This is a genomic window from Citrobacter sp. wls706, assembly GCF_005281305.1.
GTDB classification, from domain to species: Bacteria; Pseudomonadota; Gammaproteobacteria; order Enterobacterales; family Enterobacteriaceae; genus Citrobacter; species Citrobacter werkmanii.
Genome location: NZ_SZXG01000029.1, coordinates 516,503 through 598,840, shown reverse-complemented (window position 1 = coordinate 598,840; position 82,338 = coordinate 516,503). Strand labels below are relative to the sequence as shown.

The following is an 82,338-nucleotide window of genomic DNA, read 5'->3' as shown; positions in this document are numbered from 1 at the left end:
GTCTGTACGAAATGAAACCTGCCGGATGCCTTATCCGACCTTCGACTCTATTTCCTCAAACATATCTGAATCCTTTCTCTGCTAATTAAAACCGTGACTTATATCTCATAATTAATTATAACAATTATATAACATTTAATTTACCAAAAAAGACACAACTAGCATTAATAAATTCACGCGATCCTTGGCAGGGGTATAATTCGAATGGCTGATAGCAGTGTAACTGAGAACGGAGCGCTGACAGATGGCGATACTCGTCGCCGTATTTGGGCGATTGTTGGAGCATCATCAGGGAATCTGGTCGAATGGTTTGATTTCTATATCTACTCTTTCTGCTCTCTCTATTTTGCACACATCTTTTTTCCCTCTGGGAACACCACCACCCAACTTTTACAAACTGCCGGCGTTTTTGCCGCAGGCTTTCTGATGCGCCCTATCGGCGGATGGTTGTTTGGTCGCATCGCCGATAAGCACGGGCGTAAAAAATCCATGCTGTTGTCAGTTTGTATGATGTGTATGGGATCGTTGGTGATTGCTTGTCTTCCGGGGTATGAAACGATAGGTACCTGGGCTCCTGCGCTACTGCTGCTGGCCAGATTATTTCAGGGGCTGTCTGTCGGCGGTGAATACGGGACCAGCGCTACCTACATGAGTGAAGTGGCTATTGAAGGTAAGAAAGGTTTTTATGCTTCATTCCAGTACGTAACGTTAATTGGCGGGCAGCTACTGGCATTGCTGGTTGTGGTCATTTTGCAGCAAACGTTAGAAGACTCTGCGCTCAGAGAGTGGGGATGGCGTATTCCATTTGCGCTGGGTGCAGTGCTGGCTATTGTCGCGCTATGGCTGCGTCGTCAGCTGGATGAAACCTCGAAACAGGATGTTCGTGCGTTAAAAGAAGCAGGCTCTCTGAAAGGTCTGTGGCGTAATCGCAAAGCCTTTGTCATGGTGCTTGGCTTTACCGCTGCTGGCTCGCTGTGTTTTTACACCTTCACAACCTATATGCAGAAGTACCTGGTTAACACCGCCGGTATGCATGCCAACGTAGCCAGCGGGATTATGACGGCGGCACTGTGTGTATTCATGCTGGTGCAACCATTGTTTGGCGCTTGGTCAGATAAAATTGGCAGACGTACTTCCATGCTATGCTTTGGCGCATTAGCCGCGATTTTTACCGTTCCCATTCTGACAGCGTTGCAAAACGTGACGTCTCCGTATATGGCGTTTGCTCTGGTAATGTGTGCCTTGTTGATCGTGAGTTTCTATACGTCTATCAGCGGCATTCTGAAGGCTGAGATGTTTCCGGCGCAGGTGCGCGCCCTGGGGGTTGGGTTATCTTATGCGGTGGCGAATGCCCTGTTTGGTGGTTCAGCCGAATATGTTGCCTTATCCCTGAAATCCATCGGTATGGAAACGACATTCTTCTGGTACGTTACCGCGCTGGCAGTCATCGCATTTTTAGTATCGCTGATGCTGCATGGCAAGGGGAAAGGGCTGCGCCTCTAATGATGTGCCAGTTGCCAGACTGCATAGCCGGTTGAGGCGCCCGCTATATCCCAGGCAAAGTCCTTCCAGCTCCAGCCGCTCCCAGCGGGGCGGCTGTCCCACAGCTCTTTTGATGCGCCCAGGCTGACTGAGAACATCAAACCAATAGCCGCACTGCGATCGCGGCTGTAACCCTGATGCTGGGCATATTCATTGCCGGCTGCGGCAAGCATGGCGGAGGCGATAAAGTGTTGAGCTTTGTCTTGTCCGCTCCAGCGGTCGTTTGCCATGTGGCTGCAGCCCGAAATAGCCAGGACACTGGTAAGAATAAACAGGCGCACCGTTGCCTCCATAGGAAAAACCCCGTCACTGGACGGGGTCTTGGTTACAGAATACGGCTAATTAATCTGTCGATACGAATACGGCGTAGTCGACGGATGAGCTTGCGCACCTTGACTGGATAGTCAGCAATGCTTTGCAGGTCGCGGTAGTGCTTCACCACGGTGGTATGCGTGCGGATAAGCTCCAGCTCTTTATCGCGCTGGGGCGCCAGCTCTTGCTTAGGATCGTGGATAAGGATGGCGTTTTCCAGATCCAGACGCCAGGCTCGAGGATTAAGGTTGTTGCCGGTGAGCAGCATCCATTTATCATCAACCCACATGCCTTTCAGATGATAAGTGTTGTCATCATCTTTCCATAAGCGCACGACCAACTGATCGGTATTCACATAATATTGCAGTCTGCTCAGAAAACGGCGCAGATTAATTTCATACAGATAAGGCAGCGCGCCGATGATTTTAAAAGGCTCATCTTCCGGGATGTAAAAGTCGTTGGCAGTTTTATCACCGACAATGATTTCGACCTTTTTCCCTTCACGCAGCAGCTGAATGATATTGCGCACCAGTATGGCGGGCAGATTGAAATAAGGGGTACAAATTGTGAGTTTGTGCTCTGCGCAGGGCATGAGGTGGAAAATAGTCTTATTTAACAGACTGGATTTTCCGAGTCCAACCAGCGGCGTAACAGAAAGCTGTTCATTATCCGCATCCCCCTGAAAATGGAATGACGCATCCCGCAGTTCCTGACGGTACAAGCGAATGTCGTTTTTAATTTCCGGGCTTTTAGGGCGATTGATATCATCAAGACGATTAACGCCGCGACCATTCATCAGGTTTTGCGCCACCCAATTGAACATGATATCGGCCATTTGCGCGTTGCGAATCAACTGATAACGGTCGTAGCGATATTTATCATGCTGATGCAGATAAACATCGTTCAGGCTGGCGCCGCTATACAGGACGCTGTCATCGATGATAAAGCCTTTGAAATGCAGAACGCCAAGGGCTTCGCGCGTGTTAATCGGCACGCCATAGACAGGAATATCGATACCAGGGTTTTCTTGCGCCATGCGGCAATACCAGTCAGCGTTGGTATTTGATGCCGCAGCACCAATGCGCCCGCGCTGGGCTCGGTGCCAGTCGACAAGCACCCGGACATCCAGTTCAGGACGCTGCCGTTTTGCCGCATAGAGCGCGTCGAGTATGCCTTTGCCACCGTCATCCTGTTCCAGGTACAGCGCAATAATGCAGATCCGTCGCGTCGCGCTGGCTATTTTTTCCAGCAGAGTCTCCCTGAAATTAGCGGGAGCATAAAAGAAATCTACATCATCAACTGACTGAGAAATCTTGGGTAGTTGGGCAAGGTGTTGTTGATGTTTATTACGCTTAAATTTTGACAACATCACAGTGCATTTCTTCTCTGTTCATTGAAGGGTCCTCTGTGCTATGCAGACGACATAAGCGGGCAATGATACCACCAGTACCCATTAATGTGGTCAACATTTCCAGTACCTTACTCACGATTCCTCAAATTGGGCCAGATTAAGCGTTAGCCCAACAATCCCCTCTTCGAGTTGGACGTCAACAACGAACCCTAGTTTCCGGGCCAGGGCGACCATACCGCGATTGTTTGGCATCGTAATACCATTCAAACGTCTAAGTCCGTGATCTCGGGTATAGGCAATTAATTTTTCCATCAATCGGCGACCCAGTCCAAGTCCTTTGAGATCAGAACGAACCAGGACGGCAAACTCGGCATCTACGTTATCAGGATCCGAGATAGCTCGCGTCACGCCGAGGATCTCTTCATGATTATCTCTACAACGCACAGCGACAAAGGCCATTTCACGATCGTAGTCGATCTGTGTCATATTGGCTAAATCTTCATGGGTAAATTCGTTGATCTCACTAAAATAGCGATAATAAAGATCTTCTTTTGTTACCTGAGAAATGAACTGCTGCAGATGAGGTTCATCCTCTGGCAAAATGGGGCGGAACAGGCAGCGCTCGCCGTTCTTCAACTCCACCCACTCTTCAAGCTGATGAGGGTAGGGACGTACAGCCAATCTGCTTTCGTTATCGCCTGTGAAGGGGGCAATGTCCAGCGTGACATCCAGCGCGGTAAATTCACCGGCGGAGGCCAGCAGCGGATGGATATCCAGACGCTGAATTTCCGGACAATCGACGATCAGGTTGGATACCTGCACCAGAAGCTGGCTTAGTCCGGCGATATCCAGTGGGCGTAGTGCGCTACGAGCGCGGATCTTCTTATTTTTGATCCCTTGGATCACCAGATAACGCGCCAGATTCATGTTCAATGGCGGCAATGCCACCACGGCTTGCTCTTCTGGTCGCCACTCAACCCCACCTTCACCCAGCATAATCAGCGGGCCAAATACCGGATCGTGTTCAACGACGACGCGAAGCTCCTGCGCGCCAGCGCGATTCGCCATGCTTTGCACTAATAAACCGTGGATGCGCGCCTGCGGCCAGGCCATTTTCACCCGATCAAAAATCGCGTTCGCGGCCTGCTGTACCTCTGTTGCCGTTCTCAGGTAGAGCATTACCCCCTGAACTTCCGACTTATGCGGGATATCAGGTGAACGCAGCTTGAGCGCCACCGGATAGCCGATCTGCTCTGCGATATGCACAGCTTCCGCGCTGTCGCTGGCGATCCAGGTCGGGAGCGTGTGTAAGCCATAAGCTTGTAAAATCGGCTGCACTTCATGGGTATCCAGCGATGTGGCCCCTTCGGCAATCGCCTGCTGTAACAGATTATGCGCCTCGGCGGTGTTAGTGGTCAGGTAGTCCGGTAGCGCAGGCGTTTCTCGCAGTTGCTTCTGGTTACGCCGATACTCGACCATATGCATAAACGCGGTGATGGTCCCTTCCGGCGTACGGTAGGTGGGCAACCCTGCTTCGCTAAATAGCCTACGGGCTTCCTGAGAAGAAAACTCCCCGCACCAGTTGGTCAGTAAGGAGATAAATTTCCCTCGTGGATGCTGCTTTACTGCTTCGATCAACGCTTGTGCGCTTTCGGTCCCGGGGGCGGCGGCGCTGGGCGAATGAATCACCATCAGCGCGTCGAAGTCCTGACTGGCGAGCAAAATATCCAGGGCTTTTACATAGTGTTCGCTACTGGCATCGTCACGCAGATCCAGCGGGTTGCCGATATCAACATGGGCTGGTAGCGCATCGCGTAATTTCTGACAGGTATCTTCACTCAGCGTGGCGAGTTTGCCATTTTTCGACCATAGCTCATCCAATGCCAGTGCGGCAGGTGCGGCGCCGTTACTGATGATCATCAGCCTGTCACCACGCAGCGGGCGCATGTGACTCAGGGTTTCGACCGCTGAGAACAGCTCGTGAGTGTCTTGTACTCGCAATAAACCGGCGCGCTGGATAGCTGCGTCCCAGGCTGGGTCCATTCCGGCGCTGGTGTGCAGTAAACGCTGCGCTGCCGGGCTACGGCCACTCTTAATCACCAGAATGGGTTTGTTGCGCGCGGCGCTACGGGCGGCAGAGACAAAGCGCCGGGCATCGCTCAAATGTTCGAGATAGAGCAATATCGCGCTGGTTTTGCTGTCGCGCGCCAGGTAATCCAGTAGTTCATCAACGTCGATATCCAGGCTGTCACCCAGCGCGATGAAGTAAGAAAAGCCCATTTCTCTCTGCTGTGCCCAGTCGAGTATGGTATTGGATACGGCCGCGGATTGAGAGATAAAAGCCAGCTTGCCGCGCTTAATCGGGACGGGGGAAAAGCTGGCGTTAAGTCCCTGCCAGGGGGCGAGAAGTCCCAGACTGTTGGGACCCAGCAGGCGTATTTTATAGCGTGAGGCGCAGGCCAACAGTTCTGCATGTTGGGCCGCGGGAGCCGAAAGAATAATGCAGGTTTTACAGCCTTTCTCGCCAAGCGCTTCGAGTAATGCCAGGTTACGGCTGGCATTGGTGCACAATACGGCGAGGTCGGGGCTAAAAGGCAAGCTACTGATATTGGGCCAGGCCAGTACACCCAATACCGCTTTCCAGGCGGGCGTCACCGGTAGAACTGGCCCATTGAAACCGCCGGCAAGCAGATTACGCATCATCAGGTAACCCGCGCGGTTAGGCTTCATCGACGCCCCAATCACCGCAATGGATTTCGGTCGCAGTAGTGCTTCCAGACCACGTTGACTCATATCGGCTTCCTTAATGACTCCAGTGACCGAATGATTTTAAACGCTTTCTGTGGAGTCTGCTGTGACGCTCCCCTGATGTTGGGTTTTTCCTGCCAGGTAACGGGTTTTAAAGCGAGTGAAGTGATCGCTTAACCCTTCCGCAGCTTGCGTATCACCAGCCAGATCCAGCAAAGCGATAGCCACTTCGGCAGTACAGTATTGCCCTTCGGCGTGAATACCACGCAGGTGATAAGCAGAAAGGCGCGATAAATCAACGGAGATCACCGGCAGGTGGTCGAGGTACGGGCTTTTGCGGAACATTTTACGCGCTTCCGGCCAGGTGCCATCGAGCATGATAAACAATGGTGGTTTACCGGTTGGCGGCGTGAAAATCACTTCGCGCTCTTCGCCCGCATAGGACGCCGGGAACACGACCATCGGCTGGTAATCAGGATTTTTCACCAGATCAAGCAGCGCCTGCGGCGGTTCGGTGCGTGACCACTGAAAAGCCGCGGTATCTGGCAAAATATCGGCGATTAAACGTCCCGTATTGCTGGGCTTCATTGGCTCGGTATCAAACATGACCAGACAAAAACGGCTTTTGGCCTCAGACGGTACTAACGTTGCGCATAAGCAGAGCTTTAGCGGCAGCAGGCAGCGCTGGCAGCGACGAATACGGTTACCTCGGGCGAGGAAAGGACGGGTGGCGCGCGCGAGGCGCTCAGCGCGTAACTGAAGAACTGCGTTATCGGTCATGGGGGAACACGTCGAAAAACGCTATTGTCGCAGAGGTGAAAACGGGGCACAAGATGCGCCCCGCAGAGATTATAGTGATTCGTTAAGCCAGCTATCAAACGGTGCCTTAGGGACGGCGCCATTGAGCATGTCGACGATTTCACCTTTTCTGAAGATCATGATGGTCGGAATACTGCGGATACCGAAGCGGGCGCTGAGTTCACGCTCGGCTTCCGTATTCACTTTAACAAAACGCACTTTACCGCTACGCTCTTCCGCGACATCTTCAAAAATTGGGGCAAAGTTACGGCATGGCCCGCACCAGGGGGCCCAAAAATCAACCACCACCGGGAGATCGTCTTTTAACAGTTTATCCAGTGTTTCACCGGTCGCATTGATCACCTCCCCATCAAACAGGTCGTGACCACAGCGTCCGCATTTAGCCGCTTCCTGGACACGATCGTCGGGAATGCGGTTGATAGCCTGGCAGCTGGTACAAACGGTATTCATAACTAACCTCTGGATGAGTAGTGTGGACTTCATGGCAGTGACGCCAGTATGTTTCTATTATGTTACATATTATCGGGGAGTCTGTTCTAAACAACAATGCGTTTTATTCAATGAGTACAATAGTCCTTAGCTTTTAAATGAAATAATGGCTAACGACGTGCACATCGGGTAATCTGCGCGCTTCGCGCAGAGCAGGTGGAGAAAAACATGAGCGACGAACTGAAGAACAAAAACGGCAAGGTCAAAGTGATGTACGTCCGCAGTGACGATGACTCGGATAAACGCACCCAAAATCCACGTACTGGTAAAGGCGGCGGACGCCCCGGTACTTCCCGAGCCGAAGGCGGTCGTCGCCCTGCCCGTGATGACAGAAAGGGTCCGAACAGCGAACGCGGCCGTGAACGTGGTCGTGACCGCGATGCAGAACGCGATCGCAGACGTGAAGATTCACCATGGCGTACCGTGTCCCGCGCACCGAATGATGATGTTGCGGATAAAGCCGATCATGGCGGTATTAGCGGCAAGAGTTTTATCGATCCTGAAGTCTTACGTCGTCAGCGCGCGGAAGAAACCCGCGTTTACGGTGAGAATGCTTGTCAGGCTCTGTTCCAGAGTCGCCCGGACGCTATTGTTCGCGCCTGGTTTGTGCAGAGCGTAACCCCACGCTTTAAAGAAGCATTACGCTGGATGGCGGCAAACCGCAAAGCCTATCACGTGGTTGATGAAGCTGAGCTGGCGAAAGCCTCCGGTACTGAGCACCATGGCGGTGTTTGTTTCCTGATCAAAAAACGTAACGGTACCACTGTTAAGCAGTGGGTGGGTCAGGCTGGGGCGCAGGATTGCGTACTGGCTCTGGAAGACATCGCTAACCCGCACAACCTGGGCGGAATGATGCGTAGCTGCGCCCACTTTGGTGTGAAAGGCGTGGTGGTACAGGACGCGGCGCTGCTGGAATCAGGTGCGGCAATCCGTACCGCTGAAGGTGGCGCAGAGCACGTTCAGCCGATCACCGGTGACAGCATTGTCGATGTGCTGGACGACTTCCGTAAGGCAGGTTACACGGTAGTGATGACCTCAAGCGTGAAAGGCAAACCGTTGTTTACTACCACGCTGCCGGAAAAAATGGTGCTGGTATTAGGGCGCGAGCGTGAAGCGCTGCCGGAAGCGGCATGCTCAGCTGACGACCTGTGCGTGGCGATTGACGGTACGGGTAACGTTGAAACGCTCAACGTATCTGTGGCAACCGGCGTACTGCTCGCGGAGTGGTGGCGTCAGAACAAAGCCTGATAATAAAAATGCCAGCGAATCGCTGGCATTTTTTTACTCGCTTTCTGCTGGTAACACCGGCGTCCAGTCAATCGGTTTTTCACCTCGTTGTTCCAACCATTCATTGGCCAGTACAAAGTGATTGCAGCCAAAGAAACCGCGATGTGCTGAGAGCGGTGACGGATGCGGCGCTTTCAACACATGGTGACGTTGGGTATCAATAATCGCGCCTTTCTTTTGTGCGTGTGAACCCCAGAGCAGGAAAACAACGCCTTCACGGTGCTGATTAATCAAGCTGATGACTTTATCGGTAAAGGTTTCCCAGCCCAGGCTGGCGTGAGAATGTGCCTGGCCGGCGCGGACAGTGAGTACGGTATTAAGTAACAGCACCCCCTGACGTGCCCAGCTTTCCAGATAGCCGTGCGTTGGGCGCGTGAAGCCAGGAATCGTCGCTTCCAGCTCTTTGTACATGTTCAGCAGCGATGGGGGAGTGGCAATACCCGGACGAACAGAGAACGCGAGACCGTGTGCCTGGCCTGGACCGTGGTAAGGATCCTGCCCCAGGATGACGACTTTCACGTCGCCAAGTTCGGTAAAGCGAAAAGCGTTAAACACATCTTTTTGCGGCGGGTAAATTGTCATACCCGACTGACGCTCGCCAGCGACAGTATGTAGCGTGTTAACAAAATAAGGCTGCTGTTTCTCATCTGCCAGCACATCGTGCCAGGTTAATTCGGTGGCCATCTCGCTCTCCTGCGAATTTTCAATCCCTCTAGCTTAACTGCTTCTTACTACGTCGCAAAATTCTCTACGTTTCTCAACGGCCTGGGTCTTAAAGATAGTTGAAAATTTATGTAAAAAGTTTAGCTGCGTACGTGGCGTAAGTTGATGTAAAACAATAAAATCCACCTATCACCACTTTTCATGTGTGGTTTTTGTTGATTTAAATCAAAGATTCAAGGGGGTGTGAGGGGTATATATACACTCAAGCAACAATGGTTTTACCAATTGGCCGGATGACGGCCAACCGAGATCAAATAATTTTGCCGGGGAGGCATCAAATGATTACAGGTATCCAGATTACTAAAGCTGCAAACGACGACCTGCTGAACTCTTTCTGGCTGCTGGACAGCGAAAAAGGCGAAGCACGCTGCATCGTTGCGAAAGCAGGTTTCAATGCAGATGACGTCGTTGCCGTCAGCAAACTGGGTGAAATCGAATACCGTGAAGTGCCGGTAGACGTACAGCCGGAAGTCCGCGTGGAAGGTGGCCAGCACCTGAACGTGAACGTTCTGCGTCGCGAAACGCTGGAAGATGCGGTTAAGCATCCGGAAAAATATCCGCAGCTGACCATCCGTGTGTCTGGTTATGCGGTACGTTTCAACTCTCTGACCCCAGAACAGCAGCGCGACGTTATTGCTCGTACCTTTACTGAGAGCCTGTAAGGCTCGCGGGGAATAACCCCGTTTAGCAGAGAATCAAAAGCGGAAGATGCCAGCGCGTCTTCCGCTTTTTTATATCCGTTAGTAAAAAATTCTCACTGCGCAATAAACTAACAGCAGCGCCAGAATGATATTCAACTGTCGGCCGTAACGGCGAAAGAGACGCTGAAAAAGATGGCCTGCCAGCGCCCAACATGCATTACCAAAGGTGCCGATCAGCGCCAGCAGAATACTCACCCCAATCAGCCAGTGAGCTTCCTGCGTATAGGGCAGTACAAACGTGGATAACGCTGTAATGCCGTACAAAATGATTTTGACGTTAACAAACTGCAAGCCAAAACTCGTCCAGAAGCCGATCGGTTCGGACTGCAAATTATCGTTTGCCGCCGGGCTGGTGGCGATTTTCAATGCCAGCCATAAGATATATGCCGCGCCTGCCCAACTGAGCCAGTGGATGATGGCCGGATCCATCGCGGCAAGCGAAAACGAAATCCCGGCACACATCAGCATGACGATTAAAAAGCCCAGACTCATCCCGGCAAGCACGCGCGTACTCTGGCGAAAACCGTGTGACGTCGCAGCACTGAGCGCAAGGATATTGTTGGGTCCGGGGGTTAGCGCGGTAATCAATGTATAGGTCCAGAATGCACTTAAAAGCATGGGGGTCACTTGTCATCTCCTCTGTTTTGGTAGACAGTACCCGAGTTAAAACATTTAAAAAAATGAATGTTTTTGCATTCTGGGTTCGATAATTTCGATGGGTTGGTGCGGATGGATTTACGTCGGTTTATTACGTTAAAAACGGTGGTGGAAGAGGGCTCGTTCCTGCGGGCGTCGCAAAAACTTTGCTGTACGCAATCGACCGTCACGTTTCATATTCAACAGCTTGAGCAAGAGCTATCGGTGCAGCTGTTCGAAAAAATTGGCCGCAGAATGTGTCTCACCAGTGAGGGTAAACGGTTGATGCCGCATATACACGACCTGACCCGCGTGATGGCATCGATTCGCCAGTCAGCGCAGCAGGATGCGCAGCCGAGCGGCGAGCTACGCGTTGCGACCGGCGAAACACTGCTGGCGTATAAAATGCCGCAGGTATTACAGCGTTTTAAACAACGCGCGCCTCATGTGCGGTTGTCCTTACAGTCGCTCAACTGCTATGTCATTCGCGATGCGTTGCTTAGTGATGAGGTTGATCTGGGCGTGTTTTATCGTGTTGGTAATGACGATGCGCTGGAGATGATAGCGCTGGGCGATCAGTCACTGGCGCTGGTTGCGTCGCCTCTGCTGCAGCATGTTGATTTCACCCGGCATAACCAGCACATTCCCTGCAGCTTTATCATTAATGAGCCGCAATGTATTTTCAGACAACGCTTCGAGGGCTTACTGCGTAAACGTCAGATTACGCTGGAAAATACGATTGAGTTATGGAGTATTGAGAGCATCAAGCACTGCGTATCGGCAAATCTTGGCGTCAGTTTTTTGCCGCGTTTTACCATTGAGAAGGAGCTCCGTTCAGGGGAATTGGTTGAGTTACCGTTCAGCGAACAGCCGGAGTTAATTACGGCATTGTGCGGTTACCATGCTGGAAAAGTCGTTAGCCCGGCGATGCGGGTGTTTATTGAGTGTATTGAAGAGAGCTTTGCGACGCATGAAAAAATGCCGGGCTAAACGGCCCGGCATACGGTTTTACTCTTTGTCGGATTGCTGGGGAGCAGTTCCGCTCGGCTTACGACGTTTGCCGATATTTTTGGCGTCGCGGTGACGTTTCTTCACGCGCGGTTTCTCTTTTTCTTTGGCTTTTTGCTCGGCGCGCTTCGCCAGTACTTTCTTGGACGGCTTGCCGTTAGATTTCTCACTTGGTGCGCGAGTCGTCGGACGCAGCTCGTCAATAACGCGTGCTTTCAAAGGTTCGTCGATATAGCGGCTCGCTTTACCAAGCAGCAGGTGGTCGTGCGCTTCAACCAGAGAAATCGCGGTACCTTTACGGCCAGCGCGACCTGTGCGACCAATGCGGTGCAGATAGGCATCACCACTACGTGGCATGTCATAGTTAAACACATGGCTAACGTCAGGAATATCGATCCCGCGAGCGGCAACATCGGTCGCAACCAGTACGTTCACACGACCATCGGTCAGGCGTTTGATCGCTTCGTTACGCTTAATCTGTACCATCTCGCCTTCGAGATAGCAGTTATTAATGCCAGCCTGGCGCAGCCAGCCTGCCAGTTCGTGCACACGCTCACGCTTACGTACAAAAACAATCGAACGGGTTGCTTCCGGCTGTTTTAACAGATGGATCAGCAAAGCCGTTTTGTGCTCGATGTCATCGGCACGGTAGTAAAATTGGTGGATCTTCTTGCGTTCGCGGGTCGATGGATCCGCCGATACTTCGACCGGATCTTCCAGCAGACGCTCGGCAAAATCTTTAATCGCATCGCCTTCCAGCGTAGCGGAGAACAGCATGGTTTGCTTACGCCAGCGGGTTTCACCAGCGATATGCTCGATGTCCTGGGCAAAGCCCATGTCCAGCATGCGGTCTGCTTCATCGAGGATCAGCGTTTCAACCGCGTGGCAGTCGAAGTTCTCTTCTTTGATGTATTGCAGCAGACGACCGGTGGTAGCGACCACGATGTCCTGGTTTTCGCTAAAGACTTCCATGTGGTTCATGTAAGCCACGCCGCCGGTAATCGTGGCGACATCCAGATGCGTATTCTTCGCCAGTTCGCGGGCGTGTTCGGCAACCTGTATCGCCAGTTCGCGCGTCGGCGTCAAAATTAAAATGCGTGGCGGGCCAGATTTTTTACGCGGGAAGTCGAGCAGGTGCTGCAACGCTGGCAGCAAATATGCCGCCGTTTTACCGGTGCCTGTCGGCGCAGAACCGAGTACATCACGGCCATCGAGCGCAGGCGGAATGGCGGCAGCCTGAATGGCGGTCGGGCGAGTGAAACCTTTTTCCTGGAGGGCATCCAGAAGGCTTTCATCGAGTTCAAGTTCGGAAAAAGTCGTTACAGTCATGTTCTACCTCTGTGTGGGGCGCTGATTATAGACGTTACGGCTGCAATCTTCATCTGTTTGTATGGATATAGCTTCTCAGGTATTGTTTTTATCCTATGCTATCGTTTTTTTTCCCAGGAAGGTTGTTCTTCATGCCCCAGTCTACATCCGTACTTAGACGTAATGGATTTACATTTAAGCAGTTTTTTGTGGCACATGATCGTTGTGCAATGAAAGTCGGAACGGACGGTATTTTATTAGGGGCCTGGGCCCCCGTTGCGGGCGTAAAACGGATCCTGGATATTGGTACCGGAAGCGGCCTGTTGGCGCTGATGCTGGCCCAGCGCACTGATGAAAATGTCACCATTGACGCCGTGGAGCTTGATGTTGACGCTGCGCAGCAGGCGCAGGAGAACATCGCGCAATCTCCGTGGAGGCATCGCGTCAGCGTTCATACAGCAGATGCGCAGCAATGGATACCGCGCCAGACCGTGCGTTTTGATTTGATTATCAGCAATCCACCCTATTATGAACAGGGAGTGGAATGCGCCACGCCGCAGCGCGAGCAGGCACGTTATACGACCGCACTTGATCATGAAGCATTGCTGGCACTGGCGGCGGGGAGTATTACAGAAGATGGTTTTTTTTGTGTCGTGCTGCCGGAACAAATTGGTAATGCCTTTACCCAGCGGGCATTAAGTATGGGCTGGCATTTGCGTTTACGTACGGATGTGGCAGAAACTGAGGCCCGGCTACCGCATCGTGTATTGTTGGCATTCTCCCCGCAGGCCGGGGAGTGCTTTAGCGACAGGTTGGTTATCCGTGGGCCAGACCAACGTTACTCTGAAGGTTACACGGCGCTGACCCAGGCGTTTTATCTGTTTATGTGATGACTTAGCGGTGAGAGGATGGACGGGCCTGACTCGGGAAGTTGTTCAGGATAATCCAGCGTGTAGTGCAGGCCCCGACTCTCTTTGCGCATCATGGCGCAGCGTACAATCAGCTCGGCAACCTGCACCAGGTTGCGCAGTTCCAGCAAATTGTTCGACACGCGGAAATGAGCGTAATACTCGTCGATTTCCTGTTGCAGCATGGTGATACGGCGCAGAGCGCGTTCCAGGCGCTTGGTTGTACGCACAATTCCGACGTAGTCCCACATAAATAAGCGCAGTTCATGCCAGTTATGTTGAATCACCACCAACTCATCCGGATTTTCCACACGACTTTCATCCCAGGCGGGAAGTGTATTGACACCGCGTGCGTAAGGCATTCTCCTGTCGATATCTTCAGCAGCTGACCAGCCGTAAACCAGGCACTCAAGCAATGAGTTCGACGCCATACGGTTGGCGCCATGCAGGCCGGTGTAACTCACTTCGCCGATGGCATACAGACCGTCGACGTCCGTGCGGCCAAAGTCATCAACCATCACGCCGCCGCAGGTATAGTGCGCGGCAGGAACGATAGGGACCGGCTCTTTGGTCAAATCGATGCCCAGTCCCAGCAGTTTTTCATAAATCATCGGGAAATGCTGACGAACAAATGCTTCCGGTTTATGGCTGATGTCGAGGAACATGCAGTCAGCGCCCAGGCGTTTCATCTCGTGGTCAATGGCACGGGCGACAATATCGCGGGGAGCCAGTTCGCCACGCTCGTCAAAATCGGGCATAAAGCGCGAGCCGTCCGGGCGCTTCAGGTGCGCGCCTTCGCCACGCAGCGCCTCGGTCAGCAGGAAATTGCGCGCCTGCGGATGATACAGCGCAGTTGGGTGAAACTGGTTAAATTCAAGATTGGCGACACGACATCCTGCGCGCCAGGCCATCGCAATCCCGTCCCCCGAGGAGATATCAGGATTGGTGGTGTACTGATACACTTTTGACGCGCCGCCGGTAGCTAACACCACTGACTTCGCATGGCAGGTTTCGACAGCTTCTTTATTACGGTTCCAGATCCAGGCGCCGACCACCCGACGCGTTCCCGGCAGACCGATCTTATCGGAGACAATCAGGTCTACGGCATTGCTACGTTCAAGAACCCGAATGTTGGGATGATTTTGCGCCCGGCTGACAAGGGTGGTTTCGACTTCTTTACCGGTGGCATCCGCAGCATGCAGGATGCGTCGATGGCTATGACCACCTTCACGGGTCAGGTGATAACTCTCTTCACCGTTGGGCTGAACCTGTGTATCAAACAACACGCCCTGATCGATAAGCCACTGCACACAGGTGCGGGCATTGCTGGCGACAAATTCAACCGCATGACGATCGCAAAGTCCGGCCCCGGCAACCAGTGTATCTTCAACGTGGGAGTCGATACTGTCGGTTTCATCGAAAACCGCGGCAATACCGCCCTGAGCATAAAACGTCGAGCCTTCGCTAACAGGACCTTTGCTCAGTACAATAACCTGATGTTTCTCAGCCAGCCGCAGCGCCAGTGAGAGTCCGGCAGCTCCGCTGCCAATGATCAGCACGTCACAGGATAATTCAGGAGTTGTATTCATGATTTTTGTTTAATTTACTAAACATTGTTTGCTCACAATAGCACCACGACGCGCGTTACTGCACGTTTTATTTTTAGATGTGTTGCAATGGCTAAACATGAAAGAAAAGTAAGACGAGGATGAAATGAGCAAAATTATTTTGTGAAGCAGGCCGTTAGCATCAGATTATGTGATGAAATAAAGTGGCCGTTGGGTTACTCTGCAAGCGGTGAAATGGGCATTTCTTACAGATAGTGCGTTGATCGGGTTATGTAGACTTATAATGAGAGATAAGACCTGTCTACAACATGACAAACAAAAAACAAATGCGTAACGGAACTTTACGAAACTTGAGCACTCTAAGCATTTGCTTGCTCATAGTGAAGCTTATGGAGTGGCGTTTCGACAGCGCGTGGAAATTTGGTTTGGGGAGACTTTACCTCGGATGAGCGAGCAGTTAACGGACCAGGTCCTGGTAGAACGGGTCCAAAAGGGAGATCAGAAAGCCTTTAACCTACTGGTAGTCCGCTATCAGCATAAGGTGGCGAGTCTGGTTTCTCGCTATGTACCGTCGGGCGATGTACCCGATGTAGTACAAGAAGCATTTATCAAGGCCTATCGTGCGCTGGACTCGTTCCGGGGGGATAGTGCTTTTTATACCTGGCTGTATCGTATCGCAGTCAATACAGCGAAGAATTACCTGGTCGCTCAGGGGCGTCGTCCACCTTCCAGTGATATAGATGCGATTGAAGCAGAAAACTACGAAAGTGGCGGTGCACTGAAAGAAATTTCGAACCCTGAGAACTTAATGTTGTCAGAAGAACTGAGACAGATAGTTTTCCGAACTATTGAGTCCCTCCCGGAAGATTTACGCATGGCAATAACCTTGCGGGAGCTGGATGGCCTGAGCTATGAAGAGATAGCCGCTATCATGGATTGTCCGGTAGGTACGGTGCGTTCACGTATCTTCCGAGCGAGGGAAGCTATTGATAATAAAGTTCAACCGCTTATCAGGCGTTGACGATAGCGGGATACTGGAAAAGGTATTAGGCATGCAGAAAGAAAAACTTTCCGCTTTAATGGATGGCGAAACGCTGGATACTGAGTTGCTTAAAGAGCTAACTCATGACCCGGAAATGCAAAAAACCTGGGAGAGTTATCACCTGATTCGCGATTCCATGCGAGGTGATACCGCCGACGTTCTCCATTTCGATATTTCCGCCCGCGTAATGGCTGCCATCCAGGATGAGCCAGTACGTCAGACGGCGCCATTGATTCCTGAGGCCCAGCCAGCACCGCACCAGTGGCAGAAAATGCCATTCTGGAAGAAAATGCGTCCGTGGGCCGCGCAGCTTACCCAAATGGGCGTGGCTGCGTGTGTATCACTTGCAGTTATTGTTGGCGTCCAGCACTATAATGGTCAATCTGAAACGTCCCAGCAGCCCGAAACGCCGGTATTCAATACATTACCGATGATGGGTAAAGCCAGTCCGGTAAGCCTGGGTGTACCTTCTGACGCGACAGCCAGCGGCGGTCAGCAACAGCAGGTACAGGAGCAGCGTCGTCGTATTAATGCCATGTTGCAGGATTACGAACTGCAACGTCGACTGCACTCTGAACAGCTTCAGTTTGAGCAGGCGCAAACACAGCAAGCCGCTGTGCAGGTGCCAGGAATTCAAACTTTAGGAACGCAATCGCAGTAATGAAGCAACTTTGGTTTGCCATGTCACTTGTGGCTGGTAGCCTGTTCTTCTCTGTAAACGCCTCGGCCAATCCTGCGTCCGGGGCGTTGTTGCAGCAGATGAATCTGGCCAGCCAGTCGCTAACCTATGAGCTGTCATTTGTCAGCATCAATAAACAGGGTGTTGAATCCCTACGTTATCGCCATGCCCGCCAGGATAACCGTCCGTTAGCACAACTGCTGCAATTGGATGGACCGCGCCGGGAAGTGGTGCAACGTGGCAATGAAATTAGCTATTTCGAGCCTGGGCTCGAACCGTTCACGCTGAACGGCGACTATATCGTTGACTCTCTGCCATCCCTGATTTATACCGACTTCAAACGCCTTGCACCCTACTATGATTTTATCTCAGTAGGCCGCACCCGCATTGCTGATCGGCTCTGTGAAGTGATCCGCGTTGTCGCTCGTGACGGCACCCGTTACAGCTATATCGTCTGGATGGACACGGAGACCAAGCTACCGATGCGTGTCGATCTTCTCGATCGTGATGGCGAAACGCTGGAACAGTTCCGCGTCATCGCCTTTACCGTAAACAACGGCGTTAGCGACAGCATGCAGACGCTGGCGAAAGCTAATCTACCGCCGTTGCTGTCGGTTCCTGCGGGTGAAAAAACCAACTTCAACTGGAGCCCGTCATGGTTGCCGCAAGGCTTTAGTGAGGTCTCCAGCAGTCGACGCCCGCTGCCGACCATGGATAACATGCCGATTGAATCACGCCTTTATTCGGATGGCCTGTTCAGTTTCTCCGTGAACGTAAACCGCGCGACGCAAAACAGCACCGATCAACTGCTGCGAACCGGGCGTAGAACGGTCAGCACCAGCGTGCGTGATAACGCGGAAATTACGATAGTGGGCGAGCTTCCACCACAAACGGCGAAGCGTATCGCGGACAATATCAAGTTCAGGGCCGCACAATGATCAAAGAGTGGGCAACAGTCGTTTCCTGGCAAAATGGTCTGGCGACGGTCAGCTGTGATGTGAAAGCGTCATGTAGCAGCTGTGCTTCCCGGGCCGGGTGTGGGAGCCGCGTGCTGAATAAACTTGGACCGCAGACCACACATACTATTGTGGTACCCAGCGATGAGCCATTGGCCCCTGGTCAAAAAGTTGAGCTGGGCATTGCCGAGAGGAGCCTGTTGGGATCGGCGATGCTGGTTTATATGTCTCCACTGGCGGGTCTCTTTCTTTTCGCGGCACTGTTCCAGGTGCTATTTGGCTCGGATCTGGCGGCATTAAGCGGGGCTGTACTGGGTGGCGTGGGCGGATTCCTGATCGCCCGCGGATATTCCCGTAAGCTTGCTGAACGTGAAGCCTGGCAGCCGGTCATTCTGAACGTTGCCCTCCCGCCCGATCTTATTCGCGTCGAAACCCAGCAGTGATATTTTTGTCTGATGGCGCTGCGCTTATCAGGCCTACCGCGTTTTCAGATGCAGGCGTAGGCCGGATAAGGCGTTTATGCTGCCATCCGGCAAAAGTTTCACCGACTTTGTAAGGTTGTTTCCAGTTCCCGCTATCCTTGCTCTATGAACATTTCCTCGCCTCAGCGTTGTAGTGTAGAATGCGGCGTTTCACTTAAACAGACGTTAAGCTCAGATCAGCGACTTCTCAGAGCCTGCTCAGGCGGGCGTAAGGCACAATAATTACTCTATATGAAGAACATACGTAACTTTTCAATCATAGCTCACATCGACCACGGTAAATCGACGCTGTCTGACCGTATTATCCAGATCTGCGGTGGCCTGTCTGACCGTGAAATGGAAGCGCAGGTTCTCGACTCGATGGATCTTGAGCGTGAGCGCGGTATTACTATCAAAGCGCAGAGCGTGACGCTCGATTTCAAAGCATCTGATGGTGAAACCTATCAGCTTAACTTTATCGACACCCCGGGCCACGTCGACTTCTCATATGAAGTTTCCCGCTCGCTTGCCGCCTGTGAAGGCGCACTGCTGGTGGTTGACGCCGGGCAGGGTGTAGAAGCGCAAACGCTGGCCAACTGCTACACCGCCATGGAAATGGATCTGGAAGTGGTGCCGGTACTGAACAAAATTGACCTGCCGGCCGCTGACCCTGAGCGCGTAGCGGAAGAAATTGAAGATATCGTCGGTATCGACGCCACCGACGCAGTACGCTGCTCGGCGAAAACTGGCGTAGGTGTGACCGACGTTCTTGAACGTCTGGTGCGCGACATTCCGCCGCCGGAAGGTGATCCGGAAGGCCCGTTGCAGGCGCTGATTATCGACTCCTGGTTCGATAATTACCTGGGCGTGGTTTCGCTGGTGCGTATTAAAAACGGCACCATGCGTAAAGGTGACAAAATTAAAGTGATGAGCACTGGTCAGGTTTACAACGCCGACCGTCTGGGCATCTTCACGCCAAAACAGGTTGATCGTACCGAGCTGAAATGCGGCGAAGTAGGTTGGTTGGTTTGTGCGATTAAAGACATCCTTGGCGCCCCGGTTGGTGATACCTTAACTTCTGCGCGTAACCCGGCAGACAAACCGCTGCCAGGCTTCAAAAAAGTGAAGCCTCAGGTTTACGCCGGTCTGTTCCCGGTGAGCTCTGACGACTATGAAAACTTCCGCGATGCGCTCGGCAAGCTGAGCCTGAACGACGCCTCCCTGTTCTACGAACCGGAAAGCTCCAGCGCACTGGGCTTCGGCTTCCGCTGTGGCTTCCTCGGCCTGTTGCATATGGAGATCATTCAGGAACGTCTGGAACGTGAATACGATCTGGATCTGATCACCACCGCGCCGACCGTAGTGTATGAAGTGGAAACCACGGCGAAAGAGACTATCTACGTCGATAGTCCATCTAAGCTGCCGCCGCTGAACAACATCTACGAACTGCGCGAGCCGATCGCCGAATGTCACATGCTGCTGCCGCAGGCGTACCTTGGTAACGTCATCACGCTGTGTATCGAGAAACGTGGCGTACAGACCAACATGGTTTATCACGGTAACCAGGTCGCGCTGACCTATGAAATTCCGATGGCGGAAGTGGTACTCGACTTCTTTGACCGCCTGAAGTCGACCTCCCGCGGCTATGCGTCGCTGGACTATAACTTCAAGCGCTTCCAGGCGTCTGACATGGTGCGCGTTGATGTCCTCATCAACAACGAACGTGTCGATGCGCTGGCGCTGATCACTCACCGCGACAACTCCCAGAGCCGTGGCCGTGAGTTGGTCGAGAAGATGAAAGATCTGATCCCGCGCCAGCAGTTTGATATCGCGATTCAGGCGGCCATCGGCACGCACATCATCGCGCGTTCAACTGTGAAGCAGCTGCGTAAAAACGTTCTGGCGAAATGCTACGGTGGCGATATCAGCCGTAAGAAAAAGCTGCTGCAAAAACAGAAAGAGGGTAAAAAGCGCATGAAGCAGATCGGTAACGTCGAACTGCCGCAGGAAGCCTTCCTCGCCATTCTGCATGTCGGTAAAGACAGCAAATAATCTTAAGGAGTTGGCATGGCGAACATGTTTGCCCTGATTCTGGTGATTGCCACACTGGTGACGGGCATTTTATGGTGCGTAGATAAATTCATTTTCGCGCCAAAACGCCGGGAGCGTCAGGCAGCAGCGCAAGCTGCTGCAGGTGATTCACTGGATAAAGCAACGCTGAAAAAAGTGGCCCCTAAGCCGGGCTGGCTGGAAACTGGCGCATCCGTTTTCCCGGTATTAGCTATCGTGCTGGTGGTGCGTTCGTTTATTTATGAACCGTTCCAGATCCCGTCAGGTTCGATGATGCCGACGCTGTTGATTGGTGATTTTATTCTGGTGGAGAAATTCGCCTACGGGATTAAAGATCCGATTTACCAGAAAACGTTGATCGAAACCGGCCATCCGAAACGCGGTGATATCGTGGTGTTTAAATACCCGGAAGATCCGCGCCTGGACTACATCAAACGCGCTGTCGGTTTACCGGGAGACAAAGTGACGTACGATCCGGTGGCAAAAGAGGTGACTATTCAGCCTGGTTGCAGCTCCGGTCAGGCGTGTGAAAATGCGCTGCCGGTAACCTACTCTGATGTTCAGCCGAGTGATTTTGTTCAGACCTTTGCTCGTCGTAATGGCGGGGAAGCGACCAGCGGTTTCTTTGAAGTTCCGTTGAATGAAACGAAAGAAAACGGTATTCGCCTCTCCGAGCGTAAAGAAACGCTGGGTGAGGTAACGCACCGCATTCTGACTGTGCCAATCGCGCAGGATCAGGTGGGGATGTATTACCGCCAGCCAGGTCAGCAACTGGCAACCTGGATCGTCCCACCGGGACACTACTTCATGATGGGTGATAACCGTGACAACAGCGCGGACAGCCGTTACTGGGGATTTGTGCCGGAAGCGAATCTGGTGGGTAAAGCGACTGCAATCTGGATGAGCTTCGACAAGCAAGAGGGTGAATGGCCGACCGGCGTGCGTTTAAGCCGTATTGGCGGTATTCATTAATTGCTAATAATCGTTCACGTTGTCGTCATTATGGCGACAGCGTGAATTATTTCTCGGATAAATTCCCGCAGACTAACGACATCCCTTGTCGTTGTGTATAGAATATTCCCCCGAAGTTTTAGGTTGGCACCGACAGGTTGCCACGGCACACGAAACAGCGTTGGTTTGTATACAAAAGCATTCAGACGATGCCAGATGGCTAAATGAATGGCGTATATCAGGTCTGTTTCGTGTGCTGAATTGTTGACGCATTCATTTATTGGTATCGCATGAACCCCATCGTAATTAATCGGCTTCAACGGAAGCTGGGCTACACTTTTAATCATCAGGAGCTGTTGCAGCAGGCATTAACTCACCGTAGCGCCAGCAGCAAACATAACGAGCGTTTAGAATTTTTAGGCGACTCTATTTTGAGCTTTGTCATCGCTAATGCGTTATATCACCGTTTCCCGCGTGTGGATGAAGGTGATATGAGCCGCATGCGCGCGACGCTGGTTCGCGGTAATACGCTGGCAGAATTAGCCCGTGAGTTTGACCTCGGTGAATGTTTACGTTTGGGACCAGGCGAGCTGAAAAGCGGCGGTTTCCGTCGTGAGTCGATCCTGGCGGACACCGTTGAAGCTTTGATCGGCGGCGTCTTCCTCGACAGCGATATTCAAACCGTTGAGCAACTGATCCTAAATTGGTATCAAACCCGTCTGGATGAAATTAGCCCAGGCGACAAACAAAAAGATCCGAAAACGCGCCTGCAGGAATATTTGCAGGGTCGCCACCTGCCGCTGCCGTCCTATCTGGTGGTGCAGGTCCGTGGTGAAGCTCACGATCAAGAATTTACTATCCACTGCCAGGTCAGCGGCCTGAGTGAACCGGTGGTTGGCACAGGTTCGAGCCGTCGTAAGGCTGAGCAGGCTGCCGCCGAACAGGCGTTGAAAAAACTGGAGCTGGAATGAGCATCGATAAAACTTACTGCGGATTTATTGCCATCGTCGGCCGCCCGAACGTTGGCAAATCCACCCTGTTGAATAATCTGCTTGGGCAGAAGATTTCTATTACCTCTCGTAAGGCTCAGACAACTCGTCACCGTATTGTTGGCATCCATACCGAAGGCGCGTATCAGGCGATTTATGTTGATACCCCGGGCCTGCATATGGAAGAAAAACGTGCCATTAACCGCTTGATGAACAAGGCGGCGAGCAGCTCGATTGGTGATGTTGAGCTGGTGATTTTCGTTGTGGAAGGCACTCGCTGGACGCCGGACGACGAAATGGTGCTCAACAAGCTGCGTGATGGTAAAGCCCCGGTAATTCTGGCGGTGAACAAAGTCGATAACGTTCAGGAAAAAGCCGATCTGCTGCCGCACCTGCAGTTCCTGGCCAGCCAGATGAACTTTCTCGACATCGTGCCGATCTCTGCCGAGACCGGTCTGAATGTTGATACCATTGCGGGTATCGTACGTAAGCATCTGCCGGAAGCAATTCATCACTTCCCGGAAGATTACATCACCGATCGTTCACAGCGCTTTATGGCCTCTGAAATCATCCGTGAGAAGCTGATGCGTTTTCTGGGCGCTGAACTGCCGTATTCCGTCACCGTTGAGATTGAGCGTTTTATTTCTAACGAGCGCGGCGGCTACGATATCAACGGTCTGATTCTTGTCGAACGTGAAGGGCAGAAGAAGATGGTGATTGGCAACAAAGGGGCCAAAATTAAAACTATCGGTATTGAAGCGCGTAAAGACATGCAGGAAATGTTCGAAGCGCCTGTTCACCTCGAACTGTGGGTGAAAGTGAAATCCGGCTGGGCCGATGACGAACGCGCGCTGCGCAGCCTCGGTTACGGCGACGATCTCTGAGAATAACCCCGATGGAGGGCTGGCAACGCGCTTTTGTCCTGCATAGCCGCCCGTGGAGCGAAACCAGTCTCGTGCTGGACGTCTTCACGGAAGAATCGGGCCGCGTGCGCCTTGTTGCCAAAGGCGCGCGTTCCAAACGTTCTAATCTCAAAGGCGCACTCCAGCCTTTTACTCCGTTACTGCTTCGCTTTGGTGGGCGTGGTGAGGTCAAAACCTTGCGTAGCGCCGAAGCCGTCTCTCTGGCACTCCCTCTAAGCGGTATTACGTTATACAGCGGCCTGTATATCAACGAGCTTATCTCGCGCGTGCTTGAATACGAGACTCGCTTTTCTGAACTCTTTTTCGACTACCTGAACTGTATTCAGGCGCTGGCAGGCGCGACGGGGTCGCCCGAACCCGCCCTACGCCGCTTTGAACTGGCTTTACTCGGTCATCTGGGTTACGGCGTGGATTTTACCCACTGCGCGGGCAGCGGCGAGCCGGTAGATGACACCATGACCTATCGTTATCGGGAAGAGAAAGGATTTATCGCAAGCGTCGTGATTGATAACGCCACCTTTACCGGACGCCATCTGAAAGCGCTTGAGTCGCGTGAATTTCCGGATGTTGATACGCTTCGCGCTGCGAAACGCTTTACCCGCATGGCGTTAAAGCCGTATCTTGGTGGTAAGCCGTTAAAAAGCCGGGAACTGTTCCGGCAATTTATGCCAAAACGCGCAGTAAAAATTAAAAATGATTAACGAGGATTGTCATGGCTGAATTACTGTTAGGCGTCAACATTGACCACATTGCCACTTTACGTAATGCTCGCGGCACCGCATACCCGGACCCGGTTCAGGCGGCGTTTATCGTTGAACAGGCGGGCGCAGACGGCATTACTGTGCATCTGCGTGAAGACCGTCGCCATATCACCGACAGAGACGTGCGTATTCTGCGTCAGACGCTGGATACGCGTATGAATCTGGAAATGGCGGTAACCGAAGAGATGCTGGCGATTGCCATTGAGACTAAGCCGCATTTTTGCTGCCTGGTGCCGGAAAAGCGCCAGGAAGTTACCACTGAAGGTGGTCTGGATGTCGCCGGTCAACGCGACAAGATGCGTGACGCCTGTAAACGCCTGGCGGATGCCGGCATCCTGGTTTCACTGTTTATCGATGCCGATGAAGAACAGATCAAAGCCGCTGCTGAAGTTGGCGCGCCGTTTATTGAAATTCACACCGGCTGTTACGCTGATGCGAAAACTGACGCGGAACAGGCCAGCGAACTGGCGCGTATTGCGAAAGCGGCAACTTTTGCCGCAAGCCTTGGCCTGAAGGTGAATGCGGGTCACGGTCTGACGTATCACAACGTTAAGGCCATCGCGCGGATCCCGGAAATGCACGAACTGAACATCGGTCATGCCATTATCGGACGCGCAGTGATGAGCGGTCTGAAAGACGCGGTAGTAGAAATGAAACGCCTGATGCTGGAAGCGCGTGGTTAATGGCGATTTTGGGATTAGGTACGGATATCGTGGAGATTGCCCGCATTGAAGCGGTGATCTCCCGCTCCGGTGACCGTCTGGCAAGACGCGTGCTCAGCGACAACGAATGGGCAATCTGGGAAACGCATCAGCAGCCGGTGCGTTTTCTGGCGAAGCGTTTTGCGGTTAAAGAGGCAGCAGCAAAAGCCTTTGGTACGGGTATTCGCAACGGCCTGGCGTTTAACCAGTTCGAGGTCTTTAACGATGAACTCGGTAAGCCGCGTCTGCGGTTATGGGGGGAGGCGTTAAACCTGGCGGAAAAACTCGGCGTCGCACATATGCATGTGACGCTGGCCGATGAGCGTCACTACGCCTGCGCCACGGTGATTATTGAAAGTTAGATTTTGTCCGCGTGATGCATCTGGACGAATTTATCCCACAACTGCTCTTCACTCTCTAAATGTGCCGGATCTTTCAAAATAGTATTGGGGATCGGGCACACCTTCTGGCAGGTTGGCGTGTCATAATGGCCTACGCATTCCGTACATTTGTCACTGTTAATCTCGTAAATGCTGTCACCCATCGAAATCGCCTCATTCGGGCATTCAGGTTCGCACATATCGCAATTGATACATTTTTTAGTGATTAACAGGGCCATCAGGAAACTCTCAAAACATCACAAATCGGGCGGTCATTATACGCGCATTCTTTGCTCAGACCAGTTTTTTTACCAGTGCTTCGCTGTGGCGAATACGTTCCGGAGCATGTTCCAGATCCTGTTGCACCAGCGCCATAAACAGTAAATCAGTGAGCATCATTTGCGCGTGGGTGGAGGAAATCGCTGCGCTGCGTGTGGCCTGTTCCTCAGCAATCGTATACAGACAATGACTTGCGCGTTGCTGGAGGGCATTGGGCGTAAATCCGGTGATGGCGAGAATTTTGGCCCCGGTACGCAGCGTTTCATCTGCCGCCAGATTAAGCTCGCGGCGTTCACCGGTGTACGAAATAGCCAGCAGTAGATCGCCTGGCGAAAGCGCCTGCACCGTCGCCAACAGCGCGTGCATATCGCGTTCTACCACCGCGTTAAAACCAATCTTCAACAGCTTCCAGGCAAAATTCTGCGCTACCAGACCCGATGCGCCAATACCGGTCAGAATAATACGTCGGGCAGAGCGCAGCATCGTGACGCTCTCCAACAGTTTTTCTTCGCTGTTAATATCCAGCGTCGCATGCATCGCCGCCACGTTCTCCTTAATCAGCTTTTCACCCACCAGACGCATAGGGTCATCACCTCGGATCTGATTATGCACCGGAACAGAATGGGGGTTGGGATTGCTGGCCAGCGCTTCGCTAATCGCCAGTTTGAGTGCCGGAAATCCTTTAAAGCCTAATTTTTGCGCGAACTTCACCACGCTGGACTGGCTGACGCCCGCTTCGAAGGCCAACTGCTGTGAGCTGAGATGACGCGCGGTATCCGGTTGAGCAAGGAGATAATCCGCAAGTTTTTTATCGCTTTGCGCGAGGTCCGGGTAACGCTGACGAATGCGAATTAAACAGTTCATGCTGTCTCCTGGCGAAAACGTGATGGCGATTACAAAACAAAATTTCCCTCGCCTGGATGAATATAATATTCCATTATGACAGATTATTATGAATTAAAAATTCCTAAGGACCAAAAAATGAATCTCGGTGCATTAGTTTCAGAAACCCGTAACCCTCAGACCATGGATCTTGATGCGCTCTCCACGCTGGAGTTGGTTCATCGTTTTAATCAACAGGATACGCTGGTAGCAGAAGCAGTAAAAGCCACTCTTCCTGAAGTTGCGCTAGCGGTCGATGCGGCGGCTGATGCGCTTAAGGCGGGCGGACGCATTATATACATGGGCGCGGGTACCAGTGGGCGTCTTGGGGTTCTGGATGCGTCTGAATGCCCACCGACTTTCGGCGTACCGCACGGTCTGGTGGTTGGCCTGATAGCCGGAGGACCGGGCGCGTTGCTGAAGGCGGTTGAGGGCGCGGAAGATAACCCGCAGTTAGGTGAAGACGATCTGCGTACGATCAACCTTACCACAGTGGATCTGGTGGTTGGTCTGGCGGCTTCAGGTCGTACGCCGTATGTGATTGGCGGGCTGAAATATGCCCGGACGGTGGGCTGTACGACGGTGGCGATTTCCTGCAATCCGGACTCTCCTATCGCTCATGAAGCGGATATTGCCATCTCCCCCGTGGTGGGGCCGGAGGCCCTGACGGGGTCTACTCGACTGAAATCCGGCACCGCGCAAAAACTGGTACTCAATATGATCTCCACCGGTGCGATGGTGAAGTTTGGCAAGGTGTATCAGAACCTGATGGTGGATATGCAGGCCACCAACGTCAAACTGGTCGATCGGGCGTGTCGCATGGTGGTTGAAGCCACGGGTATTGCGCGTGAGCAGGCGCAAGCACTGTTAAAGCAGACTGACTTTGAGGTTAAACCCGCCATTTTAATGGCGCTCACCGGCCTGGACGCCGCTGCCGCCCGCGAAAAGCTTGCCGCTCACCAGGGTTTTTTACGCGCGGCGTTAGAACACTAAGAGGTGTATATGGATAAGACGGCGGTGCTGGCCAGCGACATTCTGCTGGGCGTTGGCGGAGAGAAAAATATTCTGCGCCTGGAAAACTGTATGACCCGTGTCAGGGTGGAAGTCCGGGATGAGGGTCAGCTCGATGTATCCCGACTTAAGAAACTGTCCGGTGTCAGCGGTTATGTGAAGCAGGGCGCGCAGCACCAGATCATCGTCGGCCCCGGTAAAGCCGCCAGGGTGGTGGATGCTATGCGCTCCCTGATTGCCGATGGCGGCGAGCGCACCGATGTACATGATATCGAGCGCACGAAGTCAGCGGCTAAAGCGAAATACAAAGCGCCGATGAGCGATGCGTTGCGTAAGCTGGCGAACGTCTTTATCCCTCTTATTCCGGCGTTTATCGCCTCCGGTTTAATTACCGGCATTATTAACATCCTTAAGCGGCCGGATATCGTCGGGGATTTTGCGACCCACTATCCGAATTTACTTGGACTGATGGGCATATTTGGCAGCGCCGTGTTTGCCATTATGAATATTCTGGTCGGGGTGAATACCGCCAAAGTCTTCGGCGGCTCTCTGGCGATGGGTGGGGTGATGGCGGGGATCCTCTCCAGTCCGCAGCTGGCGCAAATTACCCTGTTTGGCGAAACGTTGCAGCCGGGGCGCGGCGGGGTAATCGCCGTGCTGTTGGTGGTAGCGTTGATGTGCTGGATCGAACGCAAATTCCGTGAACTGCTGCCGGAATCACTGGAACTGATCCTTAACCCACTGCTGACCACCATTATTACCGGGGCTATTGCGATAGTGGCGCTGCAACCGTTGGGTGGTTGGATTTCCGAATCTATCGCTCACGGCGCATCCTGGGCTATCGATCGCGGCGGTTTTCTGGTCGGCGCTATACTGGCGGGAACCTTCCTGCCGCTGGTGCTCACCGGGCTTCATCAGGGGTTAGTGCCTATCCACGTCGAACTGGTGCAGGCGCACGGTTATAACGCGCTCTTCCCAATCCTTGCAATGGCGGGTGTTGGGCAAATCGGTGCTGCGATTGCGGTGCTGATGAAAACCCGCAACGCACGACTAAAAAAGGTGATCAAAGGGGCGTTGCCGGTTGGATTATTGGGGATTGGCGAACCGCTGATTTTTGGCGTTACGCTACCGTTGGGTAAGCCGTTTATTGGTGCCTGTCTTGGCGGAGCGGTAGGCGGGGCGCTGATAAGCTACTGGAAAGTGGCGACGGTTATCACCTTTGGTATCTCAGGATTACCGCTGGCATTAACGATTGTTACCGGAAAAGTGATGCTCTATCTGTTAGGCTATCTGGTAGCAGTTATTGCCGGGTTTCTGTTTACCTGGCTATTGGGGTTCAACGATCCAGAGGAATAAAGCTTGACCAATCACCAGCGCCGCGTTGTCTTTTTTGATTTGGATGGCACGTTACATCAGCAGGATATGTTCGGGAGTTTTATTCGTTATCTGCTGCGCCGCCAGCCGCTGAACGTGCTGCTTGTGCTGCCTCTGTTACCGGTGATTGCGCTGGCGTTGTTGATAAAAGGACGCGCGGCCCGCTGGCCAATGAGTCTGCTGTTGTGGGGATGCACTTTTGGTCGTAGCGAGGCGCGTCTGAAAGCGCACCAGGCCGATTTTGTACATTGGTTTCGCGATAACGTGACGGCGTTTCCGCTCGTACAGCAGCGGCTGACCACTTATCTGTTGAGTTCTGACGCCGACATCTGGCTTATCACCGGTTCCCCACAGTCGCTGGTGGAGCAGGTTTACTTTGATACTCCGTGGCTACCGCGCGTCAATCTGATCGCCAGTAAAATGGCGCGGGGATACGGTGGCTGGGTGCTGCCTCTGCGCTGTCTGGGGCATGAGAAAGTGACACAGCTGGAACGCCAGATTGGCGCGCCGCTGCAACTTTATAGTGGTTATAGCGACAGTAAGCAGGACAACCCGCTGCTCTCTTTTTGTCAGCATCGCTGGCGCGTCACGCCGCGTGGGGAACTGCAACAACTCGAATAGAGTAAACGATAGCGTCTGTGTATAATGCGCCCGCTTTGATTACTGGAGTTACCCCCTTTGTCTGAAGTTGAATTTAGCCACGAATACTGGATGCGTCATGCTTTAACGCTGGCTAAGCGCGCCTGGGATGAGCGTGAAGTCCCGGTGGGCGCGGTATTAGTGCATAATAACCGCGTCATTGGCGAAGGCTGGAACCGACCGATTGGTCACCATGATCCCACGGCCCATGCTGAAATTATGGCGCTGCGTCAGGGCGGCCTGGTGCTGCAAAATTATCGTCTGTTGGATGCCACGTTGTACGTCACTCTGGAGCCGTGCGTGATGTGCGCTGGCGCGATGGTGCACAGTCGTATCGGCCGGGTGGTGTTTGGCGCGCGCGATGCGAAAACGGGGGCGGCGGGTTCATTAATTGACGTGCTACATCACCCTGGAATGAATCATCGGGTTGAAGTGACAGAGGGAATCCTGCGGGATGAATGCGCCACGATGCTCAGCGATTTCTTTCGTATGCGTCGTCAGGAAATTAAAGCCCTGAAAAAATCCGCCAATGCGTAAATGCCGGTCTGATTGCCTGATGTTTATCAGGCCGATAAGACTACTTTTCCTCTTTCTTTTGCGCTGAAAACAGCAGAGAAGGGGAGTGCGTCAGGTAGTTTGACGACGTCTGAGACAGAAACGCGGAAAGCGGGAATTTCTCTTTACTTAATAACTCCGCGGGCGACACCGCCGGGTAATCCTGCGCCAGCTGCTGCTTTTCCTGCGCCTGCTTTTCTTTTTCTTGCAGATATCCCACCAGGCTTATCTGGTATTTACGGATATTTTCCACATAGGCGTAGGCTTCATGACCACGCGCATAACCATAGGTCAGCTTGTTGTAATACGGCTTTTGACTGAGCAGCGGTAGCCGCTGTTTTACATCGGACCAGCTATTCGGATTGCCTTTGGTTTTGACCGTCAGCGCCCGTGCGTCCAGCATATGCGCATAACCCATATTGTAGGCGGCAAGCGCAAACCAGATCCGTTCTCCTTCCGGGACAGTATCCGGCACTTTACTCATCATATCCTGCAAATAACGCGCGCCGCCGCTGATGCTCTGTTCTGCATCGGTACGGTCAGTCAGCCCGAGGCTCTGGGCGGTATTTTTGGTCAACATCATCAGCCCGCGTACGCCGGTCGGGGAGGTGGCCTGCGCGTCCCAGTGCGACTCCTGATACGAGATTGCGGCAAGCAGCCGCCAGTCTATTTCTTGCGCATATTTTTCAAATAGCGGCTTAAGGTCTGGCAACACGCTATCGACGGCGCGCAAAAAGGTGCGGGTGTCGACATAGTCAAAATCATCGCCATGCCCGAGGTATTTCTCTTCCAGTCGCGCCAGAGAGCCATCTTCATTCATGGAATTAAAGAAATCCAACAGGGCGGCGGACAGAGTGTTGTCATCGTCCAGTCGACTAAACCAGGTCACCGGTTGTTCGTCGGAGACGTCCAGCGCGACGGCCAGCTCAGGGTGTACGCGTTGGTACAGGCTGATGGCGACGGAATCGGCAATGGTGTAATCCAGCTTACCGGCGATAACATCATCCAGCAGTTCAGTGGTGCCCTTTTTGTCATCCACTTTCCAGCTCAGATCGGGAAATTTTTTCTCTTTTAGCTGCTGGAGGTCGTTAACCACCACGTGCCCCGGGGCGATGGTCAGTTGGTTATCGTTCACGGTGGCCAGGGTTCGGGGGCGATATTGACCGACCCGATACACTAACTGTTGTGAAACCGAATAATAGGTCGGGCCGGGCTGGTAATTTTTCACCCGCTCGCTGTTATACACCAGACCTGCGGCTAACAGATCGGCATCCCCGTTATCCAGGTCGTCAAACAGCTGGCTGATGTTCTGGCGCACAGTGATTTTTAACTTCACGCCTAAGTAGTTGGCGAACGCCTGGGCCAGTTCATAATCCAGACCGAATTTTTTCCCGTTGAGGGTTGCATAAGTTAATGGCGAGTCAATGGTACTGACGCGCAGTTCTCCCCGCGACTGAATGGCGGCGATACGATTTTCGGCTTTACCGAACCAGGGAATGGATGGCCAGAGGGCCGCTGCCAACAACAGCGTTAATATGCCGATGAACAGATAATTAATCTTTAATTTTTTCAATTAGTTAATTCTCTGAACCGTACGTTGTCTCTGCCTGCTGTGGTGTTGTTTAAGAAGTGAAATCGTCATTAATGAGCGGCATTTTGCTTAAACTTGCGTCAGTTGGCAACTTATTCAGAATACAGACCGCATTTGATGATAAGACGAGACCGCGATTTTATTTCGACGCAAACGGTTTCGTCGGCGCGGTAGATTCTTTATAATACCGCCCGTTTCCCCCACTTGGGCACACCGAAAGCTTAGAAGACGAGAGACTTATGATGGAAATTCTGCGTGGTTCACCTGCACTGTCTGCATTCCGTATTAACAAACTGCTGGCACGTTTTCAGGCTGCCAACCTCCAGGTCCACAATATTTACGCCGAGTACGTCCATTTTGCCGATCTGAACGCACCATTGAATGAGGATGAGCACGCACAGCTTGCACGCCTGCTGAAATATGGTCCAGCTCTTCACAGTCACGCTCCTGAGGGCAAACTGCTGCTGGTTACCCCTCGTCCGGGCACCATCTCCCCGTGGTCTTCTAAAGCGACTGATATTGCCCATAATTGCGGCCTACAACAGATTAGCCGCCTGGAACGTGGCGTTGCTTACTATGTCGAAGCTTCTACGCTGACTGCGGAGCAGTGGCAGGAGGTTGCCGACGTACTGCACGACCGCATGATGGAAACGGTTTTCTCTGCGCTAAACGATGCCGAAAAACTGTTTGCGCATCATCAGCCTGCACCGGTCTCCAGCGTCGATCTGCTCGGCCAGGGACGCCAGGCGCTGATCGATGCTAACCTGCGTCTGGGTCTGGCGCTGGCGGAAGACGAAATCGACTATCTGCAGGATGCGTTCAGCAAACTGGGGCGCAACCCGAACGACATCGAATTGTATATGTTTGCGCAGGCTAACTCTGAGCACTGCCGCCACAAGATTTTTAACGCCGACTGGGTTATCGACGGTAAACAGCAGCCGAAGTCGCTGTTTAAGATGATCAAAAATACCTTTGAAACCACGCCGGACCACGTGCTGTCTGCCTATAAAGACAACGCCGCGGTGATGGAAGGTTCCGAAGTCGGACGTTACTTTGCCGACCACGAAACCGGTCGCTACGATTTCCATCAGGAGCCAGCCCATATCCTGATGAAGGTAGAAACCCATAACCACCCAACCGCCATCTCTCCATGGCCGGGCGCGGCAACCGGATCCGGCGGTGAAATTCGTGATGAAGGCGCAACCGGGCGCGGCGCGAAGCCGAAAGCCGGGCTGGTGGGCTTCTCTGTTTCCAACCTGCGTATTCCTGGCTTCGAACAGCCGTGGGAAGAAGATTTCGGCAAACCGGAACGTATCGTTACCGCGCTGGATATCATGACCGATGGCCCGCTGGGCGGTGCGGCGTTCAACAACGAATTTGGTCGCCCGGCGCTGACCGGCTACTTCCGTACCTACGAAGAGAAGGTTAACAGCCACAACGGTGAAGAGCTGCGCGGCTACCACAAACCGATTATGCTGGCGGGCGGGATCGGCAACATCCGTGCCGATCACGTGCAGAAAGGCGAGATCGTCGTCGGCGCGAAGCTGATCGTTCTCGGCGGCCCGGCGATGAACATCGGCCTCGGCGGCGGGGCAGCGTCCTCTATGGCCTCGGGTCAGTCTGATGCCGACCTCGACTTCGCCTCCGTACAACGCGATAACCCGGAAATGGAACGCCGCTGTCAGGAAGTTATCGACCGCTGCTGGCAGATGGGCGATGCCAACCCGATTCTGTTTATTCACGACGTCGGTGCGGGCGGTTTGTCTAACGCCATGCCGGAGCTGGTCAGCGATGGCGGTCGCGGCGGTAAATTCCAGTTGCGCGATATCCTCAGCGACGAGCCGGGTATGAGCCCGCTGGAAATCTGGTGTAACGAATCTCAGGAGCGCTACGTGCTGGCGGTTGCCGCTGACCAGTTGCCGCTGTTTGACGAGCTGTGTAAGCGTGAGCGCGCGCCGTACGCGGTGATTGGCGAAGCCACCGAAGAGCAGCATCTGACCCTGAGCGACAGCCACTTCGACAATCAGCCGATCGATATGCCGCTGGACGTGCTGCTGGGCAAAACGCCGAAGATGACCCGCGACGTGCAGACGCTGAAAGCTAAGGGCGATGCCCTGAATCGTGGCGAAATCTCGATTGCAGATGCGGTGAACCGCGTACTGCACCTGCCGACGGTCGCTGAGAAAACGTTCCTCGTAACCATCGGCGACCGTACCGTTACCGGTATGGTGGCGCGTGACCAGATGGTCGGGCCGTGGCAGATCCCCGTGGCTAACTGTGCGGTGACCACCGCCAGCCTTGATAGCTACTATGGTGAAGCGATGTCTATCGGCGAACGTGCGCCAGTCGCTCTGCTGGACTTCGCAGCTTCTGCCCGTCTGGCTGTAGGTGAAGCGCTGACTAACATCGCGGCAACACAGATTGGCGACATCAAACGCATTAAACTCTCCGCAAACTGGATGGCGGCCGCGGGTCACCCGGGTGAAGATGCCGGGCTATACGAAGCGGTAAAAGCCGTCGGGGAAGAATTGTGTCCGGCGCTTGGCCTGACTATTCCGGTAGGTAAAGACTCGATGTCGATGAAAACCCGCTGGCAGGAAGGCAACGAGCAGCGAGAAATGACCTCGCCGCTGTCGCTGGTGATCACCGCTTTTGCCCGCGTGGAAGATGTGCGTCACACTATTACTCCACAGCTCTCTACTGAAGATAATGCCCTGTTGTTAATTGACCTTGGTCTGGGCCACAACGCACTGGGCGCAACGGCGCTGGCGCAGGTTTACCGTCAACTGGGCGACAAACCGGCCGACGTACGTGACGTGGCGCAGTTGAAAGGCTTCTACGACGCCATTCAGGCGCTGGTCGCACAGCGCAAGCTGCTGGCCTACCACGACCGCTCCGACGGTGGCTTGCTGGTGACGCTGGCGGAAATGGCTTTCACCGGGCACTGTGGTATTGAGGCTGATATCAGCACCCTGGGCGACGATCGCCTGGCGGCGCTGTTTAACGAAGAGCTGGGCGCGGTGATCCAGGTTCGCGCCGCTGACCGTGATGCGGTGGAAGCCATTCTGGCGGCCAACGGCCTGGCAGACTGCGTACACTACCTCGGCAAAGCCGTCGAAGGCGACCGCTTCACTCTCTCCGCTAATGGACAGTCGGTGTTCAGCGAAAGCCGTACCACCCTGCGTATGTGGTGGGCAGAAACCACCTGGCAGATGCAGCGTCTGCGCGACAACCCGGAATGCGCCGATCAGGAACACGACGCTAAAACCAACGACGCCGATCCAGGCCTCAACGTTAAACTGACGTTCGATATCAATGACGATGTTGCCGCGCCGTATATCGCCACCGGCGCACGTCCAAAAGTCGCTGTACTGCGCGAGCAGGGGGTGAACTCCCACGTCGAGATGGCGGCAGCTTTCCACCGTGCGGGCTTCGATGCTATCGACGTACACATGAGCGATCTGCTGGGCGGGCGTATCGGTCTGGGGAATTTCCAGGCGTTGGTAGCCTGCGGCGGATTCTCTTACGGCGATGTGCTTGGCGCCGGGGAGGGCTGGGCGAAGTCGATTCTGTTCAACAACCGCGTGCGTGACGAGTTTGAAACCTTCTTCCATCGCCCGCAAACGCTGGCGCTTGGGGTGTGTAACGGTTGTCAGATGATGTCTAACCTGCGCGAGCTGATCCCGGGCAGCGACTTGTGGCCGCGCTTTGTGCGTAACCACTCCGATCGTTTTGAAGCCCGCTTCAGCCTGGTCGAAGTGACGCAAAGCCCATCTTTACTGCTCAGCGATATGGTTGGATCAATGATGCCGATTGCCGTTTCTCACGGTGAAGGCCGTGTGGAAGTGCGTGACGACGCGCATCTGGCTCAGCTTGAGAGCAAAGGCCTGGTGGCGCTGCGCTACGTTGATAACTTCGGTAAGGTGACCGAAACTTACCCGGCTAACCCGAATGGTTCACCGAACGGTATTACTGCCGTTACCACTGAAAACGGTCGCGTCACCATTATGATGCCGCACCCGGAACGTGTGTTCCGCACCGTGGCTAACTCCTGGCACCCGGATAACTGGGGCGAAGACAGCCCGTGGATGCGTATTTTCCGCAACGCGCGTAAACAGCTCGGTTAATTCGCTCAATAATCATTAAGCCCCTCCCGCGAGGGGCTTTTTTTTGCCTGTCTCTCTGTACGCCGCCATCCGGCAATAAACTCAGCGCTTGCACCGCAAAATTAAAGTGTCGGGAAACCCCGACATAGGTGGGAGTAGGCTGTCGCCAAAAAGAGACATTTAACTATTTGATTTAAAATGGTTTTGTTTTTAGGTGCTACAGGTGTTGCTGATTGGCGACAGGAAGTGCAAAAAAACGGCAAAACCATTTTTAGCGTGAATAACGATATTTTTCATATCTATCATTGTGTTAACAAAGTGTTTTGAATTTTGGCACAGATACTGCATAATATTAACCAGTGGCTCATTCACCTTCTTATGTCAGCCCCTTCGGGAAGCGCTACATAAACTTCGAATGACGCACAACAAGGTGCCTGCCGTCCAACATCTGATATTAGCATGGCTCATATCAACCTCCGGGCGAAACGTCGAGTTAGGCACCGCCTTATTCCACAACAAAGCCGGGTTAATCCCGGCTTTGTTGTATCTGGCGTTCCCCTCAGTTAGCATCAAGTTATTCCTGTCCAATGGGAGTAACGCCTTGAAGCGCTGGTCAGTTTTCCCCCGATCTTTACGTCAATTGGTTATGTTGGCATTCTTGCTGATTCTGCTGCCGTTGTTAGTTCTGGCCTGGCAGGCGTGGCAAAGCCTGAATGCTTTGAGCGCGCAGGCGGCGCTGACGAACCGCACCACGCTGATTGACGCCAGACGCAGTGAGGCGATGACCAACGCCGCGCTGGAGATGGAGCGTAGCTACCGGCAGTATTGTGTGCTTGATGATTCAACGTTGGCAAAGGTCTACCAGAGTCAGCGTAAACGCTATAGCGACATGCTGGATGCGCATGCGGGCGTGTTGCCGGATACCAAGCTTTATCAGGCATTACGTCAGGATCTCAACGACCTGGCGCAATTACAGTGCAATAACAGCGGTCCAGATAGCGTAGCGGCAGCCCGGCTGGAAGCGTTCGCCAATGCCAATACCGAGATGGTACAAGCAACGCGCACCGTGGTCTTTTCTCGTGGCCAGCAACTACAGCAGGAAATTGCCGAACGTGGGCAGTTCTTTGGCTGGCAGGCGCTGGTGCTGTTTCTCGTCAGTCTGGCGATGGTACTGCTGTTCACTCGCATGATTATCGGCCCGGTGAAAGGCATAGAAAGGATGATCAATCGGCTGGGGGAAGGGCGTTCGCTGGGCGACAGCGTATTATTTACCGGGCCGCGTGAGCTGAGGTCTGTCGGTCAGCGCATTATCTGGTTGAGCGAACGTCTTTCCTGGCTTGAGTCGCAACGGCATCAGTTTTTACGTCATCTTTCCCATGAGCTGAAAACGCCGCTGGCGAGTATGCGCGAAGGGACGGAGTTGCTGGCCGATCAGGTTGTGGGACCGCTAACGCCGGAGCAAAAAGAGGTGGTCGGTATTCTGGATGACAGCAGCCGTAACCTGCAAAAGCTGATTGAGCAGCTTCTTGATTACAACCGCAAGCTGGCGGATGACGAGGTTGAGCTTGAGAGTGTGGAAATCGCGCCGCTGGTTGAAAGCGTTGTTTCTGCACATAGTCTGCCCGCTCGCGGCAAAATGATACATACTGAGGTAGCGCTTGAGGCGAACACCTGCCTGGCAGAACCGATGCTGTTGATGAGCGTGCTGGACAATCTTTATTCCAATGCGGTGCACTATGGCGCTGAATCCGGTAACATTTGGATCCGCAGCAGTTTGCATGGCTCAACGGTATACATCGATATAACGAATACCGGTACACCGATTCCAGAAGCAGAACAGACCATGATCTTCGAGCCTTTTTTCCAGGGTAGCCATCAGCGAAAAGGGGCGGTAAAAGGAAGCGGGTTGGGGCTGAGCATTGCCAGAGATTGCATCCGCCGTATGCGAGGCAAACTGTATCTGGTTGATGACTATGCACAAAGCGTTTGCTTTCGCATAGAATTGCCGCTATCTGCTGCAAAAAATCACTAAAATAAACCTAAGTCTGGTGAGTATGCCACACGTTGTTGTCCGAATGCTTAAACGACATTTTTTCCGCCGCATCATCCTCGCAAGCCTGCCGTGTCTGGCGCTGGCCGGGTGCGTGCCGAACGCGGTGAATCATATTATCGGCGACCCCTCGCAGGAGAAAATTCCGCCTTACCAACTGGCGGACTATCTTGCAACCGACTGTAGCGATATCTGGTCGCTGTCTGGTCAGCCCACAGACACCAATCCGCTATACTGGCTGCGGGCGATGGATTGCGCCAATCGCCTGATGCCGGTACAGGCGCGCAGTGAAGCCAGTATGATGGTGCCAGATACCTGGCAGGGGGCTTTCAGGCGCGGGATCCTGCTCGATAACGCCAATATTACGCCACCTGAAAGACGGGAGGCTGTTACGCGCCTCGACGCATTAAGCCCGCAAATTCCGCCGCAAGTAAGACCCCTGTATCAGGTCTGGCTCAGCAGCCAAACGCTACAACTGCAGCTTGCCGAAGAGCGTATGCGCTACAGCAAACTCCAGCAAACATCGGACAGTGATCTGGATACTCTGCGTCAACAGCAGCAGCATTTGCAGTCCCAGCTCGATCTCACAACCCGTAAGCTGGAAAATCTGACCGATATTGAACGTCAGCTTTCCACGCGCAAACCTGCCGGCAGCTACAATCCTGATGCGCCGCACGGAAATGATAAACTCACCACGCCTGATAACGAGGATGGCACTGCGCCATCTGCCGATGAGGTCACACCATGATAAGCCGTAAGCCCGCACATCTGCTGCTGGTGGATGACGATCCGGGCCTGTTGAAATTGCTCGGTATGCGACTGACCAGCGAAGGCTACAGCGTCGTAACCGCAGAAAGTGGGCAGGAAGGGTTACGGGTGCTGAACCGCGAAAAAGTGGATCTGGTTATCAGTGACCTGCGCATGGATGAAATGGACGGCATGCAGCTGTTTACTGAAATCCAGAAAGTGCAGCCTGGAATGCCGGTTATTATCCTCACTGCTCACGGTTCCATCCCTGACGCCGTTGCCGCGACGCAGCAAGGGGTGTTCAGTTTTCTCACCAAGCCGGTGGATAAAGACGCGTTATACCACGCGATTGATGGTGCATTGGAACAGTCTGCGCCAGCCACTGATGACAGTTGGCGTGAGTCCATCGTCACCCGCAGTCCGCTGATGCTGCGTTTGTTAGAACAGGCGCGGATGGTCGCGCAATCAGATGTTAGCGTATTGATTAACGGTCAGAGCGGAACCGGGAAAGAGGTGTTTGCCCAGGCGATTCATAATGCCAGCCCGCGTAGTCACAAGCCTTTTATTGCCATTAACTGTGGCGCGTTACCGGAACAACTGCTGGAGTCCGAACTGTTTGGGCATGCGCGCGGTGCCTTTACCGGGGCGGTAAGCAATCGTGAGGGCCTGTTTCAGGCGGCGGAAGGCGGGACGCTGTTTCTTGATGAGATTGGCGATATGCCCGCGCCGTTACAGGTCAAATTGCTGCGCGTTTTACAGGAGCGCAAGGTCAGGCCGCTGGGCAGTAACCGCGATATCGACATTGATGTGCGCATTATATCCGCTACCCACCGCGACCTGCCGAAAGCGATGGCGCGGGGCGAGTTTCGCGAAGATTTGTACTATCGCCTCAACGTGGTAAGCCTGAAGATCCCGGCGCTGGCCGAGCGTACGGAAGATATTCCGTTGCTGGCAAACCATCTGCTGCGACAGTCTGCAGAACGGCATAAGCCGTTTGTGCGCGCCTTTTCTACCGACGCCATGAAGCGCTTGATGACCGCCAGTTGGCCGGGCAATGTGCGTCAGTTGGTCAACGTGATCGAGCAGTGCGTGGCCTTGACCTCTTCGCCGGTGATCAGCGATGCGCTGGTGGAGCAGGCCCTGGAAGGGGAGAACACCGCGCTGCCGACGTTTGTAGAAGCGCGCAATCAGTTTGAACTCAACTACCTGCGCAAGCTGCTGCAAATCACAAAAGGCAATGTGACCCATGCGGCGCGAATGGCGGGGCGCAACCGCACCGAATTCTACAAGTTGCTCTCTCGCCATGAGCTGGATGCAAACGATTTCAAAGAATAAATCTGCGGATTATGTTAGTTTTATTCGATCAAAAGACAGGCGACCTTTTCAAGGAATAGCATGAAAAAGATTGATGCGATTATTAAACCTTTCAAGCTGGACGACGTCCGTGAAGCGCTGGCTGAAGTCGGTATTACCGGTATGACAGTGACAGAAGTGAAAGGGTTTGGCCGTCAGAAAGGCCATACCGAGTTGTACCGTGGTGCGGAATACATGGTTGATTTTCTGCCGAAGGTAAAAATTGAAATTGTGGTTACCGACGACATCGTCGATACCTGCGTTGACACCATTATCCGTACCGCGCAGACCGGTAAAATCGGTGACGGTAAGATTTTTGTTTTCGACGTGGCGCGCGTTATTCGTATTCGTACCGGTGAAGAAGACGACGCGGCAATCTAAGCCGCGTCATGCTTGCCGGATGGCGGTGTAAACACCTTATCCGGCCTACAACATCCCGTAGGCCGGATAAGCGCAGCGCCATCCGGCATGACGTGATTACAATACTTTATGCGGGCCGAAGCATTCGTAATGAATGTTCTCGTTTTTCACGCCCAGACCGACCAGTTGCTTCGCGGCGAACTGCATAAAGCCGACCGGGCCGCACAGATAAAACTGCATCGCCGGATCGCTGATTGCCCCTTCCAGTTTGTTCAGATCCATCAGACCAATGCTATCAAACGCACCTTTCGCGCGATCGGCTTCGGTTGGCTCACGATACCAGGTATGTGCGCTAAAGCGTGGCAGCGTTTTGCCGAGTTCTTTTACTTCATCGGCGAAAGCATGTACATCGCCATTTTCCGCCGCGTGGAACCAGTTAACCTGCGCCGTATGATGCGCTTTTGCCAGCGTATCCAGCATCGCCAGCATCGGCGTTTGGCCCACGCCTGCGGAAATCAGCGACACCGGCGTATCGGTCGCAACGTCCATAAAGAAATCGCCTGCAGGCGCGGCCAGGTGAACCACATCGCCGACATTGGCGTGGTTATGCAGCCAGGTTGAAACCTGACCACCATCCTCGCGCTTCACGGCAATACGGTAGCCTTTGCCATCTGGCTTACGGGTCAGTGAGTACTGACGAATTTCCTGATGCGGGAAACCTTCTGGTTTCAGCCAGACGCCCAGGTATTGACCCGGATGGTATTCAGCCACAGCGCCGCCGTCGACGGGTTCAAACTCAAAGCTGGTAATCGCGCGGCTTTGCGGCGTTTTCGCCACGATACGGAAAGGACGCGTACCTTTCCAACCGCCGGTTTTGCTGGCGTTTTCGCTGTAGATTTGCGCTTCACGGTTAATAAACACGCCCGCCAGCACGCCGTATGCTTTGCCCCACGCATCCAGCACTTCCTGGCCCGGGCTGAACATTTCGTCCAGCGTGGCCAGCAGGTGACTTCCTACGATGTTGTACTGCTCTGGTTTAATCTGGAAGCTGGTATGTTTCTGCGCGATTTTCTCAACGGCTGGCAACAGCGCTGCCAGGTTGTCGATGTTGCTGGCATACGCGGCAATGGCGTTAAACAGCGCTTCACGCTGATCGCCATTGCGCTGGTTACTCATGTTGAAAATTTCTTTCAGCTCTGGGTTATGCGTAAACATGCGATCGTAGAAATGGGCGGTCAGCTTCGGGCCTGTTTCAACCAGCAGGGGAATGGTGGCTTTCACTGTAGCGATGGTTTGTGCGTCAAGCATACGGTCTTCCTTTATCTGAAACTTTAATGATGTATGTCAAATGCATCTTATAAAAAATACCCCTGCATTGTAAATGGTTCTTTGTAACTTTGCGTTGTAAAGGTTACATCGTGAAAAATCTGCATCACAAACCTGAAAAGAAATCCGTTGAAATTCAGCAGACCTTTGTTCTCCAAAGCCTTGCGTGCCGTGAAGGTAATCGTTTGCGTAAAATCCTTTGTCAAGACCTGTTATCGAAGAATGATTCGGTTATACTGTTGGCCGTCGTCCAACGGGACTGCCTTTTTAGGCCGAAATTCTATTGTTAGCTGAGTCAGGAGATGCGGATGTTAAAGCGTGAAATGAACATTGCCGATTATGATGCCGAACTGTGGCAGGCTATGGAGCAGGAAAAAGTACGTCAGGAAGAGCACATCGAACTGATCGCCTCCGAAAACTATACCAGCCCGCGTGTTATGCAGGCGCAGGGTTCTCAGCTGACCAACAAATACGCTGAAGGTTATCCGGGCAAGCGCTACTACGGCGGTTGCGAATACGTTGATATCGTTGAGCAACTGGCTATCGATCGCGCGAAAGAGCTGTTTGGCGCTGACTACGCTAACGTCCAGCCGCACTCTGGCTCTCAGGCTAACTTCGCTGTCTACACCGCGCTGCTGCAGCCGGGCGATACCGTGCTGGGTATGAACCTGGCGCAGGGCGGCCACCTGACTCACGGCTCCCCGGTTAACTTTTCCGGCAAACTGTACAACATCATTCCTTACGGCATTGATGAGTCCGGTAAAATTGACTACGAAGACATGGCTAAGCAGGCTAAAGAGCACAAGCCGAAAATGATTATCGGTGGCTTCTCTGCCTACTCCGGCGTGGTTGACTGGGCAAAAATGCGTGAAATCGCTGACAGCATCGGCGCATACCTGTTCGTCGACATGGCGCACGTTGCCGGTCTGATTGCCGCTGGCGTTTACCCGAACCCGGTTCCGCACGCTCACGTTGTCACCACCACCACGCACAAAACCCTGGCGGGTCCGCGCGGCGGCCTGATCCTGGCGAAAGGCGGTGATGAAGAGCTGTACAAAAAACTGAACTCCGCCGTGTTCCCAAGCGCGCAGGGCGGCCCGCTGATGCACGTGATCGCGGCGAAAGCCGTGGCGCTGAAAGAAGCGATGGAGCCAGAGTTCAAAGTTTACCAGCAGCAGGTTGCGAAAAACGCCAAAGCGATGGTGGAAGTGTTCCTGAACCGCGGCTACAAAGTGGTTTCTGGTGGGACTGAAAACCACCTGTTCCTGCTGGATCTGGTTGATAAAAACCTGACCGGTAAAGAAGCTGACGCCGCACTGGGCCGTGCTAACATCACCGTCAACAAAAACAGCGTACCGAACGATCCGAAGAGCCCGTTTGTGACTTCCGGTATCCGTATCGGTTCTCCAGCTGTTACTCGCCGTGGCTTTAAAGAAGCGGAAGTGAAAGAGCTGGCTGGCTGGATGTGTGATGTTCTGGACAATATCAATGATGAAGCGGTAATTGAGCGCATCAAAGGTAAAGTGCTGGATATCTGCGCACGCTTCCCGGTTTACGCATAAGTCATATTGATTGCTGGACCTTATCCGGCCTACAGGTAACTCATGTATAGGCCGGATAAACGAAGAGACATCCGCAAGTTATAGTGACTTAAGCAAGATTGTTTCATCGACTAAAGCTGCCACTGGCGGCTTTTTCTTAGCCTGAATCCATTTCCGCAATAAGCGCATTTCCCGGCCCTGGTTCAACGTCACTGCGCCGACAATGACATCATTCTGCAGACTAAACCATATTGCTTTCTGCGCATCAGGATCGCCACGTACGAGCCAACTTTCTCCCTGCATTTCACCAACAAATTGCAGGTTATCACTGTATTGATCGGTCCAGAACCAGCCCGGCGTGGCTTCTGGCAGGGGTAAACCGAGCATAGCAGCAGCGGCAACCTGCGCCTGGAAGTTGGCATTTTCCCAGCTTTCGATGCGCCTTAACGAGCCGTCCGGCTGGCGAATGAGCGCCACATCACCGGCGGCGAAAATGGCTGGGTCGGTGGTGGCACAGGTGCTATCGACAATAATACCGTTAGCGGTTTCCAGCCCCGCCTCGCGTGCCAGCGCATCGTTCGCCACGATGCCGATGCCGTAAACCACGGCATCAGCCTGTAGCGTTTCGCCATTTTGCAGGGTAAGCGAGAGGAACTCGCCCGCTTCGGCGTGCTCAATGGCGCTATTGAGCAGCACCCGCACGCCGGCTAACTGATGGCGAGCGAGTAAATAATCGCGTACCGGAGCCGGCGCATTGCGGCCCATCACCGTTGACGCCAGTTCGACCACCGTCACCCGGCAGCCACGCTGGGTAGCGCTGGCCGCCAGTTCCAGGCCAATGGTGCCCGCCCCGACAATCACAATGGCTTTGCCCGGCTGTAACGTCGTGCGCAGGCGTTCGGCATCGCCCGCGTGACGCAGGGTAAAGCAGCGCTCGCCCAGCGCATCCAGCAACGGCAGCGGCCTGGCGGCGGCCCCGGTCGCCAGCAGCAGTTGCGTCCAGCGGTAGGTTTGCCCATCGGCGAGCGTTAGCGTACGTGAGGCGCGATCGATCTCGCGTAGCGTAACGCCCAGATGCAGCTGCACGTTGTGTTCCTGCCACCAGCTGGCGGGGAGCACCGGCTGAAGCTGTGGGTTATCGTTCAGCAGCATCGCTTTCGACAGCGGCGGGCGCTCGTAGGGCAGATGCGCTTCGTCAGAAAAGAGGTGTAACGGCCCGCTAAACCCCTGCTGACGTAGCGCAGCGGCGGCCATCGCGCCCGCCTGGCCGCCGCCGATGATGGCAATAATCTGTTCGTTCATGCTTGCTCCTTACAGCTCCAGACCGGCCGCCACGTGGCGGATCCCACGGATCCCCAGACCAGCGTCGGCATTGATCATCACGCCGCTCAGCGTGCGGTTGTTACGCCGCGACGCCAGCATCACGTACGGGCCGGTAAAATCGGCCGGATCGGGGAAGAACTGTAGCGGCAGAATGGCGGCGATTTTCTCCGGCGTAAGCGACTGCATAATCGATGTGTCGTTTTGCCCCAGCGCCTGCGGGCCGCGCAGATCGGTCGCCATGCCGCACGGGCCGACGCCGTTCACCCGCACTTTGGGGGCGAGTTCGTAGGCCAACTGGCGAATCAACCCGGTGGCCGCGTGCTTACTGGCGGTATACAGCGGCCCGCCGCCGCCGGGATACCACGCGGCGTTAGACAGGGTAAAGATGATGCTGCCTTCGCTGGCGATTAACGCCTGGGCGCAGGCTTTTGCACCCAGCAGGTAACCCAGCACGTTAACGTTAAACAGCTCGTGGAAGCCGCTCTCCAGCGCCTCGGCGGACGTATTGACCAGCGAAGCATTGTGATCCCAGATACCCGCGTTGCCGATAAAACAATCCAGCGTGCCGAAGGTGGTGAGGATACTATCCACCGCGCGCTGGTAGTCGGCGTAGAAGGTAACGTTGCCTTCTACCGCCAGCACATGATCGCCAAAGCGCTGGCGCAGGCTGGCAACCTTCGCCGCGGACAGCTCGAGTGTGGCGACTTTCGCACCTTCTTCAATAAAGCGTTCTACCAGTGCCAGCCCCAGCCCGGAGCCACCGCCGGTAATAAACACAACGTTATCGCGTAAATCGCTCATCAGGACTCCTCAGGTAAATCAATAAACACCTCGCCGCCTTCCACATGCACCGCATAGGTGGTGAGCGGATCGGTGGCGGGCAGGCACAGCGCTTTGCCGGTTTTCAGGCAGAAGCTGGCGGCGTGCAGCGGGCACTCCACCGTGGCGTCGTCTTCCAGATAGCCCTCTGACATCGAGGCGTTACCGTGACTACAGCGATCGTTAATGGCATAAAACTCACCGCCAACGTTAAACAGCGCGATAACGGGAGAGGTTTCCAGCCGGAGGGCTTCACCTTCCGGCAGCTCCGTGGCGGAGCAGGCAAATATGCGGCTCATCAGAACAGTACACTCAGGTTGTGGGAGCTGATCACCGCCTGATCGAGCACGATCTCACGCTCCAGTAAGCGCCATTCGTCGCCCGGCAGACGACGGACTTTATCCATGCGCGTGCCGACGTAGAACGTCTCGTCACGCTCTTTTTGTGCGCGGTACAGCAGATAGTTCAGGCGCACGGCGAATACGTCCGGCTGGTCGGTTTCGCTCACCTGCAGGTTGCTGATCATGTGGCGGGTGCGAGAAGGAGGCTCCTCCGCCCACGCCATGCCGGTTTCCAGCCGCGCGATGCGGCGCTCAAGCTGGTCTTTGTTGTCGTTGAAAATCCAGGTGGTCGGCGGCTGTACGCCTTTACGGCGGTCGCGCGTCTGGGCATTCACCGTGGTCCGCATGGTGTAGCGAATGCCTTCATCCAGTTGCGCCAGCCAGTCGCGAAACTGCCAGTCGTCCAGCAGACGCGCTTCTTCATACAGGAACTGGCTGATGCGGTGATGCAGCTCAGGGGAGACTAACGCGCTCATTTCATCACCTCCTGCTGGTATGCGGCGGTTTTTTCCTGCACTTCCTGCCAGCTTTCGCTGCTTAATAAATCGGCCCAACGCTGATACATGCCGCGGGCGGCGGTTTCCGAGAAGATATAGTTGGTGATCCCCGGAATGCCGTCTTCACGGCGTTTTTCCTGGCCGAGACCCATCTCCAGGCACAGGTTGGTGTTGCGTGCCCGGTGGCCTTTCAGAAGTTTTTGAATCTCACACCAGTTTTCCGAGTCGTCCTGCTCAAGGAACCCCGCCGGGCCGAAGGCGCGGGTGGCGCTGTTTTCAAAAGCGGCTTTGACATCATCAGAGGCGGCTTTATCGGCGATGCAGAACGCCCATACTTCGACTTTGTCCGGTCCGCGCGGATGCCAGACGCGCAGCGTGGCGGTGCCGTTCAGCCAGGAGAGCGTGGGGAAAATGTTATTGTGACCGGCGAGACGCAGCGCGCGTACCTTGCCCAGACGCTGCTCGGCCTCTTCATAAGTATCGCGATAGTAGCTGGAGACTTCGCCATCGACCCAGACGTTGGCGTCCGGTTTCTCGGTAAAGAAGAAGCCGCTGCCGTGCCCGTCCTGGCCGAACTGCAGCGCGTCTTTGGCGGTTTCCCAGACCGGGCGAGCGGTTTGACCGTCTCCGAGGCGTTTGTCGCTGCCGTCATCCTTCGCGCCCAGTACCTGCACGGCGGAAGCGTGGCTGAACAGCGCGTGATACTGGTCGCTGGCGAACTGTTCAGCGGGGAATTTCCAGTTACAGTCGATGGTCCATTTCTGCACGCCGCCGACGATTTCAGTGCCGCCTTCACGGCGATCCAGCACGCCGTCGAGATACCAGGCGATGTCGCCGAGATAATCGCGCAGATTTGGCGCGGTGGTATCCCAGTTACCGAAAATCAGCCCTTTGTAGCTCTCGACGCACGGTACTTCGTTCAGGCCCCAGTGGGATTTGCACAGCCCTTGCGGGTAGGAGCGCGGCTCCAGCGGCACGTCGATCAGCTCGCCGTTAATGCCGTACGACCAGCCATGATACGGGCAGGTGAAGGCGCGGGTGTTACCGCAGTCGGCATAACTCACGCGCATCGCGCGGTGGCGGCACTGGTTGAGAAACGCTTTGATGCTGCCGTCCTTCTGGCGCACCACCACCACGGCGTCTTCGCCCATATAAGTGTTAAAGAAATCGCCCGGTTTGGGGATTTGGCTTTCGTGGGCGAGAAACAGCCAGCAGCGTCCGAAGATGCGTTCCAGCTCCAGTTGGTAAATGTCAGGGTCGGTGTAAATCCGTGGGGTTACGCGACCGTGTTGGGTATCAATCAGTTGGTAGATGTCTAAATTTGAGGGTATGGTCATATTTTTTAATCCTGAAAGCTAAGATGTATTGACCTTCTTTTTTTGTACCCTAAGGATGTTGCTGGTTAGTTATCAATCTGTGAAATAGTAAATTTCTACCAGTTGAGACATTTTTTCGATAACAAGGAGAAGGGCATGGAACTGAGGCACTTACGCTATTTTGTAGCGGTGGCGCAGGCGCTGAATTTCACCCGGGCGGCAGAAAAACTGCATACCTCTCAGCCCTCGTTAAGCAGTCAGATCCGCGATCTGGAGGCCTGCGTGGGGGTTCCCTTGCTGGTGCGGGACAAGCGCAAAGTTGCGTTAACGGCAGCAGGTGAATGTTTTTTACAGGATGCGTTGGTGATCCTCGAACAGGCGGAAAATGCCAAAGTTCGCGCCCGTAAAACGGGGCAGGAAGATAACCATTTCGCTATCGGCTTTGTCCCTTCCGCAGAGGTAAATCTGTTGCCCAAGGTGCTGCCTTTGTTTCGTTTAAAACAACCGGATACGCATATTGAACTGGTCAGTTTGATCACCACCGAGCAGGAGGAGAAGATCCTGCGCGGAGAGCTGGACGTTGGCTTAATGCGTCATCCGGTTTACAGCCCAGAGCTGGATTATCTGGAGCTGATTCATGAGCCGCTGGTGGTAGTGTTACCGGTGAATCATCCGCTGGCTAATGAGAAAGCTATATCGGCACAGCAACTGCACGGCGTCAATTTTGTCGGCACCGATCCCGCTTATTCCGGCGCGTTAGCAATGATTGTAAAAAACTGGTTTCAGCAGCAAAAAAGCCAGCCCAATATCGTGCAGGTGGCGACCAATATTCTGGTGACCATGAACCTGGTTGGCATGGGGTTGGGGGTGACTTTGATACCCGGTTATATGAATAATTTTAATACCGGACAGGTGGTTTTTCGCCCCATTATTGGTGATGTTCCAACCATCGCGTTGCTGATGGCGTGGAAAAAGGGGGCACTGAAACCGGCACTGACCGACTTTATCGCCACGGTGCATGAACGTTTAGCCGTGAGCGTTGTGGATTAACGACTACAGCTCGCTAAGTTGTGATTCTACATACAGATAGCCAATTCCCATGAGTTGCTGAGCGCGAGTCAGTTTACCGAAACCGATCTGCGTTGCCCTGGCTCGCGGGTTATCGCCGTGATCGAACGGATTGAATCCGGTTTGTTGTACCAGCGTATTGAGCCAGCTCTCGCCAAATGCGCAGCTCCGCCCATATAACCATATTTGGTTAATATTCAGTATATTCAAAAAGTTATAAAGACTCAGGCCAATAGCGCTGGCGGCATGTTCAGCCCACGCCTGAATGCGGACGTCTCCGTGCCTCCAGGCATCAATAAGCTGGTCGGTGGTCAACGTTTCCGGATCATACAGGGAAGCCGGTTGCGATTTCATCCACACGCGAGCCTGCTTTTTCAGTGCGCTTAATGACGCTACCGTTTCCAGACACCCATAACGACCGCAGTCACAGGCAACGCCGTCCGGATGAATTATTGTATGGCCAATCTGACCGCTGCCATACAAACTGCCCCGCCAGATGTTATCGTTAATCACAAACGATGAGCCAATGCCGTAATCAACGTTAATCACACAAAAATCACCTTTAGCCGCCGGATTTTGCCACTTTTCCGCCAGCGCCAGCATCACGCAGTCATTGTCCAGCCGGACCTGCACACCAAGCATCTCCTCAAGCAGGTATTTTATTTCCACCGGTGTTTTCCACGGAGCCTGAGGCATGGTTTTTGATGCGCCGGTAATCGGATCAACCTGGCCGTGCACGCCTAGCGCCAGATTAATCGTAACCTCTGGAAATTGCCGATGGTATTCTCGCCAGTGTGTCGCCAATGCCGCCAGTAGCGCTTTTGGCGTATCAGGATTAATGACCTCATGGCGCCAGTCACCGACGGCCACCAGACGCGCGTCCGCCAGTTGGCTGGTGATGCTGGTGGGGGTGACGTTGATGCAGAGCGTCCAGGCGCCTGTTTCTGGCAAATGATAACTGCCGCTACTCAAACCGCGCTGGCTTAACGTCTCTAGCGAATGGCTGATTCTCCCTTCATCCATCAGCTCTTCAAGAATATTGCTGACCGCCGGGATTGACAGACTGGTGAGCTGCGCCAACTGCGACTTGCTAAGCTGTTTTTCCCGCCATAGATGCGACAAAAAGATCTGTTTATTTGCCTGACGCACCCTGGCGTTATTGAATCCCAAACGCTGCATACACTTAACTCCCTTTACTATATTGCGTGAGCATTGTGCATTTTAACGCCACTTAACTGCTGCAGAATAGCCTCAGGTTAAATTTTTACTTTTGTTTATTGAGTGGAGAGCGGCATGTACGGTTCAGTTAAAGTCTGGCAGGAAACGATCACCCTCCCAACGTGGACGGTGGGTGAAGAAGACGCTAACCCGATGTTTCTGGAGAAAAGGGTGTATCAGGGATCCTCTGGTGCGGTTTATCCCTACGGCGTGATTGATACCCTGACCGGCAAGCGTGAAATGCGCGACTATCAGGCGGTGTGGATGGAGAATGACTTCATTCGCATCATGCTGCTGCCGGAATTAGGCGGACGCATCCATCGTGCGTATGACAAAGTGCAGCAGCGTGATTTCGTCTACTACAACGAAGTAGTGAAACCTGCGTTGGTTGGCCTGCTTGGGCCATGGATCTCTGGCGGCATTGAGTTCAACTGGCCGCAGCATCATCGTCCAACCACCTTTATGCCGGTTGATTTTACGCAGCAGCAGGGCGAGCAGGGCGAATATACCGTGTGGATGGGGGAGGTTGAACCCATGCGTGGTTTACAGGTGATGACCGGGTTTACACTGTACCCAGATCGCGCGCTGATCGAAATAACCGGGAAGGTGTTTAACGGTAACGCTACCCCGCGCCACTTCCTGTGGTGGGCGAATCCGGCGGTGAAAGGTGGCGACGATCATCAGAGCGTGTTTCCGCCGGATGTAACCGCGGTATTCGACCACGGTAAGCGCGATGTTTCAGCGTTTCCTATCGCTACTGGCACCTACTACAAAGTGGATTACTCGGCGGGTGTGGATATCTCTCGCTACAAAAACGTACCCGTTCCGACCTCTTATATGGCGGAAAAATCGGATTATGACTTTGTCGGTGCCTGGCACCACGGCGAACGCGGTGGATTACTGCACGTGGCGGACCACCATGTTTCGCCGGGGAAAAAACAGTGGACCTGGGGATACGGCGACTTTGGCGTTGCCTGGGATCGTAATCTCACCGATGACAACGGTCCGTATATCGAACTGATGACCGGGGTCTTTACCGATAACCAACCGGATTTTACCTGGCTTGCGCCGTACGAAGAGAAAGTTTTCGTGCAAAACTTCCTGCCCTACAGCGAACTTGGCATGGTGCAAAACGCCAGCACGCAACTGGCGCTTCGGCTGGTGCGTGAGGGAAGCCAGCTTTCAGTGGGCGTTTATGCGATAGCGCCGCTACGCGATGTTCAGGTTACGCTTGCGGCACACGGGCAGCCGTTCTTTGAGAATACACTCTCCCTTGAGCCGGGGCAGAGCTGGTTAGCCGATGTGTCTGACAATGGTCATGCCCGGGTAACGATGACCGTCACTCGCGCCGATGGCTCCACGCTTTTGCAGTACGAAGAGCACCTGGCGCAAGAGTTACCACTACCCTCGGCGGCCAGCGCGCCAGCTCAGCCAGAAGCGCTTGCTAATACCGATGAACTCTATTTTATTGGTCAGCATCTGGAGCAGTACAACCACGCCAGCCGCTATGCCGAAGACTATTACCGCCGCGCGCTGGAGGTCGACCCGCTGGATTATCGCAATAATGTGGCGCTGGGGACGCTGGCGCTAAACCGCGCGGACTGGGCATTAGCAGCCCATTGTGCGGGCAAGGCGCTGGAACGGGCGCACAAGCTCAATAAGAATCCACGTGATGGCGAGGCGAGTATGCTGCTGGCTGCCGCGCAGGAACGCCAGGGCGACGATGACAGCGCCTGGGATAATTATTATAAGGCGAGCTGGAGCGGCAACTGCCGGGACGCGGCTTTCTGGTCGTTAGCGCGCCTGGCGATGAAACGTCAGGACTATGCCGGCGCGTTGGAAAAGGTCGAGCAGAGCCTGCGCTTTAACGGCAGTAATAACCTGGCGATGGGACTGAAAGCGCTGGCGCTGGCTAAGCTTGATCGCAATGCGCAAGCGCTGGAATACATTTGCCAACAGCTGGTTGATTATCCGCTGAGTTACACCCTGCACTATGCGCGCTGGGCTATTTGCCAGGATGAAGCGACTGCACAGGCGCTAATCTCGATTACCGGGCGGCGCGGTACCAACGCGTGTGAACTGGCTGGCTGGTTGATCGCATTGGGGCAAAAAGATGCTGCCCGTGGCGTGCTGGAACTGCTCGACAGCCAGGAAACGCTACCGATGCTGTGGCGCGCTTCGTTGAGCGACAATCCGCAACCTTTCATCGAACGAGCGCGTAAGTGTCTGCAAAATCGCGTCCGTTTTCCCAATACGCTGGATGAAGTACAGATGCTGCAAACCCTCGAGCAGAGCGCTTTTGCCCGCTATTTGCTCGGCTGTTTCTGGTACAGCAAACGCTGCTATGACGAGGCGGTCTCCTGCTGGCAATTTACCCTTGCGCAGGAGCCGGATTTTGCCCCAGTGCATCGCTTATTGGGGATCTATGCCTGGAACAAACAGCACGATGCACAGCAGGCGATACAGTATCTGTCGCAGGCCGTAGCACTGGAGCCGCAAAATGCCCGTTTCCTGTTCGAACTCGACTATCTCAAAAAGCTGATGGCGCAACCGGCTGAACAGCGTTTGCAGCGACTGGAAGCCAGCAAAGATATTGTCTTCCATCGCGACGATCTGACGGTGGAACTGCTTAGTCTGTGGAATGGATTGGGGCGCTACGACGAGGCCGCGGCAATCTTACGTGAGCGTGTATTTCATCCGTGGGAGGGGGGAGAAGGCAAAGCCACCGGGCAATATCTGCTGAATCAGATGCATCGCGCACTGGAGGCTGTTCAGGCGGGCGACCCGCAAACCGCCATCACGCAACTGCAACAGGCGCTGCACTACCCGCAAAACCTTGGGGAGGGGCGTCTGCCTGGGCAAACGGATAATGACATCTGGTATTTGCTGGGTTATTGCGCCCAGCAGCAGGGGCATTTCGAGGAATCCCAGCGTTACTTCTCCCGTGCCACACGTGGCGGTAGCTCACTGGATGCCGGACGTTACTACAACGACCAGCCGGTGGACTATCTCTTCTGGCAGGGGATGGCGCAGAGAAAACTTGGCGATGATGCAGAGGCGGACGCTCTGTTCAACAGCTTCCTACAATGGGTTGAGTCGCATCGCGACAACATCCCGGATGTCGATTTCTTTGCCGTATCGCTGCCCGATCTGGTGGTACTGGATACCTCAGCACAAGCAAAACACCAGCAACACTGCCTGTTTATCAATGCGCTTGGGCATCTGGGACTGGGAAATAGTTCTGCTTGCCAGCGCGATCTTGATGAGCTTCTGCAACTCAATCCGGCGCATGACAAGGCGTTACTGCTGCGTCACGCCATAAACGTAAGGCTGTTCCAGTAATACCCGAAACGGGTGGGGGCAACCTCACCCGAAACCTTCTGTCCCCTGCGTTTCCCTGAAAGAGGAATCATAATGAATAACGCGCAGACACATTTAAAGATTGGTTACGTCTGGACTATCTGCCTGGTTGCCGCCTGCGGTGGTTTACTTTTTGGCTATGACTGGGTGGTAATCGGCGGGGCAAAGCCCTTCTATGAAGCTTATTTCTCGATTACCGATCCGGCGCAATCTGGCTGGGCGATGAGCTCGGCGTTGGTTGGTTGTATCTTTGGTGCGCTGATTTCCGGCTGGTGCGCCGATAAATTTGGCCGAAAGATGCCGCTGATTCTCTCGGCGATCCTCTTTAGCGCTTCAGCCTGGGGGACCGCAGTTGCCAGCAATTTTGACATGTTTGTTGTTTATCGCATCGTTGGCGGCGTGGGGATTGGTCTGGCATCCGCGCTAAGCCCGCTGTATATCGCTGAGGTCAGCCCGGCGGAAAAGCGTGGTCGCTTTGTTGCCGTTAACCAGCTCACCATCGTGATTGGCGTCCTGGCGGCGCAGCTTATCAACCTGATGATTGCCGAACCTGTCGCCACAGGCGCTACGCAGCAGGCGATTGTGGAAAGCTGGAACGGTCAGACGGGCTGGCGCTGGATGTTTGGCGCTGAATTAGTGCCCGCGGTAATATTCCTGGTGCTGATGTTCTTTGTCCCTGAATCGCCGCGCTGGTTGGTGAAGGCAGGAAAAGCCGAACGTGCGCGCACCATGCTGCAGCGCATTGGTTCGGCAGAATATGCCGGGCAAACGCTGAAAGAGATTGAACATACGCTACAAAAAGATAACCACAAGGTCGCGTGGTCATCACTGTTACAACCGCAGATCAAACCGATAGTGATTATTGGCATGGTGCTGGCAGTGTTCCAGCAGTGGTGTGGGATCAACGTTATTTTCAACTATGCGCAGGAGATATTTGCTTCCGCCGGATTCGACATCAACGGCACGTTAAAATCGATCGTAGCGACCGGGATCATCAATCTGGTCTTTACCCTTGCCGCTCTGCCGCTGGTGGACAAAATTGGGCGTCGTAAACTGATGCTGTTTGGTGCATCAGGGCTGACGGTTATCTACGTACTTATTGCCGGGGCATACGGGTTGGGCATTCTGGGCTGGCCGGTTTTGGTTCTGGTGCTGGCGGCGATTGCCATTTACGCCCTGACGCTGGCCCCGGTAACCTGGGTGCTGCTGTCCGAAATCTTCCCCAACCGTGTTCGCGGGTTAGCGATGTCGCTCGGCACGCTGGCGTTGTGGATTGCCTGCTTCCTGCTGACCTATACCTTCCCACTGCTGAATGCGAGTCTGGGCGCATCGGGAAGTTTCCTGCTCTATGGTGTGATTTGTGCGATGGGCTTTATCTATGTTCTGCGTAATGTGCCGGAAACCAAAGGCGTGACGCTGGAAGCGCTGGAAGAACGGCTGGCGGCGCAGCATACGAAAGTTGGCGCATCAAGCCAGCAACGAAGCGCCCGCTAATGAACTCTCTGCTGATGTTACAAAACGCACATCTACGGATGTGCGTAGATCCACAGGGCGGTTCGCTATTGAGTCTGGTTTCGTTACAACATCAACAGGCAATATTACGCGAAGGTCATGGTCAGCAGCCCGGTGATTGCGGCCTGTTCCCGATGTTACCGGTGGCAAATAGGGTGGCGGGCAATCGTTTTGTGTTACGTGGGGAAGAGGTTGTGCTACCGCACCATGAGGCGGATGCACACTTCTTCCTGCACGGTGACGGTTGGCTGCAGCGCTGGCAGGTTATCACTGCTACGCAAAGCGGTTGTTTGCTACAGTTGCGCAGTTGGCATCCCTGTGGTTACGACTATACGGCGCAGCTTTGCTACCAACTGGAAGCGTCAAGCCTGCATGCTTCATTGACGCTCACCCATTGCGGGGAACAACCGATGATCTATGGCTGCGGGTTCCATCCGTTTTTTGCCTTTGATACGCACAGTACGGCCCAGTTCACCGCCAGCGGCTACTGGCCGGAGGGGGAACAGCATCTGCCACTGGACTGGCAAAGTAATATTCCACCCGCAGCAGATTTCATGCATGCGCAATACGGTGAAGATGCCTGGTTGAATGTGGGTTATTCTGGCTGGAGCGGGCGGGCCGTTATTCAGCATGATGTGATGAAAGTCACGATTTTAGCGCAAACTCCGTGGTTGATGCTGTTCAGAATGTCGGGTGAACCATTCCTGTGCCTGGAGCCGCAGACGCATCCGGTGAATGCCCACCACATGCAGGGGCAGCCGGGATTGCAGGTTTTAGCGCAGGAAGAACGCTGTCATTTTGCGATGCAAATTTGCATCGAATAGGGCGAAAATCATGTTATCTGCCTGTTAATGGTCTCTTGCGCCAGCCAGAGTTTATCGCCAGACTACCGTCTCCAAACGGGAGGGATTCATGGCTTTGCATTCCACGCGCTGGCTGGCGCTCGGTTATTTCACCTATTTCTTTAGCTACGGTATTTTTCTGCCTTTCTGGAGCGTCTGGCTCGAAGGGCTGGGGCTGACGCCGGAAACCATTGGTTTACTGTTGGGCGCGGGGCTGATTGCCCGTTTTCTCGGTAGCTTGCTGATTGCGCCGCGCGTGAGCGATCCCTCTCGTCTGATTACCGCTTTACGTATTCTGGCTCTGTTGACGTTGGTGTTTGCGCTGGCTTTCTGGGCGGGGACCAACGTGGCGTGGCTGATGGTGGTGATGGTCGGATTTAACCTGTTTTTCTCACCGTTGGTGCCGCTGACCGACGCGCTGGCTAACACCTGGCAAAAACAGATAACCATGGATTATGGGCGGGTTCGACTGTGGGGATCCGTGGCCTTTGTAATTGGCTCTGCGCTGACCGGTAAGCTGGTGAGCCTGTTTGACTATCGGGTGATCCTTATTCTGCTGTCGCTTGGCGTCGCCTCGATGCTGCTGGGCATGATGATTCGCCCGAGCGTGCAGCCAGCAGGTGAAACCCGTCAGCAGGAGAGTGCGGGATGGCCCGCCTGGCGCGCGTTAATAACGCAAAGCTGGCGTTTTCTTGCCTGCGTGAGTCTGCTGCAGGGCGCACATGCCGCCTATTATGGTTTTAGCGCCATTTACTGGCAATCCGCCGGTTATTCCGCCTCGGCGGTGGGCTATTTATGGTCATTGGGCGTTGTGGCGGAAGTGATCATCTTCGCGCTGAGTCACAAGCTGTTCCGCCGCTTTAGCGCCCGCGATCTGCTGTTGCTTTCCGCCGTTTGCGGCGTGGCGCGTTGGGGGCTGATGGGCTGGAGCACCGATCTGCCGTGGCTGATAGTGGTGCAGATCCTGCACTGCGGTACCTTCACCGTCTGTCACCTGGCGGCAATGCGCTATATCGCGGCGCGACAGGGCAGCGAAGTGATTCGTTTGCAGGCGGTCTATTCCGCGGTGGCGATGGGCGGCAGTATCGCCATCATGACCGTTTTCGCCGGCTACCTGTACCAGAACCTGGGCAGCGGCGTATTCTGGGTGATGGCGCTGGTGGCGCTACCGGCTATCGTGCTGCGCCCGAAAGTGGTGGCGCAGCCTGCGACGTTATGATTCGAGGATTTTGCGGATCTGCTGCTGCTGGTGAGACGTCAGCGCCAGATCCGCATGAATCAACGGCGGTGAAAACAGCGGCAGCGGCGTAGTGTACGGTGTGACGATCAGCGTTACGCCACGCGGCGCGCCCTCTTTTTGAAAGTCCTGCATTGGCATATGTTTTACGTTGAGCGGCAGCAGCGTCAGTTCGCGTAGCTGCTGTTCTATATGCGCTTCGAGTTGTTCATTACTGCCGGTCAGCAGGATAATCTGTTTTTCGTGCAAATCCTTCTCCTGCATCAGCCAGGCACCGAAAATCACCGCCACCAATCCGATCTCTTCTTCTGAAAACTGCACATCGTATTCCGCTTCGAATCCGTGTATCGCCTCGCGGGTGGTGCGTACCAGCCGGGGATAAAGTCGGCTGAACTCTTCCGGTAGCGTGTTATCAATGCCAATAGCAAACACACTGCGGTTCAGCGCCTGGGCAAGGTGGATATACAACTGGTCGTTCAGCCCTTGTTCATCGCTGAAGCGAACGTTGCCATACTCGCGAAAACGCAGCACCAGCCGCGCGATAGCCAGACGAAGACGGCGATCCTGCTGGTGGTTATCGCGGATGGGGTCGGGGATGCGAATCATTGAGAACAGCAATGCCATAAACAGCGATTCGCCCGGCGGCGCACTTTGCATGACGTGACGTTGCCAGTGGCGGGCGATCTCCTCAGCCAGAGCGTACTCCGCGCAGGATTGCGCCCAGCGCTGCTGGAGTGGATTAAACTCCGGGGTGATCCCCGCGTGATGTTGCAGCAGGCAGTATTGTAAAAACAGCCGCAGGAACTGGATATCACGACACTCAAAGGGCTTTTGCAAGCGTCGGGAGCAGAGGTTAATCAGCGCATGCAGATTGGTGTCATCATACAACGTGCGCGCTATGCCCTGCTGTTTCAGCGCCATTTTCAATGCGGGTGTGAAATGTTGGGCGATAAAGGTCGGGCAGATCCGCAGGCCACGGCGCAGCCAATGCAACAGGCACAGACGCTGGTTCAGCGGGGCGCCTTCGATCGCATAGCCGCCATTCTGGGCGGAAATAATGGCGAGCCGATGATAACGCTGGATTTCAAGCCCCGCGCCAATGATATCCTCCTGAACGGTGGCATCATCGACGCCATTGAGACTGCTGAAGGTCTGCGCGGTAGCTATCTGCCCCGGCAGAAAAAGCGTCAGCAGTACCTGGCAACGGCGTTGGGGAGCGGAAAGTACAGATGGCGGGGCGAGCGTTGACATCATCTGTAGAATCTCCCGTGAGTATGTTTGATAAGAATAGTTAAAGTTTGCGCATAGATTTGAGGAATGGAAAGCTTTACGCCAGGAATGCTGGGGAGCGTCACAGAATTTTTAACGTGCGGAACAGATAGCGGTAGTGGAACGCAGCGCGTTAATCCGCTTTTTCACTGTTTTATCTTTAGTTGGGATATAAAAAATGCCAGAGGGGGGAATGCGGCGGAGGGAGGTATAAACATGCTATCGCAGAGAAAGGTTCCGTTCACCTCATGTTCATCGCTTTTCTGTACACTGAACGCCAGTGAACGTGTTAAGGGTGCTATCGCCGCACCCTTAACAATCCCGGCTCCCGGCGGGAAAATTGCCGCTCCGCGGTTCCCTCCGCTTATTCCTCCTGGCTACCGGGGCGGGCGCGATGTAACGTCCCTGTAAAGCGCGCCCTGAGCCAGCATCCATGCTGGCTCTCCCGGCCTTACGGAAACACGTCGGCAATTTTCAGCCGGACCAGCCACGCCTGACCATCTGTATTTTTATTTGAACATGTTTGAACAGCAAAAAGGATATAGCTGAAAGTCAGAGCGTTGAGGTGAACGGAACCCTGAGCCGGAATTACATGTTCTCCATCACGCCTGCCCACGGCTCAGCGTTAATCCCACATCGCCGCCGGGATGCACTGCCAGCAGTGTCTCCTTCGAGTAGCCGCTTTCACTCATCAAACAGGCGCAGGCGGCGTCAAAGATCGCCAGTACCAGCAGAATTGAGGTCGTCGCCAGCATGTTCAGCGGGTCGGCCTCACGCTGGACGCCGGTGGAAATCACCAGCCTCGACGCTTTAGCGATGGCCGAATCAGCGTTTTCCGTCACGCTCAGGATCGGCACATTTCTCGCCGCCAGCCCAGGCAGCAGCCGGGTAAGTTCATCCGAATTGCCTCCGCGTGACAGCATAATAACCAGGTCGTCGGCGCGTAAAAAACCCAGATCGCCGTGCGCCGCATCGGTGGCATTGAGATAAATCGCCGGGCGCTCCACGCAGGCGAGCATATGCGCGATTTTACGCGCCGCAATGCCGGAGGTGCCGACGCCGGTAACGACGATTTTTCCCTGACAACCGCGCAGTTCCGCCATCAGCGACTGCCAGAGCGGTTCAGTCAGGTGCTGTCCCAGACCCGCAAGGGCATCGCTGTAGCTCTGGAATACGCCGGTGGCCTGAGACCAGGAGTCACTCATGCTTCCTCCTGCATCAGTTGGCGGTATTTCATATCGTCCTGATACATCTCGTGGAATACCCGATATTTGCGATCGTAGTACTGCTTAATACGGTTGGTTTGCGGGGTGACCGTTTTACCAATCCGGCTCATCGCCGACATCGCTTCCGGGAAGGTGTCAAATACACCGGCGGCGATAGTTCCCATCATGGCACCGCCCAACAGCATGGCTTCACTCTCTTCCGGCAGCAGCATGGCGCAACCGGTGGCGTTGGCGTGTTCCTGAACGAAGATCGGGTTTTTCGTCCCGCCGCCGCTGGCCATAATCGTATCGATGGTGTAGCCACTTTGATTCATCGTTTCAATGATATGTCGCGTACCGAGGGCAATGGCCTGGATAGTCGCCAGATACTGTCGCGCCATATCTTCCGGCGTGCGCGACAGCTTAAGTCCGGTGATTGTCCCCGTAAGCGTAGGGTTGGCGCGCGGCGAGCGATTGCCGTGGAAATAGGGCAGGATATGCATATCGCGGGTCAGGAAGGCGATATCTTCCGGCTCACCGGCCATTTTACGCAGCAACGCATTCAGCACTTCATAAATGGTCTGTCCCTGCGACTTAGCCTGCGCCAGTAAGGTGTCGTAGCACGGATGCGACTGAATTACGTGGTCGATTAACGCCCCTGTTGCCGACTGCCCGCCTTCGTTAAGCCAGTATTCCGGCAGTACGGCAGAGTAGTAAGGCCCCCAGACACCGCCGATAAAACGCGGCTCTTTGGAAATCGCCATGTGTCCGGTGGAGGTGCCGCCAATCAGTGCGATACGACGGTCGAAATCCGGCACCTCGCCGGAAACTCCGCTGGCGCCGAGCGTACCGAGGGTACCGGCGTGGGCATCAATAATCGATACGCTGACCGCGGTGCCGGGGATCAGACCCATTTCGCTGGCGGCGCGTGCTGACAGCCCATGGCCGAGCGGTTCGCCCATGGTTTTCACGTAGCGGCCAATTTTAGCGGCATCGTGTTCCAGCAAATCTTCCAGCCCAATCTGGCGGAAATAGCTGGCATCCCATTTATCTTCATGGCCCATATAGGTCCATTTACACACCGTCGAGCACAATGAGCGTGTGTCATCGCCCGTTGCGCGCCAGGTGAGGAAATCAGGTAGGTCAAAGTAGTAACCGGCGTTAGCCCAGGTATTGGGCATGTGCTGCTTCAGCCACAACAGTTTTGGCGTTTGCATCTCCGGGGAGATAATGCCGCCGACGTAGTCCAGTACCCGATGATGCAGGGCGTTAATGCGATCGGCCTGAGTAATGGCGCGATGGTCCATCCACACAATAATGTTCTGTTCACTGCGCCCGGAAGGGCTGATGGTGAGTGGATTACCTTCTTTATCCAGCACCACCAATGAACAGGTAGCGTCAAAGCCCAGACCTTTCACCTGAATAGGATTGATATCCGACTGGTTAATCGCATCGCGAACCGCGTTACACACAGCCTGCCAGATGTTATCGGAAGACTGCTCAACAAAATCGGCCTGCGGACGGTAAATCTCGATGGCCCGACTGGCCTGACCGACCATTCTGCCGTTGAGATCAAACACGCCAGCACGGGCGCTTCCGGTTCCGACATCCACACCAATAAAGTAACTTGCCATAATTTTTTCTCCTGAAATCAGGCTTTACGATTCTGTAATGCGATAAAGAGGATCAGCACCGCGCCCCACAGCGCCATCGTCAGATAGCTGCTGACCCCCAGCAAGTTAAGGCCGCTTTCCAGCATTTGCAGCACAATCAGCGCCAGTACCAGGCCGATAATGCGTCCGAAGCCGCCATCCGGGTTAATGCCGCCGAGCACAGAGGCAAGGATGGTGACCAGCAGGTAGGATTCACCGTATCCGGCTTTGGCCGAGTTGAATTTCGCCATCATCAGAATGGCGGCGACCCAGCCGAGCAGGGCTGAAATAACGTACACCGAAATTTGTACCCGTACGGTATTCACGCCGCTGTAGCGGGTAGCCTGCTCATTGGAGCCGACGAGATACAGGCTGCGCCCAAGCGTGGTGTGCTCCAGCAGCACCCACAGCAGGATTGCCACGAGGAAAAAGAGCAGTAGCGCCACCGGAATACCGGCAATTGTGGCGTTGCCAAGATACTGAATGGCAGTCGGGAAACCTGAAATCACCGTCCCGTTGGAAAGCAAAATATTCAGCCCGGAGATCAGCGTCATCGTGCCGAGGGTGGCGAGAATAGGCGAGACGCCGACCCAGGCAATTAAAGCGCCGTTGAGCGTGCCGATAGCCACCGCCACCGCAGCGCCAGCAACCAATGCCAGTACCAGAAACAGCGGGTTATCCGGGTGGGTGACGATTATCGCCGCCATCACCAGCGAGCAGGCATTTGCCCCGGCAATAATCGACAGGTTAATGCCGCCGGTCAGCATGGTCATGCCCATCCCGAGGGCCAGCATGCCGAGGATTGGCAACTGCGAGCCAATCGACTGGAAGTTAGCGACGCTGAAAAAACGGCTGCCGAGCAGGGCCGAGAAGACCAGGGCGACGGCCACAATAATGACGCATTGCAGACGAATGATGGCATCACCGGGTAAAAATCTGGCGATTGTTTTCATCTCAAAGCTCCCTTGCCAGTTTACGTTTTTCGTTCCAGGCCGTGGCGCTAATGCTGACCAGGATAATGGCGCCGCTGAACACGGTGTGCCAGTAAGAGGAGACGCTCAGCAGCGTCAGACCATTTTGCAAGAACGCCAGCAGCACAACACCCAGTAGCGTTCCGGTTAACGTACCGCGCCCGCCGCTCATGCTGGTGCCACCGAGCACGACCGCCGCCAGCACCGTTAACTCAAAGCCGAGTAGGGAATTGGGGGCAACAGACTGGGTGATTTGCGCCTGAACCACGGCGGCAACGCCTGCCAGAATGCCCATATAGCCATAGACGTAGAAATGCAGCTTCAGCAGATTCAGCCCCAGGCGCGAGGCCGCGTCGCGGTTGCCGCCCATGGCGTAAACCTGACGGCCAAGACGGGTATAGTTCATCAGTACGGCGGTAAAGATGATCACCGCAGCCAGGCACAGCAGGGGCAGGGTTAAACCGTAGTCGTAGCCGTCTGTCGCGGTGAACGACAACCAGTTGATACCGTTCATAAACCAGTCCGGGAAGCCGTACAGCCAGGTACCTTTGGTGGCATAAACCAGCAGGCCGTAGTAGACGTTCAGCGTGGCGATGGTAATGATGATCGCCGGAACGCGCAGCCAGTAGACCAGGAAGCCATTAATCAGCCCAAGCAGCAGACCTACCGCCATTGCGATGGTTAAAGCCAGTACGAAGTTGCCGCCGTGAGCGATCACCCAACTGGCCATCGCATACTGGGCAATCGCGGTCATCGCTGGAAATGAGATGTCGATCCCGCCGGAAATCAGCACCACAAACAGCCCGCAGGCGAGAATACCGAGAATCGCGTAGCTGGTGGCGACATCTGTGAGATTGCCCAGCGACAGGAACTCATCGGTACTGACGCTCAGCCCGACGGCGAGCGCCACGACCAGCAGGCCCAGCCAGAATTCATGTTGCCCGATTAAACGGGAGAGACGCAGACTATTCATTGATTACCTCGACCACTTCAGCAATCTCCTCTTCACGGCAGTGATGAGGATTAAATTCCGCCACCAGTTTGCCGCGGCGCATCACCAGCACACGATGACTGTTGTAATACGCTTCCGGGATTTCATCGCAAATCATCAGCACCGCCATTCCCTGTTCCGCCAGATCGCGGGCTATCTGGTAAATCCCCTCTTTGTTGGCGATATCCACGCCGACGGTAGGGGAGTCGAGGATCAAGATGCGCGGGTGGGTTGCCACCCATTTGGCAATGGCAATGCGTTGGGCATTACCGCCGGAGAGCGTTTTGACCGGCAGATGCGGATCGGAGACTTTAATGTTCAACTCACGGATTAAATCGGCGACCAGCTTTTGCGCTTTACGATGATCGAGCAGACCGCTGCTGGTATGCAGTTGGTCAAACACCGTGACGATGGTGTTGTCATAGATCGACTGCTCCATGATCAGCCCCTGCGTCAGGCGATCTTCAGAGACATAGCCGATCCCGTGTTTGATGGCGTCATGATTATTGCGCAGAGTAACCGGCTGGCCGTTAATGCGCATTTCGCCGCTTTCCGGCTGGGTCATGCCGAACAAACTGAGGCAAAGCTCGGTGCGACCGGCACCCAGCAGACCGACAATGGAGACAATCTCACCGCTATGTAGCGATAAATTGATGTTCTGGTATTTCCCCCGGCGGCTGAGGTTGCGCAGCTCGAGCAGCGGCTCTTGCTCAATAGCAGGTCTTTCCGGCAGCGGGCTGTAGTGGAAGCGTTGTCCGGTCATCAGGAAGGCCAGTTCGTGACTGTCGAGTTCGCTGGCCGGGTAAGTCCCCACCAGTTTGCCGTCGCGCATCACGCTGATACGGTCCGCCACTTCCATCACTTCATCCAGACGGTGGCTGACAAACACCACGCAAATCCCGGCCGCTTTCAGTTCGTTGACGACCCGTAGCAGGCCATTGACCTCCTGGCGGGTTAACGAAGCGGTGGGTTCATCCATAATCACCAGACGCGCATCGGCGGCAATAGCCCGGCAAATGGCGACCAGTTGCCGGTCGGCAATCGACAGTTTTTCGACTTTTTTATCGGGATCGATGTTCACGCCGATGCGTTTCATAGCGGCCAGCGCCTGCTGTTTCATCGCGCCACGGCGCACCCAGATATCGCCACCGGGCAGATAGCGGTTGACCGCGATATTTTCAGCGACGCTAAAGTTAGGGAATAACGACAGGTCCTGATAAATAACCTGAATACCATAATGGGAAGAAAGCTGCGGCGTCAGGTGATGGAATAATTTGCCATCGAGTAAAATCTGCGCGCCTTTTTCCGGATGATACACTCCAGAGATCACTTTAATAATGGTGCTTTTACCACAGCCGTTTTGACCCGCCAGACAGTGAACTTCGCCTTTTCTCAGCGTCATATTCACGTTATCCAGCGCCAGCACGCCCGGGAATTGTTTGCTGATATTCTCAAGAGTGATAAATGCGGTGGTGTCTGTCATGGACAATACCCCTGCGCACGTCCGCATGGACGCTAAGTGTTAGTTTGGTTGATAGCGCCGACCAGACGGTCGGCGTTAAGGTTCCCTGGTGTCGGCTAAAGCCTTAGAAACCGAGTGATTGTGCGTTGTCTTTGGTGACTTCGAGGATCTTGTTAAAGCGGATCACTTTCTTCTCCGTGTCGATATCGGCTTTCCCTAAACCATCGATACTCAGATCAGCGTTCACTTCTTTACCCTGCAACAGCTGATCGGCCACCGTTACCAGCGCATAGCCCGCGTCTTTTGGATCCCACAGCAGCGCTTTCTTAATATCACCGCGCATCAGGTAAGGTGCAGCCTGTGCTGGCATGGCGATCCCGACGACGGCGATTTTATCTTTGGCGCGTTTTTTCTGTACCGCCTGACCCGCACCGATAGGACCCAGCGAGCCAAAGCCGATAATGCCCTTCATCTGCGGATAGGTTTTCATCAGGTCCAGCGTGGTGGCGTAGGATTTATCGATGCTTTCCGCGACCGGCAGACGTGAAGTGACCTCGAACATCTCCGGATATTTTTCTTTCTGGTACTTAATTGCATAATCTGCCCACGCGTTATGAAGTGGGACCGTCAGCGAACCGACATAGATGGCATACCCGCCTTTGCCGCCCATGTTTTTTGCTAATTCATCGACGTTAGCCTGCGCATATTTTTCACTGTCGATGGTTTCAATATCCCACTGGCCAATCTGCTCGTCCGGGGATTCGTGCGTCAGCACCACGATGCCTTTGTCGCGCGCTTTTTTCAGCACCGGCTCAAGGACCTTGGCATCATTCGGCACTACGATGATTGCGTTAACATTTTTGGCGATCAGATCCTCAATGACTTTCACCTGCTGAGCCGGATCTGGCGTGGAAGGCCCGGTCTGGTAAGCATTCACATCCAATTTTTTTGCTGCTTCATTCACGCCGGTTTCCATGCGGTTAAACCATGGGATCCCGGTGACTTTGGCAACCACAGCAATTTCATATTTTTCCGCCGCAAAGGACGTGCCGGACAACATGCATGCAGAAACCAGGGTTGCACTGAGTAATGCGAGTTTGAATTTCATAGTTGTACCTTTCGTAGGGGGCAGGACATGTCACGGGGTGAAGTTAACTACGAATGGAAGAGGGAATGAATCATGAGTTTCATGAATGTGATCTATGCCCAGTATTGTGAATTTATGGAAAAATAATGGTTAAAAATTGGTTAAATTAAAGGGGTTTTATATCCATGACAGCAAAGTTATTGTTAATGGATTATTAAAATGAAACCATAAATTAACAATTAATTATCATTTTGCGTAAATTGTGGTGGCGAGAAGGGATTTAGACGGGTGTTGCTGGAAAAAGAAATCTCGAAATTGAGAACTGAATCGATACCGGAAAAGGGTGCTCAACATTTTTTCGTTCAATGATATCCTCAGCACTCTTTCGCCAAACATACCATTATTTCTGGCAGCCTGGATTTTTATCGTGGAGAAGCCATGCAGCGCGTTAAACGCATCATTGTCACGTTGTTTCTTGCTGTCCTGTCTTTTGACGCAGGCGCTCATCCCCATAGCTTTATCCATTTGAAAACTGAGATCGTGAGCGAGAATAATCAGTTCGTGGCGCTGAAAATGCGCTGGACGATGGATGAAATCACCTCGGCTGATCTGCTTTACGATGCGGGGAATGCCAAACCTGGCTCGGAGATCTGGAAAAAACTGGCGGCGGAAGTGATGGCGAATGTGCTTGGGCAGCATTATTTCACCGAAGTGTGGCATGACGGGCAAAAGGTAAAGTTTAAAAACAGGCCGACGGAATACGGCATGGAACGGGAGGAACATCAGGCGGTGCTAACGTTCGTTTTACCATTAGCTGAACCGCAGCCGCTGAGTGGTCAAAAATATACCATTTCAACCTTCGATCCGACCTACTACGTTGATATGAGCTATGACCAGGACAGCGACGCTATGCTGGGGCAGGCCATTAGCCAGCAATGCCGACTCACTGTCCATACCCCGACGCCGAATGAACAAACGCTGAGCTTTGCCCAGTCGCTGGATAAAGAAGACGCCCCGCCGGAGGATATGGAGTTGGGTAAACAGTTCGCACAAACGGTAACGCTGCAATGTCAGTAATTTATCAGCCACGCCCCGCCGGACGCCGCTGGCTTACGCTGTGGCCGCTGGCACTATTTTTCCTGCTGGCGGCAGGCGGCATACTGTGGCTATGGCAGGCCTGGCCGCAGGTGATGATGAAAAGCATCGTCTGGCAGCGCGAAGTAAACCAACAGATGAGCGGATTGCTGAAAGCGGTTGCTGCCAGTCCGACCCAGGCAGGGGGATCGCTGCTACTGTTTAGTTTTCTCTATGGCGTCCTGCATGCACTGGGGCCGGGTCATGGAAAAGTGGTGATTACTACCTGGCTTGCGACGCACCCGTCAAAACTCAAATCAAGTATCGGCCTGACGCTGGCGTCGTCTTTATTACAAGGACTGGTCGCGATTGGTCTGGTCGTTATCGTGCTCACCGTCTTGCAGTTACCTGCGCGGCAGCTGCATATGAGCAGCTTCTGGCTGGAAAGAGGGAGCTATGTGCTGGTAGGCGTGTTGGGCCTGCTGCTGTGCTGGCGGGCGCTGAAAAAACTGCGCTCATTGCTAAAACGGCCAACGTTTACCGCTTTCACACCGCACCATGTGCATCACGACGGCTGTGGCTGCGGGCATCAGCATTTACCGCAGCCGGAACAGTTGCAAAGCGGTGATGACTGGCGCGCCCGGTTGATGATTATTCTGTCTATGGGGATGCGCCCATGCTCCGGGGCTATCATGGTGCTGCTGTTCAGTAAAGTGATTGGCGTCTTTAGCTGGGGCATGGCCTCGGCGCTGGCGATGGCGGCGGGAACTTCTTTGACGATTACGTCACTGGCTTTATTGGTACACAGTTTCCGCTCGCTGGCGGTAAGACTTAGCGGGCATAAAGCGCCGGTGCTGTGGCGACAGATTGGCTGGACAACGCTGGCATTAGCCGGTGGGGCGATATTGATTGCGGCGGCGGTGGTGATGTGGATGAGCGCGGTGCCGGTAGGTAGGGGATTAAGACCGTTTTAGATTAGTGAGCGGCAGGAATTGTAGGCCGGATAAGACGCGAAAGCGTCGCATCCGGCACCACAGCAGATTAACGCTTCAGCGCGTCGCTCAGTTCATCACGCATGTTAGCCAGCATGGCTTTCACTACGCGCGGGTTACCTGCAACGATGTTGCCGGTTGCCATGTAGTTATGGCCGCCGGTGAAGTCGCAAACCAGTGCGCCGGCTTCACGAGCAATCAGCTCACCTGCGGCGAAATCCCACGGGCGCAGACCAATTTCGAAATAACCGTCAACGCGGGCTGCGGCAACGTAGGCCAGATCCAGCGCGGCAGAGCCGGTGCGGCGGAAGTCAGCGCATTCGGTAAACATGTTGCCAAGGATTTTCATGTAAGAAGCAGCGTGCTGTTTCGCTTTGAACGGGAAGCCGGTGGCAATGATGGTGCCGTCCAGATCGCGAGCCGTGCTGCCACGCAGACGGTAACCGTTAAGCTGAGCGCCTTGGCCGCGGGTTGCGGTGAACAGTTCATTACGCATTGGATCGTAAACAACGGCAACTTCAGTACGGCCTTTAATGCGTACTGCGATAGATACCGCGAAGTGCGGCAGACGTTTTACGAAGTTGGTAGTGCCATCCAGTGGATCGATAACCCATTGAACATCCAAATCTTCACCAACATGTTCACCGCTTTCTTCGGTGATGATGGTGTGCTGTGGGTAAGATTTGCGAATCGTTTCGATAATAATCGCTTCGGCGGCTTTATCGACGTTAGTCACGAAATCATTGCTGCCTTTCTGGCTGGTTTCTACAGAGTCTGGGGTTTCGTAGTGTTTGGCAATTACATTACCCGCCTTGCGCGCTGCGCGCACGGCGATGGTCAGCATCGGATGCATCGGTCTCTCTCACTGGATGTTAAAGAACGGGAAAACGGCGCAGAGTATAGCAGCGAGTTCGGAATATGTCTTCGTTTTATGATAATATGCCCGAATAATCTTTAGCCGAAGAAATACAATGCTGCAAAATATTCGAATTGTGCTGGTGGAAACCTCTCACACTGGCAACATGGGCTCTGTGGCCCGCGCAATGAAAACCATGGGTTTAACCAATCTGTGGCTGGTTAATCCACTGGTCAAACCGGACTCGCAGGCCATCGCCCTGGCGGCAGGCGCCAGCGATGTGATTGGCAGCGCGCAGATCGTCGATACCCTCGATGAAGCGCTGGCGGGTTGTAGTCTGGTAGTAGGCACCAGCGCGCGTTCCCGTACGTTGCCGTGGCCGATGCTGGACCCGCGCGAATGCGGCTTAAAAAGCGTCTCTGAAGCGGCGAATACGCCGGTGGCGCTGGTATTTGGCCGTGAACGCGTTGGCCTGACCAACGAAGAACTGCAAAAATGCCATTACCACGTCGCCATTGCCGCGAACCCGGAATACAGTTCGCTCAACCTGGCGATGGCGGTGCAGGTTATCTCTTATGAAGTCCGCATGGCCTGGCTGGCGACGCAGGAAGGTGATAAGACCGTCGAATACGAAGAAGCTGAGTATCCGCTGGTGGATGATTTAGAGCGTTTTTACGGTCATCTGGAACAAACGCTGCTGTCGACCGGATTTATTCGCGAAGGCCATCCGGGACAAGTGATGAACAAGCTGCGTCGTCTGTTTACGCGTGCGCGTCCTGAGAGTCAGGAGCTGAACATTTTGCGCGGAATTTTGGCGTCGATTGAACAGCAGAATAAAGGCAAGTAAGCGAAACGCCTCCTGCAAGTGAAAACGGCACTGAAGGTTAAATACCTGACTAAATTAGTCAAGTAAATAGTTGACTGATTTAGTCGGGAATGTCAGACTTGCCCCTGCTATGCAATACCCCCATTTTACAATAAAAAACCCCGGGCAGGGGCGAGTTTGAGGCTAAGTAAGACATGAGACTGACATCAAAAGGGCGTTACGCCGTGACCGCAATGTTGGACGTTGCGCTCAACTCCGAAACGGGCCCGGTACCGTTGGCTGATATTTCTGAACGTCAGGGAATTTCCCTGTCATATCTGGAGCAGCTGTTTTCCCGTTTGCGTAAAAACGGTCTGGTTTCAAGCGTACGTGGACCTGGCGGCGGGTATCTGCTGGGTAAAGATGCCGGGAGCATCGCAGTAGGTGAAGTCATTAGCGCTGTCGACGAGTCTGTAGATGCGACCCGTTGCCAGGGCAAAGGCGGTTGTCAGGGCGGCGATAAATGCCTGACCCACGCGCTGTGGCGCGATCTGAGCGATCGTCTGACCGGTTTCCTCAACAACATTACGTTGGGCGAACTGGTGAATAATCAGGAAGTCCTGGATGTGTCTGGTCGCCAGCACACGCATGACGCTCCACGCACTAATCGTGCTCAAGACGCGATCGACGTTAAGTTGCGCGCATAATTTGCCCGTTATATTTCGTGCCGCAACTGCGTTGGCCGCACTTGCTCGCCCCAGTCACTTACTTGATGTAAGCTCCTGGGCACTCTCAAGTTTGCCGCCTTGCTGCAACACGAACTATTTAGGGCAAAGATAATAAGATATTAGAATCAGGCCGGGGTGTTCGACGCCCCGTTAACTCGGTCGTACATCCAGCCGGTTGCCTGGTTCCTTGCATTGAAGCGATGTACGGAGTTTATAGAGCAATGAAATTACCGATCTATCTCGATTACTCCGCAACCACGCCGGTGGACCCGCGTGTTGCCGAGAAAATGATGCAGTGTCTGACCCTGGACGGAAACTTTGGTAACCCAGCTTCCCGTTCACACCGTTTTGGCTGGCAGGCTGAAGAGGCGGTAGATATCGCCCGTAACCAGATTGCCGACCTCGTGGGCGCTGACCCGCGTGAAATCGTATTTACTTCCGGTGCGACTGAATCCGATAACCTGGCGATTAAAGGTGCAGCCAACTTTTATCAGAAAAAAGGCAAGCACATCATCACCAGCAAAACCGAACACAAAGCCGTGCTGGATACCTGTCGTCAGCTGGAGCGCGAAGGGTTCGAAGTTACCTACCTCGCCCCGCAGCGTAACGGCATCATCGATCTTAAAGAACTTGAAGCGGCAATGCGTGACGACACCATCCTCGTGTCCATCATGCACGTGAACAACGAAATCGGCGTGGTGCAGGATATCGCGACTATCGGCGAAATGTGCCGTGCGCGCGGCATCATCTATCACGTTGACGCCACTCAGAGCGTGGGCAAACTGCCGATCGACCTGAGCCAGCTGAAAGTTGACCTGATGTCCTTCTCCGGCCACAAAATCTATGGCCCGAAAGGTATTGGCGCGCTGTACGTGCGTCGTAAACCGCGTATTCGTATTGAAGCGCAGATGCACGGCGGTGGTCACGAGCGCGGCATGCGTTCCGGTACTTTGCCTGTTCACCAGATCGTGGGCATGGGTGAAGCGTACCGTATCGCTAAAGAAGAGATGGAAACCGAGATGGCGCGTCTGCGCAGCCTGCGTAACCGTCTGTGGAACGGCGTGAAGGACATGGAAGAAGTGTACCTGAACGGCGATCTCGAACAGGGCGCACCGAACATTCTCAATGTCAGCTTCAACTTTGTTGAAGGCGAGTCGCTGATTATGGCGCTGAAAGACCTGGCGGTATCCTCCGGTTCTGCATGTACTTCAGCAAGCCTGGAGCCATCCTACGTGCTGCGCGCGCTGGGTATGACCGACGAGCTGGCACACAGCTCAATTCGTTTCTCTTTAGGTCGTTTCACTACCGAAGAAGAGATTGACTATGCCATCAATCTGGTTCGCAACTCCATTGGCCGTCTGCGCGACCTTTCTCCACTGTGGGAAATGTTCAAACAGGGCGTGGATTTGAACAGTATTGAATGGTCACATCACTAATTCGGCACCGATAAGGAGAATTCAACATGGCTTACAGCGAAAAAGTTATCGATCATTACGAGAATCCACGTAACGTGGGCTCTTTTGACAACAGCGACGAGAACGTGGGTAGCGGCATGGTCGGTGCACCAGCCTGTGGCGACGTGATGAAGTTGCAGATCAAAGTCAACAATGAGGGTATCATTGAAGACGCGCGTTTCAAGACTTACGGCTGCGGTTCCGCTATTGCCTCCAGTTCTCTGGTTACCGAATGGGTAAAAGGGAAATCTCTGGACGAAGCACAGGCGATTAAAAACACCGATATCGCCGACGAGCTTGAACTGCCACCGGTGAAAATTCACTGCTCTATCCTGGCTGAAGACGCGATTAAAGCCGCGATTGCGGATTACAAAAGCAAACGTGAAGCAAAATAATTAAGAGTTGAGGTTTTATTATGTCGATTACCTTAAGCGACAGTGCAGCAGCGCGTGTAAATACCTTCCTGGCAAACCGCGGTAAAGGGTTTGGTCTGCGTCTGGGCGTGAGAACCTCCGGCTGCTCAGGTATGGCCTATGTACTGGAATTTGTTGACGAGCCGGCGGCTGAAGATACCGTGTTTGAAGACAAAGGCGTTAAAGTTGTGGTCGACGGTAAGAGCCTGCAATTTCTCGACGGTACGCAGTTAGACTTCGTCAAAGAAGGTCTGAACGAAGGGTTTAAGTTCACTAACCCGAACGTGAAAGACGAATGTGGATGCGGCGAAAGCTTCCACGTATAACGCGCTCACCGATAACCCCACACGCATGATTTTACGTGTGGGGTTTGTTCTAACAGGCTACCCCTGAGATAGTTATGGATTACTTCACTCTCTTCGGATTACCCGCTCAATATCCTATTGATCTCCAGGCTCTGACGATCCGTTTTCAGGATCTCCAACGTCAGTATCATCCTGATAAATTCGCCAGCGGTTCTCAGGCGGAGCAACTTGCTGCGGTTTCGCAGTCCGCCACCATTAACCAGGCCTGGCAAACGCTGCGTCATCCCTTGATGCGCGCCGAATACTTATTGTCTTTACACGGCTTTGATATTCGCAATGAGCAGCACACAGTGCGTGATACCGCGTTCCTGATGGAGCAACTGGAGCTGCGGGAAGAGCTTGACGAGATTGAGCAGGCGAAAGACGAATCGCGACTGGAAAGCTTTATCCAGCGCGTGAAAAAAATGTTTGAAAGTCGCCATCAACTGATGGTTGAACAGCTGGATAACGAGATGTGGGACGCGGCGGCGGATACCGTGCGTAAGCTGCGTTTTCTCGATAAACTGCGAAGCAGTGCAGAACAACTCGAAGAAAAACTGCTCGATTTTTAATTTCCGGAAGCGAAAATGGCCTTATTACAAATTAGTGAGCCTGGTCTGAGCGCCGCGCCGCATCAGCGTCGTCTGGCGGTAGGCATCGATTTAGGCACCACCAACTCCCTGGTTGCGACCGTACGCAGCGGCCAGGCCGAAACGCTGGCAGACCACGAAGGTCGCCACCTGTTGCCGTCAGTGGTTCACTATCAGCCGCAGGGCTACTCTGTCGGTTACGATGCTCGCGCCAATGCCGCGCTTGACCCGGCCAATACCGTTAGTTCGGTAAAACGCATGATGGGCCGCTCTCTGGCGGATATCCAGGCGCGCTATCCGCATCAGCCTTATACATTTCAGGCCAGTGAAAACGGCCTGCCGATGATTGAAACCGCTGCCGGTTTACTTAATCCGGTGCGCGTATCCGCTGACATTCTGAAAGCGCTGGCCGCGCGGGCAACCGAATCGCTGTCCGGTGAACTGGACGGCGTCGTGATCACCGTTCCGGCATATTTTGACGATGCGCAGCGTCAGGGGACCAAAGACGCCGCGCGTCTGGCTGGCCTGCACGTATTACGTCTGCTGAATGAGCCGACCGCTGCGGCGATTGCTTATGGCCTGGACTCCGGTCAGGAAGGCGTGATCGCGGTCTATGACCTTGGCGGCGGTACCTTTGATATTTCTATTCTGCGCCTGAGCCGCGGCGTGTTCGAAGTGCTGGCGACCGGCGGTGATTCCGCACTCGGCGGTGATGATTTTGACCATCTGCTCGCCGATTACATTCGCGAGCAGGCGGGAGTTACCGATCGTAGCGACAACCGTGTACAGCGTGAACTGTTGGATGCCGCCATTGCGGCGAAAATTGCGCTCAGCGACGCCGATTCTGTGGCGGTTAACGTGGCGGGATGGCAGGGTGAAATCACCCGTGAAACCTTCAATGAACTTATTTCCGCACTGGTTAAGCGTACGTTGCTGGCCTGTCGTCGCGCGCTGAAAGATGCGGGTGTTGAGCCGCAGGATGTGTTGGAAGTGGTGATGGTCGGTGGTTCAACGCGCGTGCCGCTGGTACGTGAACGCGTGGGTGAGTTTTTTGGCCGTACGCCGCTGACCTCTATTGACCCGGACAAAGTTGTCGCTATCGGTGCGGCAATCCAGGCGGATATTCTGGTCGGAAATAAACCGGACAGCGAAATGCTGCTGCTGGACGTCATCCCGCTGTCCCTGGGACTGGAAACCATGGGCGGCCTGGTGGAGAAAGTGATCCCGCGTAATACCACTATCCCGGTGGCGCGTGCGCAGGACTTTACCACCTTTAAAGACGGCCAGACCGCAATGTCCATCCACGTGATGCAAGGCGAGCGTGAGCTGGTGCAGGACTGCCGCTCACTGGCGCGTTTTGCGCTGCGCGGTATTCCGGCGCTGCCAGCAGGCGGCGCGCATATCCGCGTGACCTTCCAGGTGGATGCCGATGGGCTGCTGAGCGTCACCGCCATGGAGAAATCCACAGGCGTTGAGTCCTCAATCCAGGTTAAACCGTCCTACGGTCTGACTGACGGCGAAATCGCCTCCATGATTCAGGATTCGATGAGTTTTGCCGAGCAGGACGTCAAAGCCCGTATGCTGGCAGAACAGAAAGTCGAAGCGGCACGTGTACTGGAAAGTTTATCCGGTGCGCTGAACGCTGATGCCGCGCTGTTAAGCGCCGCAGAACGTCAGGCTATCGACACCGCCGCCGCGCACTTGAGCGAGGTTGCGCAGGGTGACGATGTTGACGCGATAGAACAAGCCATTAAAAACGTAGACAAACAAACCCAGGAATTCGCCGCTCGCCGCATGGACAAATCCGTCCGTAGCGCGCTGAAAGGCCATTCCGTGGACGAGGTTTAATATGCCAAAGATTGTTATTTTGCCTCATCAGGATCTCTGTCCCGATGGCGCAGTTTTGGAAGCTGAGACCGGCGAAACCATTCTCGACGTTGCCCTGCGTAACGGTATCGAAATTGAACACGCCTGTGAAAAATCCTGTGCCTGTACGACCTGTCACTGCATTGTACGTGAAGGTTTTGATTCTTTGCCGGAAAGCACGGAAGAAGAAGACGACATGCTGGATAAAGCCTGGGGTCTGGAGCCGGAAAGCCGTTTAAGCTGCCAGGCGCGGGTAACCGAGGACGATTTAGTGGTCGAAATCCCACGTTACACAATCAATCATGCACGTGAGCATTAACAGAGGGTAGTATGGGACTGAAGTGGACCGATAGCCGTGAAATCGGTGAAGCGCTGTACGATGCCTTCCCCGACCTTGATCCCAAGACCGTTCGTTTCACCGATCTGCACCAATGGATCTGTGACCTGGAAGAGTTCGATGATGATCCACAGGCATCGAACGAAAAAATCCTTGAGGCCATTTTGCTGGTCTGGCTGGACGAAGCCGAATAAGTCAACGGGCTGCCCACGGGTGGCCCGTTTTCCTGTATGCGCGAAAATAAGGATAAATAAAATGACAGAAGCCATGAAAATTACGCTTTCCACGCAACCTGCCGATGCCCGCTGGGGTGAAAAGGCAACATACAGCATTAATAATGAAGGCATTACCCTGCACCTGAACGGAAAAGATGACCTCGGTCTTATCCAGCGCGCCGCGCGTAAAATCGATGGCCTGGGTATTAAACACGTGCAACTGGACGGTGAAGGTTGGGATACCGAACGCAGTTGGGCTTTCTGGCAGGGTTATAAAGGACCAAAAGGCAGTCGCAAAGTTGAGTGGGCTGCCCTGGACGAAGCACAGCGCAAAGAGCTGGATAACCGTCTGAAGATTATTGACTGGGTGCGCGATACCATTAACGCCCCGGCGGAAGAACTGGGTCCGGAACAACTGGCGCAGCGCGCGGTCGACCTGCTGTGCGGGGTGGCCTGCGATAACGTCTCTTACCGCATCACCAAAGGTGAAGATCTGCGCGAGCAGAACTACATGGGACTGCATACCGTGGGGCGCGGTTCTGAGCGTCCTCCGGTGCTGCTGGCGCTGGACTACAATCCTACCGGTGATAAAGAAGCCCCGGTTTATGCTTGCCTGGTTGGTAAGGGAATTACCTTTGACTCCGGCGGTTACAGCATCAAGCAAAGCGCATTTATGGACTCAATGAAGTCCGATATGGGCGGTGCGGCAACGGTCACTGGCGCGCTGGCGTTTGCCATTACCCGTGGTCTGAACAAGCGTGTGAAACTGTACCTGTGCTGCGCGGATAACCTGATCAGCGGCAACGCCTTTAAACTGGGCGATATTATTCACTATCGCAACGGCAAAAAAGTTGAAGTGATGAATACCGATGCGGAAGGACGCCTGGTGCTGGCGGATGGTTTGATCGACGCCAGCGCGCAGAAACCGGAGCTGATTATTGATGCAGCTACGCTGACCGGTGCCGCGAAAACCGCCCTGGGTAACGATTATCACGCGTTGTTCAGCTTTGACGACAAGCTGGCTGCCCGTCTGCTGGCAAGCGCGGCACAAGAAAACGAGCCGTTCTGGCGTCTACCGTTGGCTGAGTTCCACCGTAGTCAGTTGCCATCTAACTTTGCTGAACTAAACAACACCGGTAGCGCGGCCTACCCGGCGGGTGCGAGCACGGCGGCGGGCTTCCTGTCCCATTTTGTGGAAAACTACCAGCAAGGCTGGCTGCACATCGACTGCTCTGCAACCTATCGCAAAGCGCCGGTTGAGCAGTGGTCTGCGGGCGCAACCGGTCTGGGTGTGCGCACCATCGCGAATCTGCTGACCGCATAATTCATGACTGTATTGCCGGATGGCGCGACGCTTATCCGGCCTACATGTATTCATCCAATTTGTGATCCTTATGACCGAAACAAAAAATGAATTAGAAACGTTGCTGGAACAAGCGGCGACAGAGCCTGCGCATCGACCGGCATTTTTCCGTACTTTACTTGAATCCACCGTTTGGGTGCCGGGTACTGCTGCAGAAGGCGAGGCGGTGGTTGAAGACAGCGCTCTCGATCTGCAGCACTGGGAAAAAGAAGACGGCACAACCGTGATCCCGTTCTTTACTTCCCTTGAGGCTTTGCAGCAGGCGGTTGAAGATGAGCAAGCATTTGTCGTTATGCCGGTGCGTACGTTGTTTGAAATGACGCTTGGCGAAACGCTGTTTCTCAACGCGAAACTGCCGACCGGCAAAGAGTTTATGCCTCGTGAAATCAGTCTGCTGATCGGTGAAGAGGGGAGTCCGCTAAGCACCCAGGAGGTTCTGGAAGGGGGGGAATCGCTGATCCTCTCTGAAGTCGCTGAACCGCCAGCGCAGATGATTGACTCGCTGACCACGCTGTTTAAAACCATCAAGCCGGTAAAACGTGCGTTTCTTTGCTCAATCAAAGAAAGTGCGGAAGCTCAGCCAAACCTGTTGATCGGGATTGAAGCTGACGGTGATATTGAAGAGATCATCCACGCTGCGGGCAGCGTCGCGACCGACACATTACCGGGCGATGAACCGATTGATATTTGCCAGGTGAAGAAAGGCGAGAAGGGTGTCAGCCACTTTATCACCGAGCATATCGCGCCGTTCTACGAACGCCGCTGGGGCGGCTTCCTGCGCGATTTTAAACAGAACCGGATTATCTGAGTAAAGGAAAGCCGCCCCGAAGGGCCACGGAGAATAATATCTCACGTTGTGAATAATTTCTCGGCTAACTAACTTGACTTTTACTCCCTTAAAAGGGAGTATTAAATCACTACGATGTGCCTGCGTTGCTATGGCAACACAGCCTGCCAGAAAGGCCGCGAACCGGACTGGCACAAAAAAACCGCTCAACTGAGCGGTTTTTTTGTCGGCGAAAAAGAAGGGTAAATCAGATTTTATTTAGCCTCAGTCGGTTCTACCGGTAAATCGTTGCGCGCTCCCCATTCGCTCCACGCCCCGTCATACAATGCGACGTTCGAAACATCCAGAGTGGCAAGCGCCAGTACCACCACGGCAGCCGTTACGCCGGAGCCGCAGCTGGCGATAATGGGGCGGTCAAAGCTCACGCCGTGGCTGAAGAAAATAGCATCCAGTTCGTCGGTAGTTTTCAGTTCGCCGTCACGAACCAGCTCTGTCCACGGTACGTTAAGCGCACCAGGCACATGACCACGCTTCAGACCAGGACGCGGCTCGTCAACTTCGGCATTAAAACGTGCAGCCGGGCGGGCATCGACGATCTGCGCCGTTTTTTCATGACTGGCCAGCAGCACATCAGTGACGCGCACCACGGCTTCAGGCGTAAATGCGGCGTTAAATTCGCCTTCGGGTAACTCCTCGTTTCCTTCCTGCAGCATTAGCTCATCGCGCTGCCAGCCAGCAAGACCGCCCGCCAGAATGGAGACATTCTCGACGCCAAAAGTCCGCAGCATCCACCATGCGCGGGGGGCGGAAAAAAGGTTGCCGTCATCGTAGACAACCAGATGTTTATCCTGATGAACACCCAATTCGCGCATCGCGACAGCGAAGGCTTCCGGGCGCGGCATCATGTGCGGCAACGGCGAGGTATGGTCAGAAAGCGCTTCAATATCAAAAAAAACGGCGCCAGGAATATGACCCGCACGATACTCCTCGCCAACATCGCGATCTTCCTGACCTGGAGGTGCCATCCGGGCATCAAGGATTTGTATTTCCGGGTCGTCAATGTGTTCGGCAAGCCAGTCGGCAGCGACAAAGAAGGCGGTGGTCATAGGCATCTCCATTTTTACCAGGTTTTGGCAAATTGTCGGACGTTTAGTGCAAAGCGACAAGTAAAAGAGGCTGATTTGGCAGGCGAATCCACATTAATCACGAAAATTAGGACAACGTTGTTCATTTACTGGCTTCCACAGCCAGAAAACTAACGCATAATAGTTGTTCTACGTAGCTAACGGGCCACTACGGCCAGGGATGAACAATGAAACATTTACGCGTAGCGGCCTGCATGCTGATGCTGGCACTTGTCGGGTGCGATAATAATAACGAAAAATCGACGACGGCTGCGAAGCCGGATGCACCTGCGCCGCAGACCGCGCCCGCAAAAGACAAGGCTCAGTTAGAAAAGCTGATGCAACAAAGTCAGGGCAAGTCGCTGACGCTGTTGGATGCCTCAGAGGTCCAACTCGACGGCGCAGCAACGCTCGTATTGACCTTCTCCATTCCCCTCGATCCGGAACAAGATTTTTCCCGTGTAGTGCACGTTGTCGATAAAAAAAGCGGCAAAGTCGATGGGGCGTGGGAACTGGCGCCAAACCTGAAAGAGCTACGCTTACGCCACCTCGAACCTAACCGGGAACTGGTGGTTACCATTGAGCGTGATTTACTGGCGCTGAATAAAGCGACGTTTGGCATCGATTATGAAAAAAACATCACCACACGTGACGTCCAGCCGAGCGTAGGGTTTGCCAGTCGCGGTTCGCTACTGCCGGGAAAAGTGATTGAAGGGCTGCCGGTGATGGCGCTCAACGTTAACAGTGTGGATGTGAATTTTTATCGCGTGAAGCCAGAGTCGCTTGGCGCGTTCGTCAGCCAGTGGGAATACCGCAATTCGTTGTCGAACTGGGAATCCGATAATCTGCTGAAAATGGCGGAACTGGTCTATACCGGACGCTTTGATCTCAACCCTGCGCGTAACACGCGCGAAAAGCTGTTGCTGCCGCTGAGCGAAATCAAACCGTTGCAGCAGGCCGGCGTTTACATCGCGGTGATGAATCAGGCCGGAAAATACAACTACAGTAATGCCGCGACGCTGTTTACGCTCAGCGATATTGGTGTGTCGGCGCATCGTTACCACAATCAACTGGATGTCTTTACGCAGAGTCTGGAAAACGGCGCAGCGCAGCAGGGCATTGAAGTCACATTACTCAACGAAAAAGGGCAGACGCTGGCGCAAGCCACCAGCGACGCACAGGGTCATGTACAGCTTAAGACTGATAAAGAAGCTGCCTTATTGCTGGCCCGCAAAGACGGGCAGACCACGCTGCTTGACCTGAAACTTCCGGCGTTGGATCTGGCTGAGTTTGATATTGCCGGCGCGCCGGGATACAGCAAACAGTTCTTTATGTTTGGTCCGCGCGATCTCTATCGCCCCGGTGAAACGGTGATCCTCAATGGATTACTACGTGACAGCGACGGTAAAACGTTACCCGACCAGCCGGTGAAGCTGGAAGTCGTTAAGCCCGACGGACAGGTTTTACGCTCGGTTGTCAGCCAGCCGGAGAACGGTCTGTACCGCTTTAGCTGGCCGCTGGACAGCAGCGCGCCGACCGGGATGTGGCATATTCGCGCCAATACTGGCGACAACCAGACGCGGATGTGGGATTTCCACGTCGAAGATTTTATGCCAGAGCGGATGGCGCTCAATCTCACCGCCAGCAAAATGCCGGTAGCGCCAACTGATGAAGTGAAATTCTCGGTGGTGGGTTACTACCTGTACGGCGCGCCCGCCAGCGGCAACGCGCTGCAAGGGCAGCTTTTCTTGCGGCCATTGCGCGAGGCGGTGCAGGCGTTGCCAGGGTTCCAGTTTGGTAATATTGCCGAAGAAAACCTTTCCCGCAGCCTTGATGAAGTTCAGCTCACGCTGGACGATCACGGTCGTGGCGAAGTGACCACCGCCAGCCAGTGGCAGGAGACGCACTCCCCGTTACAGGTGGTGTTGCAAGCTAGCCTGCTGGAGTCGGGTGGCCGCCCGGTGACGCGTCGGGTTGAACAAGCCATCTGGCCTGCGGATACGCTGCCGGGGATTCGACCACAGTTTGCGGCGAAAGCCGTTTATGATTATCGCACTGACACCACGGTGAACCAGCCTATCGTCGATGAAGACAGCAATGCCGCTTTCGATATCGTTTATGCCGATGCGCAAGGCGATAAAAAAGCGGTGTCCGGCTTGCAGGTGCGTTTGATCCGGGAACGTCGTGATTATTACTGGAACTGGACTGAAGGCGAGGGCTGGCAATCACAGTTTGATCAAAAAGATCTGATCGAAGGTGAGCAGACGCTGGATCTTAAGGCCGATGAAACCGGTAAAGTGAGCTTCCCGGTTGAGTGGGGCGCCTATCGTCTGGAAGTAAAAGCGCCGAATGATGCGGTGAGCAGCGTGCGCTTCTGGGCCGGTTATAGCGGGCAGGATAATAGCGACGGCAGTGGCTCTGTTCGTCCCGATCGTGTAACCCTGAAACTGGATAAACCCGGCTATCGTCCTGGCGATACCATGAAGCTGCATGTTGCCGCCCCCGCGGCTGGCAAAGGTTATGCGATGGTGGAGTCCAGCGAAGGACCGCTGTGGTGGCAAGAAATAGACGTGCCTGCGAATGGCCTGGATCTCTCTATTCCTGTCGATAAAACCTGGAATCGCCACGATTTGTATCTCAGTGCGCTGGTGGTTCGTCCTGGCGACAAATCCCGTTCGGCGACGCCAAAACGGGCGGTTGGATTGCTGCATTTACCGCTGGGCGATGAAAATCGTCGTCTGGGACTGACGCTGGAAAGCCTGGCGAAAATACGTCCAAATCAGCCGTTAACCGTCAAGATTAAAGCCAGCGTTAAAAATGGCGACGTGCCAAAGCAGGTTAACGTACTGGTCTCTGCCGTTGATAGCGGGGTGTTGAACATCACTGATTACGTCACGCCCGACCCATGGCAGGCGTTTTTCGGGCAAAAACGCTATGGCGCGGATATTTATGATATTTACGGTCAGGTCATCGAAGGGCAAGGTCGTCTGGCGGCGCTGCGCTTTGGTGGCGATGGCGATGAGTTAAAGCGTGGCGGTAAGCCTCCGGTCAATCACGTCAATATCGTGGCGCAGCAGGCGTTGCCGGTCACGCTTAACGAGCAGGGCGAAGGTACGGTGACGTTACCGATTGGTGATTTCAACGGCGAGCTGCGGGTCATGGCGCAGGCCTGGACGGCGGATGACTTTGGCAGCAGCGAAAGCAAAGTGATTGTCGCCGCGCCGGTGATTGCTGAACTGAACATGCCGCGCTTTTTGGCCGGGGGAGATACTTCGCGCCTGACGCTGGACGTGACCAACCTGACCGATAAACCGCAGACGCTGAATATTAAGCTCGCGGCCAGTGGTTTACTGGAACTGATAGGGCAAGATCCTACGCCTGTGAATCTGGCGCCAGGCGTACGGACTACGCTGTTTATTCCGGTGCGCGCGCGGGAAGGCTTTGGCGAGGGCGACATTCAGGCGCAGATTAGCGGTCTGTCCCTGCCAGGGGAAACGCTGCCTGTGCAGCACAAACAGTGGAAGATTGGCGTGCGCCCGGCGTTCCCTGCGCAAACCGTCAATAATGGCGTTGCGCTCCAGCCGGGGGCAACCTGGCAGCTGCCAGGCGAAGAGTTGGCTAATTTCTCTCCTGTGACGATGCAGGGGCAACTGCTTTTCAGCGGTAAGCCGCCGCTGAATCTGGCGCGCTACATCCGTGAACTGAAAGCTTACCCTTACGGTTGCCTTGAGCAAACGGCGAGCGGGCTGTTCCCCTCTTTATACACCAATGCCGCGCAACTAAAGGCGTTAGGTATCGCGGGCGACAGTGATGAAAAACGCCGTGCGGCAGTAGAGATTGGCATCTCCCGTTTACTGCAAATGCAGCGCGATAACGGCGGTTTTGCGCTGTGGGATAAGAACGGATCAGAAGAGTACTGGCTGACCGCGTATGTAATGGATTTCCTCGTCCGTGCGAACGAACAAGGCTACAGCGTCCCGGTTGAGGTGATTAACCGGGGTAATGAGCGGCTGCTGCGTTATTTGCAGGATCCGGGGATGATGTCGATTCGTTATACTGATGACTCGTCTGCAAGCCGGTTTGCTGTACAGGC

73 protein-coding genes and 1 pseudogene (1 of these 74 running past the window's edge) are annotated in these 82,338 nt (G+C 54.2%); 46 read left to right on the top strand and 28 right to left on the bottom strand.

The annotated features are described in order from the left end of the window. Nucleotides 1–204: 204 nt before the first annotated feature. The gene (locus tag FDW92_RS07745) at nucleotides 205–1,503 is read left to right on the top strand and encodes an MFS transporter (RefSeq protein ID WP_137400593.1); all 1,299 of its coding nucleotides are present in this window, start codon (nucleotides 205–207) and stop codon (nucleotides 1,501–1,503) included. Here FDW92_RS07745 and FDW92_RS07740 read toward each other — a convergent pair. The 5 genes from FDW92_RS07740 to trxC form a co-directional block, all read right to left on the bottom strand. Continuing rightward, nucleotides 1,500–1,823 carry a YfiM family lipoprotein gene (locus FDW92_RS07740; RefSeq protein ID WP_042306684.1) on the bottom strand — a complete coding sequence of 108 codons (324 nt, stop codon included), beginning with the start codon at nucleotides 1,821–1,823 and terminating at the stop codon, nucleotides 1,500–1,502. The two genes, FDW92_RS07745 and FDW92_RS07740, sit on opposite strands and share 4 nt — an antisense overlap. Before the next feature lie 44 nt (nucleotides 1,824–1,867). Beyond that, the gene (gene pssA / locus FDW92_RS07735; protein ID WP_038642732.1) at nucleotides 1,868–3,223 is read right to left on the bottom strand and encodes a CDP-diacylglycerol--serine O-phosphatidyltransferase; all 1,356 of its coding nucleotides are present in this window, start codon (nucleotides 3,221–3,223) and stop codon (nucleotides 1,868–1,870) included. 114 nt (nucleotides 3,224–3,337) lie between these two features. Then, nucleotides 3,338–5,998 (bottom strand): protein lysine acetyltransferase, encoded by a 2,661-nt coding sequence (gene pat, locus FDW92_RS07730; protein ID WP_042306626.1) that lies wholly within the window; start codon nucleotides 5,996–5,998, stop codon nucleotides 3,338–3,340. Between the two features lie 36 nt (nucleotides 5,999–6,034). Beyond that, nucleotides 6,035–6,733: a tRNA-uridine aminocarboxypropyltransferase gene (gene tapT / locus FDW92_RS07725; protein ID WP_042306630.1), complete on the bottom strand. Its 699-nt coding sequence runs from the start codon at nucleotides 6,731–6,733 to the stop codon at nucleotides 6,035–6,037. Nucleotides 6,734–6,802: 69 nt separating this feature from the next. Then, entirely contained in the window at nucleotides 6,803–7,222 is a 420-nt protein-coding gene (gene trxC, locus FDW92_RS07720; protein WP_003037559.1) for a thioredoxin TrxC, read from the bottom strand. A 207-nt stretch (nucleotides 7,223–7,429) separates the two neighbouring features. Here trxC and FDW92_RS07715 point away from each other — a divergent pair, with 207 nt between their 5' ends. Further along, a complete protein-coding gene (locus FDW92_RS07715) occupies nucleotides 7,430–8,509 on the top strand; it encodes a tRNA/rRNA methyltransferase (protein WP_042306631.1) in 1,080 nt (359 codons plus the stop codon). 33 nt (nucleotides 8,510–8,542) lie between these two features. On the opposite strand, the gene ung is transcribed toward FDW92_RS07715, so the two are convergent. Beyond that, complete coding sequence (ung, locus tag FDW92_RS07710) at nucleotides 8,543–9,232, bottom strand: uracil-DNA glycosylase (protein ID WP_042306632.1); 690 nt, start codon at nucleotides 9,230–9,232, stop codon at nucleotides 8,543–8,545. A 317-nt stretch (nucleotides 9,233–9,549) separates the two neighbouring features. Between ung and grcA the strand changes: the two genes are divergently transcribed. Further along, a complete protein-coding gene (grcA, locus tag FDW92_RS07705; protein WP_005121223.1) occupies nucleotides 9,550–9,933 on the top strand; it encodes an autonomous glycyl radical cofactor GrcA in 384 nt (127 codons plus the stop codon). Nucleotides 9,934–10,011: 78 nt separating this feature from the next. On the opposite strand, the gene eamB is transcribed toward grcA, so the two are convergent. Then, a complete protein-coding gene (gene eamB, locus FDW92_RS07700; RefSeq protein ID WP_042306633.1) occupies nucleotides 10,012–10,599 on the bottom strand; it encodes a cysteine/O-acetylserine transporter in 588 nt (195 codons plus the stop codon). Between the two features lie 102 nt (nucleotides 10,600–10,701). On the opposite strand from eamB, the gene FDW92_RS07695 reads away from it, so the two are divergent. Continuing rightward, entirely contained in the window at nucleotides 10,702–11,598 is an 897-nt protein-coding gene (locus tag FDW92_RS07695) for a LysR family transcriptional regulator (protein WP_137360549.1), read from the top strand. Between the two features lie 18 nt (nucleotides 11,599–11,616). On the opposite strand, the gene srmB is transcribed toward FDW92_RS07695, so the two are convergent. Then, complete coding sequence (srmB, locus tag FDW92_RS07690; protein WP_042306638.1) at nucleotides 11,617–12,945, bottom strand: ATP-dependent RNA helicase SrmB; 1,329 nt, start codon at nucleotides 12,943–12,945, stop codon at nucleotides 11,617–11,619. A gap of 131 nt (nucleotides 12,946–13,076) precedes the next feature. Here srmB and trmN point away from each other — a divergent pair, with 131 nt between their 5' ends. Further along, entirely contained in the window at nucleotides 13,077–13,814 is a 738-nt protein-coding gene (trmN, locus tag FDW92_RS07680; protein ID WP_042306639.1) for a tRNA(1)(Val) (adenine(37)-N(6))-methyltransferase TrmN, read from the top strand. Here trmN and nadB read toward each other — a convergent pair. Then, nucleotides 13,799–15,421: an L-aspartate oxidase gene (nadB, locus tag FDW92_RS07675; protein ID WP_042306641.1), complete on the bottom strand. Its 1,623-nt coding sequence runs from the start codon at nucleotides 15,419–15,421 to the stop codon at nucleotides 13,799–13,801. The genes trmN and nadB overlap by 16 nt on opposite strands. A gap of 262 nt (nucleotides 15,422–15,683) precedes the next feature. Here nadB and rseD point away from each other — a divergent pair. The 12 genes and pseudogenes from rseD to acpS all read left to right on the top strand — a co-directional run bounded on the left by rseD (nucleotide 15,684) and on the right by acpS (nucleotide 25,295). Continuing rightward, nucleotides 15,684–15,849: pseudogene (rseD, locus tag FDW92_RS07670) on the top strand (rpoE leader peptide RseD). Beyond that, nucleotides 15,846–16,421, top strand: a complete 576-nt coding sequence (gene rpoE / locus FDW92_RS07665) for an RNA polymerase sigma factor RpoE (RefSeq protein ID WP_003037573.1) — start codon at nucleotides 15,846–15,848, stop codon at nucleotides 16,419–16,421. The pseudogene rseD and the gene rpoE overlap by 4 nt, the downstream one beginning before the upstream one ends. Before the next feature lie 31 nt (nucleotides 16,422–16,452). Beyond that, nucleotides 16,453–17,103, top strand: a complete 651-nt coding sequence (gene rseA / locus FDW92_RS07660; protein WP_008785497.1) for an anti-sigma-E factor RseA — start codon at nucleotides 16,453–16,455, stop codon at nucleotides 17,101–17,103. Beyond that, a complete protein-coding gene (rseB, locus tag FDW92_RS07655) occupies nucleotides 17,103–18,059 on the top strand; it encodes a sigma-E factor regulatory protein RseB (RefSeq protein ID WP_042306644.1) in 957 nt (318 codons plus the stop codon). The genes rseA and rseB overlap by 1 nt, the downstream gene beginning before the upstream one ends. Next, entirely contained in the window at nucleotides 18,056–18,520 is a 465-nt protein-coding gene (gene rseC / locus FDW92_RS07650) for a SoxR-reducing system protein RseC (protein WP_042306646.1), read from the top strand. The genes rseB and rseC overlap by 4 nt, the downstream gene beginning before the upstream one ends. A gap of 270 nt (nucleotides 18,521–18,790) precedes the next feature. Continuing rightward, on the top strand, nucleotides 18,791–20,590 hold the full coding sequence (lepA, locus tag FDW92_RS07640) for a translation elongation factor 4 (protein WP_042306650.1): 1,800 nt from the start codon (nucleotides 18,791–18,793) through the stop codon (nucleotides 20,588–20,590). Between the two features lie 15 nt (nucleotides 20,591–20,605). Next, on the top strand, nucleotides 20,606–21,580 hold the full coding sequence (gene lepB / locus FDW92_RS07635; protein WP_042306654.1) for a signal peptidase I: 975 nt from the start codon (nucleotides 20,606–20,608) through the stop codon (nucleotides 21,578–21,580). A 269-nt stretch (nucleotides 21,581–21,849) separates the two neighbouring features. Next, nucleotides 21,850–22,530, top strand: coding sequence for a ribonuclease III (gene rnc / locus FDW92_RS07630; RefSeq protein WP_003037579.1), 681 nt, complete (start codon nucleotides 21,850–21,852; stop codon nucleotides 22,528–22,530). Next, nucleotides 22,527–23,432: a GTPase Era gene (era, locus tag FDW92_RS07625; protein WP_042306656.1), complete on the top strand. Its 906-nt coding sequence runs from the start codon at nucleotides 22,527–22,529 to the stop codon at nucleotides 23,430–23,432. The genes rnc and era overlap by 4 nt, the downstream gene beginning before the upstream one ends. 11 nt (nucleotides 23,433–23,443) lie before the next feature. Next, on the top strand, nucleotides 23,444–24,172 hold the full coding sequence (gene recO, locus FDW92_RS07620; protein WP_042306658.1) for a DNA repair protein RecO: 729 nt from the start codon (nucleotides 23,444–23,446) through the stop codon (nucleotides 24,170–24,172). Between the two features lie 11 nt (nucleotides 24,173–24,183). Further along, the gene (pdxJ, locus tag FDW92_RS07615) at nucleotides 24,184–24,915 is read left to right on the top strand and encodes a pyridoxine 5'-phosphate synthase (protein ID WP_042306660.1); all 732 of its coding nucleotides are present in this window, start codon (nucleotides 24,184–24,186) and stop codon (nucleotides 24,913–24,915) included. Then, a complete protein-coding gene (gene acpS / locus FDW92_RS07610) occupies nucleotides 24,915–25,295 on the top strand; it encodes a holo-ACP synthase (RefSeq protein WP_038642698.1) in 381 nt (126 codons plus the stop codon). The genes pdxJ and acpS overlap by 1 nt, the downstream gene beginning before the upstream one ends. On the opposite strand, the gene FDW92_RS07605 is transcribed toward acpS, so the two are convergent. Together FDW92_RS07605 and FDW92_RS07600 are read right to left on the bottom strand one after the other, a co-directional pair. After that, complete coding sequence (locus FDW92_RS07605) at nucleotides 25,292–25,552, bottom strand: YfhL family 4Fe-4S dicluster ferredoxin (protein WP_038642696.1); 261 nt, start codon at nucleotides 25,550–25,552, stop codon at nucleotides 25,292–25,294. The genes acpS and FDW92_RS07605 overlap by 4 nt on opposite strands. Nucleotides 25,553–25,607: 55 nt before the next feature. Continuing rightward, complete coding sequence (locus FDW92_RS07600; protein ID WP_042306662.1) at nucleotides 25,608–26,456, bottom strand: MurR/RpiR family transcriptional regulator; 849 nt, start codon at nucleotides 26,454–26,456, stop codon at nucleotides 25,608–25,610. 117 nt (nucleotides 26,457–26,573) lie between these two features. On the opposite strand from FDW92_RS07600, the gene murQ reads away from it, so the two are divergent. The 4 genes from murQ to tadA are packed head-to-tail and all read left to right on the top strand — an operon-like array spanning nucleotide 26,574 to nucleotide 30,035. Beyond that, nucleotides 26,574–27,467: an N-acetylmuramic acid 6-phosphate etherase gene (gene murQ / locus FDW92_RS07595; protein ID WP_042306686.1), complete on the top strand. Its 894-nt coding sequence runs from the start codon at nucleotides 26,574–26,576 to the stop codon at nucleotides 27,465–27,467. Between the two features lie 9 nt (nucleotides 27,468–27,476). Continuing rightward, nucleotides 27,477–28,841 carry a PTS transporter subunit EIIC gene (locus FDW92_RS07590; RefSeq protein WP_042306665.1) on the top strand — a complete coding sequence of 455 codons (1,365 nt, stop codon included), beginning with the start codon at nucleotides 27,477–27,479 and terminating at the stop codon, nucleotides 28,839–28,841. A gap of 3 nt (nucleotides 28,842–28,844) precedes the next feature. Then, nucleotides 28,845–29,480 (top strand): phosphatidylglycerophosphatase C, encoded by a 636-nt coding sequence (gene yfhb / locus FDW92_RS07585; protein WP_042306667.1) that lies wholly within the window; start codon nucleotides 28,845–28,847, stop codon nucleotides 29,478–29,480. Between the two features lie 57 nt (nucleotides 29,481–29,537). Beyond that, the gene (tadA, locus tag FDW92_RS07580) at nucleotides 29,538–30,035 is read left to right on the top strand and encodes a tRNA adenosine(34) deaminase TadA (protein ID WP_042306669.1); all 498 of its coding nucleotides are present in this window, start codon (nucleotides 29,538–29,540) and stop codon (nucleotides 30,033–30,035) included. Between the two features lie 40 nt (nucleotides 30,036–30,075). Here tadA and mltF read toward each other — a convergent pair whose 3' ends face one another. After that, the gene (gene mltF / locus FDW92_RS07575; RefSeq protein WP_042306672.1) at nucleotides 30,076–31,626 is read right to left on the bottom strand and encodes a membrane-bound lytic murein transglycosylase MltF; all 1,551 of its coding nucleotides are present in this window, start codon (nucleotides 31,624–31,626) and stop codon (nucleotides 30,076–30,078) included. A 257-nt stretch (nucleotides 31,627–31,883) separates the two neighbouring features. On the opposite strand from mltF, the gene purL reads away from it, so the two are divergent. The 5 genes from purL to glnB all read left to right on the top strand — a co-directional run bounded on the left by purL (nucleotide 31,884) and on the right by glnB (nucleotide 40,281). Continuing rightward, nucleotides 31,884–35,771, top strand: coding sequence for a phosphoribosylformylglycinamidine synthase (gene purL / locus FDW92_RS07565; protein WP_042306674.1), 3,888 nt, complete (start codon nucleotides 31,884–31,886; stop codon nucleotides 35,769–35,771). A 580-nt stretch (nucleotides 35,772–36,351) separates the two neighbouring features. Next, complete coding sequence (gene qseE, locus FDW92_RS07560) at nucleotides 36,352–37,782, top strand: two component system sensor histidine kinase QseE/GlrK (protein ID WP_137349370.1); 1,431 nt, start codon at nucleotides 36,352–36,354, stop codon at nucleotides 37,780–37,782. A gap of 22 nt (nucleotides 37,783–37,804) precedes the next feature. Next, the gene (gene qseG / locus FDW92_RS07555) at nucleotides 37,805–38,548 is read left to right on the top strand and encodes a two-component system QseEF-associated lipoprotein QseG (RefSeq protein ID WP_042306679.1); all 744 of its coding nucleotides are present in this window, start codon (nucleotides 37,805–37,807) and stop codon (nucleotides 38,546–38,548) included. Beyond that, nucleotides 38,548–39,882, top strand: coding sequence for a two-component system response regulator GlrR (gene glrR, locus FDW92_RS07550; RefSeq protein ID WP_304441077.1), 1,335 nt, complete (start codon nucleotides 38,548–38,550; stop codon nucleotides 39,880–39,882). Before qseG ends, glrR begins: the two co-directional genes overlap by 1 nt. Nucleotides 39,883–39,942: 60 nt before the next feature. Next, entirely contained in the window at nucleotides 39,943–40,281 is a 339-nt protein-coding gene (gene glnB, locus FDW92_RS07545) for a nitrogen regulatory protein P-II (protein ID WP_002914032.1), read from the top strand. A gap of 96 nt (nucleotides 40,282–40,377) precedes the next feature. On the opposite strand, the gene hmpA is transcribed toward glnB, so the two are convergent. After that, on the bottom strand, nucleotides 40,378–41,568 hold the full coding sequence (gene hmpA, locus FDW92_RS07540; RefSeq protein WP_079223111.1) for an NO-inducible flavohemoprotein: 1,191 nt from the start codon (nucleotides 41,566–41,568) through the stop codon (nucleotides 40,378–40,380). A gap of 326 nt (nucleotides 41,569–41,894) precedes the next feature. Between hmpA and glyA the strand changes: the two genes are divergently transcribed. Next, nucleotides 41,895–43,148, top strand: a complete 1,254-nt coding sequence (gene glyA, locus FDW92_RS07535; protein WP_032939458.1) for a serine hydroxymethyltransferase — start codon at nucleotides 41,895–41,897, stop codon at nucleotides 43,146–43,148. 78 nt (nucleotides 43,149–43,226) lie between these two features. Here the strand turns inward: glyA and hcaD are convergent, their stop codons facing one another. From hcaD to hcaE, 5 genes are read right to left on the bottom strand one after another with little or no spacing between them, the layout of a single operon-like run. Further along, entirely contained in the window at nucleotides 43,227–44,429 is a 1,203-nt protein-coding gene (hcaD, locus tag FDW92_RS07530) for a phenylpropionate dioxygenase ferredoxin reductase subunit (RefSeq protein WP_042306696.1), read from the bottom strand. Between the two features lie 9 nt (nucleotides 44,430–44,438). Then, nucleotides 44,439–45,251, bottom strand: coding sequence for a 3-phenylpropionate-dihydrodiol/cinnamic acid-dihydrodiol dehydrogenase (gene hcaB / locus FDW92_RS07525; protein WP_042306699.1), 813 nt, complete (start codon nucleotides 45,249–45,251; stop codon nucleotides 44,439–44,441). Next, complete coding sequence (gene hcaC / locus FDW92_RS07520; protein ID WP_042306700.1) at nucleotides 45,251–45,568, bottom strand: 3-phenylpropionate/cinnamic acid dioxygenase ferredoxin subunit; 318 nt, start codon at nucleotides 45,566–45,568, stop codon at nucleotides 45,251–45,253. Before hcaC ends, hcaB begins: the two co-directional genes overlap by 1 nt. Beyond that, the gene (hcaF, locus tag FDW92_RS07515) at nucleotides 45,568–46,086 is read right to left on the bottom strand and encodes a 3-phenylpropionate/cinnamic acid dioxygenase subunit beta (protein ID WP_042306702.1); all 519 of its coding nucleotides are present in this window, start codon (nucleotides 46,084–46,086) and stop codon (nucleotides 45,568–45,570) included. Before hcaF ends, hcaC begins: the two co-directional genes overlap by 1 nt. Then, nucleotides 46,083–47,444, bottom strand: a complete 1,362-nt coding sequence (hcaE, locus tag FDW92_RS07510; RefSeq protein ID WP_042306704.1) for a 3-phenylpropionate/cinnamic acid dioxygenase subunit alpha — start codon at nucleotides 47,442–47,444, stop codon at nucleotides 46,083–46,085. Before hcaE ends, hcaF begins: the two co-directional genes overlap by 4 nt. Nucleotides 47,445–47,579: 135 nt before the next feature. Here hcaE and hcaR point away from each other — a divergent pair, with 135 nt between their 5' ends. Next, nucleotides 47,580–48,473, top strand: coding sequence for a DNA-binding transcriptional regulator HcaR (hcaR, locus tag FDW92_RS07505; protein ID WP_042306706.1), 894 nt, complete (start codon nucleotides 47,580–47,582; stop codon nucleotides 48,471–48,473). A 3-nt stretch (nucleotides 48,474–48,476) separates the two neighbouring features. On the opposite strand, the gene FDW92_RS07500 is transcribed toward hcaR, so the two are convergent. Then, nucleotides 48,477–49,670 (bottom strand): ROK family transcriptional regulator, encoded by a 1,194-nt coding sequence (locus FDW92_RS07500; RefSeq protein ID WP_042306707.1) that lies wholly within the window; start codon nucleotides 49,668–49,670, stop codon nucleotides 48,477–48,479. Nucleotides 49,671–49,784: 114 nt separating this feature from the next. On the opposite strand from FDW92_RS07500, the gene FDW92_RS07495 reads away from it, so the two are divergent. The 4 genes from FDW92_RS07495 (at nucleotide 49,785) to FDW92_RS07480 (ending at nucleotide 56,642) form a co-directional block, all read left to right on the top strand. Further along, complete coding sequence (locus tag FDW92_RS07495; protein WP_042306709.1) at nucleotides 49,785–53,051, top strand: DUF5107 domain-containing protein; 3,267 nt, start codon at nucleotides 49,785–49,787, stop codon at nucleotides 53,049–53,051. Between the two features lie 72 nt (nucleotides 53,052–53,123). Then, nucleotides 53,124–54,563 carry a sugar porter family MFS transporter gene (locus FDW92_RS07490; RefSeq protein WP_042306711.1) on the top strand — a complete coding sequence of 480 codons (1,440 nt, stop codon included), beginning with the start codon at nucleotides 53,124–53,126 and terminating at the stop codon, nucleotides 54,561–54,563. Next, the gene (locus FDW92_RS07485) at nucleotides 54,563–55,405 is read left to right on the top strand and encodes an aldose 1-epimerase (RefSeq protein ID WP_042306713.1); all 843 of its coding nucleotides are present in this window, start codon (nucleotides 54,563–54,565) and stop codon (nucleotides 55,403–55,405) included. The genes FDW92_RS07490 and FDW92_RS07485 overlap by 1 nt, the downstream gene beginning before the upstream one ends. 88 nt (nucleotides 55,406–55,493) lie before the next feature. Beyond that, complete coding sequence (locus FDW92_RS07480) at nucleotides 55,494–56,642, top strand: 3-phenylpropionate MFS transporter (protein WP_042306714.1); 1,149 nt, start codon at nucleotides 55,494–55,496, stop codon at nucleotides 56,640–56,642. On the opposite strand, the gene csiE is transcribed toward FDW92_RS07480, so the two are convergent. From csiE to FDW92_RS07445, 7 genes are all read right to left on the bottom strand, one after another. After that, a complete protein-coding gene (gene csiE, locus FDW92_RS07475; RefSeq protein ID WP_042306717.1) occupies nucleotides 56,637–57,914 on the bottom strand; it encodes a stationary phase inducible protein CsiE in 1,278 nt (425 codons plus the stop codon). The two genes, FDW92_RS07480 and csiE, sit on opposite strands and share 6 nt — an antisense overlap. 617 nt (nucleotides 57,915–58,531) lie before the next feature. Then, nucleotides 58,532–59,134: an SIS domain-containing protein gene (locus FDW92_RS07470; RefSeq protein ID WP_042306718.1), complete on the bottom strand. Its 603-nt coding sequence runs from the start codon at nucleotides 59,132–59,134 to the stop codon at nucleotides 58,532–58,534. Then, the gene (locus FDW92_RS07465; protein ID WP_042306721.1) at nucleotides 59,131–60,768 is read right to left on the bottom strand and encodes an FGGY-family carbohydrate kinase; all 1,638 of its coding nucleotides are present in this window, start codon (nucleotides 60,766–60,768) and stop codon (nucleotides 59,131–59,133) included. Before FDW92_RS07465 ends, FDW92_RS07470 begins: the two co-directional genes overlap by 4 nt. A 17-nt stretch (nucleotides 60,769–60,785) precedes the next feature. Beyond that, a complete protein-coding gene (locus tag FDW92_RS07460) occupies nucleotides 60,786–61,739 on the bottom strand; it encodes an ABC transporter permease (RefSeq protein WP_042306723.1) in 954 nt (317 codons plus the stop codon). 1 nt (nucleotide 61,740) lies between these two features. Then, nucleotides 61,741–62,730, bottom strand: a complete 990-nt coding sequence (locus FDW92_RS07455) for an ABC transporter permease (protein WP_042306725.1) — start codon at nucleotides 62,728–62,730, stop codon at nucleotides 61,741–61,743. Beyond that, entirely contained in the window at nucleotides 62,723–64,231 is a 1,509-nt protein-coding gene (locus FDW92_RS07450) for a sugar ABC transporter ATP-binding protein (protein WP_042306726.1), read from the bottom strand. The genes FDW92_RS07455 and FDW92_RS07450 overlap by 8 nt, the downstream gene beginning before the upstream one ends. 103 nt (nucleotides 64,232–64,334) lie before the next feature. Continuing rightward, nucleotides 64,335–65,318: an autoinducer 2 ABC transporter substrate-binding protein gene (locus tag FDW92_RS07445; RefSeq protein ID WP_003037665.1), complete on the bottom strand. Its 984-nt coding sequence runs from the start codon at nucleotides 65,316–65,318 to the stop codon at nucleotides 64,335–64,337. A 417-nt stretch (nucleotides 65,319–65,735) separates the two neighbouring features. Between FDW92_RS07445 and FDW92_RS07440 the strand changes: the two genes are divergently transcribed. Together FDW92_RS07440 and FDW92_RS07435 are read left to right on the top strand one after the other, a co-directional pair. Further along, nucleotides 65,736–66,374: a DUF1007 family protein gene (locus tag FDW92_RS07440; RefSeq protein ID WP_042306729.1), complete on the top strand. Its 639-nt coding sequence runs from the start codon at nucleotides 65,736–65,738 to the stop codon at nucleotides 66,372–66,374. Beyond that, complete coding sequence (locus tag FDW92_RS07435; protein ID WP_042306731.1) at nucleotides 66,365–67,345, top strand: nickel/cobalt transporter; 981 nt, start codon at nucleotides 66,365–66,367, stop codon at nucleotides 67,343–67,345. Before FDW92_RS07440 ends, FDW92_RS07435 begins: the two co-directional genes overlap by 10 nt. Before the next feature lie 67 nt (nucleotides 67,346–67,412). On the opposite strand, the gene suhB is transcribed toward FDW92_RS07435, so the two are convergent. Beyond that, entirely contained in the window at nucleotides 67,413–68,216 is an 804-nt protein-coding gene (gene suhB, locus FDW92_RS07430) for an inositol-1-monophosphatase (RefSeq protein ID WP_003835237.1), read from the bottom strand. Between the two features lie 118 nt (nucleotides 68,217–68,334). On the opposite strand from suhB, the gene trmJ reads away from it, so the two are divergent. From trmJ to sseB, 11 genes are all read left to right on the top strand, one after another. Further along, the gene (gene trmJ / locus FDW92_RS07425) at nucleotides 68,335–69,066 is read left to right on the top strand and encodes a tRNA (cytosine(32)/uridine(32)-2'-O)-methyltransferase TrmJ (protein ID WP_042306733.1); all 732 of its coding nucleotides are present in this window, start codon (nucleotides 68,335–68,337) and stop codon (nucleotides 69,064–69,066) included. 173 nt (nucleotides 69,067–69,239) lie between these two features. Then, on the top strand, nucleotides 69,240–69,731 hold the full coding sequence (gene iscR / locus FDW92_RS07420; RefSeq protein WP_003037674.1) for a Fe-S cluster assembly transcriptional regulator IscR: 492 nt from the start codon (nucleotides 69,240–69,242) through the stop codon (nucleotides 69,729–69,731). 242 nt (nucleotides 69,732–69,973) lie between these two features. Next, on the top strand, nucleotides 69,974–71,188 hold the full coding sequence (gene iscS, locus FDW92_RS07415) for a cysteine desulfurase (protein ID WP_003835233.1): 1,215 nt from the start codon (nucleotides 69,974–69,976) through the stop codon (nucleotides 71,186–71,188). Nucleotides 71,189–71,214: 26 nt separating this feature from the next. Beyond that, entirely contained in the window at nucleotides 71,215–71,601 is a 387-nt protein-coding gene (gene iscU, locus FDW92_RS07410) for a Fe-S cluster assembly scaffold IscU (RefSeq protein ID WP_002913991.1), read from the top strand. A 20-nt stretch (nucleotides 71,602–71,621) separates the two neighbouring features. After that, nucleotides 71,622–71,945: an iron-sulfur cluster assembly protein IscA gene (iscA, locus tag FDW92_RS07405; protein WP_003037681.1), complete on the top strand. Its 324-nt coding sequence runs from the start codon at nucleotides 71,622–71,624 to the stop codon at nucleotides 71,943–71,945. 74 nt (nucleotides 71,946–72,019) lie between these two features. Beyond that, nucleotides 72,020–72,535, top strand: a complete 516-nt coding sequence (hscB, locus tag FDW92_RS07400) for a co-chaperone HscB (RefSeq protein ID WP_042306735.1) — start codon at nucleotides 72,020–72,022, stop codon at nucleotides 72,533–72,535. A gap of 15 nt (nucleotides 72,536–72,550) precedes the next feature. Continuing rightward, complete coding sequence (gene hscA / locus FDW92_RS07395) at nucleotides 72,551–74,401, top strand: Fe-S protein assembly chaperone HscA (RefSeq protein WP_042306737.1); 1,851 nt, start codon at nucleotides 72,551–72,553, stop codon at nucleotides 74,399–74,401. A 1-nt stretch (nucleotide 74,402) separates the two neighbouring features. Then, entirely contained in the window at nucleotides 74,403–74,738 is a 336-nt protein-coding gene (gene fdx / locus FDW92_RS07390) for an ISC system 2Fe-2S type ferredoxin (protein WP_003037690.1), read from the top strand. Nucleotides 74,739–74,749: 11 nt separating this feature from the next. Continuing rightward, a complete protein-coding gene (gene iscX, locus FDW92_RS07385) occupies nucleotides 74,750–74,950 on the top strand; it encodes a Fe-S cluster assembly protein IscX (protein ID WP_003037694.1) in 201 nt (66 codons plus the stop codon). 61 nt (nucleotides 74,951–75,011) lie between these two features. Further along, nucleotides 75,012–76,295 carry an aminopeptidase PepB gene (gene pepB / locus FDW92_RS07380; RefSeq protein WP_042306738.1) on the top strand — a complete coding sequence of 428 codons (1,284 nt, stop codon included), beginning with the start codon at nucleotides 75,012–75,014 and terminating at the stop codon, nucleotides 76,293–76,295. Between the two features lie 70 nt (nucleotides 76,296–76,365). After that, a complete protein-coding gene (sseB, locus tag FDW92_RS07375) occupies nucleotides 76,366–77,142 on the top strand; it encodes an enhanced serine sensitivity protein SseB (RefSeq protein WP_042307197.1) in 777 nt (258 codons plus the stop codon). A 233-nt stretch (nucleotides 77,143–77,375) separates the two neighbouring features. On the opposite strand, the gene sseA is transcribed toward sseB, so the two are convergent. After that, on the bottom strand, nucleotides 77,376–78,227 hold the full coding sequence (gene sseA, locus FDW92_RS07370) for a 3-mercaptopyruvate sulfurtransferase (RefSeq protein WP_042306741.1): 852 nt from the start codon (nucleotides 78,225–78,227) through the stop codon (nucleotides 77,376–77,378). A gap of 206 nt (nucleotides 78,228–78,433) precedes the next feature. Between sseA and FDW92_RS07365 the strand changes: the two genes are divergently transcribed. Then, nucleotides 78,434–82,338, top strand: the 5' portion of a protein-coding gene (locus FDW92_RS07365; protein WP_137400592.1) for an alpha-2-macroglobulin. The gene runs 1,030 nt beyond the window's last position; the window shows 3,905 of its 4,935 coding nt (coding positions 1–3,905); it begins with the start codon at nucleotides 78,434–78,436; its stop codon lies beyond the right edge, outside the window.

Excerpts from the sequence above, each read along its gene's own strand:
- FDW92_RS07745 (WP_137400593.1), top strand. The coding sequence starts at position 205 with ATGGCTGATAGCAGTGTAACTGAGAACGGAGCGCTGACAGATGGCGAT.
- pssA (WP_038642732.1), bottom strand. The coding sequence starts at position 3,223 with ATGTTGTCAAAATTTAAGCGTAATAAACATCAACAACACCTTGCCCAA.
- pat (WP_042306626.1), bottom strand. The coding sequence starts at position 5,998 with ATGAGTCAACGTGGTCTGGAAGCACTACTGCGACCGAAATCCATTGCG.
- tapT (WP_042306630.1), bottom strand. The coding sequence starts at position 6,733 with ATGACCGATAACGCAGTTCTTCAGTTACGCGCTGAGCGCCTCGCGCGC.
- trxC (WP_003037559.1), bottom strand. The coding sequence starts at position 7,222 with ATGAATACCGTTTGTACCAGCTGCCAGGCTATCAACCGCATTCCCGAC.
- FDW92_RS07715 (WP_042306631.1), top strand. The coding sequence starts at position 7,430 with ATGAGCGACGAACTGAAGAACAAAAACGGCAAGGTCAAAGTGATGTAC.
- ung (WP_042306632.1), bottom strand. The coding sequence starts at position 9,232 with ATGGCCACCGAATTAACCTGGCACGATGTGCTGGCAGATGAGAAACAG.
- grcA (WP_005121223.1), top strand. The coding sequence starts at position 9,550 with ATGATTACAGGTATCCAGATTACTAAAGCTGCAAACGACGACCTGCTG.
- FDW92_RS07695 (WP_137360549.1), top strand. The coding sequence starts at position 10,702 with ATGGATTTACGTCGGTTTATTACGTTAAAAACGGTGGTGGAAGAGGGC.
- srmB (WP_042306638.1), bottom strand. The coding sequence starts at position 12,945 with ATGACTGTAACGACTTTTTCCGAACTTGAACTCGATGAAAGCCTTCTG.
- trmN (WP_042306639.1), top strand. The coding sequence starts at position 13,077 with ATGCCCCAGTCTACATCCGTACTTAGACGTAATGGATTTACATTTAAG.
- nadB (WP_042306641.1), bottom strand. The coding sequence starts at position 15,421 with ATGAATACAACTCCTGAATTATCCTGTGACGTGCTGATCATTGGCAGC.
- rpoE (WP_003037573.1), top strand. The coding sequence starts at position 15,846 with ATGAGCGAGCAGTTAACGGACCAGGTCCTGGTAGAACGGGTCCAAAAG.
- rseA (WP_008785497.1), top strand. The coding sequence starts at position 16,453 with ATGCAGAAAGAAAAACTTTCCGCTTTAATGGATGGCGAAACGCTGGAT.
- rseB (WP_042306644.1), top strand. The coding sequence starts at position 17,103 with ATGAAGCAACTTTGGTTTGCCATGTCACTTGTGGCTGGTAGCCTGTTC.
- rseC (WP_042306646.1), top strand. The coding sequence starts at position 18,056 with ATGATCAAAGAGTGGGCAACAGTCGTTTCCTGGCAAAATGGTCTGGCG.
- lepA (WP_042306650.1), top strand. The coding sequence starts at position 18,791 with ATGAAGAACATACGTAACTTTTCAATCATAGCTCACATCGACCACGGT.
- lepB (WP_042306654.1), top strand. The coding sequence starts at position 20,606 with ATGGCGAACATGTTTGCCCTGATTCTGGTGATTGCCACACTGGTGACG.
- rnc (WP_003037579.1), top strand. The coding sequence starts at position 21,850 with ATGAACCCCATCGTAATTAATCGGCTTCAACGGAAGCTGGGCTACACT.
- era (WP_042306656.1), top strand. The coding sequence starts at position 22,527 with ATGAGCATCGATAAAACTTACTGCGGATTTATTGCCATCGTCGGCCGC.
- recO (WP_042306658.1), top strand. The coding sequence starts at position 23,444 with ATGGAGGGCTGGCAACGCGCTTTTGTCCTGCATAGCCGCCCGTGGAGC.
- pdxJ (WP_042306660.1), top strand. The coding sequence starts at position 24,184 with ATGGCTGAATTACTGTTAGGCGTCAACATTGACCACATTGCCACTTTA.
- acpS (WP_038642698.1), top strand. The coding sequence starts at position 24,915 with ATGGCGATTTTGGGATTAGGTACGGATATCGTGGAGATTGCCCGCATT.
- FDW92_RS07605 (WP_038642696.1), bottom strand. The coding sequence starts at position 25,552 with ATGGCCCTGTTAATCACTAAAAAATGTATCAATTGCGATATGTGCGAA.
- FDW92_RS07600 (WP_042306662.1), bottom strand. The coding sequence starts at position 26,456 with ATGAACTGTTTAATTCGCATTCGTCAGCGTTACCCGGACCTCGCGCAA.
- murQ (WP_042306686.1), top strand. The coding sequence starts at position 26,574 with ATGAATCTCGGTGCATTAGTTTCAGAAACCCGTAACCCTCAGACCATG.
- FDW92_RS07590 (WP_042306665.1), top strand. The coding sequence starts at position 27,477 with ATGGATAAGACGGCGGTGCTGGCCAGCGACATTCTGCTGGGCGTTGGC.
- purL (WP_042306674.1), top strand. The coding sequence starts at position 31,884 with ATGATGGAAATTCTGCGTGGTTCACCTGCACTGTCTGCATTCCGTATT.
- qseG (WP_042306679.1), top strand. The coding sequence starts at position 37,805 with ATGCCACACGTTGTTGTCCGAATGCTTAAACGACATTTTTTCCGCCGC.
- glnB (WP_002914032.1), top strand. The coding sequence starts at position 39,943 with ATGAAAAAGATTGATGCGATTATTAAACCTTTCAAGCTGGACGACGTC.
- hmpA (WP_079223111.1), bottom strand. The coding sequence starts at position 41,568 with ATGCTTGACGCACAAACCATCGCTACAGTGAAAGCCACCATTCCCCTG.
- glyA (WP_032939458.1), top strand. The coding sequence starts at position 41,895 with ATGTTAAAGCGTGAAATGAACATTGCCGATTATGATGCCGAACTGTGG.
- hcaD (WP_042306696.1), bottom strand. The coding sequence starts at position 44,429 with ATGAACGAACAGATTATTGCCATCATCGGCGGCGGCCAGGCGGGCGCG.
- hcaB (WP_042306699.1), bottom strand. The coding sequence starts at position 45,251 with ATGAGCGATTTACGCGATAACGTTGTGTTTATTACCGGCGGTGGCTCC.
- hcaC (WP_042306700.1), bottom strand. The coding sequence starts at position 45,568 with ATGAGCCGCATATTTGCCTGCTCCGCCACGGAGCTGCCGGAAGGTGAA.
- hcaF (WP_042306702.1), bottom strand. The coding sequence starts at position 46,086 with ATGAGCGCGTTAGTCTCCCCTGAGCTGCATCACCGCATCAGCCAGTTC.
- hcaE (WP_042306704.1), bottom strand. The coding sequence starts at position 47,444 with ATGACCATACCCTCAAATTTAGACATCTACCAACTGATTGATACCCAA.
- hcaR (WP_042306706.1), top strand. The coding sequence starts at position 47,580 with ATGGAACTGAGGCACTTACGCTATTTTGTAGCGGTGGCGCAGGCGCTG.
- FDW92_RS07500 (WP_042306707.1), bottom strand. The coding sequence starts at position 49,670 with ATGCAGCGTTTGGGATTCAATAACGCCAGGGTGCGTCAGGCAAATAAA.
- FDW92_RS07495 (WP_042306709.1), top strand. The coding sequence starts at position 49,785 with ATGTACGGTTCAGTTAAAGTCTGGCAGGAAACGATCACCCTCCCAACG.
- FDW92_RS07490 (WP_042306711.1), top strand. The coding sequence starts at position 53,124 with ATGAATAACGCGCAGACACATTTAAAGATTGGTTACGTCTGGACTATC.
- FDW92_RS07485 (WP_042306713.1), top strand. The coding sequence starts at position 54,563 with ATGAACTCTCTGCTGATGTTACAAAACGCACATCTACGGATGTGCGTA.
- FDW92_RS07480 (WP_042306714.1), top strand. The coding sequence starts at position 55,494 with ATGGCTTTGCATTCCACGCGCTGGCTGGCGCTCGGTTATTTCACCTAT.
- csiE (WP_042306717.1), bottom strand. The coding sequence starts at position 57,914 with ATGATGTCAACGCTCGCCCCGCCATCTGTACTTTCCGCTCCCCAACGC.
- FDW92_RS07470 (WP_042306718.1), bottom strand. The coding sequence starts at position 59,134 with ATGAGTGACTCCTGGTCTCAGGCCACCGGCGTATTCCAGAGCTACAGC.
- FDW92_RS07465 (WP_042306721.1), bottom strand. The coding sequence starts at position 60,768 with ATGGCAAGTTACTTTATTGGTGTGGATGTCGGAACCGGAAGCGCCCGT.
- FDW92_RS07460 (WP_042306723.1), bottom strand. The coding sequence starts at position 61,739 with ATGAAAACAATCGCCAGATTTTTACCCGGTGATGCCATCATTCGTCTG.
- FDW92_RS07455 (WP_042306725.1), bottom strand. The coding sequence starts at position 62,730 with ATGAATAGTCTGCGTCTCTCCCGTTTAATCGGGCAACATGAATTCTGG.
- FDW92_RS07450 (WP_042306726.1), bottom strand. The coding sequence starts at position 64,231 with ATGACAGACACCACCGCATTTATCACTCTTGAGAATATCAGCAAACAA.
- FDW92_RS07445 (WP_003037665.1), bottom strand. The coding sequence starts at position 65,318 with ATGAAATTCAAACTCGCATTACTCAGTGCAACCCTGGTTTCTGCATGC.
- FDW92_RS07440 (WP_042306729.1), top strand. The coding sequence starts at position 65,736 with ATGCAGCGCGTTAAACGCATCATTGTCACGTTGTTTCTTGCTGTCCTG.
- FDW92_RS07435 (WP_042306731.1), top strand. The coding sequence starts at position 66,365 with ATGTCAGTAATTTATCAGCCACGCCCCGCCGGACGCCGCTGGCTTACG.
- suhB (WP_003835237.1), bottom strand. The coding sequence starts at position 68,216 with ATGCATCCGATGCTGACCATCGCCGTGCGCGCAGCGCGCAAGGCGGGT.
- trmJ (WP_042306733.1), top strand. The coding sequence starts at position 68,335 with ATGCTGCAAAATATTCGAATTGTGCTGGTGGAAACCTCTCACACTGGC.
- iscR (WP_003037674.1), top strand. The coding sequence starts at position 69,240 with ATGAGACTGACATCAAAAGGGCGTTACGCCGTGACCGCAATGTTGGAC.
- iscS (WP_003835233.1), top strand. The coding sequence starts at position 69,974 with ATGAAATTACCGATCTATCTCGATTACTCCGCAACCACGCCGGTGGAC.
- iscU (WP_002913991.1), top strand. The coding sequence starts at position 71,215 with ATGGCTTACAGCGAAAAAGTTATCGATCATTACGAGAATCCACGTAAC.
- iscA (WP_003037681.1), top strand. The coding sequence starts at position 71,622 with ATGTCGATTACCTTAAGCGACAGTGCAGCAGCGCGTGTAAATACCTTC.
- hscB (WP_042306735.1), top strand. The coding sequence starts at position 72,020 with ATGGATTACTTCACTCTCTTCGGATTACCCGCTCAATATCCTATTGAT.
- hscA (WP_042306737.1), top strand. The coding sequence starts at position 72,551 with ATGGCCTTATTACAAATTAGTGAGCCTGGTCTGAGCGCCGCGCCGCAT.
- fdx (WP_003037690.1), top strand. The coding sequence starts at position 74,403 with ATGCCAAAGATTGTTATTTTGCCTCATCAGGATCTCTGTCCCGATGGC.
- iscX (WP_003037694.1), top strand. The coding sequence starts at position 74,750 with ATGGGACTGAAGTGGACCGATAGCCGTGAAATCGGTGAAGCGCTGTAC.
- pepB (WP_042306738.1), top strand. The coding sequence starts at position 75,012 with ATGACAGAAGCCATGAAAATTACGCTTTCCACGCAACCTGCCGATGCC.
- sseB (WP_042307197.1), top strand. The coding sequence starts at position 76,366 with ATGACCGAAACAAAAAATGAATTAGAAACGTTGCTGGAACAAGCGGCG.
- sseA (WP_042306741.1), bottom strand. The coding sequence starts at position 78,227 with ATGACCACCGCCTTCTTTGTCGCTGCCGACTGGCTTGCCGAACACATT.